114 protein-coding genes and 3 tRNA genes (2 of these 117 cut by a window edge) are annotated in these 113904 nt (G+C 51.8%); 53 read left to right on the top strand and 64 right to left on the bottom strand.

Features of this window, described 5'->3' with window-relative positions:
• Positions 1-289 carry the 5' portion of a DUF4376 domain-containing protein gene (locus ACTJI9_RS03960; protein ID WP_440806134.1) on the bottom strand. 239 nt of this gene lie to the left of the window's left edge, so the window shows 289 of its 528 coding nt (coding positions 1-289); it begins with the start codon at positions 287-289; the stop codon falls past the left edge of the window.
• 397 nt (positions 290-686) lie between these two features.
• Between ACTJI9_RS03960 and ACTJI9_RS03955 the strand changes: the two genes are divergently transcribed.
• The 4 genes from ACTJI9_RS03955 to ACTJI9_RS03940 are packed head-to-tail and all read left to right on the top strand — an operon-like array spanning position 687 to position 2611.
• Complete coding sequence (locus ACTJI9_RS03955; protein ID WP_440806131.1) at positions 687-1037, top strand: DUF968 domain-containing protein; 351 nt, start codon at positions 687-689, stop codon at positions 1035-1037.
• The gene (locus ACTJI9_RS03950; RefSeq protein ID WP_440806129.1) at positions 1034-1189 is read left to right on the top strand and encodes a hypothetical protein; all 156 of its coding nucleotides are present in this window, start codon (positions 1034-1036) and stop codon (positions 1187-1189) included. Before ACTJI9_RS03955 ends, ACTJI9_RS03950 begins: the two co-directional genes overlap by 4 nt.
• Positions 1190-1193: 4 nt before the next feature.
• Positions 1194-1439 (top strand): hypothetical protein, encoded by a 246-nt coding sequence (locus ACTJI9_RS03945; RefSeq protein ID WP_440806126.1) that lies wholly within the window; start codon positions 1194-1196, stop codon positions 1437-1439.
• The gene (locus ACTJI9_RS03940) at positions 1436-2611 is read left to right on the top strand and encodes a tyrosine-type recombinase/integrase (protein WP_440806124.1); all 1176 of its coding nucleotides are present in this window, start codon (positions 1436-1438) and stop codon (positions 2609-2611) included. Before ACTJI9_RS03945 ends, ACTJI9_RS03940 begins: the two co-directional genes overlap by 4 nt.
• Positions 2612-2642: 31 nt before the next feature.
• On the opposite strand, the gene ACTJI9_RS03935 is transcribed toward ACTJI9_RS03940, so the two are convergent.
• Together ACTJI9_RS03935 and ACTJI9_RS03930 are read right to left on the bottom strand one after the other, a co-directional pair.
• Positions 2643-2716 (bottom strand) — tRNA-Cys (locus ACTJI9_RS03935).
• A gap of 184 nt (positions 2717-2900) precedes the next feature.
• Positions 2901-3218 carry a hypothetical protein gene (locus ACTJI9_RS03930; protein ID WP_115052900.1) on the bottom strand — a complete coding sequence of 106 codons (318 nt, stop codon included), beginning with the start codon at positions 3216-3218 and terminating at the stop codon, positions 2901-2903.
• 164 nt (positions 3219-3382) lie between these two features.
• Between ACTJI9_RS03930 and ACTJI9_RS03925 the strand changes: the two genes are divergently transcribed.
• Positions 3383-3457 (top strand) — tRNA-Asn (locus ACTJI9_RS03925).
• A gap of 95 nt (positions 3458-3552) precedes the next feature.
• On the opposite strand, the gene ACTJI9_RS03920 is transcribed toward ACTJI9_RS03925, so the two are convergent.
• Complete coding sequence (locus ACTJI9_RS03920; protein ID WP_440806121.1) at positions 3553-4032, bottom strand: hypothetical protein; 480 nt, start codon at positions 4030-4032, stop codon at positions 3553-3555.
• A gap of 90 nt (positions 4033-4122) precedes the next feature.
• Here ACTJI9_RS03920 and ACTJI9_RS03915 point away from each other — a divergent pair, with 90 nt between their 5' ends.
• Positions 4123-4347, top strand: a complete 225-nt coding sequence (locus ACTJI9_RS03915) for a helix-turn-helix domain-containing protein (RefSeq protein WP_440806118.1) — start codon at positions 4123-4125, stop codon at positions 4345-4347.
• Here ACTJI9_RS03915 and ACTJI9_RS03910 read toward each other — a convergent pair whose 3' ends face one another.
• Positions 4348-4578, bottom strand: a complete 231-nt coding sequence (locus tag ACTJI9_RS03910) for a winged helix-turn-helix domain-containing protein (RefSeq protein ID WP_440806116.1) — start codon at positions 4576-4578, stop codon at positions 4348-4350. It abuts the gene before it with no gap.
• A 31-nt stretch (positions 4579-4609) separates the two neighbouring features.
• Between ACTJI9_RS03910 and ACTJI9_RS03905 the strand changes: the two genes are divergently transcribed.
• On the top strand, positions 4610-4996 hold the full coding sequence (locus ACTJI9_RS03905; RefSeq protein WP_440806114.1) for a hypothetical protein: 387 nt from the start codon (positions 4610-4612) through the stop codon (positions 4994-4996).
• Positions 4997-5032: 36 nt separating this feature from the next.
• Here ACTJI9_RS03905 and ACTJI9_RS03900 read toward each other — a convergent pair whose 3' ends face one another.
• The 4 genes from ACTJI9_RS03900 to ACTJI9_RS03885 all read right to left on the bottom strand — a co-directional run bounded on the left by ACTJI9_RS03900 (position 5033) and on the right by ACTJI9_RS03885 (position 8563).
• Positions 5033-5230 carry a helix-turn-helix transcriptional regulator gene (locus ACTJI9_RS03900; RefSeq protein WP_440806112.1) on the bottom strand — a complete coding sequence of 66 codons (198 nt, stop codon included), beginning with the start codon at positions 5228-5230 and terminating at the stop codon, positions 5033-5035.
• On the bottom strand, positions 5230-5844 hold the full coding sequence (locus tag ACTJI9_RS03895; RefSeq protein ID WP_440806110.1) for a hypothetical protein: 615 nt from the start codon (positions 5842-5844) through the stop codon (positions 5230-5232). The genes ACTJI9_RS03900 and ACTJI9_RS03895 overlap by 1 nt, the downstream gene beginning before the upstream one ends.
• Entirely contained in the window at positions 5828-6079 is a 252-nt protein-coding gene (locus ACTJI9_RS03890) for a hypothetical protein (protein ID WP_440806107.1), read from the bottom strand. The genes ACTJI9_RS03895 and ACTJI9_RS03890 overlap by 17 nt, the downstream gene beginning before the upstream one ends.
• Positions 6080-6226: 147 nt before the next feature.
• Positions 6227-8563 carry a hypothetical protein gene (locus ACTJI9_RS03885; protein ID WP_440806105.1) on the bottom strand — a complete coding sequence of 779 codons (2337 nt, stop codon included), beginning with the start codon at positions 8561-8563 and terminating at the stop codon, positions 6227-6229.
• Between the two features lie 87 nt (positions 8564-8650).
• On the opposite strand from ACTJI9_RS03885, the gene ACTJI9_RS03880 reads away from it, so the two are divergent.
• The gene (locus ACTJI9_RS03880) at positions 8651-9355 is read left to right on the top strand and encodes a hypothetical protein (RefSeq protein ID WP_440806104.1); all 705 of its coding nucleotides are present in this window, start codon (positions 8651-8653) and stop codon (positions 9353-9355) included.
• Between the two features lie 60 nt (positions 9356-9415).
• Here ACTJI9_RS03880 and ACTJI9_RS03875 read toward each other — a convergent pair whose 3' ends face one another.
• A complete protein-coding gene (locus tag ACTJI9_RS03875; RefSeq protein ID WP_440806102.1) occupies positions 9416-9613 on the bottom strand; it encodes a hypothetical protein in 198 nt (65 codons plus the stop codon).
• Positions 9614-9615: 2 nt separating this feature from the next.
• Positions 9616-12069, bottom strand: a complete 2454-nt coding sequence (locus tag ACTJI9_RS03870) for a hypothetical protein (protein ID WP_440806100.1) — start codon at positions 12067-12069, stop codon at positions 9616-9618.
• A 148-nt stretch (positions 12070-12217) separates the two neighbouring features.
• On the opposite strand from ACTJI9_RS03870, the gene ACTJI9_RS03865 reads away from it, so the two are divergent.
• The 3 genes from ACTJI9_RS03865 to ACTJI9_RS03855 all read left to right on the top strand — a co-directional run bounded on the left by ACTJI9_RS03865 (position 12218) and on the right by ACTJI9_RS03855 (position 14556).
• Positions 12218-13093 carry a TIR domain-containing protein gene (locus ACTJI9_RS03865; RefSeq protein ID WP_440806097.1) on the top strand — a complete coding sequence of 292 codons (876 nt, stop codon included), beginning with the start codon at positions 12218-12220 and terminating at the stop codon, positions 13091-13093.
• Positions 13094-13098: 5 nt separating this feature from the next.
• Positions 13099-14163, top strand: coding sequence for a RelA/SpoT domain-containing protein (locus ACTJI9_RS03860; RefSeq protein ID WP_440806094.1), 1065 nt, complete (start codon positions 13099-13101; stop codon positions 14161-14163).
• A 114-nt stretch (positions 14164-14277) separates the two neighbouring features.
• Positions 14278-14556, top strand: coding sequence for a hypothetical protein (locus ACTJI9_RS03855; RefSeq protein WP_440806092.1), 279 nt, complete (start codon positions 14278-14280; stop codon positions 14554-14556).
• 8 nt (positions 14557-14564) lie between these two features.
• Here ACTJI9_RS03855 and ACTJI9_RS03850 read toward each other — a convergent pair whose 3' ends face one another.
• From ACTJI9_RS03850 to ACTJI9_RS03830, 5 genes are all read right to left on the bottom strand, one after another.
• A complete protein-coding gene (locus tag ACTJI9_RS03850; protein ID WP_440806089.1) occupies positions 14565-14816 on the bottom strand; it encodes a hypothetical protein in 252 nt (83 codons plus the stop codon).
• Between the two features lie 154 nt (positions 14817-14970).
• A complete protein-coding gene (locus tag ACTJI9_RS03845) occupies positions 14971-15516 on the bottom strand; it encodes a hypothetical protein (protein WP_440806088.1) in 546 nt (181 codons plus the stop codon).
• Positions 15517-15774: 258 nt separating this feature from the next.
• Positions 15775-16548, bottom strand: a complete 774-nt coding sequence (locus ACTJI9_RS03840) for a helix-turn-helix domain-containing protein (protein ID WP_440806085.1) — start codon at positions 16546-16548, stop codon at positions 15775-15777.
• Between the two features lie 447 nt (positions 16549-16995).
• Entirely contained in the window at positions 16996-17193 is a 198-nt protein-coding gene (locus ACTJI9_RS03835) for a helix-turn-helix transcriptional regulator (RefSeq protein WP_440806082.1), read from the bottom strand.
• Positions 17194-17422: 229 nt separating this feature from the next.
• Positions 17423-18778 carry a tyrosine-type recombinase/integrase gene (locus tag ACTJI9_RS03830; protein ID WP_440806079.1) on the bottom strand — a complete coding sequence of 452 codons (1356 nt, stop codon included), beginning with the start codon at positions 18776-18778 and terminating at the stop codon, positions 17423-17425.
• 354 nt (positions 18779-19132) lie between these two features.
• Between ACTJI9_RS03830 and ACTJI9_RS03825 the strand changes: the two genes are divergently transcribed.
• The 4 genes from ACTJI9_RS03825 (at position 19133) to ACTJI9_RS03810 (ending at position 23761) form a co-directional block, all read left to right on the top strand.
• The gene (locus tag ACTJI9_RS03825) at positions 19133-19417 is read left to right on the top strand and encodes a hypothetical protein (protein WP_440806077.1); all 285 of its coding nucleotides are present in this window, start codon (positions 19133-19135) and stop codon (positions 19415-19417) included.
• 189 nt (positions 19418-19606) lie between these two features.
• The gene (locus tag ACTJI9_RS03820; protein ID WP_115052841.1) at positions 19607-20596 is read left to right on the top strand and encodes a Bug family tripartite tricarboxylate transporter substrate binding protein; all 990 of its coding nucleotides are present in this window, start codon (positions 19607-19609) and stop codon (positions 20594-20596) included.
• A gap of 619 nt (positions 20597-21215) precedes the next feature.
• Positions 21216-22988: an SLC13 family permease gene (locus tag ACTJI9_RS03815; RefSeq protein WP_440806075.1), complete on the top strand. Its 1773-nt coding sequence runs from the start codon at positions 21216-21218 to the stop codon at positions 22986-22988.
• A gap of 275 nt (positions 22989-23263) precedes the next feature.
• Entirely contained in the window at positions 23264-23761 is a 498-nt protein-coding gene (locus ACTJI9_RS03810; RefSeq protein ID WP_115052839.1) for a hypothetical protein, read from the top strand.
• Between the two features lie 53 nt (positions 23762-23814).
• Here the strand turns inward: ACTJI9_RS03810 and ACTJI9_RS03805 are convergent, their stop codons facing one another.
• Together ACTJI9_RS03805 and ACTJI9_RS03800 are read right to left on the bottom strand one after the other, a co-directional pair.
• A complete protein-coding gene (locus ACTJI9_RS03805; protein WP_115052838.1) occupies positions 23815-24027 on the bottom strand; it encodes a hypothetical protein in 213 nt (70 codons plus the stop codon).
• Positions 24028-24065: 38 nt separating this feature from the next.
• A complete protein-coding gene (locus ACTJI9_RS03800) occupies positions 24066-24314 on the bottom strand; it encodes a DUF2171 domain-containing protein (protein WP_115052837.1) in 249 nt (82 codons plus the stop codon).
• A gap of 128 nt (positions 24315-24442) precedes the next feature.
• Between ACTJI9_RS03800 and ACTJI9_RS03795 the strand changes: the two genes are divergently transcribed.
• Positions 24443-25948 carry an NAD(P)H-hydrate dehydratase gene (locus ACTJI9_RS03795; RefSeq protein ID WP_440806072.1) on the top strand — a complete coding sequence of 502 codons (1506 nt, stop codon included), beginning with the start codon at positions 24443-24445 and terminating at the stop codon, positions 25946-25948.
• Between the two features lie 240 nt (positions 25949-26188).
• On the opposite strand, the gene ACTJI9_RS03790 is transcribed toward ACTJI9_RS03795, so the two are convergent.
• Genes ACTJI9_RS03790 through ACTJI9_RS03775 form a run of 4 tightly spaced genes read right to left on the bottom strand, consistent with a single transcriptional unit; the run spans position 26189 to position 30794 of the window.
• Complete coding sequence (locus tag ACTJI9_RS03790; protein WP_440806069.1) at positions 26189-27148, bottom strand: Csu type fimbrial protein; 960 nt, start codon at positions 27146-27148, stop codon at positions 26189-26191.
• Positions 27145-29574 (bottom strand): fimbria/pilus outer membrane usher protein, encoded by a 2430-nt coding sequence (locus ACTJI9_RS03785; RefSeq protein WP_440806066.1) that lies wholly within the window; start codon positions 29572-29574, stop codon positions 27145-27147. Before ACTJI9_RS03785 ends, ACTJI9_RS03790 begins: the two co-directional genes overlap by 4 nt.
• Complete coding sequence (locus tag ACTJI9_RS03780; protein WP_440806064.1) at positions 29546-30265, bottom strand: fimbrial biogenesis chaperone; 720 nt, start codon at positions 30263-30265, stop codon at positions 29546-29548. Before ACTJI9_RS03780 ends, ACTJI9_RS03785 begins: the two co-directional genes overlap by 29 nt.
• 22 nt (positions 30266-30287) lie before the next feature.
• Positions 30288-30794 carry a Csu type fimbrial protein gene (locus tag ACTJI9_RS03775; RefSeq protein WP_115052834.1) on the bottom strand — a complete coding sequence of 169 codons (507 nt, stop codon included), beginning with the start codon at positions 30792-30794 and terminating at the stop codon, positions 30288-30290.
• Positions 30795-31367: 573 nt separating this feature from the next.
• Between ACTJI9_RS03775 and ACTJI9_RS03770 the strand changes: the two genes are divergently transcribed.
• Both ACTJI9_RS03770 and ACTJI9_RS03765 read left to right on the top strand, forming a co-directional pair.
• Positions 31368-32621, top strand: a complete 1254-nt coding sequence (locus ACTJI9_RS03770; RefSeq protein ID WP_115053282.1) for an SAM-dependent methyltransferase — start codon at positions 31368-31370, stop codon at positions 32619-32621.
• Positions 32618-32977 carry an MmcQ/YjbR family DNA-binding protein gene (locus tag ACTJI9_RS03765; protein ID WP_115052833.1) on the top strand — a complete coding sequence of 120 codons (360 nt, stop codon included), beginning with the start codon at positions 32618-32620 and terminating at the stop codon, positions 32975-32977. The genes ACTJI9_RS03770 and ACTJI9_RS03765 overlap by 4 nt, the downstream gene beginning before the upstream one ends.
• Positions 32978-33137: 160 nt before the next feature.
• Here ACTJI9_RS03765 and ACTJI9_RS03760 read toward each other — a convergent pair whose 3' ends face one another.
• The gene (locus tag ACTJI9_RS03760; protein WP_115052832.1) at positions 33138-33629 is read right to left on the bottom strand and encodes an Lrp/AsnC family transcriptional regulator; all 492 of its coding nucleotides are present in this window, start codon (positions 33627-33629) and stop codon (positions 33138-33140) included.
• A gap of 149 nt (positions 33630-33778) precedes the next feature.
• Here ACTJI9_RS03760 and ald point away from each other — a divergent pair, with 149 nt between their 5' ends.
• Positions 33779-34894, top strand: coding sequence for an alanine dehydrogenase (ald, locus tag ACTJI9_RS03755; protein ID WP_440806062.1), 1116 nt, complete (start codon positions 33779-33781; stop codon positions 34892-34894).
• Positions 34895-34941: 47 nt separating this feature from the next.
• Here ald and ACTJI9_RS03750 read toward each other — a convergent pair whose 3' ends face one another.
• From ACTJI9_RS03750 to ACTJI9_RS03720, 7 genes are all read right to left on the bottom strand, one after another.
• Positions 34942-35412, bottom strand: a complete 471-nt coding sequence (locus tag ACTJI9_RS03750; RefSeq protein ID WP_440806241.1) for a DUF1203 domain-containing protein — start codon at positions 35410-35412, stop codon at positions 34942-34944.
• Between the two features lie 83 nt (positions 35413-35495).
• Positions 35496-36014, bottom strand: coding sequence for a GNAT family N-acetyltransferase (locus ACTJI9_RS03745; RefSeq protein WP_337354669.1), 519 nt, complete (start codon positions 36012-36014; stop codon positions 35496-35498).
• Positions 36015-36016: 2 nt separating this feature from the next.
• A complete protein-coding gene (gene sseA / locus ACTJI9_RS03740; RefSeq protein WP_440806059.1) occupies positions 36017-36868 on the bottom strand; it encodes a 3-mercaptopyruvate sulfurtransferase in 852 nt (283 codons plus the stop codon).
• Position 36869: 1 nt separating this feature from the next.
• Complete coding sequence (locus ACTJI9_RS03735; protein WP_354343873.1) at positions 36870-37616, bottom strand: alanyl-tRNA editing protein; 747 nt, start codon at positions 37614-37616, stop codon at positions 36870-36872.
• Complete coding sequence (locus ACTJI9_RS03730; protein ID WP_115052826.1) at positions 37616-38647, bottom strand: cysteine synthase A; 1032 nt, start codon at positions 38645-38647, stop codon at positions 37616-37618. The genes ACTJI9_RS03735 and ACTJI9_RS03730 overlap by 1 nt, the downstream gene beginning before the upstream one ends.
• A 175-nt stretch (positions 38648-38822) precedes the next feature.
• Positions 38823-40166: a DEAD/DEAH box helicase gene (locus ACTJI9_RS03725; protein ID WP_440806239.1), complete on the bottom strand. Its 1344-nt coding sequence runs from the start codon at positions 40164-40166 to the stop codon at positions 38823-38825.
• A gap of 315 nt (positions 40167-40481) precedes the next feature.
• Entirely contained in the window at positions 40482-41345 is an 864-nt protein-coding gene (locus ACTJI9_RS03720; protein ID WP_440806056.1) for a DMT family transporter, read from the bottom strand.
• A gap of 150 nt (positions 41346-41495) precedes the next feature.
• Between ACTJI9_RS03720 and ACTJI9_RS03715 the strand changes: the two genes are divergently transcribed.
• Positions 41496-42866, top strand: coding sequence for an aminotransferase-like domain-containing protein (locus ACTJI9_RS03715; RefSeq protein WP_336440213.1), 1371 nt, complete (start codon positions 41496-41498; stop codon positions 42864-42866).
• Here the strand turns inward: ACTJI9_RS03715 and ACTJI9_RS03710 are convergent.
• From ACTJI9_RS03710 to ade, 3 genes are read right to left on the bottom strand one after another with little or no spacing between them, the layout of a single operon-like run.
• On the bottom strand, positions 42842-43372 hold the full coding sequence (locus ACTJI9_RS03710; RefSeq protein ID WP_115052823.1) for a DUF1697 domain-containing protein: 531 nt from the start codon (positions 43370-43372) through the stop codon (positions 42842-42844). The genes ACTJI9_RS03715 and ACTJI9_RS03710 overlap by 25 nt on opposite strands.
• An 8-nt stretch (positions 43373-43380) precedes the next feature.
• Positions 43381-44640: a threonine ammonia-lyase IlvA gene (ilvA, locus tag ACTJI9_RS03705; protein WP_336439992.1), complete on the bottom strand. Its 1260-nt coding sequence runs from the start codon at positions 44638-44640 to the stop codon at positions 43381-43383.
• Positions 44637-46448, bottom strand: a complete 1812-nt coding sequence (ade, locus tag ACTJI9_RS03700) for an adenine deaminase (RefSeq protein WP_354343880.1) — start codon at positions 46446-46448, stop codon at positions 44637-44639. Before ade ends, ilvA begins: the two co-directional genes overlap by 4 nt.
• 254 nt (positions 46449-46702) lie before the next feature.
• Here ade and ACTJI9_RS03695 point away from each other — a divergent pair, with 254 nt between their 5' ends.
• From ACTJI9_RS03695 to ACTJI9_RS03655, 9 genes are all read left to right on the top strand, one after another.
• The gene (locus tag ACTJI9_RS03695) at positions 46703-47680 is read left to right on the top strand and encodes a tripartite tricarboxylate transporter substrate binding protein BugD (protein ID WP_115052820.1); all 978 of its coding nucleotides are present in this window, start codon (positions 46703-46705) and stop codon (positions 47678-47680) included.
• 78 nt (positions 47681-47758) lie between these two features.
• Positions 47759-48220, top strand: a complete 462-nt coding sequence (locus tag ACTJI9_RS03690; RefSeq protein ID WP_115052819.1) for a tripartite tricarboxylate transporter TctB family protein — start codon at positions 47759-47761, stop codon at positions 48218-48220.
• Positions 48221-48229: 9 nt separating this feature from the next.
• Positions 48230-49732, top strand: a complete 1503-nt coding sequence (locus ACTJI9_RS03685; RefSeq protein WP_115052818.1) for a tripartite tricarboxylate transporter permease — start codon at positions 48230-48232, stop codon at positions 49730-49732.
• Positions 49733-49843: 111 nt separating this feature from the next.
• Positions 49844-49929: transfer RNA gene (locus ACTJI9_RS03680), tRNA-Leu, on the top strand.
• A 142-nt stretch (positions 49930-50071) separates the two neighbouring features.
• Entirely contained in the window at positions 50072-50830 is a 759-nt protein-coding gene (locus tag ACTJI9_RS03675) for a molybdopterin-binding protein (RefSeq protein WP_115052817.1), read from the top strand.
• 70 nt (positions 50831-50900) lie between these two features.
• Positions 50901-51743: a universal stress protein gene (locus tag ACTJI9_RS03670; RefSeq protein ID WP_162802476.1), complete on the top strand. Its 843-nt coding sequence runs from the start codon at positions 50901-50903 to the stop codon at positions 51741-51743.
• Positions 51744-51883: 140 nt separating this feature from the next.
• Complete coding sequence (gpt, locus tag ACTJI9_RS03665) at positions 51884-52381, top strand: xanthine phosphoribosyltransferase (RefSeq protein ID WP_115052815.1); 498 nt, start codon at positions 51884-51886, stop codon at positions 52379-52381.
• A gap of 255 nt (positions 52382-52636) precedes the next feature.
• Positions 52637-53068, top strand: a complete 432-nt coding sequence (locus tag ACTJI9_RS03660) for an NUDIX hydrolase (RefSeq protein WP_336440212.1) — start codon at positions 52637-52639, stop codon at positions 53066-53068.
• 589 nt (positions 53069-53657) lie between these two features.
• The gene (locus ACTJI9_RS03655; protein WP_440806049.1) at positions 53658-57449 is read left to right on the top strand and encodes a vitamin B12-dependent ribonucleotide reductase; all 3792 of its coding nucleotides are present in this window, start codon (positions 53658-53660) and stop codon (positions 57447-57449) included.
• Between the two features lie 84 nt (positions 57450-57533).
• On the opposite strand, the gene ACTJI9_RS03650 is transcribed toward ACTJI9_RS03655, so the two are convergent.
• Entirely contained in the window at positions 57534-57800 is a 267-nt protein-coding gene (locus ACTJI9_RS03650) for a hypothetical protein (protein ID WP_115052813.1), read from the bottom strand.
• Positions 57801-58510: 710 nt separating this feature from the next.
• Here ACTJI9_RS03650 and ACTJI9_RS03645 point away from each other — a divergent pair.
• Positions 58511-58768, top strand: a complete 258-nt coding sequence (locus ACTJI9_RS03645; RefSeq protein WP_115052812.1) for an SRPBCC domain-containing protein — start codon at positions 58511-58513, stop codon at positions 58766-58768.
• A 119-nt stretch (positions 58769-58887) separates the two neighbouring features.
• Here the strand turns inward: ACTJI9_RS03645 and ACTJI9_RS03640 are convergent, their stop codons facing one another.
• The 6 genes from ACTJI9_RS03640 to ACTJI9_RS03615 all read right to left on the bottom strand — a co-directional run bounded on the left by ACTJI9_RS03640 (position 58888) and on the right by ACTJI9_RS03615 (position 65879).
• A complete protein-coding gene (locus ACTJI9_RS03640) occupies positions 58888-59907 on the bottom strand; it encodes a Stealth CR1 domain-containing protein (RefSeq protein ID WP_440806047.1) in 1020 nt (339 codons plus the stop codon).
• Between the two features lie 229 nt (positions 59908-60136).
• A complete protein-coding gene (locus ACTJI9_RS03635) occupies positions 60137-61249 on the bottom strand; it encodes an ABC transporter permease (RefSeq protein WP_440806044.1) in 1113 nt (370 codons plus the stop codon).
• 1 nt (position 61250) lies between these two features.
• Entirely contained in the window at positions 61251-62411 is a 1161-nt protein-coding gene (locus ACTJI9_RS03630; protein WP_440806042.1) for an ABC transporter permease, read from the bottom strand.
• Positions 62408-64168, bottom strand: coding sequence for an ATP-binding cassette domain-containing protein (locus tag ACTJI9_RS03625; RefSeq protein ID WP_440806039.1), 1761 nt, complete (start codon positions 64166-64168; stop codon positions 62408-62410). The genes ACTJI9_RS03630 and ACTJI9_RS03625 overlap by 4 nt, the downstream gene beginning before the upstream one ends.
• Positions 64165-65178, bottom strand: coding sequence for a secretion protein HlyD (hlyD, locus tag ACTJI9_RS03620; RefSeq protein ID WP_440806037.1), 1014 nt, complete (start codon positions 65176-65178; stop codon positions 64165-64167). The genes ACTJI9_RS03625 and hlyD overlap by 4 nt, the downstream gene beginning before the upstream one ends.
• Positions 65175-65879: a CerR family C-terminal domain-containing protein gene (locus ACTJI9_RS03615; protein WP_440806034.1), complete on the bottom strand. Its 705-nt coding sequence runs from the start codon at positions 65877-65879 to the stop codon at positions 65175-65177. Before ACTJI9_RS03615 ends, hlyD begins: the two co-directional genes overlap by 4 nt.
• 203 nt (positions 65880-66082) lie before the next feature.
• Here ACTJI9_RS03615 and ACTJI9_RS03610 point away from each other — a divergent pair, with 203 nt between their 5' ends.
• From ACTJI9_RS03610 to ACTJI9_RS03600, 3 genes are all read left to right on the top strand, one after another.
• The gene (locus tag ACTJI9_RS03610; protein ID WP_336439929.1) at positions 66083-66412 is read left to right on the top strand and encodes a hypothetical protein; all 330 of its coding nucleotides are present in this window, start codon (positions 66083-66085) and stop codon (positions 66410-66412) included.
• Positions 66413-67146: 734 nt separating this feature from the next.
• Positions 67147-67530 carry a YciI family protein gene (locus tag ACTJI9_RS03605; RefSeq protein ID WP_115052806.1) on the top strand — a complete coding sequence of 128 codons (384 nt, stop codon included), beginning with the start codon at positions 67147-67149 and terminating at the stop codon, positions 67528-67530.
• Between the two features lie 9 nt (positions 67531-67539).
• Positions 67540-68436, top strand: coding sequence for a dihydrodipicolinate synthase family protein (locus ACTJI9_RS03600; RefSeq protein WP_440806030.1), 897 nt, complete (start codon positions 67540-67542; stop codon positions 68434-68436).
• 18 nt (positions 68437-68454) lie between these two features.
• Here ACTJI9_RS03600 and modC read toward each other — a convergent pair whose 3' ends face one another.
• From modC to ACTJI9_RS03570, 6 genes are all read right to left on the bottom strand, one after another.
• Complete coding sequence (modC, locus tag ACTJI9_RS03595) at positions 68455-69537, bottom strand: molybdenum ABC transporter ATP-binding protein (RefSeq protein WP_115052804.1); 1083 nt, start codon at positions 69535-69537, stop codon at positions 68455-68457.
• On the bottom strand, positions 69534-70235 hold the full coding sequence (gene modB / locus ACTJI9_RS03590) for a molybdate ABC transporter permease subunit (RefSeq protein WP_115052803.1): 702 nt from the start codon (positions 70233-70235) through the stop codon (positions 69534-69536). Before modB ends, modC begins: the two co-directional genes overlap by 4 nt.
• 48 nt (positions 70236-70283) lie before the next feature.
• Entirely contained in the window at positions 70284-71078 is a 795-nt protein-coding gene (modA, locus tag ACTJI9_RS03585) for a molybdate ABC transporter substrate-binding protein (RefSeq protein WP_440806027.1), read from the bottom strand.
• Between the two features lie 144 nt (positions 71079-71222).
• Entirely contained in the window at positions 71223-71585 is a 363-nt protein-coding gene (locus ACTJI9_RS03580; protein ID WP_115052801.1) for a DUF6481 family protein, read from the bottom strand.
• 134 nt (positions 71586-71719) lie between these two features.
• Complete coding sequence (locus ACTJI9_RS03575) at positions 71720-71929, bottom strand: cold-shock protein (protein WP_115052800.1); 210 nt, start codon at positions 71927-71929, stop codon at positions 71720-71722.
• Positions 71930-72134: 205 nt separating this feature from the next.
• The gene (locus ACTJI9_RS03570; RefSeq protein ID WP_115052799.1) at positions 72135-72449 is read right to left on the bottom strand and encodes a hypothetical protein; all 315 of its coding nucleotides are present in this window, start codon (positions 72447-72449) and stop codon (positions 72135-72137) included.
• 137 nt (positions 72450-72586) lie between these two features.
• Here ACTJI9_RS03570 and ACTJI9_RS03565 point away from each other — a divergent pair, with 137 nt between their 5' ends.
• Positions 72587-73918, top strand: a complete 1332-nt coding sequence (locus tag ACTJI9_RS03565) for a PQQ-dependent sugar dehydrogenase (RefSeq protein ID WP_440806023.1) — start codon at positions 72587-72589, stop codon at positions 73916-73918.
• Here the strand turns inward: ACTJI9_RS03565 and otsB are convergent.
• Entirely contained in the window at positions 73905-74708 is an 804-nt protein-coding gene (otsB, locus tag ACTJI9_RS03560; protein ID WP_336439924.1) for a trehalose-phosphatase, read from the bottom strand. The genes ACTJI9_RS03565 and otsB overlap by 14 nt on opposite strands.
• Positions 74709-74857: 149 nt before the next feature.
• Here otsB and ACTJI9_RS03555 point away from each other — a divergent pair, with 149 nt between their 5' ends.
• The 3 genes from ACTJI9_RS03555 (at position 74858) to ACTJI9_RS03545 (ending at position 80027) form a co-directional block, all read left to right on the top strand.
• Positions 74858-76282 (top strand): alpha,alpha-trehalose-phosphate synthase (UDP-forming), encoded by a 1425-nt coding sequence (locus ACTJI9_RS03555; protein WP_307285589.1) that lies wholly within the window; start codon positions 74858-74860, stop codon positions 76280-76282.
• A gap of 29 nt (positions 76283-76311) precedes the next feature.
• Positions 76312-78915: a malto-oligosyltrehalose synthase gene (gene treY / locus ACTJI9_RS03550; protein WP_440806019.1), complete on the top strand. Its 2604-nt coding sequence runs from the start codon at positions 76312-76314 to the stop codon at positions 78913-78915.
• 134 nt (positions 78916-79049) lie between these two features.
• Complete coding sequence (locus tag ACTJI9_RS03545; protein WP_336439921.1) at positions 79050-80027, top strand: bile acid:sodium symporter family protein; 978 nt, start codon at positions 79050-79052, stop codon at positions 80025-80027.
• On the opposite strand, the gene ACTJI9_RS03540 is transcribed toward ACTJI9_RS03545, so the two are convergent.
• From ACTJI9_RS03540 to ACTJI9_RS03525, 4 genes are all read right to left on the bottom strand, one after another.
• The gene (locus ACTJI9_RS03540; RefSeq protein ID WP_440806016.1) at positions 80020-81402 is read right to left on the bottom strand and encodes a virulence factor family protein; all 1383 of its coding nucleotides are present in this window, start codon (positions 81400-81402) and stop codon (positions 80020-80022) included. The two genes, ACTJI9_RS03545 and ACTJI9_RS03540, sit on opposite strands and share 8 nt — an antisense overlap.
• Positions 81399-83993 (bottom strand): bifunctional lysylphosphatidylglycerol flippase/synthetase MprF, encoded by a 2595-nt coding sequence (gene mprF / locus ACTJI9_RS03535; protein ID WP_370878869.1) that lies wholly within the window; start codon positions 83991-83993, stop codon positions 81399-81401. Before mprF ends, ACTJI9_RS03540 begins: the two co-directional genes overlap by 4 nt.
• 191 nt (positions 83994-84184) lie before the next feature.
• Positions 84185-84664: a hypothetical protein gene (locus tag ACTJI9_RS03530; RefSeq protein WP_336439919.1), complete on the bottom strand. Its 480-nt coding sequence runs from the start codon at positions 84662-84664 to the stop codon at positions 84185-84187.
• Between the two features lie 250 nt (positions 84665-84914).
• Complete coding sequence (locus ACTJI9_RS03525) at positions 84915-85607, bottom strand: fumarylacetoacetate hydrolase family protein (protein WP_337354647.1); 693 nt, start codon at positions 85605-85607, stop codon at positions 84915-84917.
• Between the two features lie 331 nt (positions 85608-85938).
• Here ACTJI9_RS03525 and ACTJI9_RS03520 point away from each other — a divergent pair, with 331 nt between their 5' ends.
• A complete protein-coding gene (locus ACTJI9_RS03520; RefSeq protein ID WP_440806013.1) occupies positions 85939-87057 on the top strand; it encodes a glucoamylase family protein in 1119 nt (372 codons plus the stop codon).
• 44 nt (positions 87058-87101) lie between these two features.
• Positions 87102-88046 (top strand): diacylglycerol/lipid kinase family protein, encoded by a 945-nt coding sequence (locus tag ACTJI9_RS03515; RefSeq protein WP_336439917.1) that lies wholly within the window; start codon positions 87102-87104, stop codon positions 88044-88046.
• 12 nt (positions 88047-88058) lie between these two features.
• On the opposite strand, the gene ACTJI9_RS03510 is transcribed toward ACTJI9_RS03515, so the two are convergent.
• The 5 genes from ACTJI9_RS03510 to ACTJI9_RS03490 all read right to left on the bottom strand — a co-directional run bounded on the left by ACTJI9_RS03510 (position 88059) and on the right by ACTJI9_RS03490 (position 90966).
• A complete protein-coding gene (locus ACTJI9_RS03510; protein WP_115052787.1) occupies positions 88059-88487 on the bottom strand; it encodes a hypothetical protein in 429 nt (142 codons plus the stop codon).
• Positions 88488-88601: 114 nt separating this feature from the next.
• Positions 88602-89480, bottom strand: a complete 879-nt coding sequence (locus ACTJI9_RS03505; protein ID WP_440806010.1) for an alpha/beta hydrolase — start codon at positions 89478-89480, stop codon at positions 88602-88604.
• Positions 89477-90178, bottom strand: a complete 702-nt coding sequence (locus tag ACTJI9_RS03500) for an XdhC family protein (protein ID WP_440806007.1) — start codon at positions 90176-90178, stop codon at positions 89477-89479. The genes ACTJI9_RS03505 and ACTJI9_RS03500 overlap by 4 nt, the downstream gene beginning before the upstream one ends.
• A 2-nt stretch (positions 90179-90180) precedes the next feature.
• Positions 90181-90459 (bottom strand): XdhC family protein, encoded by a 279-nt coding sequence (locus ACTJI9_RS03495; protein ID WP_115053277.1) that lies wholly within the window; start codon positions 90457-90459, stop codon positions 90181-90183.
• Between the two features lie 51 nt (positions 90460-90510).
• Positions 90511-90966, bottom strand: a complete 456-nt coding sequence (locus tag ACTJI9_RS03490) for a flavin reductase (protein WP_307286584.1) — start codon at positions 90964-90966, stop codon at positions 90511-90513.
• Between the two features lie 186 nt (positions 90967-91152).
• On the opposite strand from ACTJI9_RS03490, the gene ACTJI9_RS03485 reads away from it, so the two are divergent.
• From ACTJI9_RS03485 to purB, 5 genes are all read left to right on the top strand, one after another.
• Positions 91153-92235, top strand: a complete 1083-nt coding sequence (locus tag ACTJI9_RS03485) for a branched-chain amino acid ABC transporter substrate-binding protein (protein ID WP_440806005.1) — start codon at positions 91153-91155, stop codon at positions 92233-92235.
• Entirely contained in the window at positions 92235-93242 is a 1008-nt protein-coding gene (locus ACTJI9_RS03480; RefSeq protein ID WP_440806003.1) for a P1 family peptidase, read from the top strand. Before ACTJI9_RS03485 ends, ACTJI9_RS03480 begins: the two co-directional genes overlap by 1 nt.
• A gap of 63 nt (positions 93243-93305) precedes the next feature.
• Positions 93306-93980 carry a ribulose-phosphate 3-epimerase gene (gene rpe / locus ACTJI9_RS03475; protein ID WP_440806001.1) on the top strand — a complete coding sequence of 225 codons (675 nt, stop codon included), beginning with the start codon at positions 93306-93308 and terminating at the stop codon, positions 93978-93980.
• Positions 93981-94021: 41 nt separating this feature from the next.
• Complete coding sequence (locus ACTJI9_RS03470) at positions 94022-94717, top strand: DUF2259 domain-containing protein (RefSeq protein ID WP_440806232.1); 696 nt, start codon at positions 94022-94024, stop codon at positions 94715-94717.
• A gap of 101 nt (positions 94718-94818) precedes the next feature.
• Entirely contained in the window at positions 94819-96135 is a 1317-nt protein-coding gene (purB, locus tag ACTJI9_RS03465) for an adenylosuccinate lyase (RefSeq protein ID WP_440806000.1), read from the top strand.
• A 238-nt stretch (positions 96136-96373) separates the two neighbouring features.
• On the opposite strand, the gene ACTJI9_RS03460 is transcribed toward purB, so the two are convergent.
• Positions 96374-96601: a DUF1127 domain-containing protein gene (locus ACTJI9_RS03460; protein WP_440805998.1), complete on the bottom strand. Its 228-nt coding sequence runs from the start codon at positions 96599-96601 to the stop codon at positions 96374-96376.
• Positions 96602-96693: 92 nt separating this feature from the next.
• Here ACTJI9_RS03460 and ACTJI9_RS03455 point away from each other — a divergent pair, with 92 nt between their 5' ends.
• Positions 96694-98127, top strand: coding sequence for an aminotransferase-like domain-containing protein (locus ACTJI9_RS03455; RefSeq protein ID WP_307285632.1), 1434 nt, complete (start codon positions 96694-96696; stop codon positions 98125-98127).
• 50 nt (positions 98128-98177) lie between these two features.
• Here ACTJI9_RS03455 and ACTJI9_RS03450 read toward each other — a convergent pair whose 3' ends face one another.
• Both ACTJI9_RS03450 and ACTJI9_RS03445 read right to left on the bottom strand, forming a co-directional pair.
• Complete coding sequence (locus ACTJI9_RS03450) at positions 98178-98615, bottom strand: VOC family protein (protein WP_115052777.1); 438 nt, start codon at positions 98613-98615, stop codon at positions 98178-98180.
• Positions 98616-98726: 111 nt separating this feature from the next.
• Positions 98727-99647, bottom strand: a complete 921-nt coding sequence (locus ACTJI9_RS03445; protein WP_440805995.1) for a LysR family transcriptional regulator — start codon at positions 99645-99647, stop codon at positions 98727-98729.
• A 127-nt stretch (positions 99648-99774) separates the two neighbouring features.
• Here ACTJI9_RS03445 and ACTJI9_RS03440 point away from each other — a divergent pair, with 127 nt between their 5' ends.
• On the top strand, positions 99775-100932 hold the full coding sequence (locus tag ACTJI9_RS03440) for an amidohydrolase (RefSeq protein WP_115053275.1): 1158 nt from the start codon (positions 99775-99777) through the stop codon (positions 100930-100932).
• A gap of 34 nt (positions 100933-100966) precedes the next feature.
• Positions 100967-102457: an AbgT family transporter gene (locus tag ACTJI9_RS03435; RefSeq protein ID WP_307285641.1), complete on the top strand. Its 1491-nt coding sequence runs from the start codon at positions 100967-100969 to the stop codon at positions 102455-102457.
• A 30-nt stretch (positions 102458-102487) separates the two neighbouring features.
• On the opposite strand, the gene cckA is transcribed toward ACTJI9_RS03435, so the two are convergent.
• The gene (gene cckA / locus ACTJI9_RS03430) at positions 102488-105085 is read right to left on the bottom strand and encodes a cell cycle histidine kinase CckA (protein WP_115052774.1); all 2598 of its coding nucleotides are present in this window, start codon (positions 105083-105085) and stop codon (positions 102488-102490) included.
• Between the two features lie 310 nt (positions 105086-105395).
• On the opposite strand from cckA, the gene ACTJI9_RS03425 reads away from it, so the two are divergent.
• Complete coding sequence (locus ACTJI9_RS03425) at positions 105396-106508, top strand: hypothetical protein (protein ID WP_440805992.1); 1113 nt, start codon at positions 105396-105398, stop codon at positions 106506-106508.
• A 111-nt stretch (positions 106509-106619) separates the two neighbouring features.
• Here the strand turns inward: ACTJI9_RS03425 and dksA are convergent, their stop codons facing one another.
• Positions 106620-107036, bottom strand: a complete 417-nt coding sequence (gene dksA, locus ACTJI9_RS03420; RefSeq protein WP_040854267.1) for an RNA polymerase-binding protein DksA — start codon at positions 107034-107036, stop codon at positions 106620-106622.
• 383 nt (positions 107037-107419) lie between these two features.
• Here dksA and ACTJI9_RS03415 point away from each other — a divergent pair, with 383 nt between their 5' ends.
• The 4 genes from ACTJI9_RS03415 (at position 107420) to ACTJI9_RS03400 (ending at position 111268) form a co-directional block, all read left to right on the top strand.
• Positions 107420-107935 carry a SixA phosphatase family protein gene (locus tag ACTJI9_RS03415; RefSeq protein ID WP_307285650.1) on the top strand — a complete coding sequence of 172 codons (516 nt, stop codon included), beginning with the start codon at positions 107420-107422 and terminating at the stop codon, positions 107933-107935.
• A gap of 122 nt (positions 107936-108057) precedes the next feature.
• Positions 108058-109533, top strand: coding sequence for a YcjX family protein (locus tag ACTJI9_RS03410; RefSeq protein ID WP_440805989.1), 1476 nt, complete (start codon positions 108058-108060; stop codon positions 109531-109533).
• On the top strand, positions 109530-110609 hold the full coding sequence (locus ACTJI9_RS03405; RefSeq protein WP_440805987.1) for a YcjF family protein: 1080 nt from the start codon (positions 109530-109532) through the stop codon (positions 110607-110609). The genes ACTJI9_RS03410 and ACTJI9_RS03405 overlap by 4 nt, the downstream gene beginning before the upstream one ends.
• Positions 110610-110731: 122 nt before the next feature.
• Positions 110732-111268, top strand: coding sequence for a hypothetical protein (locus ACTJI9_RS03400; RefSeq protein WP_115052770.1), 537 nt, complete (start codon positions 110732-110734; stop codon positions 111266-111268).
• Positions 111269-111355: 87 nt separating this feature from the next.
• On the opposite strand, the gene folK is transcribed toward ACTJI9_RS03400, so the two are convergent.
• Positions 111356-111871: a 2-amino-4-hydroxy-6-hydroxymethyldihydropteridine diphosphokinase gene (gene folK, locus ACTJI9_RS03395; protein ID WP_440805985.1), complete on the bottom strand. Its 516-nt coding sequence runs from the start codon at positions 111869-111871 to the stop codon at positions 111356-111358.
• Positions 111868-112707: a dihydropteroate synthase gene (gene folP, locus ACTJI9_RS03390; RefSeq protein ID WP_440805982.1), complete on the bottom strand. Its 840-nt coding sequence runs from the start codon at positions 112705-112707 to the stop codon at positions 111868-111870. The genes folK and folP overlap by 4 nt, the downstream gene beginning before the upstream one ends.
• Positions 112708-112835: 128 nt before the next feature.
• On the opposite strand from folP, the gene ACTJI9_RS03385 reads away from it, so the two are divergent.
• A complete protein-coding gene (locus ACTJI9_RS03385) occupies positions 112836-113459 on the top strand; it encodes a DUF922 domain-containing Zn-dependent protease (RefSeq protein WP_440805980.1) in 624 nt (207 codons plus the stop codon).
• Positions 113460-113618: 159 nt separating this feature from the next.
• On the opposite strand, the gene ACTJI9_RS03380 is transcribed toward ACTJI9_RS03385, so the two are convergent.
• Positions 113619-113904: the 3' end of an NAD(P)/FAD-dependent oxidoreductase gene (locus tag ACTJI9_RS03380; RefSeq protein ID WP_307285670.1), read on the bottom strand. 740 nt of this gene lie beyond the right edge of the window; only the last 286 of its 1026 coding nucleotides appear in the window; the start codon falls outside the window, past its right edge — the gene reads right to left on this strand; the stop codon is at positions 113619-113621.

Below are 113904 nucleotides of genomic sequence, written 5' to 3'. Positions count from 1 at the left end.
TGCGGGCGTCATTGTCCCGTCCGGTCACTAGGACGCCAGAAATGACTTTGCCAGACTCGATGCGGCGTTGACGCTCTGCGTTGATGATATCTGCTGTAATCTCCGGTGCAGGGGGCTCGTAGGGAACAACATGTCCGTCCTGCCATTTGCGAGTGGATTGGTTGACAAAAAGATCATCGAACTGTGCCTGTGTTATCGCGATAGCATCGGCGGGTACAGCCTGTTTCAAGACTGCCAGTTCACGCCAGCGCGCCTCAATTTCGTGATCTGGACGCTTGCGTTTGCCCAAGCTTTGCTTTCGGAGGATTACGCTATCGCATGCGAGCGCTTCTATGCCGCTGTCGAAGCTGATGAAGAATACCGAAATCAGCGCAGCAAATGCGAAGCCATGATTGAAGCGTGGCGTACCTGTCAGAGCAACTATCGGGCAATGGGGAAAATCGCATCATGACCTCGATCCCTCTCCACGCTCCCTATGAAGTGCGCAGATCGCGGAAACTTGCGACGCAATACGACGCAACGCATCTGCGCCTTCGCATCGAACGGGCCCAAAATGAACGAGTTTTCACCCAGATGGAAGCCGAGCTTTGCGCAATGGTTGAACGCGCAGTGAAGCGCTCGCGGAGGGCAAATTGATGGCTGGCTTCCGAGTCCTCCGAGAGCGCACTGCTTTCAGCATGTCACCAGTGACCAGTAAGAAGCGCCCGTCCGTCAAGGATGCTGATCATCTGAAATGGCTACACGAGCTCCCGTGCATAGTGACGGGCCACCGTCCCATTGAAGCAGCCCATATCAGTTACACCGATCCAGCCTATGGAAAGCGTGAGCGCGGCAAGTCTGAAAAGGCTGATGACCGCTGGACGGTCCCACTATGCCGGGAAGAACACGCCAAACAGCACAGAATGGGCGACGAGCGCGCCTACTGGAATTCCGTCGGCATTGATCCCCTGAAGGTAGCAGCGGCCCTCCATGGCGTTTCCGGCGACACTGACATGGGCCTTGTCATCATCCGTAGCATTGCGAGGAAGCAGTCATGACGACATTCCGCGTCCATTACGAATCCGGCTCATTCATTGATGTCGATGCCGAAGGTCCAACCGATGCTCGCCAACAAGCAAACCAGCAACAAGCAGGCAAAGTCACAAAGGTGAAAGTCCTTAAGGAACGCCTTTTGAAACTGCAGGGGTGAAACGATGGCTCGCACCGAAACAACTCGAAACATCCCACGCCTTGGCCTAAACCGCACGGAAGTGGCGTTAGCAATGGGCGTCGCACCCAATACAGTCGACGCCATGGTGAAAGAAGGAGCACTTCCCCCAGCAAGGATTTGGCATACGCGCAAGTTTTGGCGTATAGCTGAAATCGAAGCGGCCATGGCAGAGTGGCCTGTAGATGGCGAAAGAGAGGCCGATGTATCCAGCTGGAGGGCATCGGTATGAACGATTTGGCGACAATTGATCAGCCATTTATCGAAACGAACCGTTCTCGACACGGTAAGTTGAGATATTATTTCCGGATCAATGGTCAAAGGATTTGTCGACTTCCAGATAACCCGCACAGCGAAGAGTTCTCAAAAGCGTACTGGGCAGCCCGAAATGGCACCATCATCGCAGAAGCTGCTGTATCGGATGAATTGACCCTGCCAGGCGTGGCCCGACCGAATACCTTTCACTTTCTTTGTTCGCACTATCTGCAAAGCAATGCTTTTCAAAGCTTGGATTCTACAACTCAGGCCAAGCGCCGAGCCATTATCGACAGTATGTTGCTGGAGCCAATATCCAAGACCGACAAGCGTCTTTACGCCTATATGCCGATTGCTATCCTCGACGCGGCAAACATCGAAGTGCTGCGAGACCGAAAAAAAGAAACTCCCTTTGCCGCCGACGAACGGTTAAAAATACTTCGACAGGTTTTTGAAGCTGGCAAGTCTGCGAAGCCCCAACCTTTGGTAAAGCAGAATATTGCAAAGCTGGTCGCATCATTTCGCAAGCAAACGGATGGACATGCAACTGCGCGCATGGAAGAAATCAGCCAATTCATTGAATATCATGGCCAAGCTTCAAAAGCAGTTCTGGCGATTTCACTTTTAATGTTCACGGGCGTTCGCGTCTCCGATCTTGCCCAGATCGGCCCTCAGCATCGGCGGGGGGACAAGCTCGAATTCAAGGTTTTTAAGAACCGCAACCGAAAACCCGTCATTCTACAAATACCGATTCATCCCATTTTAGATGCGGTTTTAAAACTCCATCCACTCAAAGGGATGGCTTACATGATTTCCGAGCATAACAAGGCCTACTCAATCAAAGGATTAGGCAATCGCGTTTCTGATTGGTTTACCCAGGCTGGCCTGCCACATTTGTCCGCTCACAGCGTACGCAAGGGCTTGGCTACGAACATGGCCGAGAACGAAGCTACCGACTTAATGCTTGAAGGAATGTTTGGCTGGACTGACCCAAAAACGTCAAAGATTTATACCCGCAATGCGCAGCGTGCGAAGCTCGCCGTGCAAGCCGTTTCGAAAATCAATTGGGGTGAAATAGAGAACAAGCTGCCACACCCTGAAGGTGTGGTGGCGTCCCAAGCTGCCACACCTGAGAAAAAAGCCTTATAAGTCAGGTACTTATGCTCGGGAATTTAGGCGTTGGAGGCCTCGCCCGGAATCGAACCGGGGTGCAAGGATTTGCAGTCCTCTGCGTAACCACTCCGCCACGAGGCCTCAACTGCAAATAGCTAATGGAATTAACTACTTATAAAAGTGACGCATTTTCATTCTGAACTCGGTCACTCGCGGCGTTCTGAATAGTCGTTTTTGTTTTGTGCTGCAACAGCTAAAATCACTGATTCACAGACAGGCCGCATTCACACAGCACAACTTCGGCACAGAGTGCCCGTAAGCAGCGTCAATTTTTGTCTTTGTCTGTGCCAAACCGGCTGGCTTTCCAGCGGCGCAGAATTTTGACTTCGAGCTGGCGGCGTTTGCGCCGGACGATGGCCGAATCCTGTGAGAGCACAACGAGGCCTAAAGGAACCATCCAAAATCCAAGCACGGGCAGAAAGCCCAATATGCCTCCCGCAACCAACCCTCCGCCAAGCGTGCGACGCATTGCCACCGATTGCGGCACGGGTATGTGCCGTCCGAGAATGCGGATATGCCGTCGCCTGTGAGGCTTTTCGGCGTGATCGCCAAGGTTATCGGTCTGTTTAGGTCCGTCGGACACTCAAAATCCTTCTGCTTCATTGGACGGGATAGCCCTGATGTAGGAAGTGTTTTTGCTGATGCCAGCGTTTTGTTGTGCACATTAAGTGAAAAAAAGTGAAATGGTCCTTTGCAAAAGCGAAACCCTTTTGCTATAGGCCACCTCGCTGATGACTGAAAAGCTATTCCCCGGTAGCTCAGTGGTAGAGCAACCGGCTGTTAACCGGTTGGTCGCTGGTTCGAATCCGGCCCGGGGAGCCAGTCACTTCAAAGGCTTAGCGAGAAATCGCTAAGCCTTTTGCTTTTCCAGGGACTTTGGGGCAACACTTGGGGCAACAATCAGCACTTTCCAATGCTCATGCTTTGTAGCGCGCTTCACAGACGTAACTGATCCCGTCACTCAAACAGATGATTCCCTGATCGAGTACTGTAGTGAAGGCGCTTCTTTCGCGATCCTCCGTAATCCGCTCGGAAGCCATCAGCAATAATTCGAAATAATCCCTCGCTCGCGTCAGCATATCCATGCCGTCGATTAGATCGCACTGGACGGGACGTTTTGGGGCATCTGAATTAGCGGTCGCTTTTTGGTGAATTGCTTTGCTGAAATCAACCTCAAGGCGTGCCGCTCGGGAAACAACATCATTCCACGCGAACGACGCCTGCCCTACCTCGTATTGTCCAGACTGTCCGGGATGCAATTGGTCGAGCATGTCAGCTAAGGCTTTTGTCATGGATGAAAGGCCGCAAATGTCGTCATAGAAACGAGTTATCTCAGCCGTGCTCAAGTATGCTGACGGCAAACCTTCGGCGGTGGCCGGAATCGATTGTTTCGGCATGATCTTATCTCCTAGTAAGAAAATCGTAACAGTGATACGATAACGTTGGTTTTAACTTTTCGTCAACTAAAATCGTAACGGTGTTCTGAAATGATTGATTTGCAATGTAGGATGGCGCGCGCCGCGTTGGGTCTAGGTGTCAGAGATTTGGCAAAATTAGCAGACGTTTCACCCGATACGATTGCGCGGCTTGAACGCGGTGAAAAGTTGAAAGACGAAACCGTACTGAACATCGCAACTGCACTGGAAAATGCCGGGGTTATCTTCGTTGCTGAGAACGGCGAAGGCGCAGGCGTGCGATTGAGAAAGAAATAATTACCAATTTTCTTTGCCATCCATGGTCACTGAAGGACGTTCGGGCAATAGACCGTATCGATGGTCAAAGAATGCTTTAACGGCGGGCCAATAGCGTCTGCGCTTGAATAGTGGATCTGGGAAGGGAAACCCTTCTCGTTCCAGTACTATCGCAGTAGCTTTGAATTCTTCAGTGCCTAGCCCAAGTACTTTCGCGATCTCGGCGTCTGTCATGAATAGATAGTTTGCCATTAATGTGTGCTCATCAGGTTGGGAGTGAACGATGTCAAATGATGATGAAGAGTACGCGAAGAGCGCTGCTCACCATGCGATTGCGACTGGCAGTCTGAACAGAGTTCAGTCCTATGTCGAGCGCGGCCGGAAGTACGCTAAAATCCCAATCAAGGGGTTAGAGGCGATTTTCATTAAGGCTTACCGTGATTGGGCAGCAGATGAGAAAAACACCGCTGCACGCTTGATGTCGGATGATACTTCGGCAGAATATACACTAAGGGGAGTCGAGGAACCGTTTGATCTAATCAAACCAGAAATCGAAGTTGTGGCGCAGCGCGCTAAACGAAGGTTCGATGCTCTCTCTGATGATCGTCAGACGGAAATGAATGCAGAAATTGTCGCTGAGTATGAAGAAGCAAAACGCCGAGGAAACTAATTCCCCGGCACCTTGGTTGGTTATCAGAAGCGTCGGTTAAATATCCAGGGAGACGGAATGCTTTGCTTCCCAGGCAAGTAGATCCGCTTCCTTGAAATAAAGCTTGCGCCTGATCAGCATGGGTCGCGGAAACGCCAGATCGGAATCATTCATCCACCTGTGCAGTGACTGTGCGCTAACGCCATAACGCTTTCGCACAGCCGGGCCGGACAGAAACTTATCGGGCGCTGCCATTAGCCTTCCTTTTTCATTTTAAGAACGTTGAGAACACCGTCGATCTGCCGATTGAACTGGTAATCTTCTTCGTCAACCCAGCTTTCTTCGCGAGGCTGTTCATTGCCCCAACTTAGGTTGCCGAACGTATTTCGTGTCCCCCAATTTGAATGGATTTTGGAAAGCTTGCGACAAAGCCGTGCTGCAAGCCGGTCTTCGGTGTTTATCCGCAGGTTTTCGTGAGGAACTCCCAGACTACGGTATGAACTGTCTATTTGGTCCACCGTTTTAAGTGCCTCACTGATAAAGCCAACCATCATCGCAGCATGCTCTTCTGCAAGCTTGATACAAACGGAACGACGCTTATTTTCGTCTTGTAGAACATCTTTCTTCTGCTGAAGTTGGAGTTCTTGAAGTTCCGCAAGCTCACGCTCGTACTCAGCGTCCTCTTCAGCCTGGACAACTGGCAGAGCCTCATCGATCACCGCAATTTCGCTTTGGATGCGCTGAAGCTCAGTGCCGCCGTCAAAGGTTTTGCCCGATTTCGTGGCGGCAATACGCTTTTTTACCAAACCATCGAATTCGGTTTTGAGTGCTGTTTTTTGCGCGGTAAGTGATTCAACCGTGGCGTTCATTGGCGTTTCCTTCAGTGCTGGTTTGATTGGTGGCTTCACGCTCGCGCGCAATAGGCAAGGCTTCGCTGATCGCGGTAGCTTCGGAATACAGCTGGGAAAGTTCGCCGCCATTGACAAAAGGAGTGCCAGCGAGGGTGCATTCAATCCGCTCGCGTACGATCACATCAATGCGATTGTGTATTTCCGCTTGTCGAACTTTTAATTGATCTTCTGTGACCGGCATATCGATCTCCATAACTATAGAGATCAATCTCCAACAAATGCGCGGACGCTGCAAAGCACAGGTTTACAGCGTGCTTGCCCAGCTAAACGGCAATCATGGTGGGCGGCGCGTGGCTAAAGCGTGACGATTGCCGTTATCAATGGGTCGAACCCATATTGTTTATTCTTTTTCGCACTTCACGTTAATGCGGGCGGTACCTGAGCTAACAAAGCCACTGAGGGTGAAGGCCACAGGGACGACTGATCCTGTCGGCGCACCAATATGATTGACAGTGAGGGTCGCTGCACCACTGACAAAGCGGGCCGAAACCGTGATGCGATCCCAATTGGGAGTTTGCGCCATATTGTGCGGGACATTGGCCACCAACGAAGCATTACCGGTAAAGGCAACATCCACTGATCCCCATGATTTTTCGCTGCACGTATAGCTTTGCGTTGCACTGTTGTCGTTTCTGACCGTACAGTTGCTGTAAAGGTTTCCATCAACAATAACATTCGTTCCGGATGTGACGATACCCTTTGTCAATGGATCGGTCACACCACGCACCATGTTGCCAGTGCAGAGGCCACGCGTCACATTGCCAAGCTGGATACCCACCTTAGTACGAGTAAGCGGCCATGCCGTGATCTGGTTGCCTGTCACTGTGACTTCGGTGTAGTCAGCCAAACTTATGCCGGCCCACGCCCCCGTATTGTTGACCCATTCGTAAATCAAGTTGCCGCTAAGGAGTGCCTGCGCGCCGCCTCCAAAGGACTGAATCCCAGCCGTATCGGCATTAACATGCGTGTTTGTAACCGAAAGGTGCAACGGACGGTCAGCTTCGCCAGCGTCAAAAACTCCGACCCGGCCAGCAACAAACAACCCTTTGTCGATGACGATACCTTCTCCAAGGTTCGCCATCCGGACGGCCTTGTCATACCAGTATGCTCGGCATCCTTCGAACGTATGATCGGACCAGCGGTTAAGCGCCCCACCACGGACATCAAAACCGATCATCGTATAATCTGATGCCTTACCGAGCGCCCAGCAATTGGAAACTTTAGTGGAACAACAATCGACGAAATCAAAACCCTTACCCCATCCAAAGGTGCTGTCATATCCCCGCGCCATGACATTTTGGATTGTCGGGCCAGGCTGTGTCATGCCCTCCGCGAACGGAGTATTAGTAATTTGCAGTGCGGTGCCGGCAGATGCCGGGGCTTGATTGGTGATGATGGCGAAATCGGAAATCTTGAGCGAACTGCCGTTCTGGCGCACATCGCCTTCATAGCTGATCGCAATCCCCCCGCTGGCAATGTTCCACACAAGCTGCGTTACATCCCAACCCGCGCCGGTAATTGTACAATGCTGACCGGAGGTGAAGGCCCACGATAGGCGTGAGGCGAAGCGATATGCCCCGGCGCCAATCTTGATATTCATCAACGGCAGGACTGTCCGCATGGCATAGATGGCATTGAATGCTGCAGCATTATCCGTTCCGGTTGAGCCGTCCCAATCAGGAACAGCACCAAACCAGAGCGGGTCGAATTGCCCGAGCGCCCACCCGCCATCAAGCGCAACCCAAGCGCCTGCTGACGCGGCAATGGCATCCGCCTTGAAGAAAATAGCTCCTGTGGTATCGGCGGCAATGCGTGCGGTATAGTCGCCTGTTCTCCAGCCAAACATGCGCGATGCGCCGGATGTGGCAGACTTGCGAAACAGCATCGTGTAACGCGTTGTGTCAACGGCCTTGGCAGCAGCGGCACTGGCGCAGACTGTGACCAAGCTATTGGACAATGCAGATGCGAGTTTCGCGTCAGTAACCGTGCCATTAACAGGTGTCGCCAACACCTCGGTGTAATTTTCGGCCAAGAGGTTAGCGAGACCAGCTGCCCCCAGTTCCATACCAGCAAAAATGTCGAGATTGTCAGAATGCTCTTGAACGTCTAGGCCTGGAACAAGGTCAAGATAATCCCGTACTTGTTCAACCGTTTCCGACATCAAAATTGCTGCGCCTGCTGCGCCTGCTGCACCTGCTGACACAGCATCTCTATTAACTATGGCAGTTCCGTCCGAATTCCAACCAAGGACTTTCCCAGCTTCCGCCGTAGGCAAATCAGGAATAGTTCCCGCCCCGATTGATAATTTAAGGGACCTGGATAAATCGCGACGCTGCTCCTGATTCTCGATAGTCAGGCGGTTCAGGGAGTAGTTGTGATCGCCCATAGTGAGAGGCCTGCCGGCCTGATATTGATCAGTCCGGCGCGGCATCCGTACACCGACGACGATCACTTCGCCGATGATTCCAGAACCCATAACATTGACTACGGCGTCCGTGGCTATTCCCTCGATGAAGGTTGCCGTAACCGTAATGCCGGTGACTTCCTCGCCGTTGAGCAGCAGCTTGACGTCATCCGGATCAAAGATCGGGAAGTTGACGGGAAACGCAGTCGTGGGAACGACAGGAGTATAAGGGGTAAAGCGTTCGGACGGCGTGATCGTGACCATGCCCGACAATTTGAAGCGGTCTTTCAACCGCTGCAAAGCACAGGTTTTGTGCTATTCAAAACGTGTGATACTCACCGTCATTTTGGGGGGCGATCTATGGAAAACAGCTGGAAGGTCGTCGAGAGAATCTTTATGGCTACGGCGTGGCTGGGTTTTGCGTTCGTATTTTGCGCGCTGACTTTTGTGGCGATGACGTTTGTTTTTGAAATGCCGTGGTCAAGCGACAAATTCTGGTTTTATCGATGGCAGACTCTCATAGCTGGCATTTTGGCGGTGCTAGCCGCGGGGTTTACTATCCGGCAGATGCAGATTTCTGATCGAAAGCAACAAAGCCGACATGAAGACCTTCTCAATCTCAATTTAAGGACGGATAAACTGCTGTTGGAACGCGCAGCAATTCCCCTTACATACTATTTACGGGAAGTGATTTCGGAACTTGATGACGTGCTGCGAATCTATAAAGCTGAAAACAATCAACCGGCTGCATTTTATCGATCCATGCTCGAAGAATTTCGTAAATTCTTAGATCTCATCGACAGTGAAGATATCACAAAAGCTCAACATCTCTTCGCGCCACTGCTTCATCAAACAGTTCGTTCAGCAAAACGTGAGGCAAAAATCCTGGAAGCTGGAATGACCGCTATCCAATTGGAACTATCCTCGATGGAGCATCCCATGTTCGTTTCCCACAATGCAATGCCTGCAAGCATGGAAAAAGCTTGTTCCGCATATGCCAATACTAAATTCTATGCCAATCTCATGGCCGATGATCTAGATGAACTGCTCAGTAGTTACGCTTGATGCCTAGAAGTTCTTTGGTTCGTCAACTTGTTGGCGAGTTTAACGCTTGCCCGTTATTCATCATGACCGCTTTATCGCTAGTAGTGACAAGATACCGCCGTTCTGAATTGCGCGGATGTTGTTCATCGTGGCCTCAAGTTCCTGTCGTTGCGCTTCCGGCACGCGCCAAGGTTCGATATACCCAGTAGTAAATGGGTGGATTGCTTCGGCCAAAGTACGAGGCTTGTTTGAAACATTGGTGAGATTGATAAACGACACGACTATCTCCGACCATTCATCGGTTGCAGTTCCGGCGTGCGTGCGGGTGATGTTTTACCCGGTCCCCACCAGAACGTTTGACCGAATTCTTTCTTCATCCGCTTTTCATACCGGCTGAAAGACTGGCGGTAATCTGGATCGACCATGGCTTGAATGTTGTCGAAGATCAGCCGATCTGTCGCAAGTTTCGAATACCAAAGCGATGATCCTGGCACCCAAGCTTTGATGTGCTGGGCCACCATTTTGCCATTCAAATCTTTCTTGCCGGCCAATGCTTGCATCAAATCACCAGTAGCGGTCGTGATCGTGCTGGGCGCTGGACCCATGGCAAACTCTTTCAGCCCATCGCCACCGCGTGTCGTCGAGGAATGCACCAGATCGCCAAGCATACCGCCGCCGCCACCACGGATAAATGACTCCATCCAGAATTGCGGGTTGTCCATCGGATTCATGTCTTGGGGGTCACGACCGGCGATGATCGACTGAGCCTGTACCGTGGCAGCACCGGCGATTGTCATCAGCACGATAAGCTTTGCCCCATACGCGGCTTTATTCCAATTACCATCTTGGGCAGCAGCGCGCATCATATGCGTCATCATGTAAGTCATCGGGAATGATTTGAACTGTGTCGCAGATCGCACCGCTTCACCGACAATAGTTCCGCGCTGAGTGCCACCGGCAACCGCACCACGGATTCGCGCATCTGGCTCAAGCACTGCCATGTGCCGCTCGTCGATGATCGCTGACATCATCCGATCTCCAAGCCGCTGATCCTCGACCGAGTTTACATCGAAGAACTTTGCTCCATCAGCTTCAAGATGCGGCGCTGAACGTAGACCATCCCAATCAGCCGCATTGAACCCATACCGCTCAAGAAAGCCGCGAAACGTAGGATCGAGCTTTTCAAACTTGTGTTCGGATTGGCGGGCAATGAGTCCCATCAACTCCATGGAGAAGGCGCGCTTCAGCCCTTCAGTCCAAGCGTTCAGACCAGACAAGCGCATTACTGTGTCGGCGGTTCGACCCGTGAATCCTTGACCGATGATTTCGTCTGAAAACCGTTTTGCTCCGAGTGCAGAGTCAATAACCGATGCCGCAGTAACGTTAAGCTGGCGCGCCAGTACGTCTACTTCTTTTCCCTTGCCGACATCCTTCGCGAAACGTGCGAGGACGGCAGAAGCGGGTATAGCATTGTAATTTGCGGCAAGCGTCATAGTCATACTGTCGCCGGGAATGGCGGCGATAGCTGCGGAACCCAATCGGGCAGCAGTCTGAAGGTTGCGCATCGCACCGCCCCATGCAGCTATCAGTTCACTTTGAGGCAAACCAAGCTTGCCCGACAACGAATCGTATGTGCGCTGAACCGCGCCGGGGCTGTTCATGCTGATCGATCGCTTCAGACGTGCGCCGAATGTGGTTGCGCGTTCCGCATCGTCACGGCTGGCTATTTCGAGCAGCTTCTTGAAATTCGCTTCGTACTGAGGCCCAAGCGTTTCAACGAACGCAATCTCTTTCCCCATGCCGCCGATATGACCCATCAGCGTATTATAAAGACCGCCGTCGCCAACGCCGTATTTCTTCATCAAGCGTTTGTAAGCGTCAGGATTGTCGAACCGAAAAACACGAAGCTGATTTGAAAAACCAGACGGACCAGCAGCACCAGTACCACGGCCAAGGGTGATATCCTTGTAGGCGTTCTGAATAATGCCGGGAATCGCGGCTTTTGGAGCTTCACCGAACCCGGCCTTGTCCATGACACGCATGTTACCGGACTCGATTTCTATCATTAGATCGTCAAGGAACTCGCGCTCTGTAACTTTCTTGGCGCGGGAGGCATCCCAGAATTGAGGCAAGCGCCAATCCTCCAGCGCCGCAACCCGCTTGCCGCTTCGCTTTACGCGATCAAGGGCATACTTCGTTGTATCAGTAAAAGCCTTTGCAGCAGCCTTGGCAGATTCGTCGCCGGTATCCTTGCCGAATAGCTCATCAACAACGTTCCAAACTGAATCCATATGGCCTTGAAGTCCAGGCAAACCAGCAGCACGGGAGGCATAGGGCTGCAAAGCACCATCGGCAATGTTGAGAAGCTTCTTGGTAACGGCCTCTGCATGGCTTTCAATATTCAGCGCGGTTCCCATAGCCGCGCCGCCTTCCCAGTTGTCACGAACCAGCGCACTCATGAGGCCCGTGGTTTTCCCTTGAGGATGTTTCTCCATGCGGTCGAGAATGGCAACTTGTTTTATAGCCTGCTGTGCGGCTTCAAGCTTCCGTTCCTTTGCAGCCTGCGCCATGATGCGCGCCGCTTCCAGTGCCGCCCCTGCGTCCGCTGTAGCCGGTCCCATTTCTGGATACAGCCGCCCTTGCACACCCTCATGAATGGCGAGCGCATCATCAGCAGCTTTTTGCGTGATGCGGTTTGCAGCAACGAGTTTGGCAAGACAGTTTGCAATCGACATTACGCGGCTCCGGCGTGTGAGAAGTCACACCGAGGAATATCAAACGCCGCCAAACGGCTCAAAGTACAGGTTGGGTACAAGCCATTCCTGACCTTCCTTTTTTCAAGGATTTAGCATGTAATGTTTCAACCTTGAGAAGGACACAATTATGGCCCGTCGCACAACATCCTATACAGCGCCTTTACCTGCAAAGTTATCCGTAGAAGAAATGCAGAAAGCTATACCACGTCTTCGGAAACGAATTGACGAAGTTCAAGCGTTCGAGCCAAACGCAATTACTACAGCAAATGTGGACGACATAACCAGCGAACTGCATGCAAAAGTTGACGAGGCATTAATACGAACTTTTGGGAATGAGTCGGCGGATTACAACAGATATCGCGGGGCCTCTGATTTTAGCTGGCCAATAAATATGTATGAAGACACACCACTCCATGCCATCCGCGAAAGCCTTGTTAGGAGTAAAACGCAATCTCTCACTCTACTTCAGGCTGCTGTCGAAGCACTGCAAGAGAGAATTGAAGAAGAAGGAGTGTCGATTGACCCCAATAAGGCTCCAAGTCGACCTACCTTTGACACGAGAAATCGCCGTATTTTTTTGGTTCACGGCCATGACGAAGGAGTCAGAGAATCTGTTGCTCGATTGCTGGAAAAGCTTGGCTTTGAAGTAGTCATTTTGCACGAGCAGGCAAACAAAGGTCGAACGGTGATAGAAAAATTCGAGGCAAATGCGGACGTAGGATTTGCTGTCATTCTTTTAACACCGGATGATATTGGTGGCGCTAAGAACGGTGAGCAAACCGCAAGGGCACGCCAGAATGTTGTTCTTGAACTAGGGTACTTTATCGGCCGATTGGGGCGAGATCGGGTTTGCGCGCTAAAAAGTGGAGATTTGGAAATACCCTCAGATATTTTGGGAGTTGTTTACACTTCCTTCGACGCAAACGGTGGGTGGCGATCCGACCTCGCCAAAGAACTGAAAGCTGCTGGGTATGAGATCGATTGGAACGTCATAATGGGATGACGTTGGTGGCTGAATTCGTCTCCCCCCGATACACGAAAAGTGACGTGGCTCACGCTGGCAAGCTGTTACTGAAAGGCTTTCCAGCGACAGACGAAGGTTATCGTGACGCTGTCGAAGCATTTCGAATTGCTTATAATTGGCGCAATGCGCATTTTTTACCACTCTATCGCATTCGGCATGAATTATCTGGAAAAGCTCGCGGATATAGGCTCAACGCAATCACTGCGTCTCGGATGAAGCGCATGCAATCAATACGCAAAAAGCTTTCCACGACGACATTACGATTGAACCAGATTCAGGACTTGGGTGGATGCCGAGCGATATTGGCAAACATGGACGAACTGAAATCCCTTGTTGCTTTCTATCAACATGGAGGATCAGCGCATACTTTCTCCCGACAGAAAGACTACATTGAGGCGCCTAAAGAAGGAGGGTATCGCAGCCATCATATCATATTGCAATTTCAGGGCGGCGAAGAATACCCGGCACACAGCAATCTCCAAATTGAGATGCAAATTAGAACGGAATTGCAGCACTCCTGGGCAACAGCAGTTGAGGCCGTTGGTCTTTATCGAAACGAAGATCTCAAGGGCGGGCAAGGAAATCCGGATTGGCTCAGATTATTTGAGTTAATGTCTTCCGAGTTAGCTTTGTCCGAAGAATGTGCCATCGTTCCCGGTACTTCTCCAGACAGCAAAGTTCGAAAGGAGGAGTTAATCGAACTTGAACGAAGGATTGGCGCGATCAAAACTCTAGAGAGTTTCAAGCAAGCAATCCACTATTCCAACTACTATGAGAAAAGCAGCTTCAAGTTTTTTCTCATCCAATACGATAATGCAAACCACGAAGTAACAGTCGCGCCGTATCGAAAATTCGAAGCATCGGCAAGCCAGTATGCCCTTGAGGAAAGAAATAATGGAAGCCGGAATACTGTCTTGGTCGAGATTGACCGGGTTGAAAACCTGAAAAAAGCTTATCCAAACTACTTTTTGGACGTCGGAAAATTTGTATACCACCTGAAAAAAGCGATATTCCCAAGTCATTTGGCTTGGACTGTTCAGCACCCGTAACTATTGACTGTTTCTTATTAACTTCGACCAATCTACTATGTAGTCTTGCTTCATGGTCGACAATCAATCAGTTGCCCAGCATATTGTAGGCAAGCTTGCCGATGGAGCATTAAAATGAAGATCAAGGCGACCGGGTACGAGAGAAACGTGGTTGGTGCTCACAAGGTGTTCGACGCCCCCCTTTCCATCGGGAATTCCGACGTCTCTGATATGGGAAATGTTCGCTTCGTTGTTGTATCAGATCAAATCGCATTGAACGGCAGATTTGAGATTGCTGTAACGCTATCGCGAGAAGAAATTCGGTTGTTGTACGAACAATCACTTACCGGTTTCCTCAATGACAAAATTGATGATCTTGAGCAAAAAATAAAATCCTTCAGTTCGCATGATTAATCCGCACGTTACTTCGCGGCCTTACGATCATGTCCGACGAGGATCATGGATATGTCCAGCGCCTCAAGCCAAACGGGAAGCAACATCTTGCCGATGCTTCTGCCGTAATCCTTTTCCCAGTTCTCAAGCTTACTTGTGTAGCCTTCCTGCCAACCGGCTCGGGCGTCTAGTTCCATGGAACTCATTCCAAGTTCATGCCGGCGCTGTATCAGGGTCTTCACAAGGTCTGGATACTCACGAATTAGAAACGGTGTGCTCATCAGAATATTCCCAACTAGATGAATGAATTCCAGCCGATGTTTTTAAGGGTATTACACAGGGGTTGAGGGTGGACTGTAGATAGGGCCGCGCAATTTTTGGGGGCCTTGTCTGACAAAGCCGTCCAGCAGCAAAGGGGGGCGGGGCGCCACGCATTCACTCAGCCTCCACCAGCTGACCGGCCAGAACTATCTCACTGTCAGCGGATGTGTGCTCGATGATCATTGGTGGTTCGGATAAGTCGATGACATAGCCCGGTGTCTCTACGTGCACACCTACGTTCACTGTGACGCCACCCCGATTGTCAATGAGGTCAGCGTCAAGCTGTGCTGCGGCTGCAAGGCGTATCTTCTGACCAGCTGCTGTTGTCTTCAGCGCATCGCTGTCTCGTATCTGAATTGCGGTGTGGAGATTGGCTGCGCGCTCACCTTCTCGAAGCAACTGCAACAGCTCCCGATAGTGCGCCAAGACAGCGGGCTTTTTCAACGCTGCTCGAAACGCCCTGGTAGTAATCCCAGCCTTCTCGCATACAGTCGTTTGATTGATCTTCGAGGTGATATCGCCGTCGACACCAAACACCATCTGTTCGAGCGCAAGACGCACTCGGGGGGTTAGGCCGGCACCCTTACCAGACGCTTTGACCGGCTGCTTGTTCCGAGCCTTTACTAGCGCTGCTGGGCTGTAATCGTGACGAACTGCCATAACGCGGATCCTATAAAGTACTGTTGATAGACATCGAGGCCCGAAAAACGTCACTGCGATACACGATCGGAATCAAACCGGAAGTTGCCCGTATGTTGCCCGAAAACCAGAAAACAAGCAATAACTACCGATAAACACTGAGTTTACTGCACAATTATCGTGTTGACCAAGCGGTTGATCACCGGTTGCTCTTAACTCTCGGCTGACTTTCCGCTGGTAGGGAATGTTGCAACGCGTCATGCGAGCGTTCGCAACACCTCATTCCTCCGCCAACGAACCGAGTTCTTCATTCAAGCGATAGGCCCATCCATAGAGTGGTGCTCCATACTCGTATGCACCCATGATACCTTCGAGAACTCTGAAGCAACTGTCGATATCGCTGGGTGCAATGGAATTGCTCTTGATGGCTTGTTCGATTGTACCGAGAACTTTACCCGTATCCGTCTCTGTCCATGTTTGCAGAGTTCTTTGCAGCGATGCTGCCGATCCCTCGGAATTTATATTATCAGTTTGACTGGATTTCTTCTCTGCTTCGCAGAATATATTAGGCTTCTCAACCAATTGATCTGGAAGGGCTTTTTTTGAGCCTTTGTTACCTATTCCGGCGTCATTGGGATCACTTTTGTTACCGACCGGCACATTATTGGTAGCAACGCCGTTACCTAATGGCTTTGAATAGGTAGCAGTCTCGTTACCCTTTTCAGGTCGGCATGACTTCATGAACAACGCATCTTCTTCGGAATACACCACTTTATAAACTCGTTGTTTCCGGTTGAGAGGATGCACATCAGCCGTGATATATCCCCGTTCAGCAAGCATCCGAAGCGAACGCGAGAGGCTCTTCAGATGACAGTTCGCAAGGCCAGACAGCCTTGGGTGACTAGCGTAACACCCTATGCCATTTGCCCCAAAACGGTCGTGAGCCGCAATTGCCATAAGAACACGAAGTTCTTCTGCTGTAAGAGACTTATCACCGATAGTCCTGGCCGGAACCGCGGCAAAATTGATCTTGGCATCCACCGGCTTCCTCAATTGCGACTCCTATCGCACTGTTTGCACCGAAAGGGTTTTCCCAACATTGAGACCGGAACCTTTACTCTCGCACGGTGTCCACAGACGCATGTGACTTCTTTGGTGATAGCTACTGCACGTTGGATCGCCGCATCAGCTTCAGCGCGTAGCTCAGCTTTGGACGGCTGCATCTTTCGCGTGCCTGGCAATAAGTCGCCTCCGCGAACAGATTCACTGCCCTGGGCGGAAATAACACGCCGGGACCGCTCACGCGAAAAGTCGCGCCGGGTCATAGCGATCTCACATGAACCGAGCGCGCTTCTGCCAACGCTTCACATGCTTCCAAGGGTGTAAGGCCGAACCGTTCCCGCAACATGGGTACAGCAGGCCGCGAAGGATCATGTTTCTGAGTTGCATACCATCGCGCCGCTTGAGTTACGGCGTCGTTACGCTCGTGGTCCGCGCCAGTCATGCTGCTGCACCCCGGTCGCGTTCTTCGATGCGGGACATCATCCAAGCATCGATCTCGGCTTCAACCCAAGCGTTGCTTTTAGTGCCAATTTTTACGGGTTTTGGGAATTTGCCAGCATTCATAAGCCTGTAAAGCTGCGCTCTCGATACATCGATGCCCTTAGCTTTCAGGTCTTTCGACGACAATAGTCTCATAACTTGCCTCATGTCCTGCCATCACCGGGAGGAACAAGTTGTTTCGGCACTTATATAAGTATGATGGGAGCACATGAGTTCGTGCTTCTGTTTTCAACTTATATTGCGCGCAAACCACTCGAACCGGGTTAGGCGTTGCGTTGGCAAATTATCGCTGGCGTCTCCATTGGTAGATACGAATCACATGGCGTGTCGTGTAGTCTAGATATCCGATAGCAAGCAATTCACGTCAAGCGGGTTTCCGATTGAATTGAACGACATTATCGGGCGCCGGCCTAGTTATTTCGGTAATTCTTTTTGCCCATAAGTCTAGCGCATTCCGTTTTTCATCAAGATACGAGTGCTGATCGTAGACGGCATGCAAGCCCTTCTGAGTATGGGCAATGACAAGTTCTGCTACAATCGATGAAACGCCTGGAAGACTGGATAATCCCGTCCGCATTGTGCGTCGTATATCGTGGATGACGAAACTCGGCAGTTCAACGCCATCCGGATCACTCCCCATCAAGCGGGCATAGGCGCGAAGATACTTCGTCATCAGTTTATCAAGCCTGGCCTTACTTTTGGAGAAACCATTGATCGGCTTCACACCACCTGTGGTGGTAAAAAGATGATCTGCTTTTTTGAACTTGGGCAATGTTTCCAATATTGCAATTACTTCATCCGATAGAGGAACAACGTGAGAATTCTCTGCCTTCATGCGCGCCGGAGGAATAGTCCATATTTTCTTTTTAAGATCGAATTCGCGCCAACGCGCTTCTGCAACTTCCGATTTCCGTTGACCGGTTAGCAGAAGCATTTGGAAGCATTTTCCATATGGATACCCTGCCCGACTGGATGCGCGCCACAACGCGGCGATTTCCGTGTCGTTCAAAACACGTTTGCGTAGCGCTTTCTTGCCAATGACTGACTTGGGTTTCATCCGGTCGCACGGTGATGATTCGATACCGTACACCCCTCGCCCGATTGCCCAGTTGAAGAATGTACGGGCATGTCCGAGCAAGTTATGCGCCTGATAGGTCGCACCACGCGCTACGGCATCGTCGACCACGCGCGTAATATCTGCACGCGTGATGTCCACTATCGGACGGTCCCTCAATCCATGACGCACTATCCTGTCGCCGTCCCTGACATCATTGACGAATTCGTCACGCAGTTCGCGAGCGACGGCCAACCCTTTGCGTTGCTTTGGTTTCAGCTCATCGTCGCCAACAACCTTCAGGCGAATGTATTCCTCAACAATCATGCCGAATGAATTGTCGCGCTTCTGTTGTTCCTCTAGCCGCCGTTTCGTCTCCAGTTCTTTCGGATCTATCCCTTGCCGAACTAGGCTTTTCCAATCGCGAGCGACGGTACGGGCAGTCTCAAGCTTAATGGCGCCATACTCACCGATGGCCCGCCTTGTCGGGTTAGAACTACCAGGAAATCGCGCAACGAGCACAAAGGTCTTTGTTCCTTTGTCTGTGACACTGATGCCAAGGCCGGGAACTTCAGTATCTTTATGAATGTATCGCTTGCCCGGATCAGCAGCTTTGAGCGCTTTAACACCAACATCCGTAAGGGTCTTAACTTTTTCAACCGCCATTACAACTTGTCTCCAGGGCAACATAAGGGCAACAAAATCGTTGAGCTTTCATGTTGCCCTATGAGACATCATGGTACAGGTTTCTTGAAAAACATCAATGCCTACAAAATGTTAAAGAAACTGGTTGAACCGGTTGAGACAATCTGAGACACACCGCTAAGCGCCTGTTAACCGGTTGGTCGCTGGTTCGAATCCGGCCCGGGGAGCCAGTCACTTCAAAGGCTTAGCGAGAAATCGCTAAGCCTTTTGCTTTTCTGGCGTTCTGCCGCGGGAAAACCACCTCATAATCACGTGGACATAGAGAAAAACCAATATAAGCTTGTGTCATCTTAAGCTCCACTCTGAGAGAGGCTGATGCTGCCATTCAGATCACGCAAAGAAACGCAATTCACGCCGCATGAGTGGGACATTATGGACCGCGCTCATGAAACAGCCTCCACTATTCTTGGCCGGGATCGCCGGCTTCATCCCGATGCAAGCAGGCTAGCCCGAATCGTCATGACGCTTTTTGCGCAAGGATTACGCGATCCGGAGGAAATTGCTTCCCTCGCCGCTGATCGTGAACTTGGCAATGAGTTAACGACCGGGGCTATGGTCCCGGGACGCAAGGCTCCTATCGACGATTCGGATTTTGAGTAAGACACCTGATTGTGTCGTGGCATCAGCGGCCCGTGCGGCAAATGACGACGCCAAAAAAATGCTGATTGCGTTCACTTGATTCAACAATGCTGCGCCTCCAATCGAACATTCGACCTAACGTGCTTCCGTCAGGCAGCTTCGCGTGCTTTACTAACTCCATCACCTAAGCGACATCAGGGAGGAAAATGAATGTCACTATCTGCGATCACCCGGCGTGCTAGTCTCGCCCTCGGCCTTTCACTGCTGGCAGCAACAGCTCTTGGAGGCTCCGCACAGGCGCAGGCCTTCCCCGATCGCCCCGTAACATTGGTGATTCCTTTCGCAGCCGGCGGGTCGACCGACGTGGTCGGACGCGTGATCGCCAATAAAATGTCCGACATACTTGGGCAGCAGATCGTGGTTCAGAATGTCGGCGGCGCTGGCGGCAGCCTCGGTACAGGCAATGTGGTTCGCGCTGATCCGGATGGCTATACAATCCTTATGGGAACGGTTGCAACGCACGCGCTCAATCCGCTCATCCTGAAAACCAAGCCATATGATGCTGAAAAGGACTTCACGCCGATTTCGCTGCTGGTCATCGTGCCGAATGTCCTGGTCGTCAATCCGGAGCTGCCTGTAAAGAATGTAAAAGAACTGGTCGACCTCTTGAAGGCCAATCCGGATAAGTACAGCTATGCCTCTTCGGGCAACGGAACGCCGCTGCATCTTTCCGGAGAGTTGTTCAAGAAAATGGCCGGTGTCTCCCTGCAGCACATTCCGTATAAAGGTGCTGGCCCCGCTCTGAACGACGTGGTTGGCAATCAGGTGCCGATCATGTTTGACAATCTTCCTTCTTCTTCTTCCCATATGAAGGGCGGCACTCTACGGGCGCTCGGCGTGACAACGACTAAGCGAGCAGCTTCCTTCCCCGATGTACCAACCATTGCCGAGACAATCCCCGGCTATGAAACCTATAGCTGGAATGCTCTGTTTGCTCCGGCCGGAACACCACCGGAAGTGGTCGCAACCTTAAACAAGGCAGCTGTAGAGGCCATGAAAGACCCTGTCGTGGTCGGTAAAATGAAGGAATTCAGCGCCGATATCGTTGGCTCCACTCCAGAAGAACTGGCCGCCCACGTCAAGGCTGAGATCACCAAATGGACGCCGGTCGTTAAAGACGCCAACGTCCAGATGGATTAATGAATAGGGGATAACGGGCGCAAGCGCCCGTTATCCCCTCACCGCTATAGTCAAGAACGCATAGCAAGGTTTCGCAAGATTAGAATCGTTCATCGCATGGAATATTTTAGAATTACTTTTAAACTATATGTATAGCGATCAAATCTGTTTAATAAGACATTCGAATGTCGCTTTTTTTTAAACGGCCCGATTATGGTCAAAAAAATTGGTTAGCTTATATTTCCTTCGCATACGGGACTGTTTAATGAGACATCAGTGTATTGTAACTGCCGTTCTTATCGGTTTATTTTGCCTTTTAGGCGCTGTGGCGCTCCTTTCCAAAGACGATGTTTCCCCGGTTCAATCTCAAACCGACAGTCTTTCTGCCCCGATACCTCCGTCGAAATAACGCTTAGCTGGTGCGCGTGCCCAACTTTGCGTGGCTGTCGCTCAGATGCAGTTTGTGGTTCTGCATGGGTGCGATACACGGCGCATTGTTCAAACTTGTCAGACACTGTTTTACTCCGCCAGGGAATCACGCTCTTAGTTCTCCTACGAATGCAGAACGATTTTTCCTGTTTTCCGAGCTGGGGCGGAACAAATTTGCCTTATCGCGAATTCGGTACAAAACGAGACCCTTATGACCACTCAACAAATCCTGTCCTTTACGGTCATCGCTCTCATGATGGCTGCCTTCATATCGGGACGCTTCCGCTATGATGTCGTGGCAATGTGTTCGTTGCTTGTGGCTGTGCTCGTCGGTGTCGTGCCTTATAAAGATGCGTTTCGCGGCTTCAGCGACGAGATTGTGATTATCGTCGGCAGCGCGCTGGTGGTGAGTGCGGGTGTTGCCCGTTCCGGTCTTATGGAAGCAGCGGTCCAGCGCTTTGTCCCCAGCCTGTCGTCGGTCAGGGCGCAGCTTGCGGTCCTCGTCATCGTCGTCACCATTCTTTCAGCCTTTGTTAAAAATATCGGCGCTCTGGCGATCATGATCCCAATCGCTTTTCAGTTTGCACGCCGCTCCAACGTATCGCCCTCGGTATTTTTAATGCCGATGTCGTTCGGTGCGCTGCTTGGCGGCCTGATGACTCAGATCGGCACGTCACCCAATATTGTCGTTTCGCGCATCCGCGCCGATATGGTGGGTGAAAGCTTCACCATGTTTGATTTCACGCCGGTTGGCGCGACTCTTGCGGCGGTGGGTATCATTTATCTTGTGCTGTTCTATTGGCTTGTGCCGGTGCGAACCCGCGAAGATATCTCTGCCGACGAAGCAATTGAAATACGAAATTATGTTTCCGAAGCCACTGTAGCCAAGGAATCCACGGTTATCGGCAAAAGCATGAGCGATGTGGTGAAGCCGGCGGAGGGTGGCGCTGTCGTGACATCCATCATTCGCAATGAAAGACATGTCACGCCCCTGCCCGATACGAAACTTGCCGAGGGTGACATCCTCATTTTGCAGGGCGATCCAAAAGCCCTTGATGCCATTGTCACCAGCGGAAAGCTGAAATTATCCCGCGATCGTTCCCATTCGGAGTCGGGCGGCCTTGCCGAAATCGATTCCATTGAGGCTGTTGTCGGTGATACTTCGCCATTGATCGGGCTTTCGGCGCGGGAACTGGCCTTGTTTGATCGCTATGATGTCAATCTTCTTGCCATCAGCAGACAGGGTGAACGGATCAAGGATCGCCTTGGTGAAGTGCGGTTTCAGTTAGGCGATGTCATTGTGCTTCAAGGCCGCGATAGCGTGCTTCCCAATCTGCTGCGTGAATTCGGCTGCCTTCCCCTGGCAAAGCGAACCATATTGCTGGGTAGCGTGCGCCGTGGGCTGGTGCCGCTGCTCATTCTGCTGGCAGCTATTGGCGTTACGGCTTTTAGCCTCCTGCCCGTATCTATAGCCTTCTTTGCGGCTGCGGTTGCCATGGTCTTGTTCAAGGCCATACCGCTGCGCGATTTATATACGGCAATTGACGGTCCGATCCTCGTTATGCTCGCAGCGCTTATTCCCGTCAGCGACGCTTTGAGAACCACCGGCGGAACAGATTTGATCGGACATTTCCTCACGCAGATCGCTCATCAATTACCGCCCTTCGCGGCATTGGCGCTGATCCTTATTGCCGCAATGGCCGTGACGCCATTTCTCAATAATGCGGCGACAGTGCTGGTCATGGCTCCCATTGCGACAAGCTTTGCAACCGGCCTTGGCTTCCGGCCAGAGGCTTTTTTAATGGCGGTGGCAATTGGTGCTGGGTGCGATTTTCTCACCCCTATCGGGCATCAGTGCAATACGCTGGTCATGGGCCCAGGCGGCTATAAGTTCAACGATTACCCCAAGCTTGGCTTGCCCCTGTCGCTGATCATCGTGCTGACCGCCGTTCCTGCTCTGATGCTGTTTTGGCCGCTTAAATAGCCTGAGATTACGATATCAATTCCCTTTGAAATCTGTCACAAGCCATCTGCCCGCAAGGGCAAGGCGCGACTGCTATCAAATTGAGGATAGGGTCGGGCGGGCTGATTGACGTCTCTCCTGCCGCCGCGAAGTAACGTGGCCGTCTTTATTATTTCCGCTGTGCCACAGCCTTTGCATTACAAAATATTAATTCGCCGATCATCTCCCGTTCATTTTGGCAACGCTACGGTCTGTACACGGAGCGGACAATCCGCTCGCGCTACAGGAGAGAAAAAATGAAACGAATTATCGCTCTCGCTTTGTCCGGAACCTTTTTGACGGTCTTTGCTCTCGGCGGCGCGTTTGCCCAGACGCAAACACCCGAACAGCCTCCCGTGGCCAAAGAAGCGACTAAAACTCCGGGCCATGAGCATAAGAGAAATGCCCGGCTCGATGCGAACGACGACGGCGCCTTGGATCAGGCAGAATTTACCAATATTGATCGCCTGAAGGAAGCAGACACCGATAAGGACGGCACCCTTTCCAAACAGGAAATTGAAGCCATGGCGATGAAACGTCTGGTTGAGCGGCAAGCTCAGCGCATGACCAAGCGCCTTGATGTAAATGGCGACGGCGTGGTTACGATTGCCGAAGTCGAAAAGCAGAAGGCCAAACGCTTCGCCCTCATGGATCGCAATGAAGACGGGAAAATTGACAAAAGCGAAATGCGCCATGGCCACAAGAAGCACCATGGCCAAAGACATCATGACAAGAACATGCCTTCGAAAGGTTGATAAGCTCAGCACAAACGCAACGGTCGCTCATTGAGCGACCGTTTTGTTTTTTTTCATACGTGCTGAGGCGGCTCGCGTACTTCGTCCGGATTGGGCAAAGGCAACTCATCCGGCAATTGCTCCGGCGGTGGCGGTTCTTCTATCGGAATTTCGCCGGGCAGCGGATTCGGTAGCGGCGGTGTTTCGTCCGGACGCGGACCAGGCACCGGATCAACGGGCCGGTTCGTATCCGGACCCGGATCGGGAATTTGCGGTGGATCACCCAAAGCGATTCTCCTTGCGAAAAATACAGTCGGTTTCTGGTTTACCTGTCGTCCGAAGCCTCTTCTTCGAACATGACCGCAACATCGGAATTTGCGGAAAGACGTACCTTGTCGCCTTCGACCTCCGCTACGAGTGCTGTTGAAATATAGTGATGATGGCCTTTATGGGAGCCCTCGCCGCTGTCTTTCTTGGTCAGTTTAATGCGGCCACCCTCTACGCGGTCCACCGTTCCAACGTGAATCCCATCGGCACCGATGACTTCCATGTGTTCTTTGATACTTGTTGTCATGATTTACTCCTGGCGTGATAGATCACTAACGCGCGACGCGCAGTTTGGATGCATTGTCACGGCAAAGTCTTTCACCATAAAAATTTAGCGATTAAGCTCGAATGACAACGGCAGGAAACGCGCGCGACATGGCAAATGAGATTTTAACTCCCGCCGAAATGGCCCACGCCGATCAATCGACGATCAAGGCCGGTATTCATGACGGCTATCACCTGATGCTCAATGCCGGCAACGCTGTTGCACGCCATCTCCTGCGCCATCATGGCGATGCCAGCAGATTTCATATTCTTTGCGGGCCGGGCAACAATGGCGGCGACGGCTATGTCGTGGCCAGCATTCTCGGCGCGAGCGGTGCCTCGGTAAACCTTTGGACGCATGGCGAGCCAAAGAACGGAACCGATGCCGCGCAAGCTGCGAAGCATTGTCCGATCAAAGTGCAGGACATTGCCGATTTCAAATCCGCACCTTCTGGCGTGATTGTCGATGCCCTCTTCGGCGCGGGCCTCAATCGCGCGGTGAGCGGCCCGGCCGCCACTGCCATCAGCACTGCAAACGGCTCCACCTGCCATCGCGTTGCCATCGACATACCCTCAGGGTTGGACGGGCTGACCGGTCGGGTTCTTGGTACGGCTTTTCAGGCAGACACGACAATCACGTTCTTCCGCAAGAAACCCGCCCATCTGCTTTATCCCGGACGCACTCTGTGTGGAGAAGTTATTGTCGCTGATATCGGTATCGCCGATAATGTTTTGACCGCCATCAGGCCTCAGTGTTTTGAAAACACGCCCGCCTTATGGAAAGCGCGGCTGCCGGTTCTGGAAGAAAACACCCATAAATATGCCCGTGGTCATGTCGCCGTGTTTTCCGGCGGTGCCACGTCGACAGGCGCCGCGCGGTTGTCGGCCTTGGCAGCGGCACGCAGTGGAGCTGGTGCCGTCACATTGCTCGCATCAGAAGAAGCGCTTGCGGCCAATGCCGCGCACCTCACATCGATTATGCTGCATAAATGCGAGAACCGGCGCGATCTCGCAACTTTCACGGAAACCCGCGAAGTTGCGGCGTTTGTACTCGGGCCAGCTTTCGGTGTAGGGCGGAAAGCCCGGGAATTTGCACTGGCTCTTCTCAGCGAAACCAAGGCCGGTGTCGTCTTCGATGCAGACGTGATCACATCGTTCAAGGATGAGCGCGAAACACTGTTTAATGCTGCAGCTGGACCCGGTGCCATCAGACTGGTGCTGACACCGCACGAAGGCGAGTTCAAGCGCCTCTTTCCAGAGCTAACGGAAACCAGCATGCCGTCCAAGGTCGAGCGTGCCCGTGCTGCGGCAAAGCTCGCTTGTGCAATCGTCATATATAAGGGAGCCGACACAATTATTGCATCGCCTGACGGTCGTGCTGCAATCAACACAAATGGCACGCCGCTTTTGGCGACGGCAGGCTCAGGCGATGTGCTTGCTGGCCTGACTGCGGGCTTGATGGCGCAAGGCATGCCAGCCTTTGAGGCAGCCTGTGCCGCAGTCTTCATTCATGGTGCGGCCGCCCATCATCTCGGCTTTGGCCTTATCGCCGAGGATCTCCCGGCTGCCGCGGGGAAAATTATTGGCAAGTTGCTCGCAAACCAGACCACTTTCTGATTTCCATTAACCCTGTCTTTACCTTGATCGTCCACCTTGGTCTCAAGCGCGATTTGTACTGCGTACGCGCTCAAGTTTCTTGGAGAATGTCATTATTCTGTCGCAATGAGAGGGTAATGGTTATGTATAGCGAATAGCTTATTTCCATTTTTGACCACGGATGTACTGGCACTGATGTTGAGATAAGTTTAGGAAGGTCGGGTAGCTCCCGGCCTTTTGCTTTTTCAAGGCTCCTACTGCTCAATAGGTTACAGTAATAACCACCGTATCTGTATAAGTCCCCGGTGATGGCGTGTTCTGGGGTGGCACTGTTGCATAAACGGGGATGTTTTGTGCCAAGCCATTTCCGGTACCGGCGACCGTATTGGTAGGAATAGTCTCACCCCACGGCAAAAGTCGGTTTACATCGCGATAAAGCCCGTAAGTTACATATTCTGTCCCCACGCCCTTCCTCATGCGCCGCGCGGTCGGAGCAGTGCCATTCAAACCATTTCCTAGAGAGACTGAGTAAGGCGTTGTTGCTGAACAGGTTACGTTCACTGCGCCGGTTGCATCAACGTTCGAGCTCAAAATACCCCGTGAGCCAAAATTGACATTAGTGGCAGAGACCAGGCAATCCTTGGCAACATTCAGGCTGGCGGTAAAGCTTGTCGCTGCAGTTGTTCCTGCACCACTTCCGCATCCGTTGCCATCATCAAACCGATATCGGAATGGCGTTTGCGCCCCGGAAAACACAGAACTGTAAGCGCCGGGTGGTGTTGTCGTCTGGTTGGGCAATATTCGTCCATAGATCGTCGTCGTAGTGGTGCCAGTGCCCAAGATCGGAAAAATACCGACCAGGATGGCAGGCGGTCTGGTGGCGAATGCCCAATTATACGAACCCCAAACAACTTGTCGCGCTGAGTCCTGATAGAGCTGGAACTGCAATGCAGTTGGCCCTGTCATTGTGCGGGCACCGGAAGCAACCGTGCCACCCGTTCCGGCATTAATATTTGGGCAGACCAAAACTTCCCGAAACAAACCCAGCACGGCCGTACAGGTTGATGTGAGGGTTGCAGTGGCATCGATCGCACCGCCTTGCAAAGGCGATCCGGAAAATGTCATGGCCGTGGTGGTGAATGTACAGGACTGCGCCAGTGCGGAAGCCGGAGCCAGTCCCAAGCCGCAGACAAATAGCATTCTCAAAACGAAAATCTTCATTGGCACACCACATTCTTTATTTTGACCTGTGTCCCGCGCGCAGCTTGATAGGCAAATCTGGCAGTGCAGGTGCTGCCGTCGGCAAGTTCGACAGAAACGCTGTTTTTTGCTTCCAGACCTGAAATATAGGCCTCGCCATCATAGCCGACGACGAATTCCTCTCCCGCATCGCCGACCCGCCCGCTCAACCCGGCATCCAGCGGCTTGCCAGCTGCGTCCATCAGGCTGACAAGCGCTGAGGCCGTGGTCTGCGCCACATTGAAGTTCACCACAACGCCGCTGCGATCGGCGGGAACCACAATATCGCGCGTAGAGCCTATACTGGCATCGACGGGCAAATTCGCAGGATCAATAGCAAGCGTGTTGGGCTCATAAGCCCGAAGGTCAGGCACCAATATTCTGCCCCGTCCATTGGTACGGCCGACCGGGCGATTCTCATAGCTGACATCGACGCCAGGCGCGCCCGCATCGACCACCGCAAAAGCATCATCAATGCGGTTGGTGGCAAATACGCCGCCACCGGCAACTGCAATCGCGCCTTCGATCTGAGCCGTGGCGCGCACATTGTCATCATATTGCTGTACGCTGCCTTCAACGCGAGCATGCCTGCCACGATAGCTGGCAGAGGCATAGCGATCTGGTGTTTCGCCCTCTCTCGTGCGCAAACGCCAGCCATAACCGCCTTCCACGCGCTGCTCCGACTTGGCAATCTCGGCAAATCCTGATGGGCCATCATTTGTTTGTTCGTAGCCGGTCGAAACGGAGATATTATTGTCAAACGGAATGGTCAGCCCGGCGAAAATACCGAAACTGCCGCTATCCTCCAGATCAGTGAAAGCAGTGGCAAAAAACGAGCTGCTCTTGAAGAGCTGCTGGTTGTAGGAGGCACTGACAATGGTACTCTTATCTCGGGATTCCAGCGTTTGCTGTGTATAAGAAAAGTTCATACTGCTGCCTTCAAACGGTCCAGGCATTGAAAGCGTGGCTTGCACCAGTGATTTCGGCACCCGTGTGCTGATAGCAGGCAGTCCGGAAACGCCGTAAATATAATTGAGCTGGTCGCTCGCCGTCACCGAAGCAATATCGTCGTAGTTTCCGAATGTGTGCTGGACGCGGCCATAGATCGTGTACCTGTTCTTATAGGTCATTTCGATTGAGCCGTTGAGCAACAATCCCGTATCGCCGTCATGGTGGCTGCCGGCAGCTGCCAATGAGGTGACACCATATGCACCCAGCGGAAACGCAACGCCTAGTCCGCCATTCACCAGATCGGCGCCCCCTTCAAGATGGCCTTCCAACGTCAGCCAGTTGGTCAAGCCGTAACGCGTGGTAAGAGCGCCCATGACATCATCATCGTAATCGTTCGATTCCGTGCCAAAGTTACGCCGTGCCACGCCCACATCGGCTGAAAAATCCCATAATCCTTTGCGGAGCAGCGAGCTCGACGAATAGAATGGTACGGTTGTACGTGTCTCTCGCCCCAAGGTGTCCCGCAACACAATCTGCGCCTCGCCTTGTCCGGAAAAGACCGGGAAATTGGTGACCTCAAAAGGACCGGAAGCCACGTCGCCACTATAGGTTCGAACGTTCTGCGTATAGACTTCCAATGTGGAAGGCACCGCGGCGGTTCCTGAAAGTACCGGCACCGGCAGCGTTACCAAATCTGAGCGCAGGGTAAAATTACGCTGAATCTGCATGCCGCCAAGGAAAACGGGGCGTGTCCATGGCAATCCGCCGGAAATAAAGTCACCCGCACGGTAAGTAATGAGCCGTTCAGGATCAGAAAAGCTCCACGTGGTGTTTAACCGCCGAACTCCTTCCAGTTCTCCTTGCGATAAGTTTGCTGTGAATGACTGGCTGAGCGTCCCATAGGGACTGAAGAACCGAGCATCAAACCCGCCTGACACGCCTTGAAACGGTTTTACATTACTCGACATCAAATCATCTGTGCTGGCAAACAGAGAATAATTCAGAACAGCGCCATAGCCCGATTGAGGTTTGGGGGTGTCCCTCTCAGGCCGTGGATTGGCATCGATAATTTTGGCGGATCGCGCTCCATTGTCAGTGTAGATATAGAGGCGCTGTGTTTCGACCTCGACACGAAATTCGACATTGGCGAGACGATTGATTCGAATTGATCCATCCTGATCCCGCGCATTGTCCATCGGCTTCAGACCAACCTCCCGCAATTCCTCGGGTTGTGCTGACAAATCACCATCGGGCAATTGTCTGAAGCTACCGATCAACCCCGTCGGTTCATCATTGATGTAGACTTCAAGATGTAGATCCTGCGCTTCCCCGCTCGGGGACAAAGACAAGTCAACAGGATCAACTTCTGGTTGTTGAGACTGTCCAATTGATACCGTGCACAGACTTATGCAAAGGATGCCGCCGAGTTTAGCGGCCGCTGATCGCAAAATCTGCATTGACAGGTCCGGCGTCGCTGAGAGCCTTAAGCGCTACCCGACCGGATGAGATTGATTTGCTTGCGCCAATGGGCCATTGCATGCTGGCGCCGCCAAGGACATATCCAACGAGCCCCCCGCGCGTGCCAAGGACACGTCCGCCTTGTGACAATTGCACTTCGGCCAATCGAAGGCGCGTATCACCCGTATTTCGGGCGGTCAGCATCAGAGATCCTTTTGTTTTTGCAACACCCCATGCGACCTTCGGCGGAGACGCATCCTGGCCTCTGAAGAATACCGGGATCGAATATCGCACCACCAAAGTCACCGTGCCCCCTTGCTTGCGCGATGGATCGGGCAGTTCATCAACAACAACCCTGTAGCTTTCCTCTGCGGCAACAGGCTGTTTCGAAACGCGGACAACACGAACAGCATAGTCCTTGCCGCCGGTGAGTTTTGTTGAAGGCGGACTGACCACAACATCATTCGTCGGCTCAAGCCGCTCCACGCCATTGGCCTGTGTCCAGCGGAAAATACGTATCTGCACATTGATAGGCCGTTTGGCTTCATTGGTGAGCGTCAATACACCCGCGCTGCCCGGCGCAACCAAATCAATGTTTGTCGGGGAAACACGCAGTGAAGCGGCATGGACTGGGCCAGAAAAAAGCACACAGAGGCTCATGACGCCAATGCTGTAAAGCATGGATCGCACTTTGTTCTCCTTTGTGAAAAGGTCAGTAGGTAACTTCGATCGCGACTGTATCGGTGTATGTTCCGATGGCCGGTGTCGTTTGAGCCGTCACACGGCCATAGACCGTTATGGCTTGGCTCGCACCATTCCCCGTACCTGAAACCAGATCTGCCGGCACCGCATTGCCCCAGAGCGTGGTATAGGCCGCATCCTTATAAAGCGAGTAATTAACGGTTGCTCCGGCTGGGCCCGTCATTTTGCGTGATGCCAATGTAGCACCTGAACCCGCGCCAAGGCCGAGCCCGACTGTATAAGGTGTGCCATTGGTGCATTGAACCGTGAGGACGCTGCTCGAATCAACATTTGCTACGAGAAGACCGTGAGAGCCGAAGTCCAGCGTGCTGGCTGAGACGACACGGCATTCCGCCGTTATCTGAATCTGCACTCCAAGATTGCCGTTCGCCACAGCGGCAACCGCTGGAGCGCTGAACCCAAGCGCAGCAAAAATCGATGCCGCAACGACTTGGTTTACTCGATTCCCAGAACTCATTCATCCTCCTCATGATCGTATTAAAAAATACAACCTGCAGTTTTCACGAACTGATCCCCCGGACCACATTCCATTACGATAATTCTTATACCTTTAATTTTACTTAGCGGAAAGCCAGAATTCATAATATTGGTTATTGATGTTGTTTATCAGGCATTTATTTGCAAATGATAGTTTCATAATTTACAGACTGGAGCAAAAAACTTCCGTAAATTTTTAAATACTTACTGCACATATAAAAACCAAACTGCCGTAAATGCTTAACAGAATCATCGCATGTACAGATGTTACTTATCACACGCATATGTATACAATTGACGCTTCCTGTCTAAACTTCATGTATTTTTGTCGTTTTTTGTCTATTTTCAAAGGCCAGATGGTCTACGCTGGAAGCCAATCCTTTTTGCCTGGTGCAGCTTGCCCGACACCCATAATTCTTGTCCTAGGCTGAGAGTTGCCGATCAGAGAAATGCAATCATCCCGCGCAAGCTACGATGAGAAAATTCTCTTGAACTATTGTCCTTTGGGGGAAATATTAAGTCAGCGAACGGAAAGTCTGGACCGATGACCAATATTAAAAAGACCCTTTCCACCGATAGTCTAGCCCAATTGAAGTTGCTGACACCGGAAAATGTCGGCGCGGCTTTGAAGGGATTCCCGTTAAAAGTACAGGCTGCACTGCGGGCTGCGGTCCATCTGCCCCGTGGTACATTGACCATAACAACGCCCGACAAGCAGATATTCAAGGTAGGCGGCAAACAGACAGGTCCTGATGCTTCGTTGGTTCTGCACAATTGGAACCTGCCCCGCCGCGCTCTATCCAGCGGAACAATTGGGGTTGCCGAATCCTATATGGACGGCGATTGGGACAGTCCTGATGTCACCACTTTTCTTGAACTTTTTGTTGTCAATGAACAGGTTGGCGAAGACATTGCCGGCGGTTCAAGCTGGTTCGTCAATACGGTGCAGCGCTTACGTCACTGGCTAAACGAAAATACCCGAAGCCGTTCGCGCAAGAATATCTCTGCCCATTACGATCTCGGCAACGCCTTCTACCGTGAGTGGCTGGATCCCACCATGACCTATTCATCCGCCTTGTTTGCTGAAGGCGCAAACGATCTGGAGAGCGCCCAAACGGCAAAGTACAGCGCCCTCGCCCGCAATATTGGAATCACTGCTGATTCGCGCGTTTTGGAGATCGGTTGCGGCTGGGGTGGTTTTGCCGAATTTGCCGCCCGCGAAATTGGAGCCAAGATCACCGGTCTGACAATCAGCCGCGAGCAATTCGACTATGCAAGCCAACGCATTCAACGAGCCGGTCTTTCCGAAAAGGTTGATATCCGATTTCAGGATTATCGCGATGAGACCGGCAAGTATGATCACATTGCCTCTATAGAAATGTTTGAGGCGGTCGGCGAAAAATACTGGCCCGTATTCTTTTCAAAGGTCAAGGATTGCTTGAATCCCGGTGGCAGCGCTGGACTTCAGATCATTACCATCAATGACAAATCCTTTGAGCGCTACCGTAAGCGTCCGGATTTCATCCAGCGTTATGTTTTTCCGGGCGGTATGCTGCCAACGCCCACAAAGCTGAAAAGTCTCGGCAAGGACTTTGGTCTCGACATGTACCGCGAAAATATCTTCCCGCAGGATTACGCCCGAACTTTAGCTGAGTGGCGGGAGCGTTTCTGGGGATCATGGGATCGGCTGCGCCATCTCGGCTTTGACGGTCGTTTCAAAAAGCTTTGGGAATTTTACCTGTTCTATTGCGAGGCAGGCTTCCGCTCCGAATATATCGATGTACGCCAGGTCTTCTATAAATCGTGACCGACGAAAATCTCGAGCGTGCGTTTGAGCGTATCTGGAAACTGGCTGATGCCCTGCATTTACCAGAGCTCATAAAAAGTACAACTCACGGCACGCCCTCGTTGAAGGTCAAAACCTCATTCATGGGGCGCTTGAAGGATGAATCGAGCTTTGCAATTTATTGTCCGCTGGAGGAAAAGCCTCTCCTTATGGAAAGTGCACCCAGCATCTATTTCGAAACCGACCATTATAAGGGATGGCCATATATACTAATTCACCTTGATGCCATTTCCGACGAAGAGCTCAGCCATCGGATAAAACTGGCTTGGCACACAAAGGCTCCTGCCAAACTCAAAAAGTCGATTACGTCAATTTAAGCCCTCTTGGACCACCACGGTCAGGAACAATGGAATCTTGAGGGAGTTTTGACGAATAATCATCTCCAACACAGAAATTTCCGCAACTTTTGCCGAAAAACCTCCGATTTTTGCCGAAGATTTTCAACCATGGAGAGAAAAATGGTTGTGATGACGCGAGTTACGGGTTCGATGAGATTTCTATCAAGCCCGTCTCCACTCCCAATCCGGTTCGGTCTGCGACTTCACGAAGAGCAAAAGATGAGTTGATTTTGGTGACATGCGGCATGGCCGAGAGCCAAAATTTATGAATACGCTCATAATCTTCAAGGTCTTTCGCAGCAATACGAAGCAGATAATCGTATTCACCTGACATGAGATAGCAAACCAGAACATTCGGACATCGCCGCACTGCAGTCTCGAATTCGCGAAGTTGATTATCCGCCTGTCCAGAAAGCGAAATATTGACGATTACCGTGACGGGATGACCGAGCAATTTGTTGGATAAACGTGCATGATATCCACGAATAACGCCGGACTTTTCCAGTATGTCCAAGCGCCGCGAACAGGCAGATTGCGACAGGCCAATTTTTTCCGCCAACGTCGCATTCGACATGCGTCCGTCTTTCTGCAAATTATCAAGTATAGCGATATCAATCCTGTCCAGCGACATTGTTCGAATAATCCATTACTTATAGCAATTACTACGCAAGAATACGCGAATAACCACCAACCGTCGAGGCCATTTGGCAAGGACATGCGATGGGAGATGTGGTGTTATATTGCTCCCCAATAAGCAAAGCAGAACAATGAGGAGGCATTATGCGCGTTGGTTGCCCTAAGGAAATTAAAAACCATGAATATCGCGTCGGCCTGACTCCGGGTGCCGTACGCGAATATGTTGCCCATGGCCATCAGGTCATAATCCAGTCCGGAGCTGGTACAGGAATTGGCGCAGATGATGGAGCCTATCAGGCCGCCGGTGCCAAAGTAGTAAAGACTGCAGAAGAAGTATTTCAGCAGTCTGACATGATCGTAAAGGTTAAAGAGCCACAGCCATCCGAATGGAGTCAGCTTCGTGAAGGTCAGCTTCTTTATACTTATCTTCACCTTGCTCCCGACCCCGAGCAAACCAAAGGTCTTCTGAATTCCGGTGTGACGGCTATTGCTTATGAAACTGTGACAGACGAGCGTGGTGGTTTGCCGCTGCTTGCACCTATGTCAGAAGTTGCTGGCCGCCTTGCCATTCAGGCTGGCGCTACTGCTTTGCAGAAAGCAAATGGCGGTCGCGGTATACTTCTCGGCGGTGTTCCCGGCGTTCTGCCCGGCAAAGTTACCATCATTGGCGGAGGTGTTGTCGGCATCAATGCGGCGCAAATGGCTGCTGGACTTGGTGCAGACGTTACAATTCTGGATCGCTCGATTCCCCGCCTGCGTCAGCTCGACGATCTGTTCCGCGGGCGTATCCATACACGCTACTCCACCATCGAAGCCCTTGATGAAGAAGTGTTTTCTGCTGATATCGTCGTTGGCGCCGTTCTCATTCCGGGCGCTGCTGCGCCCAAACTGGTAACCCGCGAAATGCTTTCCGGCATGAAAAAAGGTGCTGTTATCGTTGACGTTGCCATTGATCAGGGCGGCTGCTTTGAAACCTCCCATGCCACTACACATTCCGAGCCAACTTACGAAGTGGATGGCGTCATCCATTATTGCGTCGCCAACATGCCGGGTGCAGTTCCCGTGACTTCTGCCCACGCGCTCAACAATGCGACCCTGCAATATGGACTGCAATTGGCTGATCGTGGCGTCAAGGCTTTGATCGACAACCCGCACCTGCGCAATGGTTTGAACGTGCATAAGGGCCGCATTACAAACAGTGCTGTTGCCGAGGCGCTCGGTCTTGAAATGTTCGAAGCAAAAGCCGTTCTAGCAGCTTGATTTTATTGATTATAATGAAAATCCCGGGTCAGTGACCCGGGATTTTTTCATGCCATTTCTATCCGGCACTGGAAGCAGTTATTTCTCGCCGAGCGCATATGAACATAGGCGACATCCTCCCGTTTCAATAATTCCGCAGCCCGGTCAGCGATCCCGCCAGTTTTGACTACCCCGCCGGTGCCGTAAACAATCCGATCCTGACAAGAATAGCCGCGAAGGATGAAGTCACTGCTTTTATTGAACATTTCAGGCAGCTGATCTGTCTGCGCATATCGCTCGCATTCATCTGCATGCAGAAATATCGGCCCAGTTTCCGCATAGGGTTGCGGGGAAGGAAACGGCCGATGCGAAAGGATGAGATATTTGTCGCCGGCCCTCACATTATGCAAACAATGCCTGCAAGGCACTCCGTCCCCATCCGATAGGTGGGTTTCAGGCTTTTGGCCATTGGCGTCGGCACCACCGGCTTGATAGTGCCGCGCCATTGTTGTCGTCATTGCAATAAATCGAATTGTGATCATGACTGTCTCCTTTGATGCCAAAGAAAACACATTAGATTAGCGTCAAACCACCCGATTCATGCTCGCGGCAGAATATGCAATCAATCCCAGGTTTCGATTTCAGCCTCAGCAAAGCTCACTGGCCTGAACCCCATTTTTTGATACATTTGCAACGCTCGTGGACTATCAAGCGTATTTGTTTCGATAATCACCTTCTGCGGGCTGCTCATCCAAGCTGTAGAGATGGCTTCATTCAGGAAGAACTTCGCAAGTCCAAGCCCTTGAAACTCTGCTACGAGGCCAAAATAGAGAATTTCAGCGACACCCCGCTCCTGATCTAGTACCAGCTCGAAAAACCCCGCAGGGGAACCTTCGACGTATAGAACATGGATATCGACATTGTCTCTATGGATGATTGCAGAAAGCGCTTCGTCATCAAGCTTGCGGTGGACTGACCAATGGTGTGGCTTACCCACTTGTTCATACAAAAATCGATAGAAGGGCAGCGAGATCTTCGTTGCCCGCATAATTGCCAGCTTGTAGCTGGCTGGCGTCGGAATCGCAGCGGTTGGGCGATCCGTCATTTCGAGATGGGTCACGCGTGTCTTGAGCGTAGGCATTGTTAAGCTTCGCCGGTGGCTACGGGAGTATCCTTGGCACCGCCCCATTCCGTCCATGACCCGTCATAAAGCACGTTATTCTCGTGCCCTAAAGATTCGAGCGCAAGCGTAATGACAGCAGCGGTAATACCTGAGCCGCAGGTGGTCACGATGGGGCGCGACAGATCAACACCCGCATCATCGAGAACTTTCTTTAACCCGTTGATATCTTTGAAGTATCCATTATCAGCCAGAACCGACGAGGGAACATTGCGTGCATTCGGCATATGGCCGGATCGCAATCCCGCCCGTGGCTCCGCCTGAGCTCCGGTAAAGCGCGCAGCGGCCCGGGCATCGGCTATCTGCCTCGTGCCCTCCTGGACGATCTCGTGCATATCGTCGAAACTTGCGATCTTCGCGGCATCGAAATCTGCCACAAATGCCGACGGCGCTATCTTTGTCACCTCATCGGTAACTGGCCTGCCCGCCTTTTTCCAATTGTCAAAACCACCATCAAGAACGAATACTTTTTTTGCGCCCATGATGCGCAACATCCACCAGACCCTGGGTGACGTAAACACTCCAGGCCCATCATAGACCACGATGGTGTCATTATTGGTAATGCCCATGCTGCCAATAGCAGCAGCGAAGGTTTCAGGCTTTGGAAATGTGTGCGGCAAGTTGGAGTCAGGATCAGCCATTTTATCATGATCAAAAAAGACAGCGCCCGGAATATGTCCCGCATCATACTCTGCCTTGGGATCACGATTCTGGAACGGAAGATACCAAGAACCGTCGACGATGCTCAGGCCAGGTTGTCCTAACCTTTCCTGAAGCCAATCCGGTGACACTACAAAAGCGCTTTTGTCGCTCATCTCATTCTCCTTCGGGCAAAGGGCCAAAACGGATACGAAACCGCCGGTTTTCCTTACCCTTCTTTTCTATTTTTCCAATGTGGATTTGCCCGATTTCGCCGGTCGTTGCGACGTGGGTTCCACCACAAGGTTGGGAATCTATGGCAGCATTTTCACCGATACAAACGAGCCTGATACGCCCCGTTCCCGTGGGTGGACGGACATTTTTCGACTTGATCAGCCCGGGATTTCCAGCGAGTTCCTCGTCGGTGATCCAGCGAGTAAAAATGGGATGATTGGCATTGACCAATTCCATCAATTTTGCAGTCGCACTTTCCTTGGTAACACCTGCGTCAGGCAGGTCAAAATCAACTCGGCTGTCTTCTTCGCTGACGGCCGCGCCGGTGATCGGATACGGGCAAACAACGCTCAGCAGATGACATGCTGCATGCATGCGCATCAATTTGTAACGTCGCTCCCAATCAATGCGAAGCAACAGTTTTTCGCCAATATCCGGCACAGGCTGATCAGAGGCAGGAACATGGATGACTTCTTCTTTTGTCTCACCTGTTACAGTTGCGGCGATAACAATTGTAGAACCATCCGACCGAACGAAAACACCTGTATCGCCAGGTTGCCCACCGGATGTGGCATAAAAATTGGTTTGATCTGTGAGGATGCCCCCCCGGTCGTTAACCGCTATTACCGTGGCGTTGGCCTCTTTCAGATAGGAATCATCGCGAAAAAGGATCGTCGTGTCATAAGCCATTATTCACTCGCAAAGGGTACAGAAATATCGATGTTTCTCTCCATCCACAGCGGTACCGGCAGGTCTTTCGAGCGCAGAAACTCAGGGTTGAAAAGTTTTGATTGATAACGATTGCCGTAGTCGCACAAGATAGTCACGATTGTATGTCCGGGACCGAGATCACGTGCCAAATGAATAGCACCGGCGATATTGATGCCGGATGATCCGCCGAGGCAAAGCCCCTCTTCCGTCACCAGATCAAACACGATTTCCAACGCTTCAGCATCCGGAATTTGATATGAAAAGTCTGGAGTAAAGCCTTCAAGATTGGCGGTTACACGGCCTTGCCCGATGCCTTCAGTAATCGAGCTTCCTTCCGATTTAAATTCTCCGGTCGTATAATAAGAAAACAGGGCTGCTCCGAGGGGATCGGCAATAGCGACTTTCACCGCTTCGTTCTTGGCTTTCAGCCCCATGGCGACGCCGACCAAGGTGCCCCCCGACCCAACAGCGGAAACAAAACCATCTACTTTCCCGTCCGTATCACGCCATATTTCCTGTGCGGTGGTTTCCACATGTGCCTGACGATTTGCAACATTATCGAACTGGTTGGCCCATATTGCACCATTTGGTTCGGTCTTTGCGAGTTGTTCCGCAAGACGGCCAGAAACCTTCACGTAATTGTTGGGATTCTTGTACGGGACCGCGGGCACTTCCACCAGTTCTGCCCCGAGGAGCCGCAGCGCATCCTTCTTTTCCTGGCTCTGCGTCTCTGGGATGACAATAACGGTGCGGTAACCGAGTGCCTTGGCAACCATGGTCAAGCCGATCCCGGTATTGCCCGCGGTGCCCTCGACAATCACGCCGCCCGGACGCAACTGGCCATGTTTTTCCGCATCACGAATGATGTAGAGTGCAGCGCGATCCTTGACCGATTGACCGGGATTTAGAAATTCGGCTTTTCCGTAGATCTCGCAACCGGTGAGATCTGACGCCTTTTTGAGGCGGATTAACGGTGTATTTCCAATTGCTTCGATCACGGATTTATACATTGCCTAGCCCTTCAATATACTGCCCTAAACCTATTTGTCCGGATCACACCGTTCAAGCGCATAATCTCACAATCTGCTGCCACGGGGATAAATCTTTGGGCATAAACAAAAAGGCCCCCGGCATTTAACGCCGAGGGCCTCTCAAAAAATTGAGGTTGCTCAATGTAAGCTCAAATTATGCAGCTTTGGAACCAAAGCCTTTTTTATTCCGGCGGAAAGGACGCTTCTGCGCGGGCACACCGCCATCATTGCTCCAAATCTTCTCGCTGCGTGGTTCCCGAGGCTTGCCGCCAGCTGGTTGACCACGATGCGGCTTCTTGCTCTTTGCAGGCGCACCACTATTGCCACCTTCGCGGCGTGGCGGGCGTTGATCGCTGTTTGCCGCCCGGGCCGGCAAGCTGGAAAGATCAACCGGCGAATCTGCCATTGGCAAACGCATGCGGGTTACACGCTCCACAGCTTTGAACTTTGAACCTTCTTCAGCCGGATCGTAAAGCGTGATGGCATTGCCGGATGCGCCATTACGACCAGTGCGCCCAATGCGGTGAACATAGCTCTCCGGCTCATCTGGCAGGTCGAAATTGATCACGTGGCTGATACCGACAACATCGATACCGCGTGCTGCAATGTCAGTTGCAACGAGGATGCGGACGGACCCATCCTTAAAGCCATTCAAAGCGCGCTGACGGGCATTCTGAGACTTGTTACCGTGGATAGCTGCAACGTTGTAGCCGTCCTTTTCCAGAATACGGGTAACCGCGTCAGCACCGTGTTTGGTACGTGTAAATACGATAACGGAAGACAGGGTTTCGTCTTTCAGCATGGCCGACAAAACCTGCTTCTTCTGGCGGGTCGGGATCATATGAACAACCTGCTTGATCTCTGCTGCCGTGGTGCCTTGAGGCGCCACTTCAACACGCACAGGATTGCGCAAAAGGCTGGCTGCCAAGGTAGCAACTTCCTGAGGCATGGTCGCAGAAAACAGAGCTGTCTGGCGATCGCGGTGAGTACCTTTGGCGATTTTCTTGACATCATTGATGAAGCCCATGTCAAGCATGCGGTCAGCTTCATCGAGAACAAGCCAGCGGGTTTCGGACAAATCAATGCGATTGTCGCGCACGAGGTCTGTTAAGCGACCTGGTGTGGCGATCAGAACATCGACACCGGCCTGCATCTTGTTGATCTGGGCAATGCGGGAAACGCCGCCAAGGACAAGAGCCGTTGAAATATGAGCGCCCTTCGCCAATGTACGGAAGGTTTCTTCGATCTGCACTGCAAGCTCACGAGTAGGAGCAAGCACCAAAGCGCGGGCGGTCTTGCCCTTGCGCTTATCACCGATAGTTATGATTTTTTGCAGGATAGGCAAAGCAAAAGCTGCCGTCTTGCCCGAACCGGTCTGGGCAATACCAAGAATATCCTGACCTGCAAGCTGTGCCGGAATAGCCTGTTGCTGGATTGGCTTGGGAGCAATCATTCCAGCTGCGTCCACTGCCTTAAGCAGAATCGCATTGAGGCCCATGGTAGCAAAGCCGTTTGTTTCAGTAGTTTCCAATTTAAACTCTCATCTTGGCCAAGCGCGATACATCGCGGGCCATATAACGCATCGCAGGGCGCAACCTGCATGCAACATTTTCGGATAAACGACGAGACGCGAAAAGCCCCAAAGGGATCAAGCGACTTGCGCAGCCGTGCCCACCGCATCATGCGGATGGGGCTCAGACGCCACAAGTCCTGTTTCGGAAGACCGGATTGCCCGGCCCAAGCGTCTGACCGGCATATGGGCTCTTCCCGCACAAAAAGCAAATGATTTTATTGTGCGACGCAAAACACCGCCTTACTTGGCGAAGCGTTTTGCCCCGAAAACGCATGCAATAACGGCAATTGTAACGACAATCATCTGCCAGCCAACTGTCTCATGCAGCAATGTGGCCGCGATCATCAAACCGAAGAATGGCTGTAATAGCTGAAGCTGTCCGACAGCCGCTATGCCCCCTTGCGCCAAGCCACGATACCAGAAAACGAAACCGATAAGCATTGAGAACAGCGAGACATAGATCAATCCGAACCAAGCCGGTTGACCGATCGCCATCCAATCTTGGGGTAATTGCAACAAGGTAAGAGGAAGCATCACAGGCAAAGATAAGACCAGTGCCCAGCAAATCACCTGCCACCCACCAAGTTTGCGGGAAAGCTGCGCTCCTTCGGCGTAGCCCAAGCCGCAAGCCACGATAGCGGCAAACATCAAAAGGTCGCCGGTCAATGAGGCATCCAGATTTTGTGTGAGAGCAAAACCTGCAACCAATGCACTACCCAAGCACGAGAATATCCAAAACATTGGACGCATGGATTCCCCGCCCCGCAGAACACCGAAAATAGCGGTCGATAGAGGCAGAAGGCCAATAAAAACAATCGAGTGTGCCGACGTAACATGCTGAAGCGCCAGTGCGGTCAATAGCGGAAAGCCGACCACGACACCCATGGCAGTGACGAATAAATGTCCAAGATCGGACCTTGAAGGCCATTTTTCTTTAAACGCGAGCAAAAGCACCAGACCAAGCAAGGCAGCAATGGTTGCCCGCGCTACCGTCAAAAAAATTGGATCAAAATCTGCCACTGCAACACGTGTGGCGGGCAGTGACGCGCTAAAAATGAGAACGCCTACAAAACCATTGATCCAACCGCTCGTTGTCTTATCCATTCAATTCACCTCATCCGTGCCTTGCTCTAGCGCGCTTAAGGATGGATTTTCCAGATACGGTACAGTACAATTTATGCAAACTGTAATGGATAAGTGAGCAGTACAGATGGACAAACAAGGATATGTGGCGTGACGCGAGTCGAGCAAGTTATGCAGGCAATCCGGCAACGTATCGCAGCGCGATTGCTGCCTCCCGGCGCCAAACTTCCATCGATTCGAAGTTTGGCGGAAATCATGGCGACGTCAAAATCGACTGTCGTTGATGCATATGACAGGCTGGCAGCCGAGGGGCTCATTCAATCACGGCGTGGATCCGGGTTCTTCGTTGCAGGTCATCTTGCTCCTTTAACTCTTGCCGAAATCGGCCCAAAACTCGACCATGCAATCGATCCGCTTTGGGTCTCAAGAACCTCATTGGATGCCAATGATGGCATGCTAAAACCAGGCTGCGGTTGGTTGCCCGCTTCGTGGATGCCCGAAGATGGCATTCGGCGTGCATTGCGGGCGCTAGCCAGATCGAATAGCTCAACGCTGACCGATTACGCATCTCCCCTTGGTCTGCAACCGCTTCGGCAACTCCTGTCGAGACGGCTGGGCGAGCACGGTATCGAAGTTTCGACCAATCAGATCATGCTGACGGATTCGGGAACCCAAGCAATTGATCTGCTATGCCGATTTCTGATTGAGCCTGGAGATACAGTGATCGTCGACGATCCATGCTATTTTAACTTTCACGCCCTGCTCAAAGCACATCGAGCCAATGTCGTGAGCGTGCCATATACGCCAAATGGGCCTGACATCGAATTGTTTGCACAGGCATTGAAAAGCCATTGCCCCAGGCTTTACATCACTAATTCCGCGCTTCAAAATCCAACAGGAGCAGCGCTATCTCCGCTAACGGCCCACCGGATACTAAAGCTTGCGGAATTGCATAATCTTACAATTGTCGAAGACGATATTTTTGCCGATTTCGAGCATGAGCCTGCTCCGCGACTCGCCGCATTTGATGGACTGAATCAGGTTGTGCACATCGGCAGCTTCTCCAAATCAATCTCAGCATCGCTCCGTTGCGGCTTTATCGCTGCCAGACAAGACTGGATCAACGGATTGATAGATTTGCGGATCGCCACATCATTCGGTGGCAACCGCATGGGAGCAGAGCTCGTGCTTTTTATGCTGAAGGAAGGCGCATATCGCAAGCATATGGATGGTTTGCGTACCCAACTCGCCCGTAGCATGGGAGATACGATCACCCGGTTGAAAGCGCTTGGCATAGTGCCCTGGAATGAGCCGCGCGGTGGCATGTTGCTATGGTGCAGATTGCCGGACGGTATCGACGCAGCCGAAATTGCAAAATATGGCCTTGAAAAAGGCGTGGTATTTGCCCCGGGCAATGTATTTAGCCAGTCGCAGACAGCCAATTCCTACATGCGCTTCAACGTCGCCCAATGCGGGAATTCCAGAATATTCGATGTTCTTTCCGAGGCGATAGCCGTTCAGGCAACTTCAGCTAACGCTTGAAGCTTCAACACTGTGTTCCAATTACGGGCTGTGGCGACCACGCCCAAAGTTCTTTCAATTTTGGGAAACAGACGAGCATTCGATATCCCCTGCGGCGTGTAGTAGTAAAGCACCCGGCCTCGTATCTGAAATTCGTCAGGACCCTCCGCCTTTGATTGCAATGCTTTTATTGCGACCTCATCCGGTTCGCGCTCCATAAGATATGCGTGAAGCTTGGTTGGCTCACAGACTGCGTTGGGAAACGGATTGTCAGCAATGAGTTTCGCCCATTCAGCTGTGCTGGCTATCAAAATGGCTTTTGAAAAATCAAATTCCTTCAAGACAATTGGAGTGATGCGCTTTAGGACTCTTTCCGATGTATCAGACGATTTCAGGACCACATTTCCAGTATTGATGTATGTCCTGACACCTTCAAACCCTTCCTCAGTCAAGGCTATCGCGAGTGGTTTCACCGGCAACAATGTCGCGCCACCCACGCCACGAAAGAGAATGATCCACGTCGTCATACGCCCTCCTAGATGATCATCCCGGCAATCGTTTCATTATCTGTGATGTCTTGATAAGCCCAGCCTGCCTCGTCGAACCGTTTGAACAATACGTCAAAATTCTTCCTGTTTTTGGTTTCGATGCCGATAAGCACAGAACCAAAGTTGCGCGCTGACTTCTTCAAATACTCAAAGCGAGCAACATCGTCTTCAGGACCGAGCAAATCCAGAAATGAGCGCAAAGCTCCCGGTCTTTGCGGGAACCGGAAAATGAAGTATTTTTTCAAGCCTTCATAGCGCTGTGATCGTTCTTTAAGCTCTGGCAGTCTTTCAAAATCGAAATTGCTGCCAGATATGACAAGCACGACCCGCTTACCTTTCAGATCGGCTTTCTTGAAATCCTTAAGTGCGTCAATGGCCAAGGCACCAGCTGGCTCAACTACGATGCCCTCAACGTTCAGCATCTCCAATATGGTTGAGCTGAGCCTGTTTTCCGGAATCAAAGTGACAGAGTTTGGACTGAAGCCTTTGAGAAGTTTGAAATTTTCACGCCCGATCTCGCCAACAGCAGCGCCATCAACAAAATTATCCACGGCTTCAAGTTTCACCCGCTTCCCGGCTTCCAAGCTGCGCTTTAGGCTCGGAGCACCTGCCGGTTCCACAAAACAAAATTGTGTTTCCCAGCCAAGATCAGAAAGATAGCGCGTCACGCCACCGGAAAGACCTCCGCCGCCAACTGGAAGAATCATCAAGTCGGGCTTGCGCTCATCAGGCAGTTGGGCTGCAATTTCATACGCAACAGTCGCCTGCCCTGTTATAATATCCATATGATCGAAGGGGGGCACCATAACGGCACCCATTTCCGTTTCGAATGTCCGTGCTGCTGCATAGCATTGATCGAAAATATCGCCGACAAGCCGGATTTCGATGAATTCGCCGCCGAAACTGCGCGTCTTGTCAATTTTCTGCTGCGGTGTCGTGACGGGCATGAAGACAACGCCCTTTTTGCCAAAATGCCGGCAAATAAAAGCAAACCCTTGAGCATGGTTACCCGCAGACGCGCAAACGAACACCGCATCTGCGGATTTGTTCGTGTTTAGATAGTGCGAGATGAAATTGAACGCGCCTCTGATCTTATAGGAACGGACTGGCGATAAATCCTCGCGTTTCAACCAAATCTGCGCGCCATATTTCTGCGAAAGGTAGTGATTGAGTTGAAGCGGCGTTTCCGGAAAAAGCACACGCATCTTGGTGGTCGCTAAAGCGACAGCCTTGGCAAAAGCAGTCATAGAAACAAATCAACCTTTTCAAATGTTCGGACATCGATAATCCCGACATCGGAGATGCGCAATTCCGGAATGACGACGAGTGCTAGCAAGGAGTGCTGCATATAGGCGTTGTTGAGGCTGCATCCCATTGCCCGCATGGCATTCACCAGCTTGTCAGCTTTGGCCGCAACCACTTCAGCACGCTGATCAGACATCAAACCCGCGATGGGCATTTCGACCAATGCCAACTCACGTCCCTTTGAAAACAGGACCACGCCACCGCCCACCTCACCGAGACGATTGGCGGCTTTTGCCATGTCTTCCTTATTCGTACCAACGACGATCATGTGATGACTGTCATGGGCGACTGTCGAAGCCATGGCGCAATCGAGCGTATAACCGAAGCCTGACACAAATCCGTTTACGACAGCGCCGGTTCCGCGATGACGTTCCACGAGAGCTATCTGGCAAACATCATTGCGGCGATCCATTTGCACGATGCCGTCAGAAACGGGCAAATCCGCTTCAAGCGCTTTTGTCGGAGCCTGATTTTCGATCACACCGATCACCCGCGCCGTCACGTGTTTTCCGGGCTTGGGTGCGGCAATATCAAAATCTTTGGCTTTCAGCTTTTTACCCAGCTTAATCGTATTTTTGGCGAATGAGGGATAGTCATAGGCTGGAATGTCGGCAATTAACTTGCCTTTTTCCGCCAGAAGCGTTCCGCGCGCATAAACGCGATCAATAACGAGGTTCGGAAGATCTGATACGATAAGAAAATCCGCCAGCCGCCCCGGTGTGATTGATCCGATCTCGCGCTCAAGCCGGAAATGCTGTGCAGTATTAAGCGTCGCCATCTGAATTGCGGTAACTGGCTTAAGTCCCTGTGCGATCGCATGTCTTACAACGCGATCCATATGCCCGTCATTGACCAACGTTCCCGAATGACTGTCATCGGTACAAAGGATGAAATTGCGGGAGTCGAGCCCCTGCTCGGTTACCGCCTTGATCTGGCTTGCAACATCGTACCAGGCAGAGCCGAGGCGCAGCATCGCGCGCATACCTTGGCGCACGCGTGCCATCGCATCTTCCATTCGCGTGCCTTCATGATCGTCTTCGGGACCACCAGCCACATAACCATGGAAAGCGCGCCCCAACTCCGGTGAAGCAAAATGACCGCCAACGGTTTTGCCAGCTTTGACTGTGGCATCAATGCCGCCGCGCATCGTGGCATCATTATTGGCAACACCTGGAAAGTTCATAACCTCGCCCAGCCCAACAATATTGGGCCAAGTCATCGCCTCGGCCACATCCGATGGACTTATGGCTGCGCCTGCATTCTCCAAACCCGGAGCTGACGGCACACAACTAGGCATTTGCACATGCACGTTAATCGGCATGCCAAGTGCTTCATCATGCATCAGGCGTACGCCTTCCAATCCCAAAACATTGGCTATTTCATGCGGGTCTATAAACATTGATGTCGTGCCATGCGGAATAACGGCACGGGTGAACTCAGTAACGGTGACCATGCCGCTTTCGACGTGCATATGTGCATCACAAAGACCCGGCACCAAATAACGCCCGGCTGCGTCAACGACTTTGGTTTTTGGCCCGATGCAGTGTTCCGCGCCATGACCGACAAATGCAAAACGCCCGGCAATAATGGCAATATCAATACCCGCTATTATTTCACCGGAATATACGCTTACCAGACGGCCATTTCGCACGACGAGGTCCGCAGCGTGGCGTCCCATGGCTACATCCACCAGCAATGGGGCTGATTGCGTCCAGCTCTCTGGCTTGTTGGCCCTATCCTGCTTTGACATCCAATTACCTCGTATCGTCTTTTACATCTCACTCATGCATATACGAAAACGGCTTTGCGCACTCTACTTCAAGAGATTTTCTCAAAAAATTATGCGAAGCCCATGAAATGCTTGACATACTGGCCGCGCTTGCCTCCGATAGAGCGCTAATGGAAATCATACAGATTCTGCCAAACCTCGGAGGAGCCCGGCAATATCTGTTTCGTAAAAAAGGCTAGCTCTATTTACAAGCCGTATTCTGGGAGGAGTGTTTAATGCGCAAGATACTAATTTCTCTGGCAGCCACCGCAACATTTGCCTTGGCATCCAGCACTGCTTTTTCTCAAGGTTACCCCGAGCGCAACATTACAATGGTTGTGCCATTTGCTGCGGGCGGCCCAACCGACACTGTTACCCGGCTGGTAGCAGAAACAATGTCAAAAGATCTCGGGCAACAAATTCTGGTGGAGAATGTCGGTGGCGCCGGCGGCACTTTGGGTGCTTCTCAGGTAGCCAAGGCCGACCCCGATGGTTACACGTTGCTTTTGCATCACATTGGCATGGCAACCAGCGCAACGCTGTATCGTAAGCTTCCTTATGATACGTTGAATGCGTTTGAATATGTTGGCCTTGTGACCGACGTGCCAATGACCATCGTTGCGAAGAAAGATTTCGAAGCAACCGATCTGAAAGGTCTCGTAGAATATGTGAAGGCCAATGCGGACAAGATCAGTCTTGCCAATGCCGGTATCGGCGCTGCCTCGCACCTTTGTGGCATGTTGTTCATGAATGAAATCAAAGTTCCGCTTGTGACTGTTCCGTACAAGGGTACAGGACCTGCGATGACCGATTTGCTCGGCGGTCAGGTTGATTTGATGTGTGATCAGACAACCAATACGACCAAGCAGATCAAAGGCGGCACCATCAAGGCCTATGCAGTGACGTCAGCGAAGCGTCTCGATGCCCTTCCAGATGTCCCAACTGTTGAGGAAGCTGGCCTTCCAGGAATGCAAGTAGGCATTTGGCACGGTATCTACGCTCCCAAAGGCACGCCGAGCGAAGTGACTGAGAAACTATCAGCGTCGCTGCAAAAGGCCCTGAAGGATCCGAACATTGTTGCCCGATTTGCCGAACTTGGCACAGTGCCCGTGACAGATGCGGAAGCTACCCCGGCAGGCTTGAAGTCAAAGCTCGAAAGCGAAGTGACACGCTGGAAGCCTATCATTGAAGCTGCCGGTCAATACGCAGATTAATTCAGCATTTACCGGGGCATTACGATGCCCCGGTCCTTTTGTTTAAGCAAAGCCGGAAAACGGCGACTGGGGGGATAAATGAAATCCTTGAGTTTCAGTACTCGCGACATTGTATGCGGTCTATTTTTCATTCTTGCGGGTTTGTTCTTTGCGATACAGGCTTATGGACTTGATCTCGGAACAGCATTTCGAATGGGCCCTGGCTATTTCCCTTTCGTGCTGGCTGGAATCCTAATCGTCCTGGGCGTAATCGTTATCATTCAGGGAACGCAGATCGAACATGAGCCGATGGGCCCAATCGCATGGCGCGGGATGCTGCTCATCCTGCCAGCTCCTATTTTTTTCGGCCTTACTATTCGCGGCCTGGGATTTGTTCCGTCGCTGTTTTTAACTGCTTTGATTGCAGCATTTGCAAGCAACAAAATGCGCCCTGGGATGGCGCTGCTTCTTGTCTGCGGTCTGACGATCTTCTCCGTCGTCGTCTTCAGTTACGCATTGGGACTCCCATTTCGCCGCTTTGGCCCTTGGCTCGGACAGTGAGGACACATCGTGGAACTCTTTAACAATCTTGTACTCGGGTTCACCACAGCGGGCGCCCCATGGAACCTCTTCTTTTGTTTCATCGGCGTTATCCTCGGCACACTTATCGGTGTATTGCCCGGCATCGGCGCAACAGCAACGATTGCGATGCTCTTGCCAATTACTTTTCAACTGGAGCCGGTATCTTCGCTGATCATGTTGGCGGGCATCTATTACGGCGCCCAATATGGTGGTTCGACAACGGCTATTTTGATTAACATGCCGGGTGAATCGTCTTCCGCCGTCACAGCAATTGATGGCTATCAAATGGCCAGGAAAGGTCGAGCAGGTGCCGCATTGGCTATTGCCGCTATTGGCTCTTTCTTTGCTGGAACAGTTTCCACCATATTGGTTGCAGTCTTCGCCCCCCCGCTGACCGCAGTTGCGTTGAAGTTCGGTTCTGCCGAATATTTCTCCCTTATGATCGTCGGTCTTGTTTCATCCATTGCCCTCGCCCATGGTTCAGTGGTCAAGGCACTGGGAATGGTCGTTCTAGGACTACTATTGGGGCTTGTCGGCACCGATATTTATACGGGAACGCCTCGGTTCAATCTTGGGATCTTGGAGCTTTCAGACGGGTTGAACTTTGTGGCCGTTGCGGTTGGCGTCTTTGGTATTGCAGAAATTCTCCGCAATCTCGAAAATGAACATGACCGGGATGTCATGATTAAAAAGGTCACTAATCTTTGGCCAACCAAACAGGATTGGAAGGAGATGACGGCGCCGATTTTGCGTGGCACTGCTATCGGCTCTGCACTCGGCATATTGCCTGGGGGCGGCGCAATTCTCGCATCTTTTGCCTCTTATACTGTCGAAAAGCGCATGTCGAAAACGCCTCAAGAGTTCGGCAAAGGCGCTGTGGCTGGCGTTGCGGGTCCAGAATCTGCAAATAATGCCGGCGCTCAAACATCATTCATACCAATGCTGACACTTGGCATCCCGGCCAACCCGGTCATGGCGCTGATGATCGGCGCTATGATCATTCAGGGCATTGTCCCCGGACCAAATGTGGCGACTGAACAGCCAGCTCTTTTTTGGGGCATCATCGCATCAATGTGGATCGGTAATCTTATGCTGATCCTGCTAAACCTGCCGCTGATCGGGCTTTGGGTTAAGCTTCTGACTATTCCCTATTATATGCTCTTCCCGGCGATCATCGCGTTCTGCTCCATCGGTGTTTACAGCGTTAATTCCAACGTCTTTGATCTCTTCGCGGTCGCATTCTTCGGGCTGATTGGGTATGTTCTGGCCAAGCTCCGCTGTGAACCTGCCCCCTTGCTGCTCGGCTTTGTATTGGGTCCGCTTCTGGAAGAACATCTGCGGCGCGCCATGATCATGTCACGCGGCGATGCCACGACATTTGTCACGCGGCCAATCAGTTTGACGCTATTGCTGCTTGCGGCAGCTGTACTTGTGGTAGTGCTCCTGCCCAGCATCCGCAAAAAACGCGATGAGGTGTTTGTCGAGGATTGATCAAGGCAGTTATGGTAACCGGTCCGAAATTCATTTCGGACCGGTATCAATGCGATAACTTGCTAAAACACCGTTGACGGAATCGATTGAACCGTTGAAAAGCATAGTCACGCGGACGTGGTGGAATTGGTATACACAACAGACTTAAAATCTGTCGGCCATTGGTCATGCGGGTTCAAGTCCCGCCGTCCGCACCAACATGAACCCGGCTTTCCGCCGGGTTTTTTGTTGTTTTGCAATGTATTTACGACCAGGCCAACACAATGAACAGTTTGTCTGGCGGGGCTTGCAGCGGTACGTTTCGGGAACTACGTTCCTGTTCCCATCAGGAGTGTTTCAATGACTAATGACAATAAAATCGTGACAGCCGCCATGCTCGCGATTGGTGATGAATTGCTCTCCGGGCGCACCAAGGACAAAAACATCGGCCATCTTGCCGATATTCTGACCGCCATTGGGATTGATCTCGAGGAAGTTCGCATAGTTCCGGACGAACAAGGCCGAATTGTTGAGGCATTGAACAGCCTGCGCCAGCGTTATGATTATGTTTTTACCTCTGGTGGTATCGGCCCGACGCATGACGACATCACCGCTGATGCTGTCTCCGTAGCATTTGGTGTGCCATGCGAACATGACGCCAAGGCGATGAAAATCATGGGGGACAATTACGCTTCAAGGGGTATCGAGTTTACAGAAAGTCGTCAGCGCATGGCGAGGATGCCAAGAGGTGCAATCCATATAGACAATCCGGTTTCAACCGCTCCCGGGTTCAACCTGGAAAATGTGTACGTTATGGCCGGCGTACCTTCCATATTTCAAGCTATGCTGGACAATGTTATTCCAACATTGAAAGTAGGCACGCAGCTACTTTCGCAATCAGTGAATTGTCCATTTGGTGAGGGCTCCATCGCGGTTGCATTGGGCAACATACAAGCTGAAAACCCAGACACAATCATAGGGTCATACCCTAAATATGAGAATGGTCGTTTTTCCACGGAGCTTGTTGTCCGTGCCCGGGACGCGGCGAAGCTGGCCTCTGCTGTATCTGCCGTTAAAGCCATGATCGCAAATCTGGAAGCAACGCAACTTCCACGCTAACGCACGGCTCGTTCTGGCTGTATACTGTAGTCAGCCATGTTTCGATGGCACAAAGACAATGGAGGCCAAAATGGCATTTCGCACCATCATCGCTTTTATTCGCAGTGAACGGGAAGCAAAACGGGTTATCGGCGCTGCCAGATTGATCGCCTCGTCGAGCGAGCGGACCCATATTATTGGCCTTTATACAATCCCCTCACCCATCGTTTATGCTGATCCCACAGGCTTTGCTGACACGACATTGTTTGAGGCACATGAGCAGCGGCATAAAGAAAATGCAGCGGCAATAACCGCAGCGTTCAACGCAGAAATGGCGAAAACAACGATTTCGCATGAATTTCGTATCGTGCGCTCGGAGAGCAGCAGTCCATCAGCGGGCGTTACTCAAAGCGCCCTGCGCGCAGATATAATAATTGCGGGTCAGCCTGACCCTAGTGACCCTGATAGCGTCAATGACGTCACTGACCCCTTAGTCATGGAAAGCGGGCGTCCTGTGCTTTTCGTGCCGTACAAGACACAACTGCCCGAAAAGATTGACCGTGTGGTCGTTGCATTCAACGGCAAGCGCGAAGCTTCTCGCGCCGCATTTGATTCCCTGCCATTGCTGATCAAAGCGGAAAGCGTTGACATTCTTTGGGTTGATCCAAGAAAGTCTACCGACCCGAATGTAGATATACCCGGCACGCCACTTTCTGATGCGCTTCGTCGTCATGGTGTGAACGTAAATCCGTCAACCATTGATTCCAATGGCGAACCGACCGACAAGATCCTTAGGCGCAGAATTGCAGATAATGGGGCAAATCTATTTGTTATGGGCGCTTACAGCCAGTCGCGCCTGAAGGAATGGGTGTTTGGTGGGGTAACCACGTCGATGATGAATGATATGCCGTGCTTGACGCTGATGTCGCGCTAAACTGTCATAAGTGCCAGGTTAATTGCACTAAACGTGGGTAACCAATGCAAGCTGCTTGCCATGAGCCAGCATTTCCCGCTATTGCGAGTTGCATTCCTTGCGGTTTCCCGCTTCCTCGCTTGATCTATGGAGTGCATCCAATGTCCCTGCCCGACAAAGCCTTTCCGGTATCCTGGGATCAATTCCATCGCGATGCCCGTGCATTGGCATGGCGTGTTGCTGGTATGCAGCGTGAATGGCGAGCTATGGTCGCAATCACCAGAGGCGGCCTCGTTCCAGCTGCAATTATTTGCCGCGAACTCGGCATACGCATGATCGAGACTGTCTGCATTGCCTCCTATCATGATTACGATGAGCAAGGAGAACTCAAAGTTCTCAAAGATGTGGATGCTCGCCTTCTGGAAAATGGCGGTGAGGGAATCCTTGTGATCGACGACCTGACCGACACTGGGAAAACGGCCGCTATTGTTCGCGCCATGATGCCAAAGGCACATTTTGCTACTGTTTATGCAAAACCCAAAGGTCGACCACTCATTGATACCTTTGTGACCGAAGTCTCTCAGGATACATGGATTTATTTTCCTTGGGACATGGGCCTGACATATCAGGAACCTATAACCAAAGGCCATAAGGGGTGATGGATCGGTAGATCACCGATAATCCTACCGATAAAAATAAGCAAAACGAAGGAACAAGAGGCTCTGCTCATAGTTGTGTTCTTTTTGCACTGCTGTTCAAAAAAATGTCACAAGTCGCGTTTAAGCAAAGAAGTGTAGCCGATGATCAGTTGCGATTTGCACGAATCGGTTCAATCTTGCTGATAACAAGAAAGAATGAGTGGAACCTTGAATATAGTCTACAAAGACGAATTGGTGACTGCGAAACGGACCGAGATGCCTGATGGCCGGGTTCGGCAGGTTGCTGCGCTTGTTTATAGATTAAAGAAAGACGTTCCCGAAGTTCTTCTGATCACCAGCCGTGGCACTGGCCGGTGGGTCTTGCCGAAGGGCTGGCCACAGGTCGGTAAAACTTTTGCATGCTCTGCGGAAGCGGAAGCATATGAAGAAGCAGGAGTCAGGGGCGACATCAGCCCATTCTCAGTGGGCACATATCGTTACGAAAAGGACGATATGTGTGAAGGTGAGATCGGTGATTTCATTGTAGATGTTTTTCCGCTGGAATTTATCCGCCAGGAAAAGAAATGGCCCGAACGTGGTGAACGACGGCTCGAATGGGTCAGCCTTGAAGAATCTGCGTCACGCGTTGAAGAGCCCGAACTTAAAGCTCTTCTGATGAGCTTCGATCCCTACCGGATTCCTCGCTGACAACAGACCGCCCACTCTAAACTCCACAGTTTTTGTCGACGTGGAGTTGTACCGTTTTATCAATGCGGCTAATCAGTTCTCCCCGTTATCCACATATGTGACACACAAGATGTTGCGGTCATAAATTTGTCAGAAACTATTTCTTGACGCAAACCATCGAGTCACTTTTTATAGGAGACCGTTGCGTTAGTAGCGTGACCGGAGTGTCGGTAACCGGTTTTTTTCCAGTTTGAGCAAAGTCTTAGACGCTGTTTTCTTACGAAAACACGTTCGGTGAATTTGTGCACTGCAGGCAAATGAGAGAGCATTCAAAATTTGAATTATTCTCTTGTTAATACTATATTTAGCGTTTGCAGGCAGAATTTCTACCAGATAGTGTGATGCGGAAATAAGGTAAGAATCGAACGACAGACGTTCAAGAGAACCATCCGGTTCGAAAATGTAGCGGTAGCGCACATTGAAGACGGATCGGGATGCAGAACTGGTTTCAAGCATTTGACCAGGGACAATGGGATTGCGCTCAGGGCAGGCTCAACGCTTCACATGGCGCCGGTTGAACACTATATATAGAGAGACAAGGACCAAACAGATGCGGATCGAACGGCGTTTTACAAAAGAGAACCAGTCTGCTTACGCGGATCTAGAGTTTCGCGTGGCGACAAGCGAAATCAAGAACCCGAACGGATCGGTTGTGTTCCGCCTCGAGAACATCGATGTTCCGGCCCAGTTCAGTCAAGTGGCAGCCGATATTCTGGCTCAAAAATATTTCCGCAAAGCCGGGGTGCCTGCCAAGCTCAAGAAAGTTGAAGAGAACTCCGTACCATCCTGGTTGTGGCGTTCTGTGGCTGATGAAGAGGCATTGGCCGCTCTGCCAGCCGATGAGCGTTATGGTTCTGAGATGGATGCGCGCCAGGTTTTCGATCGCCTGGCGGGTACTTGGACCTATTGGGGCTGGAAGGGTAAGTATTTTGATAGCGAAGCGGACGCCCTCGCCTTCCGCGATGAACTTGCCTATATGCTGGCAACACAACGCGTTGCGCCGAATTCGCCGCAATGGTTCAATACCGGCCTGCACTGGGCTTACGGTATTGATGGCCCGGGTCAGGGACATTATTACGTTGATCCCGAGACCGGCAAACTGACGAAATCAAAATCATCCTATGAACATCCGCAGCCTCATGCCTGCTTCATTCAGTCTGTTGCTGATGACCTTGTCAACGAAGGCGGCATCATGGATCTTTGGGTTCGTGAAGCCCGTCTCTTTAAATATGGTTCAGGCACAGGCTCAAACTTCTCTTACCTTCGCGGCGAAGGCGAGAAGCTTTCCGGTGGTGGTCGCTCCTCCGGCCTTATGTCGTTTCTGAAAATTGGCGACCGTGCTGCTGGTGCGATTAAATCAGGCGGCACAACGCGTCGCGCTGCCAAAATGGTCGTCGTAGACGTCGATCATCCCGATATTGAGGATTATATTGATTGGAAAGTGAAGGAAGAGCAAAAAGTTGCTGCTCTCGTCACAGGGTCCAAAATCGTCAAGCAGCATCTTACTGCAATCATGAAAGCTTGCGTCAACTGCGAAGCTGACAATGGGGATTGCTATGAGCCCTTGAGAAACCCCGCTTTAAAGCGTGAAATCAAGGCCGCGAAGAAGAACCAGGTTCCAGAAAATTACATTCAGCGCGTTATCCAGTTTGCCAAGCAGGGTTACACGGATATCGACTTCAAAACCTATGATACAGATTGGGATTCTGAAGCCTATCTGACTGTGGCTGGCCAGAACTCAAACAACTCCGTTTCTCTGAAGGACGAATTCCTGCGCGCCGTAGAAAATGATGGCGACTGGAATTTGACTGCTCGCAAGGACGGCAAGGTCATGAAGACCCTGAAGGCCCGTGACCTATGGGAAAAGATTGGCTATGCGGCTTGGGCCTCGGCTGATCCGGGTCTCCATTTCAACACAACAATGAATGACTGGCACACCTGCCCCGCCGCCGGTCCGATCCGCGCCTCCAATCCATGCTCGGAATATATGTTCCTTGACGATACGGCTTGTAACCTCGCTTCGATCAACCTGCTGACCTATCGCGGCAAGGATGGCAAGTTCGATATTACAGGCTACGAACACACTGCTCGCCTATGGACAATCGTACTTGAAATATCCGTCATGATGGCGCAGTTCCCTTCAAAGGAAATTGCTAAACTATCTTATGAATATCGCACGCTCGGTCTCGGCTATGCCAATATTGGCGGCTTGCTGATGACCTCCGGCATTCCTTATGACAGTGATGAAGGCCGCGCCATTGGCGGCGCCCTCACCGCCATCATGACGGGTGTCTCTTATGCTACCTCCGCCGAAATGGCGAAAGAACTCGGCGCTTTTGCCGGTTATGCGCCCAATGCAGCCAATATGTTGCGTGTAATCCGCAATCACAGACGCGCAGCCCATGGTGAAAAGCAGGGTTATGAAGGCCTTGCTGTAAACCCTGTCGCATTGATCGCCGATCACTGCCCCGATCAAGACCTCATTACGCATGCAAAGTCAGCTTGGGATAAAGCACTCGAGCTCGGTGAGAAGCACGGTTTCCGTAATGCGCAAGCCACGGTCATCGCCCCAACTGGCACAATCGGCTTGGTCATGGATTGCGATACAACTGGTATTGAGCCAGATTTTGCACTCGTGAAGTTCAAGAAACTTGCTGGCGGCGGTTATTTCAAGATCATCAATCGCGCCGTTCCGGAAGCATTGCGCACTCTCGGTTATTCGGAGAGTCAGATTGCTGAGATCGAAGCATATGCTGTCGGGCACGGCAATCTCAATCAAGCTCCGGCGATCAATCCCGGCTCGCTGAAGGCCAAAGGCTTCACGGACGAGATCATCGCAACGCTCAATACCGCATTGAAATCTGCCTTTGATATCAAATTCGCAGTGAACAAATGGACCATTGGTGAAGATTTTGCCAAGAATGTTCTCGGCTTCACCGATGAGCAGCTCAACGACGTGTCCTTCGAGATTTTGCCAGCTCTTGGCTTCTCGAAGAAAGAAATTGAAGCCGCCAATGTGCACATTTGCGGTGCCATGACCTTGGAAGGCGCTCCATTCCTCAAGGAAGAGCATTATCCAGTATTTGATTGCGCCAATCCATGCGGCAAGATCGGGAAACGCTATCTCTCGGTAGATAGCCACATTCGAATGATGGCCGCTGCGCAGCCTTTTATTTCCGGTGCGATCTCCAAGACCATCAATATGGCCAATGAAGCCACTGTCGAGGATTGCAAATCCGCTTACATGCTTTCGTGGAAACTGGCTCTCAAGGCAAACGCGCTTTACCGCGATGGTTCCAAGCTTTCTCAGCCACTCAACGCCTCCCTTCTCGCCGATGAGGACGAAGATGCGGATGATGCGATCGAAGCCTATGTTGAAGCCCCGGCTGCCGCTCGCGCAGTACAGATCACTGAAAAGATCGTAGAGCGTATTGTCGAGAAATATGTTCATGATCGTGAGAAATTGCCGAACCGCCGCAAGGGATATACTCAAAAGGCAGTTGTTGGTGGCCATAAGGTCTATCTGCGCACCGGCGAATTCGATGATGGGCGTTTGGGCGAAATCTTCATCGACATGCACAAGGAAGGCGCTGCCTTCCGGGCAATGATGAACAACTTTGCCATCGCGATCTCGCTTGGCCTGCAGTATGGCGTGCCGCTTGAAGAATATGTTGAGGCATTTACCTTCACGAAGTTTGAACCGGCTGGCATGGTTCAGGGCAATGATGCGATCAAGAATGCAACATCGATCCTTGATTATCTCTTCCGTGAATTGGCTGTCTCCTATCTTGATCGCCATGACCTTGCGCACGTCGATCAGTCCGACTTTTCGAACACGTCACTTGGACGCGGCATTTCCGAAGGTAAAGCCGAACCAGTCTCCAAAGGCTTGACACGCGGCGCGTCCCTTACAGTTGTTTCGCCCGGCAAGGCTGATCCAAAGGGTTTTAGCAACGCAGGAGGGACAGGCGTGGTTAGCGCGCCAAAGGCAGCTGCGTCATCAAATGTCATGACCCTTGCCAGCCGCTCCGCAACGGCGCTTGCAACAAAACCTGTCATTGCTGCCACAACGCAGGAATCCACTGGCTTCAAACGGGATTACGAAGAGCAGTCTAAACCGGAGCAAAGCCCGTCAACTGCATTGTTTGAGGACACCGATGCGGAAGCAGCGGCCGAAGAAGCTAAGGCAGCAGCGAAGAAAGTTATTTCCGATCGCCGCATCAAATCGATGATGCAAGGTTATACCGGTGATAGCTGCTCCGAATGCTCCAATTTCACGATGGTGCGCAACGGAACATGCCTCAAGTGTGACACGTGCGGAAGCACAAGCGGCTGCAGCTAACTGTCGAAATATTTCCGAAGAAAATTGGGTTCCCAACCTGGGGAACCCAAAAATAGCGTTCTATAGCGGGAAGTTTCGGCGTCGTTACTCAACGGGAACTTTCTTTACAATGAAGTTTGCCCAGACCGTTCTCGATATTTCTTCTTTATCGGGGTTCTCAGTTTCGTAGTCATATTCTTCGAGAACAGTGAGAAAGCCATTTACGGGCGACAAGAGATCGTCTGGAGTGATGAAGCCAGTTTCGCACTCTTCGCAGTGCGCGTAAATGTCACCGCTACTGAGATTACGCTGTAATATCAGCCAGCCTTGGCGGCAACCCGGACATTGCCCAACATGAAACAGTTCACCCATTGCACTTCTGTGCCATAAACCTTCATCTGCCTCAAGCTACTGCTCCGGGCTGGGTTCGACCCGCAACTCCTTGTTGGAATGGCAACGCTGGGCCGCTCTGGCGTTGCTCACTCCGACAAACTGAAAGAATCTGTGACCGCTATTGGGCGGCATTCGATGTTAACGTCGATGTACGCGGAGCTTTAATTGATGTCCCATCACTCTCAAGGTTTCCCCATAAGAACGTGGCTTGCGGTCAGCGCATTGCTGTTTATCTCTACACCATCGATTGCTTGGTCATTGCCAATATTCAGGTGGGATTCAAATGATAAGGGTTTTTGGATTGTCGCAACCAATCCAGAAAACCGATCATACAACTGTTCCACGACATATAAACTTTCATACAGTGGCCAGGAAAATACCCATACAACGAGTTTTTTTGTTTCGCCGAAATTCAGTGGGGTTTCGTTTGTGCAAACAGTAAATTTACCTCCAAGTATCCCGTGGACCGTCGTTCAAATAGGTCAGCCTGATTGCTATTGAAGTTTTCACCGGCATTAAACTCTTGCTCCTGAGCATCGGTTTTGGTCACGATAGACAGAGACTTTACCAGACGGCGCGCTTTCGCGCTTGAACAGCCGAGGGCGACCGAGAAAGAACCGGCTTGTTTTAGGAGGTGATCTCATGAGCCCTATACCAACCGGCCACGTCAGTGGCAATAATTTGACCTCCTGCGCAGGTTTCTCGCAGATGAAACTGACGTTTGGTCGAGCTTAACCAAGCCCGAACAAACTGCTCTCTGGTTCGGTCGCTGGGAAGACAATGCGACGCCAGGGAAGATCATTCGCGTGCGAATGGCCCACGAGAAAGGTCAACCATGGGCCAACATGATTGTCGAAGAATGCAGTGCGCCGAACCGTCTGGTAGTCACAGGGAATTGCAAGGGCCCGCCTTCGATGAGAGCGGGAAATCCAGCCCAACTTCGATGATCGCTATGTCGTGGGCGATCGAGACAACTGCGACGGTGAAAGATTCCGCTGCCGGTGTAGGCTAAACGCAAGATTGGGCCGTCTCCATCTGGAATATGAGGGCTATAAGTGACGCGTTCTCAATCGTTAAATGTAATTGTTTCGGGCAGGAATTGACCGAGTTTTTGTCTCATTACTTTTCGAATGAGACGTACTGCAGGCCCGGAAAAACCATCAAGACTTTGAATACAGCCAAATACTCTGTGATGACTGCGGACTTGCTGGGCAAAGCGGTAAATAAAAAGAAGAGCGTGTGGTGTCACGTAGGCGATATCAACGGGCTTGTGAATATAGGCGTTGCGAGCGGCGATTTCCAAATGGTTGATGAGCGCGACCGGAGAATATTGCTCTATATTCCGCGTACGAAACTTGATTTGTTTGTAAAGTATCTCTGGTTGGCTTTGATAATACGCTTGCTGGGTTGATTTGCGCATGGGATGCGGAAGGTGATCGACCAGCAAAAACTTTTTCGTGAAACCGGCAATGCGAGCGCCGAGTTCATGAGCGAGCCTGTATGTTGGCCGCTTATTCGGTTGAACAGCCTTCTGAACTCTCAAGGCATTGCGGAAAAAGGTTTTGAGACGCCAGCGCTGTGGTGGAGCCCACTTTCCAAAAATCACAGGCATCCCATTCCGAAAGAAAAAATCCGGCGTCAGACTTCTGTTCATGAAGAAATCGTCATTCAGATAGATGTAGTGCTCACTGAGTTCGGGGATGCGCCAAAACATTGCTTCTATCGTTCTGGCGTTGAACGTTGGCAACACGTCTTCAAAGCCTGCAAACAGTACCGTGTGATCAATAATCTGGATAAAGTCCTGTTCGCACAGGCCAGCCTTCGCAAATTCATCGATAAATTGTGGTTTCTGATTATCCGAGACTATCCAAATCCGCCGGATAAAGGGGGCAAATTTGAGAATTGACGCGATGCAATAATAGATTTCGCCATTGTTGGCATATCGCGTCGCCTTTCCGAGCATACGGCCGTCCAGATGTTCTTGCATCTTGGCGAAATGCTTTGGGTCAGATCCATCGACCCAAGCTATCACAGCATCGATTTGTGGATTAATTACAGAGTCCAATCGCTCAAAACTCTCCCCCATGAACTTAACTGGATAACGATTATTTAATCTCATACAATAATAATCAAGCGCAAGGATTAGGGTTCCGATGATTGATAATTATGTTTGGGATATCTACCTCGAGACGCTTCGTCAGAACTTCTTTTCCCCTTGGAATTCTCAACGAAGCGGAAAACAAGCTGATCGTCTGCTATTGTGAGGCTGTGATGTGCTAAAAGTCTTCAAAGAGTTCAGCACATCATCCTCTTAACTACTCCAGGCGGCGCCTGAATAGCCACGCCGCCGCTGACAAAGTCACGCCAGCTATCAATGCGAGTGGGATTGTCTGGTGCAGTACTTCCAGAGACCCGATATCCTTCAGAAAAAGCCCTTTGATTATCACCAGAAAATATCGAAGTGGATTTATGATGGTAATCGGCTGCAGCCACTGGGGCATATTTTCGATCGGCGTTGCAAAGCCTGAAAGAAGAATAGCCGGGACGATAAAAAGGAATGCTCCGAGAATAGCTTGTTGCTGTGTTTTCGACAAAGCTGAGATGAACAATCCGATCCCGACGATCGCTGCAAGATAAATAATGCCACTGCCGTAGAGATAAATCAGCGATCCCCGAAACGGAATCTGGAACAAAAATATCGCGGCCAACAAATAGACTGTCATGTGAAAAACGCCGATTAACATTGGAGGTATCAACTTGCCGATGACAATCTCATGCGTCCGCAATGGGGAAACAATCAGTTGATCGAATGTGCCGAGCTCCCGTTCTCTGGCTATTGATAGGGCAGTAACAATTAGACCAATCAGCATTGCAATACTTGCAATCAAGTTTGGCACCATGAACCATTGGAAATCCAAATTGGGATTAAACCAATTGCGCGGCATTACGTTTATCATCGCGCTCTGCGTTTTCATCCCCGATGGGGTTTCAAGGGAAAGTCTTCCGGCAATCTGGCTTAGATAGCCCGCTACTATCTGTGAAGCGTTGGATTTACGCCCGTCTAAAATGATCTGAATTGTTGCCGGCAAACCCGCTTCAATGTCGCGGGAGAAGCTTGGACCGATCTCCAATGCGGCTACAACTGTCTGATTGCTGATTGCATCGTGAATACGCGATTGATCCTGCGTATGCGATACAGTGCGGAAGGTTGGCGAGCCTCCAATCCGCGTTATCAACTCTTCACTCCAATGACCACTGTCGCGGTTTAGAATCATGACGTCTACATTCCGGACTTCAAGGGTAGCCGCATAGGAGAACACCAAGAGCTGGACGATAGGCGGCACAATCAAGATCATCCGACTCTTTGGATCGCGGAGCACCGCGAGAAGTTCCTTGATGATCAATGCTTTCAGCCGCGTCCACCACATATTAATCGATCCGTTTTCGTGTACTACGGGCGGCCAGAACAAAGAAGACGCTGCCGATAAACAGCATGATAGCCATTGCCTTCAAAAACATCGGCCATATGTCCCCGGCCAGAAAAAGTGTCTGCAAGCTTGGTATCAGGTAACGGGCGGGTACGACGAAAGTGATCCATTGTATGACCACCGGCATAGAATTAATTTCAAACAGGAAACCCGAAAGGAGAAATGCCGGAAGAAAGGCCGAGATCAAAGCAAGCTGCGATGCCAGGAATTGGTTTTTTGTTGCGGCTGATATAAGCAATCCCTGACCAAGAGCTGGCACAAGAAATGCCGCTGAGAGCAGATACAATGCAAAGATTGATCCTCGGAAGGGCACGCCGAACAGGAATACCGCGATTATAACGCAAAGGCTCATCGACAATATTCCAAGCACGAAATAGGGCAGGATTTTTCCCATCAGCAGTTCCGCAGATGTCACCGGCGTTGCCATAATTGCTTCCATGGTTCCGCGTTCCCATTCCCGGGCGATGACCAATGACGTCAGCAGGGTTCCGACGAGCGTCATGACGATGGCGATTGATCCTGGAACAAGGAAAAAGCGGCTCGTCAGTTCCGGATTAAACCAGAAGCGCTGCTCTACGCTGATCGCTGAGGCGCTGCCATCTTTTTGAACTCCCATATCTGCCGACCGGATAGCCACCCACCCTGCAATGACGCCTTGCGCATAATTCTGAACGAAACCGGCGGTATTGGTATCAGATCCATCAACAATCACTTGAATCTGCGGGTTCATTCCTGCCGCGAAGTCGGAGGTAAAGCCGGCAGGAATAATGACGATTCCTCGAATTTCGCCGCTTACCAGTTTTGCATCAAACTCCCTTCGATCCCGACCTGTTTCAACATCGAAATAGCGCGATCCCCGGAAGCTGGCAGCAAGATCGCCTGCCAGTGGCGTCTGCTCTTCAATAACAAGGCCGATACGGGTTTGGCCCGTGTCGAGCGAAACGCCATATCCAAACAGAAATAATAGAACGACGGGTAAAACAAAGGCGATGAGAATACTACTTGGATCCCTCAAAAGCTGGAAGGTCTCTTTGCGGACAAGCGCAAAGAATCGCCGGACGCGTGCTGGTTCCGTCGTTTTACTTAGCGATACGGAGGTCATGCCGCTGCCTCCCGCTCGGAGGCCTCCACCAAGGCGATAAACGCATCCTCCATGGTGGGATCCGGCTGCGCCTTAGTCGCGACCCCCGCCTTGAGTTCATCGGGCGAACCCAGAGCAATCGAACGACCACGATAGATAAGAGAAATACGATCACAATACTCGGCTTCATCCATGAAATGTGTGGTGACAAGCACCGTCACGCCTTTCTCGACAAGGCCGTTAATGTGTGTCCAAAACTCACGTCGTGTTATGGGGTCTACGCCGGATGTCGGCTCATCTAGAAAAAGCGCTTCTGGTTCGTGCATAACGGCACAGGCGAGTGCAAGGCGTTGTTTTAGGCCAAGAGGCAAATCCTTTGCCGGCAGGTTATCGCGAGCGGCAAATGAAAATATCTCATTCATCAAGCTTATGCGCTCGCGTTTACGTGACCCGCTCAAACCATAGACGCCGGCGAAGAAATCCAGATTCTGTCCGACGCTCAAGTCACCATAAAGCGAAAATTTCTGCGCCATATACCCTAGACGATTGCGCGCCTCGGCACCATCCCGCCGCAAATCAAACCCGGCTACCCTGCCCTCACCCTGCGTAGGTTTTAGAAGCCCGCACAGCATCTTGAACGTGGTGGATTTTCCCGCACCATTAGGCCCAAGAAGCCCGAAAATCTGACCTCGTGGAATGTCAAATGTAATGTCCTTCGCTGCGGTGAAATCACCAAAATTCTTCGTCAATCCATGGGCCTCTATGACGGGCTTTCCATTCTGATCATCGAGCCGTGTGGCCGCTTCAGCAAGCTTGGAACGCCCCCCGGGGCTACCTCCAAGCATATCAACAAAAGCGTCTTCGAAACGCGGCTCTGTGGCACGTATCTTGGCTGTGTTTCCCGCGATTTTCGTCAACTCACTTCGTTTCGCTTCCGCGCTGGTAACAATGCGCACTGCGTCGCCTTGAATGACGCCATCAACCACGCCTTGCTGTTCCAGGATTTTCGAGAGTGCCTGACGGCGACTGCCGGATATGCCAGTGAACTTGAAAACCCGATCTTTAACCCGATTTGTCAAATCCGCGGGCGGTCCGGAAAATAGCAGTTCGCCCTTATTGAGAAGCAACACCTTATCGCAGGCTTCAGCCTCATCAAGATAAGCAGTTGACCAGAGGACCCCTATGCCGTCCTTGGTCAGGTCTTTTACCATCTTCCACAGGTCGCGGCGGGAAATCGGATCGACGCCAACACCTGGTTCATCCAAGAGCAAGAGTCTGGGTTTTTTCAAGAGAGCGCAGGCAAGCCCAAGCTTCTGTTTCATTCCGCCCGAAAGCTGACCAGCGAGCCGCCCGGTAAATCGCTTTAGATCAGTGAACGTCAAAAGCTCATCAAATGCTGCCGGACGCTCGCCCAGCGGGAGACTACGCAAATCAGCATAGAGATTGAGATTTTCCTGAACCGTGAGGTCTTCATAAAGTCCGAAACGTTGAGGCATATAACCGATTAGAGCCTGAATGCTTGGTGCATGCAGTTTGGTGTCGAATCCCAGAACATTGATCGAGCCTCCGTCCGGCTGCATAAGTCCGGTAATCAGACGTATCAGCGTAGTTTTACCAGCACCGTCTGGACCAACCAGTCCTGTAATCCTGCCTCCGCTTATGATGCCGGACACATCTTTCAATGCTTGCGCAGCTTGACCAAAGCTCTTGCTGACATCTGCGAGACGAACAAATTCGGATCGGGCATCATCATCGGTGGATGGTATCCGGTCGGTCATAGCTCACGGCCTGGTTCCATCGGCACTCGAAGGGTGACAGGCATTCCCTGTCGCAAATCTTGGGTTGCCTCATCAACAATGATGCGTAACCGATAAACGAGATCTGTGCGCAGGTCCGGCGTCTCCACTGATTTGGGCGTGAATTCAGCCACTGGCGATATAAAGCCGATCTTCCCTTTAGCGGGTTTACCGGGTTTCGTATCCGAGTACACATCGACGACCATGCCAGGATGTATGCGGCCTAGATCAACCTCAGAAATATAACTGCGAACCCAGATGGGTTTCAGTAGCGACAATACGACCACAGGATCACCTGGCGCGACGATGGAACCTGCCTCACGAACGCGGGAAAGAATTATCCCATCATTAGGCGCATGCATTTGAGCATCATCCAGCGAAGTCACGGCGCTGGAAAGTTTCGCTTCTGCAGCTGCAAGATTGGCTTTCGCTGCTTCAATGTCCTCTTTACGTGTTCCTTCTTTAAGAAGCGCCAAAGCTGCCCGCGCCGAAGCAGTCCGTGCATTCGCTATCGATTTTGCTGCAATTGCCTCATCCAAACCGGACTGGGAAATGGTTCCATTCGGGCGGAGGCGGAGGGCACGCTCATAGGAGAGAGTTACGTTTTCAAGATCGGCAAGCCGCTCATTCAGCGCGGCTTCTGCTTGCACTATCTCAGTTTGGCGTGGCCCTGCTATTGCCTTTTCAAGTGTCGCACGCAGCGCAGACACTTCTGCCTTTGCGGCATCAACAGACTGTTGATAGGGCGCTGTATCCAGGCTCGCGATAACTGCGCCAGCTGCAACGGTATCACCCTCGTCAAACATCAGTCTTTCCATGCGGCCATTGACCCTGAAACCAAGTGGCACCTGACGGATATCTACATTGCCGTAAAGCGTGAGTTGCGTCGCTTCCGATTCAACCCAGCCCATTTTGCGTGGAAGCTCAAACCACCACGCCAAGCCTGCGGCAACCACAACAACCAAGATCAATATAATGATCAGCCGCTTCATGATCGCACCTTGACGGGCTGTATGGCAGCAACAAGTTCCTCCGCTAAATTCTGTATAGTTTTAACTTCGCTTGCACCAATACTGCTCCACTCGAGCTGCAGCATCGCAGAGGCGTGGGCTGTGCGGTACACTAGAACACTGCCGAAAAGAGAAATCATTCGTAAGCGGACATGTTCGGATAAAGGATCTTCGTCAAGCAAGACGCTAATGAGTTGGATGCCTGCCTCAAGCATAGGCTTCATGACTGCGGTATATACTCTGTTGAATGCCTCTGTCGGCTCCATCTGTTCTCGTATCAAAAACCGTGCCCACGGCTCGGATTCCTTGCTTACAAACAGAGTTGCCATCTTTTGGAGTATCTCTGTCAGGAAAGCTCTTGCTTCTTCGCGTGACAGACTTTGCCCGGCTGCCGCCAATTCTTGCAGTCGTCCTCTCACCTTGGTTCGCAAGCCTGAAACGTGGGAATTGATCTCTCCGCCAAGATATTCCGCAGTGGCTATATAGAGCCCTTCTTTGCTCCCGAAATAATATAGGATGGCCTGTAGATTCACACCTGCTGCATCCCGCAACATCCGCGTACTCGTGCCCTCGAAGCCATATCGGCCGAACAGGTCGAGCGCGACGACGATGAGCTTTTCGCGGGCAATTTCTCCGCGAGCGGACTGCCGTTTCGTCTGCTTGGCTATATTTTCCATATCCATAATCTACATCGCAGGAAATAATAAGTCAAACGAATGAATTTTTATGGTGCATGACAGTTGCGATAACTGACTAGGTTAAGCCGGAACTTTTACGATGGCGGCGATCTATCGCGCGGATGGTGCGGCCAAAAATACAAATGCTATTGTTGAACCCGATCAAGCGGTGTTATTTCGAGCGCCCGCTCTTCTTCAACGGAGATGTTATGACAATCTCAGGCATGCTGCAGCTTGCGGCGTCGACACTGGTTTTTCTACTTGCGGCTGTCGGAGCCAAACACTGGGCAATATCGCCCACATTCCCGAAGCTAGCTATAACGCTGATTTTATATACTATCGGCAATCTGATTATGCTTCGGCTGGTGCGTGAGTTTGGAATGGCCTCGGCCTTCACCCTTTCTGCATTGCTGCAACTGGTGGCCATCAACGCAATTGCAATAGTTTATTTCGGCGAGAAACTGCCAACAACTCAACTTGCCGGAATAATGTTGGCAATCATTGCCGTGGGACTAATTACGTTCGCCCCGTCGAAATAGCCAATCATGAACTGACTCTGGGCGTAACCACAGTTGCGAATGCATAGGCATGGCATCTGGAACAATGGCGAGTTAACGGGTTTTCTATCTTGGAAGAGAGACCATGGCCTAGCGTCCGAGGCGCGAAGACAATGGCTACACCACGCAGGTTTCGAATCGTGGGAATTAAACAAATGGACGAAGTCAGAGTGGCGGTGCAAGGCGCAGAAGGGAAAACATTCTGCCGGTGCAATTTCAGACCGACGCAATGCCACACCTTCTATTGTATCAGTCGACAGCAATGCATGGCGAGAAGTCCTGGCGCGGCGTGGGTCGATGCTTTACACCCAAACAATCAATGCCCGGGTTAAGCAAAGAGATGAATCCTATTCCGGACCACGGTGAAAATTCGTACAATGGCTCGGGAAAATTGACCGGAAAGCGATCCGCTGTCGAGTTATGTTTCTGGAGCAACGATTGCCGTCACTGGCGGTAAGCCCATAATTTGATGGTGGCAGCTCATGACCAAGCACTGGCACGGGGAAGCCATTCTATTGCCATTATGCGGTTTTCCCGACCGGGATAACTGTCATGGAGAACATTTTCTTCTTTTGCTCAAGGAAAATTGAGCTTTTGCTCTGACCTATAATAAGGCATGCATTGTCGTGGAAGCGCAAGAGGCCAACGCCTGTCAGTTGCAGAGCCAACTGATTTGAATAGAATCCCCGGCCATGAGTTAAAGAGGATCATAATCCATGTTTTATGCAATTCTGGCCTATCACGAAGAGGAAGTCGTCTCTTCCTGGACCAAAGAGGAAGACACGGCCCTTATGACCGAGCTCTTGGAGATTAATGAACGTCTCGTTCGTGAAAAAACTCTCGGGCCAGCCGCACGTCTTGGTCCCACAGGCCGTGCAGTAACGCTGCGCGGTAAGGACGCCGAAATAGTAATCGATGGTCCTTTTGCCGAAACCAAAGAGCAATTGCTTGGTCTATATGTTGTTGATTGCCCGTCACTTACTGCTGCCGTAGAAACCGCACGCGAGTTGCGCCGCGCCAATCCGACAGCCGTTTACGAAATCCGGGAGATATTGCTTTATCTTCCCGGAGCACCGTTAAGCGCCAGCGCGGAAAGCTAGGATAGCAGCATGAACTCTTCGATCTTCCATGGATTATCGGCCTTTCCCATTACTCCTTGTGATCCGTACGGCCGCGTAGATGAGGGGGATCTTTCAAAGATCATCAGTAACCTTGCAGATGCCCGCGTGGATTCTATCGGCCTTCTGGGAAGCACTGGCACATATATGTATCTTGACCCGGCGGAACGGCAACGCGCAGTCGAGATCGCTGTGAAAGCTGGCAACTCGACTGTGCCAATTGTCGTCGGAGTTGGTGCTATGCGTACCGACGAAGCAGAGCAATTTGCAAAGCATGCCGAGCAGGCCGGCGCTTCAGGACTGCTTCTTGCACCAGTTTCATATACGCCGCTGAACGATGAAGAAGTCTTCCAGCATTATACTGCAGTGGCTGGTGCTACCCGCCTTCCCCTTTGCATTTACAACAATCCGACCACAACACATTTTACGTTTGGCGTTCCACTCATTGAGCGGCTGTCAAAAATTGACAACATAGTTGCGCTTAAAAATCCGGCAGCACCAGCTTCTGAAATGCCTTCCATAATCCAGCCGCTCAGCAATGCACTTCCCTCGGGGTTTGCCATTGGGTTTAGTGGCGATTGGAATGCGGCGAATGCCTTGATGGCTGGCGGACATGCTTGGTACAGTGTGGCTGGAGGTCTGTTGCCTGTTCCATGTCTTGCACTAACACGTGCCGCTCAGGCCGGAAAAGATGATGAAGTTCAACGGTTAGACCAACTTTTGCAACCATTGTGGGATTTATTTAAGGAGCTTTCCAGCATTCGCGTAATGTATGCTATCGCCAACATAATGGGACTAACACATTCCAATCCGCCACGCCCCATATTGCCGATCGAAAAGTCTGAGTACAACCGCATCGCGCAAGCTCTGGAAGGACTATCCTTTTAGGCACAGACCCTGAATCTCTTATGGTCCTCGTGATTCCAAGGCGACCGTTTTAATAATGGCATAAACCGTCATTCCGTCCGTGAGCTTTAGCCGGTCGCTCGAAAGCGAGGTAATTCGCGAAACCAGAGCCGTTCCCTCGCATTCAATATGCACATCCACTGTGCCATCTGAATTGGAAAGGATTATCGCAACCTCTCCTCGCAGGATGTTAAGAGCGCTCACGCCTTCCGGATAAACGGTGGAAAGCATGACATCCTTTGCAAGAATATACATGCGGACGGTCTTGCCGATCGAAATCTCAGGCCCGGGAACAAAGAAATGATGGGAATTGAACTCGATTGTCATCAGTCTGTGCTTTATATCGTACTGGATGACTTTCCCTTCGATCAGCGTTCCTCTGTCTTTCCGGTTTTGCATCGAGGAAACGGACGGTTGATTTAGCACATCAGCCACCGGCCCAGCCATCGTAACGCTGCCATTGTCCAGTACAACAACTTTATCGGCCAATCGCGCTACCTCCGTCACTGAATGGCTAACGTAGATGATCGGAATGTTCATCTGATCGCGCAGCGCTTCGAGATATGGCAATATTTCCAATTTCCGCGTCTCGTCCAATGCAGCAAGCGGCTCATCCATCAAGAGCAGACGAGGCGAAGAAAGTAACGCACGGCCAATTGCCACCCGCTGTTTTTCGCCGCCTGAAAGATTTATCGGCCGCCGGTCGAGCAAGAAATCTAGTCCCAGCAAATCAACGATGGAGGCGAAACTATCATCGTTCTTAGGCTTTGAAACGAACCATCGACCGTAGTTAAGATTTTGACGAACCGACAAATGGGGGAACAACCGGTTGTCTTGGAAAACAACACCAAAACGGCGTTTGTGCTTCGGAATAGATATGCCTCGGGTGGTATCGACAATAACATCGCCATCAAAAATCACACGCCCCTCATCAGGGTGAGCCAGCCCGGTTAACATGCGAATGATGGAGGTTTTACCCGATCCTGAAGGACCAAACAGCGCAGTTACGCCGCCTTCGGACGTAAATGCCGCATCCAACTGAAATGCACCGAGCTTCCGTCGCGCCTCGAAAACCAACTTCATGGTGATGTGACTTTGCGAGCGAAGAGATAGGTCATGAATTCTGAAGCCATTAAAGCGGCCATCGAAATGATCACGGAGATAATAGTCAGTTTGAATGCGCCAGCATCCCCGCCAGGCACCTGCGTGAAGGTATAGATCGCCGCTGACAAAGTTTGCGTTTCACCTGGAATATTGGAAACAAAGGTGATCGTTGCTCCAAACTCTCCCATTGCTTTTGCAAATGAAAGTATCATACCAGCAATAATGCCCGGCGAGATCAGAGGCAAAGTTACGGTCATAAAAACCCAGCCCGGGCTAGCGCCCAATGTTGAGGCAGCATCCTCCAATCCCCTGTCTACTGCTTCAACCGAAAGGCGGATGCTACGAACCAATAAGGGGAAACCCATCACAGCGCAGGCCAAGGCGGCACCAGTCCATCGAAATGACAGAACAATCCCGAGATTCTCGGCAAGAAATGCCCCGAGTGGTCCGCGCCTCCCAAAAAGGATCAGCAGGAGAAAGCCGGTGACAACAGGTGGTAAAATCAATGGCAGATGTACCAAGCCATTCAAAAGTGACTTTCCCCAAAAACGCCCTCTGGCCAACAACACGCCGACCGCTATGCCGAAAGGTAGACTGGCAATCGTAGCAACAGATGCAATACGCACACTGAGATGAACAGCCGTCCATTCTTCTGCGCTTAACGAGAACCAATTCAAATCGAAAGCTCGCTGTGTTTGTGGCGGTCCCTTGCCGGAAGTACGCGCCTATTTGAGTGTGGTAAAACCATGTTTTTCGAACAGCGGCACAGCTTTATCTGATTTTATATAGTCAAGCAGTGACACAGCATCAGTATTCTTACTGTCAGCCAGCATCGCAATCGGGTAGACGATTGGCCTATGGCTATCGTCCGGAAAGGTACCGGCAATCGCCACTTCTTTGTCAGTTACAGCATCAGTTTTGTAGACGATCCCGTATGGTGCTTCGCCACGAGAAACGAGAAGCAACGCAGCACGAACATTCTCTGCACCAGCGATCTTACTTTCCACTGACGACCATATGCCTAACGTTTCCAGGGCAGCCTTGCCATATTTGCCTGCCGGTACCGAATCAATCGCGCCCATCGCCAAACGGCCGTCACCGAGAAGCCCTGCCAGATCCAAACCCTTCTTGATGTCTACCCGCTCAACATTGTCTTTTGATGTTACGAGAACGATACTATTGCCAAGAAGGCTCTTGCGTGTGGCTTCATTAATAAGCTTCTTTGCAGTAAGATAATCCATCCAATCCAAATCTGCGGAGATGAAAATATCTGCCGGAGCACCGGATTCGATTTGTTTGGCCAATGCTGAACTCGCAGCATAAGAAGTTGTCACTTCCTTGCCAGTTTCAGCCTTCCATGCTGACGTGACCTCATCAAGTGCATTCTTAAGACTTGCGGCTGCAAAAACCGTAACCTTCTCAACTGCTTGGGCTTGATTGATCTGAAAAGATATTGCCAATGAAATAGCTGCCAATATGGCTGTAAAATATTTCAACCAGTCACGCCATTGAACACTCATCAAACTCTCTGCTCCACCGTAATATTCTTATGAATATATCGGTGATCAACAGATAGCCAGCGTTATGTTCGAAGAAACATAACCAAAAGTACCCCACGGTTTTAAAGCTGTGGGGCACAATAAACGGGACAGAAAGGCTGACAGTTAGCGCTGTTTGGCTTTGCGAGCGGCATAACGGCGGTCACGTTCCGCCTTACGTTCGGCTTCATCCAGAACAACTCTGGCGATGCGATTCTTTGCTTCGGCAGCAAGTGCTTCGGCTTCCGCCGCTGCAGCATCCGCAAGAGCTTGAGTCTCCGCGAGCTTGCGCTCTTCTTCAAGCTTGGCCAAACGATCACGATCAGCTTTTCTTGCTTCACGGGCAGCAACGATAGCTTCACGTTCAGCCCGCTTGGCAACCACCTCAGGGTCATCGGCCTTTGGTGCTGACTCAAATTTCTTCAGCAGAAGCTTTTTTGCTTCTATCGCCGCGGCGCGGCGTTCGTTCAATTCTTTAAGATTTTTCAATAGAAAGTAGTCCTGTCGTTGCAAGCAATCGGCTTTTCAATTGCCAGTAGATGGAAAAAGGCCGGACACATGCCCAGCCTTTCCTTTAATCCTACCACGGAAGTCGCTGGCAGCGAACACCGTGGCCATTATTATTATACAGCTGCGAGCTGATCAGCTGACATCTTGCCAGACTTCTTGTCGCGAACTAGCTCGTAGCTGATCTTTTGACCTTCAACGATATTACGCATGCCGGCGCGTTCAACTGCAGAGATGTGAACAAAAGCGTCGGTGCCGCCGTCATCCGGCTGAATGAAACCAAAACCTTTTGTTGAATCGAACCATTTAACTGTGCCTGTGGCCATGATGGACCTCCGTCTAGCAACAACAACTGGCACCCAACTAAAGGTGCCTCCTAATAATCGAGTTTTGAAGAAGGAGCTTGTCGAAGCGCTAGAAAGCGTAAAACAAAGTCAGACGATCCAAAATCCAATGCTTCTATTTACAGGCCCAACCCGCAGGGATCAACCCACGGCAGGATTTGTTTTTACGTGTAAAATTCTGACCGGCTTATTTGCGAACAAACTCATGAAATTCGTCCGGTTGCCCTTCAATCTCTGTCGATACCACAAGGGCTAATTGGTTTTTGTCAAACAGATCAAACCATTCATCCCATTCCACAAGGCGGGGGCGTCCCAATTCGTCCGGACGGTCGGCGCCGCTATCGTCATTGTCCGCGTACGCCTCTTGTCCGAATTTTATCATCAAAACCGGTTCGGTAATGCCGATAAGGGCAGCTGGGTCACGTATGGCAGGCACTCCTGAACGGGTACCGGCCCAATCGCGAATGGCTTGGTGGTCTGTAAGCAATGTGGTTTCAGTCATTTGTTTTCTCCTGTCCGAAACTTAACGTCGACATAACAATGAGGTTCCGTAGCTGATGCTGTTTCAGCTGGACGGAGTTATTGGAACACTCACCCTTTACAGGCATTATGATTTAACGCCGATGAGAGGATAAATTGATGAAAACCCTTGCTAAAATCGTGTTGGTCTTCGTTGTGCTTGCCGGACTTGGCGCTGCAGCCGTCTATGTCTATTCACAAGAATCAGCAACCATCGCGATTGAACAAGGCTATGGTCCCAACCCCACACTTCCTGCACCCAATCCCAAGCCCATACCAACTGTAAACGTTGCGAAAGCCAGCAAATGGCCGGAAGGCGTCACGCCAAAAGCCGCGCCAGGTTTGAAAGTCAATGCTTTTGCCAAAGACCTTGATCATCCACGCATGATTCATGTGCTGCCTAATGGCGATGTTCTCGTTGCCGAAAGCAATGCGCCCACGAAGGAAAATCAAGGTTTCAATATTCGAAACTGGCTGGAAGGCATGGTGATGGGTCAAGCTGGTGCAATGGTTAAAAGCGCAAACAGGATCACGCTGTTACGCGACGCCGACAATGACGGTGTTGCGGAGGTACGCAAGACATTTCTGCAAGGTCTGCGTTCTCCCTTCGGCATGACACTTGCAGATGGGAAACTCTATATTGCGAACACCGACAGTATCGTCGCAGTGCCCTATCTGGATGGCGATACCGAATCTACAGCCCCACCGGAAAAGATCATTGATTTGCCCGCGGGCCCAATCAATCGCCATTGGACTAAAGATCTGATTGCGAGTGTCGATGGCAAAAAACTATATGTAACAGTCGGATCCAACAGCAATATTGGTGAAAACGGCATGGATGCAGAGAAGAACCGGGCGGGCGTTCTCGAAATTGATCGAGCAACCGGCCAACAGCGTGTCTTCGCATCTGGACTGCGCAATCCCAACGGCATTTCATGGAATCCTGACAGCGGCCAGCTTTGGGTCGCAGTCAATGAACGTGACGAAATCGGTAGCGATCTTGTCCCGGACTACATGACATCTGTCAAAGACGGTGGATTTTATGGCTGGCCCTACAGCTATTACGGTCAAAATGTTGACGTGAGAGTAAAGCTGCAAAACCCGGAATTGGTCGCGAAGGCTATCAAACCGGATTATGCGCTCGGCCCGCATACTGCTTCGCTCGGATTGACGTTCAATACGGGATCGCTCTTAGGGGCGGAATATCAAAATGGTGCATTTATCGGCCAACATGGATCGTGGAACCGCAAACCCAGAAGCGGCTACAAAGTGATTTATGTGCCGTTTGCCAATGGCAAACCCAATGGCCCGCCAAAGGATATTCTTACGGGATTCATAAGCGTCAACGACGAAGCATTAGGTCGACCAGTTGGCGTAGCGATAGCCAGGAACGGTGCGCTCCTCGTCGCTGATGATGTGGGAAATACGATCTGGCGCGTCAGTCCTGAGTAGAAAGTGGAAACAACTCAGGCGATTTTTCCGTTTGTTTTGGGGCTCCCGTCAGAGCTGCAATCCATCCCCTCACCTCGTTGGGGGAGTTGACCTTATATTGCGCATCACTTTGAAAAAGTGGCTGACCAACTCTGACGGAAAGACCGTTTGATCCGTTAACAAAACGGAACATGGCCTCATCCGTAAGATCATCACCAATAGCCAGCGGCTTTCTACCCTTAAAGGGAGCCATTGTCATAAAATCTGCTACTGCAGATCCTTTATCAGTACCCGACGGCAGCAGTTCCACAACCATTTTCCCGTTCTGGAGTTTCCATCCCTCGCCAAGTCTGGAATGAACCGTGGACATCGTGGCCTGCACCGCCCTTTCAGCCTCGGGAACCAAACGATAGTGCATGGCGATAGCCAAGCCCTTGTCTTCAATAATGGTTTGCGGCCAACGCGCCGTCAGCTTTTCCAGCTCCTGGCGTGCTTGATCAAGCGCCAAGCGATTAATCAGCTTTCTACCGAGATTTCCTGACCCATCCCGAACTTCCGAGCCGTGCATCCCTGCAACAGGAAACTGAAAAGGGGCAAACATGGCGTCGACAGATTCAATTGAGCGCCCTGTTACCAGAGCCATGGCTCCATCCAGCTGCGTGAAAAGCGATAATAATTGTCCCGGCAATTCTTGCGGTATCTTCACGCCCGTGGGCGTGGAGGCAAGATCGATCAGTGTTCCGTCAACATCCAGAAACAAGGCCCAGTTATGGAGATCTTTTGGAAGTACTCCCGTTGAATCAGATTTCATCTATAAATTTCGCCGTGTTGGTGGAGCTAGGGTGGTGCTGTTTAAACTCCACGCGACACAAATGGTTCATTACTAATTCGAAAAAAATGGGAACCATCTGCGCCCGAGCGGATTGGGTTTATTCAACTCGAATGCAAGGGACTTAATCTATGGGACGGTTGGTTGTTGTTTCAAACCGAACGGCGAACCTCACTAAAAAATCACAGGCAGGGGGATTAACAGTCGGAATCGTCGATGCTTTGAAAAGCCAAGACGGCCTGTGGATGGGTTGGGATGGACGTATTTCGGAAGATATTTCAGCCCCAAAACAGGAAAAGTACGACAACGTAACAACGCTGACGACATCCCTTACCCCAGAAGAGCACGAGAAATATTATCTCGGATTTTCAAACAAGGTGCTTTGGCCAGCCTTTCACTATCGGCTGGATTTAATGGACTATCGCACCGAGTTTGCTGATTGCTACGCTTCAGTCAATGAGCGTTTTGCGGCCACGCTTGCCCCCCAGCTTAAGCAGGATGATGTGATCTGGGTTCATGATTATCACATGATCCCTATGGCAGCGAAACTGCGCCAGAAAGGTTGTGGCAATAAGATCGGCTTTTTCCTGCACATTCCCTTTCCTTCCATTGACGTATTTTCGGCCGTTCCAAGACATGAATGGCTGCGATCATGTCTACTCCAGTATGATCTCATAGGGTTTCAAACGGTAAACGACGTTCAGAATTTTCATCGTTATCTTAAAGAACATTCCGACGCAGATATAATTTCGCCGGAATTAGTGCGGGTTGACGGTCGTACAATTCATATCGGGCATTTTCCAATCGGGATCGATGTGAAGCAATTTGCCCAGACATCCAGCAAACCGGATGACACGGTGGAACTAGAACGCATCCGCCGGAAAATGTTAAAACGGTTCCAGATCATATCTGCTGACCGTCTCGATTACTCCAAGGGCTTGCCACATCGCATAAAAGCATTTCGAAAGTTTCTTGACCTTTATCCTGAGTACCAAGGGCATGCTGAATACCTACAGATTGCGTCTCCTTCACGTGAAGACGTAACAGCTTACGGCGACATCAAATCAGAGCTTGAACAACTCGCTGGCGCAGTCAACGGCAAGTTTGCCGATTTCAACTGGGCGCCGATCCAATATATCAACCGCAGCATTGCGCGCTCTAAACTTGCCCCACTGTTCAAATCAAGTTTGATAGGCTTGATTACGCCACTGCGCGATGGAATGAACCTTGTCGCGAAAGAATATGTTGCTGCGCAGGACGATGCAGATCCCGGGATCCTCATACTGTCCAAGTTTGCTGGAGCCGCCGAGGAGTTGAGCGAAGCTCTGATCGTAAATCCCTACGATATCAATGATGTGGCACAGGCTATTCAAAAAGCAGCGACTATGCCACTCGCCGAACGGCAATTGCGGCACCGCAAGCTTTTAAAACGCGTCACAGAGCATGATGCTCAATGGTGGCAGCGCGAATACCTTGATGCGCTTCTCGGCAAAACTGAACGACCTCAGCTCATACATCAGTTCACAAAACACTCGCCCATCCACCTGACAACTTAACTGAGCGTGATCAGGAGTAGTGAATCAGAATGCCAAAACGGAATGACGTACCGACATCAGCCTATCGTTTGCTTTTGAAGAATGGTGTTACTTTCAATCATTTGGCGTCGAGAGTGCCCTATCTGAAACGACTGGGGATAGACTGCGTCAGCGTTTCATCTGTTTTCGATACAAGCGATGCTGGAAACGGGCGTCGATCTTTTGACCCAACTACGCTGGATCGCAAATCGGGCGGCGAACAGGGCTTTGCAAGACTTATCCGCGCATTGGAAAACGCCGGTATCAGTCTTTTGATCGATATCAATCCTAATCAAATTCCTGCTTCTTACGAAAACCCGTGGTGGAGATCGCTGCTTGAGTGGGGTAAAGATGCCAAATACGCCAAGTATTTTGACGTCGACTGGAGCAGTCGACTAAGCCTGCCGGTGCTGGAGCGCCCGCTTGTTGAAGAACTCGATAATAGTGCGATCAGCTTGGTATTTGATACTGCGGCGAATGTGCTGGGAATATCACACGCGCAAAATCTATATCCCTTGTCACCGCCATCTTATGCGACAGTCTTGCAAGGACTCGATAGCGAACTGGCCAACCAATTTCGTGAAGCAGCAGCCAAAGCTCAGCCATCCCATCCCGACCAGTTTCATGAAAACTTGCGGGTAATATACGGACGGAGCAGCGTTTCCAATCGTCTTGCTCTGGCTGATCACCTCAACAGGCTAACCGTTGACATCTCATCCTTAAAGAAAGTTCTGACAGAGCAGCATTGGATTTTAATGACCATCGCTGACGCCCGCAAACACTTAACTTACCGACACTCATACGACTCCCTTTATTCTGTGGGGGCAAATGTGGAGGACCCCGATGTTTTCAATGACTTTCATAAAACAGCATTGGAACTAATCAAACTAAGTGCAGTAAGCGGATTTCGAGTGAATCAAATAGATGGTCTTGCAGATCCTGCTGGATATTTGAAACAATTGCGTCACGCCACCGGCAGCAATGCTTACATTGTCACCGACAAAATTTTTCTGAATGGAGAGGTGCAGTCAGAAGAGTGGGATGTGGATGGAACGGCCGGCTATGAGTTTATTGCCGTCGCATCAAATGTCCTGGTGAATCACGCACAGCTTCCAACTCTAGAACAAGCCCATGCGACAGTAGCGGGAGTTGAACGGTCTCGGGAGAACCATTACCGGGATGCGAAGCACGCCATTCTTCACAAGAAACTCGCGCCGGAATTGAACGCGTTGGCGCGTTTTCTTTTGCAGTTCTCGCCCGCGGCCATTGATGAACTTGAAATAAGGCGCGCAATTTCCGAAACTATTACAGAACTACCAGTGTTTCGAACTTACCCGAGTGATCGACAGGATCACCACACAATGATTTTGCAAACCGCAGGGATAACAAGATCGACCCTGCCGCCAAAAATATATGACGAATTTGATACTCGCTACCAACAGCTATCGGCTGCAGTTATGGCTCAAGCGGTCGAAGAATCCTATCGTTATGACCGTGGCCCGATTTCGGTTGATGAAATTACGGTCTTCTCTGCCGATGCGAAACGGCCGGTTGAGGCGTTTCACACACACATGGCTCAAAAGGCTGCAATGATGCCTTTGGGCATGAATGCCACCAGCTTTTCCTACGCTACTAAATTTGGTGAAGATGCCCGCATGCGTCTTTTGGCGCTCACAGAATCTCCGGCGAACTGGATACAATGCGTGTCGGACTGGCGAATACGCTTCGCTCAAAACGTCAAGATGATTGAGGGCGCCCTGGTTCCACATCCAGAAACAGAATGGCTGATTTATCAGACCATGGCTGCAATTTGGCCTCCCCAACTCCATCTCGATGATCAAAAGTCGCTCTTGGCTGTTCAAGATGAATTAACAGGCTTTGTAATTAGAGCTATCCGGGAAATGAGAAAGGACGCCTTTTGGACGGAGGTCAACCGCCCCTATGAAATGGCAGTCGCCGACTATATTGGCAGCGTCTTCCTCGATCGTACATTTCTGATGGAGTTCGCAGATAGAATGAGGCCGTATTGGGTTGCGGGAGCAGTCAACAGCCTTTCACAAACCGTCCTTAAAATGACAACACCTGGCATGCCGGTCATACAAACTGGTTCTGAAACCTGGGATTTTTCGCTTTCTCAGACAGGTGCGCCTGACGATGCTGGCTTTGAAAAACTGAGTGCGCAACTAAACTATGCCGAGCAATCTCCGTTCACCAATTTATTGGCGGATTGGCATTCGGGCGCTTTGAAGCAACGTATTATCACAATTCACCTTCGACTAAGACAGCAATATCCGGAATTGTTTTTGCGGGGTGATTACATTCCTCTACAAATTAGCGGTATCTATTCAGACCACCTTTTGGCCTTCTTGCGCCGCAACGAATCCAGTTCATGTATTGTCGCGGTTCCCCGCTTGCCATTTGAGGCGGTCTCGAAATTTCAGGAGCCGTTCATGCCCATTCCCGCTTGGGGAGACACCATCATCCATGTGCCGGAAACGATATCATCGGCAGTGTTTCAGAACGTCCTGACAGGTGAGACGATTTTGCCAGGCGACGCGCTGCTCGCTGCTGATGCGATGCGTGACTTTTCTACGGCAACGCTTATCGCCGATTAGGCCAACACGCCTATTTATTCCCTACAATAGATCGGGCCGACAAGTGGCAAACGGTGCTTGTTTTGCTGCGACGTTATTGGCACTGGGCGGTGCGGTTCATGCAGCGTATTAGGCTGTCTCGTCTTGGAAAAATCATGTCACGTTTTCTACCTGATACCTTCACCGTGCTGCTTGTCCTCACAGTGATCATTGCTTCTTTTGCTCCGGTCAGCGGAACGACCGCAGAATATTTCGGATACGCCACCAAGATTGCGATTGGTCTTTTATTTTTTCTCCACGGCGCGCGTCTTTCTCGCGATGTGGTCATTGCCGGTTTTCTTCATTGGAAGCTGCATTTGACCATTCTTGCGTCAACCTTTGTGCTATTTCCTCTGCTTGGGTTGGGAATTGGCGCCTTGGTACCGGCTGTTCTTTCGCCGACCTTCTACGCAGGTGTCCTCTTCCTTTGCGTCTTGCCATCTACAGTTCAGTCGTCGATTGCGTTTACTTCAATTGCCGGCGGCAATGTACCCGCAGCAATTTGCGCGGCAACAGCATCAAATATCTTCGGCATGTTTTTAACACCGGTTCTCGCGGGCATACTATTATCAGCCCAAGGTCATGCAGACTTTTCGCTGGAAGCACTCCGGTCGATACTTCTTCAACTGCTGGCACCATTCATTCTGGGGCAGATACTTCAGCCGTGGATTGGTAACTTCCTTCGCAGCAAGAAAACAATTTTGATGCCGATTGATCGAGGATCAATCCTGATGGTCGTTTATCTTGCTTTCAGTGAATCTGTTACTGAAGGCCTGTGGCGGACGATCTCGATCAGTGATCTCGTCATGCTCATCGCCATCGATATCATTTTGCTGGCGATTGTGCTCACCGCCACGATGTTTGGCAGCCGGTGGGCCGGTTTCTCGCGAGAAGATGAAATCGCGATTACCTTTTGCGGCTCCAAGAAAAGTTTGGCGAGCGGCGTTCCCATCGCAACGATAGTTTTTGCAGGGCAGAGCATAGGCAGCATCATGCTGCCATTGATGCTATTCCACCAGATTCAATTGATGGCCTGCGCTGTCATCGCCCAACGCTACGCCAACAAACTGTTCAAAGCGTCTAACGCTATTTGAGTTGACGAGCTGCCACTGCCTCCATCAGCTTTGCGGCAAGAAGTTCGTATTTCTCATCATAGTGATGATCGCCCGGAAGCTCGATTTTTTCCACGGCACTTAGCGACGGATCGGTACATGCCGTGTCGTCTTCCTCTGATCCATAGACGCAAAGCACCTTGGCAGTCGGTACTTTAGTGATTGCTGGCGCAACCTCATTGTCGCCGCCCAATCCCAGCCAAGCGCCAACAGAGACCTGAAAAGGAGTCGTCTTTTCCGTACCGATTAACCCGACAAGGCTGATACGGTCTTGAAGCTCTTTGGGAAGATAGGGCCACGCAAAAGGCACCGTATTGGCTCCGAAGGAATATCCCAGCAATAATACAGGTAATTTCCCGCTAGGATCGGCCTTGGCAACCATTCTTTGTATGTCTTTCGCAATGCCTTCCGGCTTGCGAAGCGACCAATAGTAACGCAGTGAATCGATGCCAACCACATGGGTGGACTCTTTTGAAATTATATCGCCAACCGATTTGTCGATATCTCGCCATCCGCCGTCACCGGAAAAGAATAGAGCCACATATTTTGCCGGGCCATTGGCTGAAGGAATATCGATCACTGGTAGTGCTTCCGCGGAAGCATCTTCTTTCGCTATATCCACGGCAGCGTCCGCCGCCAACTCCAGCCGTTCTGCTATCGACGAGCCTATTTTTTCCTGCGCTAAAAAGAATCCGGCGCTAGGCGGCCCTTTCGGCTCAGTGTCAGATTTCTCGCGTATTATTGTCGCCGGATTTGGTAGGTCTGCATCGTAAGAATAACTGAAGCCCTGCCCTGCAACTGCTTCATAATCTGCGCCTTCACAAGACGGCAGCTTCGTATTGAGGGCAGGCGATGGATCAACAATTACTGCGCCGGCAATTGTTGCCGCAGGCGTATCTGCAACCGACGCATAGGCCAATACACCACCCTCACCTATCCCAACAATCACGGGATGCATGTAAACATCAACAGCGATCATTCTCTGCGCCTCCTTGGCAATTCCCTCAAAGTCCGACACGAAATAGGTGCAATCGCCCGTATCCTCGTTGAGCACCTTGCGCCATTTTTCCAGATCAACCGTAAGAACAAGAAAACCTCGATCGAGAAGTAGCTGCGCCAACTTCGTATCACCAGCGGCAAGACCACCCCTCTGCGAAACAAGAATCGCCAGTGCCTTTGGTTTGCCCGAAGGTTGTAGAAGCGGCACGTCAGTAAGACGTTCCGCTGAAACCAGCACAGGTCTGCCCGATGAGCGGAAACCCAGCTGTGGTGCAAAGTGCAACCCGGCAACCAAAACAATACTGACAGCCAGAAGAGCCGCGACGATCAATGTGTAGCGGTTGCGTAAGAACTTCATCGTTTGAAAACCTCGAAGGGGCTTCCGCTCACAAGATTGGTCGCATCAATAAGCGAGCGGGGTGTTGCAAGCCCCGGGGGGCAGATTAGGTAGTATGGAGTCCATTTTGGACCGAATTTATCCTTGAAAGCGCGAAGTCCATCAAATCGGTAAAACTCAGCTCCGCGCCGGTAAATGAATGAACCAATGCGATTCCAACGTGATGCGAGATGGCTATCGGAAAGTCCCGAAAGCGGCGCGGCCCCGAGGTTAAACCAACGGTATCCCTCATTTTTGGCGGCAACCAGCAGGTTCGCAAACAACCCATCCATAACGACACTTGAAGCATCGGGTAAATGTCGCATGAGATCCACAGCGACTTCCCCTTGCCCTGCACCGCGCCAAAGGTTTGCGAAAGCAACAATTGCTCCTTCTTTTCGCAAGATTGCGATGTCAAAATGGGCAAGATAGGCATTTTCAAACGAACCCAGCGAGAATCTTTTCTCCGATCCGGACTTCATGGCCAGCCAGGCATCCGAAATCGCACGCAACTCCTGCATGACTTCACTAGTTCGCTCTCGTGGGAGTATTTCAAAAGTCACTCCCTCTTTCTCCAAACGCCGCGCCGCATAACGCAGCGGTTGGCGCTTCGATCCCTCAAGCGAAAATTCGGTGAGATCAACCCGTGCAACCTCACCGAGCTTTAACGCAGTTAATCCCATATCAAGAAATAGTGGCAAGCGCTCTGGTCCGACGCCGTAGAATACCGTTCTGGTTCCCGTCCGATCAGCCAGCCCGCGAAAAGCCCAAGCAAGATCAGAGACAGTTTTATCATCGGTACCAACGGGTTCACCCATGGAAACCAGGCTTCCGCCTGAACGGGCATACATGACAAAACCATGCCCGGCATCATCCATCAAAAATCGCTTGTCACCTAGTAAAGCCAGTGCATCTGATGCACGGGCCGATTGAGCAACCAATGCGGGCACTTCATCTGGTATCGGCTGGGCACGTAGCTTGATACGCCCTACCCCATTTATGATCGTGTTGATTGTTATGGCAGCAAGACAAGTTAAAACCAGAACCAGAGCGCGCAGAAACCGCGATGCCTGAGCATCCCATGCAAATTCCCACCAAAGCTCATTGGCATATTCAACATGGCGATAGGCAAAGAACCCCAACCAGATGATAGCAAAGGCTGTCGTTCCAACGCTGGCCAGCCATCCCCACGACAAGGCAAAACTCTCGCCAAGTGGCTTACGATAGAAGGATTCACGAAAGAGCAGCAGAATACCCGCCATCAATGTGAGCAGCAGCGCCTCTTCCCATGCAAGACCTTTGATCAAAGCGAATACAGCACCCGCGCTGAACAGTCCGAGCGCAACAAGCCAAGCGCGCCAAAGGCGACGCGCCAATCCTCTTGCCACGATCAGAAGAGCTAGCCCAACAAAGCTCGCACCCAAGTGCGACATTTCGAGAAAGGGCATCGGAACAATACCCGACAGCGCTTCTAGCCGATAATGCGTGCCGGGAATCACCGTCGAAATTAGAAGCACAATCCCGCCTAGAAAGGCTATTCCTGCCGACAACGGAGGGATGAGCGGCTCAAACATCCTCACGGCAGTCTGGGTTGATGCAGTGAGCACGTGCCGTTTCCGCAGGATTTCAGACAAGGCAAAGCCGACAACGGCAATCAAAAAGGGAAAGAGGGTGTAGATGGCGCGGTAAGCCACCAGTGCAGCAATTGCATCGGGATTTTGCCCAAGCCCGAGACCAGCGATGATGGTGGCCTCAAAAGCACCAATTCCACCCGGCGCATGGCTTACAATGCCGAGTGCTACGGCGACGACATAGACGAGAGCAAAGGCAGGAATACTGCTAACCGATCCGGCAGGAAGCAGGACGTAAAGCGTTGCCGCAGCAGCAGCGACGTCAACCAAACCGGAAATGATCTGCAGCAGCGCTCCCTGCGTCGAAGGGAGCTTGACTGACATTTTGCCCAACCGCAGAGTCCGCTCACGTCTAGAAAGCCAATACAGTAGCAACGCTACGCAAGCGAGTACCCCAGCCCCGATAATTTGGTCCACAATGGGTCCGAACGAAACAACCCATGGAATTCGCGAAGGATCAATAACAAGTGCAACAGCAATAAGAATGATGAATGCAAACCATATGGCCATCCAGGATGTACCAATGATCCGGCCGATATCGGCTGTATCTATCCCCTCGGCAGCATAGATTCTGTAGCGTAATGCGCCACCTGTGAGCAGAGAGAAACCAAGTGCATTGGAGATAGCGTAACCAGCACCTCCAGCCATCGCGGAAATTCGGTAAGGTATTCGTCCCGGAGCAATTGTCTCAACAGCAACGACATCATAAATGGCAACGGCTGCGAAGCTCAAAATAGTGAAGGCAAAAGCCAGAAAAACCAGATTTCTCGGTATTTCGCGTAGCGATTGGCGAACGTCATGAAGATAGATATCGCTCGATAAATGACTAAGGACGAGCAAGCTTATCCCGGCGACGGCGATACCGAGAAATGCAAACAGAGCAGACCGGGCTTTAACGCTCCAGGGGTTACTGGATTCCGTTCGTGCTTCTATTTTGCGGATTTGCTTTTCGCTATCAACAATTGGCGTCATTGCAGGTACCGGCTTAAAAACGGTTTCTAAATACTGCCAAGTTCACCATGAAATTGGGGTAGCGTCACTAGCAATCCAATAATGGCGGGATTGCGCCAAAATTAAAAAAAACGATCCGCTGAAACGGATGGCGCTCAACATCTTCTAGGCGGGGCTCTGTTTTACGCCGCATCAAGTATGAGGCGCCGATAACTTCCAGGAGCCTTTACCCTACCAACGGCGGCTGAAGGCGGCGTCAATTTCATCGCCTCGGTTACCGCGCTCGCCACAGAATTGCTGTTCTGAAGCCAAAAGGAATAACGGAGGCCAGATTGGCGGATGCGCTCTGCTAGATCAACTGCGGCGCGCCAGCGAGCTGCGACCGAACTATAACTGCCTTCTAAAAGAAGTGACGTTATCGACGTTGGCCGCAAATAGAACTCTGGAAAGTATCGCAGATCACGATGAGCATAATCGGTAACGACGGCCGTCAAAGGCCCTCGAATGGCGCAATAATTAAAACTGCCATCTGAATTGGAGGCACCACCATTTATCTCGAAAATCGGCCTGCCGTTTTCGTCGCACATCACAACAAAATTATGGCTGGCTATCCCGGCAAAACGCGGGATGGGATATGAGCCAAACAGTATTTGGTAGTTCATCAAGCGCCAACTTTCGAGCCAATTCGGGTGTCCTCACTTATTAGATAAAGCATTTATTTTCAAAGACAACACACGAATTTTCAATCAAATCCGCCTGCGAATTTAGTTAGCCGGCAAATGCTTCACTCCAGGTCGATTTTAAACACTTTTCTACAACCTTAACGGGCATTTCGACCGAAAAAAATATTTCCAAACAGCCAGCTTGTTTGCAGCAAAAACAATCATCTTTGTTGGCAAAATTTAGATTGCATCAAACAACGCCCACTTCAATTTCCGAAATCCCGTCCACTCCACCGACCATTTTATCCCCGCGTTGTATTGCTCCAACGCCAGCCGGCGTTCCTGTAAAGATGAGATCTCCGGCTTTAAGGCTGAACAATGTCGAGAGATAAGCAACAGTTTCGGGCACTTTCCAAATCATCTGACTGAGATCACCACGTTGACGTTCAACCCCATTTACGTTGAGCCATATCGCGCCTTTTTCGGGGTGGCCGATTACTGAAGCTGGTACAATCGGTGAACATGGTGCAGATGATTCGAACGCTTTACCGACCTCCCACGGACGACCGAGTTTTTTCGCTTCTCCTTGCAAGTCACGACGCGTCATATCCAGCCCAACAGCATAGCCGAATACGTGATCAAGGGCTGCATCATTGGCAATGTCGATCCCATCCTTCCCGATAGCAATCACGAGTTCCATTTCGAAATGAACATCGCTCGTCGCCGGTGGATAAGGAAAATCCTGGCCCTGTCTTACGAGCGAGTCTGGATTCTTCTGAAAGAAAAATGGTGGTTCACGATTCGGATCATGACCCATTTCGATTGCATGGTCGGCATAATTGCGCCCAACGCAATATATTCGATGTACAGGGAAAAGTTTGTCCGTGCCGGAAATCTCCAGTCCTGGTTGTGGGACAGGTTCAAAAATATACTCATCGGGCATGATTGTTTTCACCGCTTATTGATCGCTGGACTCTTTCTGGACTAGATCATCCCTACTACATGCTATCAAGACCAGAAAACGTTCATCAAGCCAATGCCACACGTCGCAGCGGGGACTTGCGTCTTTCATGCATCTGAAATTTGATCCGGCGTATCCAGCAGAAATTGCCCAAGCTGACGACGACATTCTGCTCGAACAGGTCCAGCACGCAAGCTTCGCCTATTTTTGGCACGGCGCACACCCGAAGAGCGGCTTGGCGCGGGACAGATCTGGCCGAACGGCTGATCCAGCCAATGACCTCGTAGCGATTGGCGGATCGGGTTTTGCATTTATGGCGATTCTGGTTGCTGTGGAGCGCGACTGGATTTCGCACCGGCAAGCCCGCGAGCGCGTTAATATCATGCTGTCTGCATTGGAACACACCCAAAGATATCGAGGTGTTTTTCCCCATTTCATCAATGGCAACGATGGCTCTACCGTTCCCTTTTCAAGACTGGATGATGGAAGCGACCTTGTTGAGACTTCATTTCTCATTCAAGGGCTGGTTTGTGTAAGGCAATATTTCAACTCTGCCAGCGCCGAAGATCTGGCGATACGAGAGCGTATTAATCGCATCTGGAGAGATGTGCAGTGGAACAGCCACGTAAAACCAGGTCGTAACGTTTTATACTGGCATCATAGTCCGAAATATCGCTTCGCCCGGAATGTGCCAATTCAGGGATGGAACGAAGCACTGGTCACCTATGTTCTGGCAGCCTGCTCTGAAGAATACGGCATTCAATCCGATACTTATCATGATGGATTTGCACGCAACGGAGTATTTCTCAACGGACGTGACTACTATGGTGTAAAATTACCTCTAGGAGCCGATTATGGCGGCCCTCTATTCTTTGCACATTATTCATTTTGTGGATTGGATCCGCGAGGACTGTCCGATCAATATGCGGATTATTGGGAGCAAAATCAAAATCACAGTCGGATCAACTATCTGCATAGTGTCCATAACCCACATGGTTATAAGGGTTATGGCGCCAATTGCTGGGGGCTGACATCGAGCCACGGACCAAAAGGGTATCTAGCCAGTTCACCGGCATCCGATTTCGGGGTGATCGCACCGACGGCTGCTTTAAGCAGCATGCCCTACACACCCAGAGAATCCATGCAGGCACTTCGCCATTTTCTCAGCTTGCCAAAGGGCAAGATGACAGGTCGGTTCGGGTTCGTTGACGCATTCTCGCCTGCTACTGAATGGTATGCACGGACTTATCTTGCAATCGATCAGGGGCCCATTATCGCCATGATAGAAAATCATCGGAGCGGCCTGCTTTGGAAGCTGTTCATGAGCGCTCCGGAGATAAAGCACGCATTGCTGAAACTTGGTTTTCAAAGCCCGCACATGGAAAATCCGGGGAACCAAATCACCGCTGAGCCATTGCGTCAGTTCATATAACCAACCAGTTTTCAATTAAGTTCAATTCAATCCAGGGGCCGGTAATGAAAGTTCACGCCGTTTTCAACCGCGATGGCGGCACATTCCGCACGATGGACATGGATCTGTTTACACAGACCGCAAAGGACATTTTCGAAAAGCACGGGCACAGTTTTCAAAGCGAAGTCGTTGCGGGGAAGGATGTTGTAAAAGCCTTGAAACGTGTGGCAACTGAGGCTGGTGCACATGTACTCATGGCTGGCGGCGGTGACGGCACAATTTCCGCGGCGGCCGACATCGCCTGGAAGGCAAAAGTGCCACTTGCAGTGCTGCCTGCCGGCACGATGAACCTGTTCGCACGGGCATTAAAAATTCCATTGGAGCTCAATGCCGCTCTCGAAAGTCTTGCGAGCGGGCAGATCGAAGCAGTGGATATCTCTACTGCCAACGATGAAAGCTTCGTGCACCAGATATCCATCGGTTTTCAACCGCAGATGATCAAATTTCGCAATACGCTCACATATCACTCCCGTTGGGGTAAGCGATTGGCGAGTTTTCGCGCTTTTCTCAAAGCGATGGCCAAACCACCACGCTTTTCCGTTAGAATGACCATCGACGGATTTCCCACCGAAAGAACGGTATCGGCGATTTCAGTATCCAATAATCCATACGGTCAGACCATGCTGCCCGTTCCAGATGACGTAAATAAGGGCGAGCTGGGAGTCTATATCGCGGGCAGCCTCACGTCTGGGACACTTATGAAGCTGACTTTGTCGGTTATTACGGGCTCGTGGCGCCGGAATGCAGATGTCGAGGAGGTATTGGCGAAAGAAGTACAACTTCACTTCCCGCACAAGAGAAGAAGCGCCAAGGCAACGATCGATGGAGAACTGATAGCGTTGCCCAAAGACGTGGAAATTAAGATACATGCAGGCCAGCTGAAAGTGCTGGTCCCGCTAAGACCAGATCAGGAACAAGACAGGGCGACTGACGCCGCCCCGCCTCTCTGAAATGATGCTGAGTTAGCTCTTCTTCTTTGACTTTTGCACAGGTGCTGCCTGGACCGCAGTTTTCTTCGCAGCTGCGGCTTCTTCAGCAGCAACCTGATCTGCACTTTTCGGCATGGTATCGACTATCGAACGCACCTTGCCTTTATCGGTAACGGTACACATGGCATCGCGAATATCCGCCCTCAGGCGCACCTGATTTACGCCGCCGCCAATTGGTTCAGCATCCACAGCAGTTATATGATTTTCCGTTAGAAAATATTTCGACGCCGCAGCAGATATGCATGGATCAGCCAGCGCTGCATCAACAGGTGGCCGAACAGGGGCAAAGGTCGGCATGATTGTAGGCCGCATATTTGGTTCGCTCGTCGTGGAACACGCTGCCAAAGGGATAAGAATCGCCAATGGGGCAATCCGGCATAGGATGTTGTTGGGCAGGCGCATTGCTCTCTCCGCAAAAGTCGTCTCGAAGGGTGTTGTATAAGGCGGAAACTATTCGCTTTTTAACAATTGTCGAGTGGCACAACTGCCACAATGGGACTTTATTGCAACATTCATTCAGGAGGGAATGGATAGCATCCAATTCAACACCAGTCGCCAATCGGTCATGCGAATAGGTGTCCCGTGATTACCACTCTCAAATCTGTGAAATTTCACCGGATACGCGGACTCCTGCGCTCGAATTTTCCGATAGAATGCCTCTTGATTGCTGATCGAAAACACAGGATCACGACTCCCGTGGCCGAAAAATACGGGAATTCGGCGTTTAAAAGCCGCAGAACTAAAAAACTCGTCGTCCCATAACGAACCGAGCAAGATCAAACCAGATATGTTTTTGGAAGCTGCAGTGTCGTTTGCCAAACGCCAACACAACTGCCCTCCCATCGAACCGCAGGCGACGATCAGCTTCGCTCTGGGTGATTGAGCTTTAAAATAGCTGATGAGACTTGAAATTTCGTTCGCGCCCTTTTCCCCGAAATCGCTAAAATCCGGAGAAAGATACAGTCCGTCATTCTCGTTCAGCAGGTTCTTGAGGCGATTGAAATTACCCCCAAAAGTGTAGTCGTTCATCCCTTGTTGACGGTTGCCGCCCTGACCATGGAGATAGATCACTATAAATGAGGCACCGCCGGTAGCTTTGCCAACCGTCATAACCTTCATCGCACCGGCATCTGTGGTAACCGTCAGATCCTTCTGCGTACGTTTGGGCTGCATTGACAGATAGGTCTGCTTGACACGCCGCTCCGGGATTTGGTCGCGCCCGTTAATATCGCGCATTTCATTGTAATTGATGACGACATAATCGCCGTTGTCACCTGTTTTCAAAATTTCCGGATAGGCAAATAAACTATCCTTATATGGAGCGATTTGAGCTGCTGACGCTGGGCCGCAAAAAAATATAATGATCAATGCCGCCAAAAAACCGAGCTTGTTCAATTTCCATCCTTGCCTAGATTGTCGCGAGCGCGAAACGCCTTGATTACACCCCCGATGATCGCAACTGCAATCTCCTGCGGGCCAACAGCACCGATATCCAGACCGATCGGGGCATTGATCGAGCTTATATGATCGTCATTAAATCCCAGCGACTTCAATCGTTCAATGCGTTTTGCATGAGTGGTGCGGCTACCAAGGGCTCCGATGTAAAAACACCCGGCTTTCAGGGCCATTTCCAATGCTGGATCATCAATCTTTGGATCATGTGATAAAACCGCCATGGCGCAATAGCTATCAAGAGGGCGTTCGAGCAGCACGTCATGCGGCCAGTCGGCATAGACCGCCACATCTGGAAAGCGCTCTGGTGTCGCGAATGCGGATCGGGGGTCGATGATCTCCATCTCGTAACCAGCGGCCTTTGCCATTGGAGCAAGTGCTTCGCTGATATGAACGGCACCTATGACAACGAGGCGCGGTGACGGCAGATAGACGTTCAGAAAAAAAGAGCTGCCGTCGATCTCGATAACGCCAGATTGCCCTGTCAAAAATGCTTTCCTGATGGCCTCGCCCAATTTACCAGCTACAGGGTCCGTTTCTTTTACTACCCGATCGCGCCCATCTGTGAGGTCAGTCAATAGAATTACGGCGCGGCGTTCAAGCCGCTCTTTATTGAGTTTCTTCAGGCAAAAGGGATCCATAGTTAGCCCAGGCGCTCAACGTAAACTTTGATCCGTCCACCACACGACAGTCCCACTTTCCAAGCGGTTTCATCGGCAACTCCAAATTCAAGCATAGCCGGTTTACCGTGGCGGATCACATCGGCAGCTTCTGCGATCACGGCAGCTTCAACGCATCCTCCGGACACGGAACCTTCAAAATTCCCCGAATTATCAATAACCAATTGACTTCCTGCCTGGCGCGGTGACGATCCCCATGTCTCTATGACCGTGGCTATTGCAACATCCCGGCCTTCCAGCATCCAGCGTTCGGCAATGATTAGCGGATCTGGCGGTTGTTGTAGAACCACGGCCTATTCTCCAACGCGATGATAGCCACGGTTGAGGTAGACCAGCGAGTTTTCATAATCGCCCATATTGATAGCGGTCACTTTGCCATAAATTACGTAGTGGGTGGCGACTTCATGGGTATCGATAATCCGACAATCGAAACTTGCAAGCGCATCTACCAATACGGGGGCACCAGTTTGCGCCGTATGCCAGTTTCCAAGTGCGAATCTGTCAGCCTGTGAGAGATCACCCTTGCCTGAAAACGCTTCCGACAGCGCTTGCTGCCTATAAGACAGCGTATTCAAGGCGAAGACCTGATTTTCGATAAAGAGATGATTGAACTCATGCTTGCGGTTTAGGCAAACGAGCATGGTCGCAGGGTCGTCAGATACCGAACAGACAGCCGATATTGTTACGCCGCGACGCCCGGCTGGGCCATCAGTGGTCAGGATATGGACGGCTTCAGCAAAATGGCTCATCGCATTGCGAAACGCGAGGGGCTCTATCTTCTGGTCTTTGGCGATAAACACAGTACTTTTTCCATTTGTCCTCGCATCACTACCGCAAGATGTATCATTTATATAGGGTCGGATTGCACTAAGTGAAGGAAACAGTTACCGAAAACAGGCTATTGGTTACAGATACGAGGAAACGGCAATTTTTCGATGACTTTACTGATCCGCGCGACAACCTTCGCCCTTGGCTTGGTTTTCTGCACTACCGCATATGCCGAAGACAAAATTGGTGTTGTCGCGCCAATCTCGGGCACGTTTTCGCGCTTGGGCAATCAGTTGGTGGACGGCGCTGCAATAGCAATCGCATCAGACAAAAGCGGGCAAGGGGCATCAATAGTAACCGCTGACGACACTTGTACGGCAACGGGCGGCGCTGAGGCTGCGAAACAACTGCTTCAATCGGATGTGCTGATTGTCGTGGGATTTCTATGCACAGAAGCACTTGAGGCCGCTTTGCCCATTCTTGGTCAAAAAGGTATCGCAATCATCACGCCAGCTATACGTTCGCAAACGCTGACGGAGCTACGAACCGACCAACGCTATCCTGTTTTCAGGCTTGCTCCTTCAAACCGGAATGAAGTGAACGAAACCAGCGCCATACTGGCTGACCGTTGGCGTTCCACGCCCTTTGCCATAATTGATGACGGAACAATCTTCGGGCGTGAGCTAACCTCCGGTATTCGTGCGCGGCTTGAAGAGAAAGGCTTAAAGCCGGTATTTTCAGATACGTACAGGCCGGGCCTCGACAACCAGAATGCCCTCGTCGGACGCCTCAAACGCGCTGGTGCCACTCAGGTGTTCGTTGGTGGGGAACGTGATGATGTCGCAGCAATTGGTCGTAGCGCCGCGATATTGGATTACCCCTTGACGATTATCGGAAGTGAGGCGCTAAACGCCTTAGGCCATGAAAATGACCTTGCAGTGGGTACGCTCATGATCGCGCCCCGTGCACCGCAAACATTGGAGAGCGCTCGCGCCGCCAAAAACGCCATTGAGCTCGCAGGCAAAGTTCCAGAGGGCTATACGATCGCTGCCTATGCCGCCGGAGAAGTTGCTTTGGGCGTGCTGCAAGCCGCAAAGTCTCAGGCGGGTTCAATTAACGAGCTGCTCCGCAAAACTACTTTTGAAACAGCGCTCGGACCTGTGCAGTTCGATGCTGCGGGCGAACGTATTGCCGACACTTATCGCTTGCAAAAATACGATGGAAAACAATTTGTTCCGGAGACCAATTAATGGCACTGCGGGCCGGAGCTCTCAATCTCATTACCGATGTTGGCGGCCTTAAGGTTGGCAATGCTTCAAGCGAACATGTGAAGTCGGGCTGCACCGTCATACTTTGCGACACACCGGCAACAGCAGCAGTCCAAATACTTGGCGGAGCGCCTGGCACGCGTGAAACGGATTTGCTGGAGCCGCATAATACGGTTGAAGCCATTAACGCACTTGTTTTGTCTGGCGGCTCGGCTTTCGGACTTGATGCCGCATCGGGTGTTCAAGCGGCGTTGCGCGAAATGGAAGTGGGTTTTGAAGTCGGCACTCAAAGGATTCCCATTGTTCCTGGAGCAATCCTTTTCGATATGCTCAATGGCGGCGACAAGAATTGGGGCCGATACCCGCCCTATCGTGAGATGGGATATGACGCGGTTCACACAGCATCGCGGAATTTTACCCTTGGCACGATTGGTGCCGGAACAGGCGCAACAGTGGCCGGCTTGAAAGGCGGATTGGGGTCCGCCTCAGCGGTTCTGGACAACGGAACAACAATCGGCGCTCTGGTGGCTGTCAATGCGCTTGGCATGGTTACCGTCGGAAATACGCGACACTTCTGGGCTTCTCCCTTTGAAATTGCTGATGAATTTGGCGGACTTGGCCTGCCCCACCCTCTCCCCGGCGAAGCCGCTGATATCCGTACGAAATTCAGTGTTGCAGAACACAACGCCAACACAACAATCGGCGTCATTGCCACAGACCTCATACTTACCAAAGCTCAGGCCAAGCGTTTGGCTATAGCCGCTCATGATGGTTTTTCCCGCGCGATATGGCCATCCCATACACCGTTCGATGGCGATCTTATCTTCGCTCTTGCTACAGGAACAGCGGGCAGAGCGCCGGAAATCGGGGAGTTCATTGAACTTTGTGCAACCGCAGCCTCCACAATGGCGAGGGCTGTGGCACGCGGTGTCTATGCCGCCACCCCGGCCGATAATGATCCCCACCCTGTCTGGAGTTCTCTGAGCTAAGCTTGTGCGGTAAAGCTGCACATGATAGGTCCGCGCCAACCATTTCCCTATCCGGAGACTACCATGAGCCGTCCGCTCGTTATCGCCCCGTCCATTCTGGCATCGGATTTTTCCAAGCTTGGCTCAGAGATAACCTCCGTGCTGAACGCTGGTGCAGATTGGATACATATTGATGTCATGGACGGACATTTCGTGCCCAATATCACCTTCGGCCCGGATGTTGTGAAAGCGATCCGGCCTCTGACCGATGCGGTGTTTGACACGCATTTGATGATCGCCCCATGCGACCCATATATTGAAGCCTTTGCCAAGGCGGGTTCAGATATCATTACGGTTCACGCGGAAGCAGGACCACATTTGCATCGTTCCTTACAAGCCATTCGCACCTTTGGGAAAAAAGCTGGCGTTGCGATCAATCCCGCTACGCCCGAATCCGCAATCGAATATGTTCTCGATAATGTTGATCTAATTCTGGTGATGACTGTCAATCCGGGCTTTGGCGGACAGAAATTTATCGCTGAAATGCAGGATAAATTGAGGAAAATCAAAACGATGATAGGCGGCCGGCCTATCGATATCGAAGTCGATGGCGGTATTACGGCAGAAACAGCGCCATTGGCGGTCACCGCCGGAGCCAATGCGCTTGTTGCAGGTTCAGCAGTTTATAAAGGCGGGACAGAAGCGCATTATAAAGCTAATATCGACCTGATACGGAGCTCGATTAAAAAGGGATCGTAATGCCATACCGCCAATTATCGAGATTGAGCCTGTTGGCCGTAATGGTTGCGATGCCAAACATGGCTCAGGCTGGCGATGCAGCAAAGCTTGATATTATTGGTTTTTCCAAAGATGGCGGCATTTTCGCCTTTGAAGAATATGGCATACAGGATGGCTCGGGCTTTCCATATGCAAACCGGTTCTATATCGACACAGCCACTGACAAATTTCTTGCAAAAACGCCGGTACGTATAAGGCTGGACGACGAGAATTCGTCCGTCGAAAAAGCTCGCAGCAAGGCGGAACAGGACGGTCAAAATCTGACATCTTTGCCTGATACCGAGCTACGCAAAAACGCTGGTCATACGGTTGCATTCAATCCCGTAACAGAGCTTTCTTCCGATCCATTCAAGGTGATCGTCAACCCAAGGCCGGTCTTTCCGGCACTTGATGCCAGCCTGACAATTACACTTCAGGAGATCCCTGCTCCTGCCAGTGAAACATGCAATAAAACGGGTGAAATCAAAGGGTTCCGGCTTACACTTGCTGAGTATAAGCCTGACGCCAAGTCCGAATTATTGCATGAAGACCAAGCTATTCCCACCAGTCGCGGTTGCCCTCTCGGCTATAGTATCGGCGCCGTCCAGACCTTTTATCCAGACAATGGCAAGCCCGTTGTCGCTGTCATGATTTCGGTTCGCGGCGTTGGTTTTGAGGGCCCTGACTACAGATGGCTGGCGGTGACGAAACAGCGATAATCCACACCAACCGATGCCAGCCGCAAACTGGCATTGAGTGATGCGCCCCGGTCTGATAGACCGCACAGAAATCCAAGACACACCCGCCGACAGGAAAACATATGATCCCGCGCTATTCGCGGCCCGAGATGGTCGCAATCTGGTCTCCCGAGACAAAATTCCGTATCTGGTTTGAAATCGAGGCACACGCCTGCGACGCACTTGCCGAGCTGGGCGTGATCCCGAAACAAGCTGCAAAAACGATCTGGGAAAAAGGCGGCGCGGCGACATTCGACATTGATCGCATCGATGAAATCGAGCGCGAGACAAAGCACGATGTCATTGCTTTCCTTACACATTTGTCCGAAATCGTCGGACCGGATGCGCGTTTCGTGCACCAAGGAATGACCTCATCTGACGTTCTCGACACCTGCTTCAATGTGCAACTCATGCGTGCCAGCGATATCCTTCTGGATGACCTGGATCGGCTATTGGCAGCCTTGAAAGTTCGCGCTTTCGAGCACAAGGATACAGTCACGATCGGTCGCAGCCACGGCATTCACGCCGAACCGACAACCTTCGGCGTAAAGCTGGCTCAGGCCTATGCGGAATTCGAAAGATGCCGCAACAGACTGGTGGCTGCCCGTGAGGAGATTGCAACCTGCGCCATTTCCGGCGCTGTCGGAACTTTCGCCAATATCGACCCACGCGTAGAAGAACACGTGGCTAAAGCATTGGGAATGCAGGCAGAACCAGTTTCCACGCAGGTTATTCCGCGCGACCGTCACGCCATGTATTTTGCAACCTTGGGTGTAATTGCTTCTTCGGTTGAGCGTTTGTCGGTCGAAATACGCCATTTGCAACGCACGGAAGTATTGGAAGCGGAAGAGTATTTTTCACCCGGGCAAAAAGGCTCTTCAGCCATGCCGCACAAGCGGAACCCGGTTCTAACCGAGAACATGACCGGCCTCGCCCGCATGGTTCGCGCTTTCGCACTTCCTGCAATGGAAAATGTGGCGCTTTGGCACGAACGCGATATTTCACACTCATCGGTTGAGCGCATGATCGGTCCGGATGCGACAATCACCCTGGATTTCGCCTTGGCCCGCATGGTTGGCGTGATCGAAAATCTGCTGGTCTATCCAGATAATATGTTGAAAAACATGAATAAATTCCGTGGCCTGATTCATTCTCAGCGCGTATTGCTTGCGCTGACGCAGGCCGGCGTTTCGCGTGAAGACTCCTATCGCCTCGTCCAACGCAATGCGATGAAAGTGTGGGAACACGGCGCAGATTTCCTTGAAGAACTGCTGGCCGATGCTGATGTTCGAGCTTCTCTTCCGGAGGAAGTCATTCGCGAGAAGTTTGACCTCGGCTATCATACGAAACATGTCGATACGATTTTTAACCGGGTGTTTGGCTCAACCAACAACAACTAAATTGAAGCTTCCGATTGAAAAAATGCAGCAAAATTTGCCCATTCTTCAGCAAGATTTCAGAAATCTCGCGCAATATCCTGGAAGAATTTCAATTTGACTGGTGGAAAAAGGCCTTTTGGCTAGCAAAAACGGCATAAATACTGAAAATAACAAAAAAGAGGAATTGAACGATCGTTCAATTCCTCTTTTTCATTCAAGCCAAGAATTGGACAAGACGAGCGCTCAACTATCACGGCCTTCAATCCCAAAAGGACCGTTCAACTTCGCGGCGAGCTTCGCGTTTTGAAATGCCGATATCCCGAAGTTGATCATCAGTCAGTTCACTGAGATGAATGCGGGTTCTCCGCTTCATCATAGCCAAGCTGAACCAGTTGAGCGCTGCCGAAACCCGATGGAATAGGCTATGGCGCGGCTCAACGAACTTGTTTGTCTTGCAACAGGCATCAATTGTGTCAATTGTACTCATTTTTATCACCTTTCAAGTCGAAATTGACTCGAACATTGTTCGATACTCTAATGAATTGACTCCGTTTGAATCGCAATATATTCATTGTCACCATGACAAATTGGCTTCCGAACCTCGAAACTGACATTGAACCCCAACAACGCCGCGGCCCGCTCTATATGCGGCTGGCAAACCGGATTGAATCCGACATAGCGCAAGGGGTTCTTCCGCCCGGCACCAAGCTGCCGCCGCAACGCAATCTCGCCTTCGATATTGGCGTGACGATCGGCACGGTGGGCCGCGCTTATAATCTCATTCGCGAACGAGGATTGGTCACGGGAGAAGTCGGGCGTGGCACCTATGTCACCAGCCACAAGGATGTTCCACTGGTGGAGCGTTCAAATCAGTCCACACCCTTTGGCGGAACGCGCGGCGCAATTATTGAGCCGGGTAATATCCGCCTCGACTCGACCGCTGCCATTGATGTCGGCCAATCTGAGTCGATAGAACGGTTGCTGCAAAACATTGTGCGACAATACCCCCGCGAGGTAACCAGCTATTCCCGCACCCTGCCCCAAGGCTGGCTTGAGGCTGGAAGCAAATGGCTCTCAACCGCAGATTGGGCGCCAGAGCCCGCATCAATCGTGCCAACACTTGGTGCCCATTCGGCAATTCTTGCGATCATTGCAGCGGTCACTGCCCCCGGTGACAAAATCGCTTTTGAGGATCTGACCTATTGTTCTGCCGCGCGCAGCGTCAATCTCATGGGGCGACGCAGCATCATCATGCACACACAGGCCGGATATGCGACACCAGACGATTTTGAGCGGCTTTGTGCGCAACAACACCCGAAACTCGTCTTCCTCATGCCGTCACTGCATAATCCCACAGCGACAACCATGCCTGAGGACTATCGCCACGCATTTGCCGATATCGCACGCCGCTATAATGTCTGGATCATTGAAGATGATTTATATGGTTCGGTGATGAAGCGTGAACTTACAGCCATCGCGCGTCTGGCGCCCGAGCGCACATTTTACATCGGCGGCCTATCTAAATCGGTCGCAGCTGGCGTGCGCGGCGGCTGGGTGGCATGCCCGCCAAACCTGGCGACCCGCGTTTACACCGCCCATAAAATGCTTACCGGCGGAATGCCGTTCACTATGGCGGAACTTGGCGCACAATTGGTCAATTCAGGTGAAGCGGATATAATCCGCAACAAGGTTTGCGAAGAGATCCAAGCTCGTGAAGCAATTGCGCGCAGCATATTTGCGGGATTGGATTTCAACTCACAGCCGCTTGCAACATTCCTCTGGGTAAAACTTCCCGATCCCTGGCTTTCTGCGACATTCAAGAATGCCGCCCTCAATGAAGGCGTGCTGATTGATGACGAGGATGAATTCAAGCCCGGCCGTACGGAAAAGACCTTTCATCGCGTGCGGCTTGGGATAACAGTGCCTGCAACCCGTGAGGAACTGACCCAAGGGTTTTCAATCGTCCGCCGCCTGATGGACACGGATAATGCGAGTTATGACAGCTATTCGTGAAGCCGTGCGGGATACTCGCATGGCTTTCATTAAGGTCTTTAAAGGCGCGCTCAGTTGAGTTCTTGCGCTAGTCCGATGAGAAGTCCTTCAGGACCGCGTATGTAGCAGAGCCGGTATATCTCTTTATATTGCACGACTTCACCTACGAGCTGCGCGCCGCGTTTATAGAGCCGTTCAAGCGTCTCATCGATGTCATCCACGGTGAACATGGCGCGAAGGTAGCCCAAGGCGTTTACCGGAGCATTGCGGTGGTCCGCGACAACAGCCGGTGCGAGGAAGCGGGATAATTCGAGCCGGCTGTGCCCGTCAGGCGTACGCATCATGGCAATCTCGACGTGCTGATCGCCGAGCCCTGTCACACGCCCTGCCCATTCTCCTTCGATCGTGGCCCGACCTTCAAACTCAAGGCCAAGCTCCGTAAAGAATTCAATCGTCTCTTCGAGGTCCTCGACGACGATTCCTACATTGTCCATCCGTTTGAGCGCCATGGGCCCAAGCTACCCAATCTGCAAGGTGCCGTCCAGCCCAACAACGAACACGTCATTCAACAGTGCTCGCGGGCAAGCCTATAAGTATTCAAGGATTTTCAATCGCCCTCATCAGGCAAACTTGTCTGTCTCTCCGCGCTCAGAGGGATGCAAATTATCCAACAGCATGTCGAGAAAAGCGCGGACCGCGACAGGCAAAGTGCGATCTTCCATTGTCAGTATATGCAATACGCTGTCAGTCATAACCTCGTCATCAACTGGAACAGCGATAAAGTCCCCCATGTCCGTACGCCCGGGCGTACGGATTGCACTGGTAAAATGTATGCAGTCGGCAGCGTCAGAAAAGCGTCGCAAGGCTGAAATGCAGTTGGTGGACATGACAGGCTCCACGACAAGCCCTTGCATGGCAAAAGCTGCATCGATCAGATGGCGCTGTGTTCGCCCCTTGTCCGGCAAGGCAACAGGATAGTTCAGCGTCTGTGTCATGGTCACGGATTCGAGGCTCGCAAGCGGGAGATGTTTTGGAATCAACGCGTGCATCGGACGGCGGACAACCTGCTCGATTTTTACGCCGCGAGGCGGCGCCAGATTAAAGGTCGTACCTATATCGGCTTCGCCGTCTTGAATGAGCTGCGCCACTTCCACCGAGTTTCCAACCCACAGATGAAAGGTTACGCCGGGAAAGCGCTTGCGGAATTCGGCGATGGCTTCGGAAAGAATATCGACGGCAAAGCCTTCATAGCTGGCCAGACGCACAAATCCCCGATCCGGCACCTGCAATGCTTTGATCTCGGCGGTGGCGCGTTCAGCATCAAGCATGGTTCGCCGTGCATGAGCCGACAGAACCTCGCCCGCCGCGCTCGGAACCATGCCCCGCGGCCGTCTCTCGAACAATTCGACACCCAATTCCCGTTCCAGCTTGGCAATTTGCCTGCTGATTGCAGAGCTTGCGACATTAAGCCGGTAGGATGCATCGGCAATTGAACCCGACTTTACGACCTCGAGAAAGTAACGAAGTGACGTGCTTTGCATGGCGTTCCTGCGTTGCCATTTTGGCAATGGTTTATACGAATTAAAGCGATTGTGGCATGTTTATGACGCTGATATCAACGTCAAAAAGGTCAATCAGGCCGTGTGGAACATTAAATTGGGAGTCTCGATGAACGCGTTTTCTATCGAAGCCATCAAATATGCAACGGAAACCCGGCACTACATTCATACAAATCCTGAACTGAAATATGAGGAGCATGGCACTGCCGATCTGGTGGCAAGCCGACTTCGCAGGTTGGGTTATGATGTTGTTACAGGCCTTGCCGAGACGGGTGTTGTCGCCACTCTGGATACTGGTCGTCCCGGCCCAACAATCGCGTTCCGCGCGGATATGGACGCATTACCCATCATCGAGGAAACAGGACTACCCTACGCCTCGAAAATCCATGGGAAGATGCATGCCTGCGGCCATGACGGGCACACGGCCTCGCTGCTTCTGGCCGCCGAAGGACTGGCGGAATCAGCTGACCGGTTTACAGGCCAGCTAAAGCTCATTTTCCAGCCAGCTGAAGAAGGCGGGCTTGGGGCAGCCCGAATGATTGAAGCGGGTGCATTGACGGGCGTGGAAGCCATTTATGGCTATCATAACCGCCCGGGATATCCACTTGGCCGTGTCTTTGCCAAATCCGGCCCAACCATGGGCGGTAGTTCGCTCTATGAAATATCAATTTCCGGCAAAGGCGGACACGCGTCGCGACCCGATCTTGCTGTCGATCCGATCTTCGTGGGAACCGCAGTGGTACAGGGCCTGCAAAGCGTGATCTCACGTCGCCTCTCGCCGCTCGAATCCGGCGTGGTCACCGTCACACAATTTCACGGTGGAAACAGCCACAACATTATCCCCGTCAGCGCCTCGCTGATCATCAACACACGCGACGGATCGCCCGCCGCCTATGCGGTGATCGACAAGGAACTGCGGCTGGTCGTAGCGCAGATCTGCGAAGCGCATAATGCGACAGCCATGATTAGCCAGCAAATGCGTATCCCCGCTGTTGTGAACAATGCGGAGGAGACCGAATTTGTGATTGCAACCGCCATAGATACCGTAGGCGCTGATAAGGCTGGCAGGATCGATACGCTTCCAACCATGGGCGCGGAAGACTTTGCATTCTATCTGGAACGCATACGCGGCTGCTTCTTCTTCGTCGGCAATGGCGAGGACGGCGCCTATCTGCACCACCCGCTTTACGACTACCGCGATGAAATACTTCCCGTGGCGGCGGGAATGTTTACGGCCATAGCAGCCCGACGCCTTGCGCCGCGCTGATTTATTTCTTCCATTCTGATTGAAGGATATTCGCATGCAGCGATTTCTCAGCATTATTGAACGGGCCGGCAATCGCTTGCCCCATCCATTCATTCTCTTTCTCATTCTCTGCGTTGTTGTCGCCATAGTATCCTGGCTGATGGCTATGGGTGGTGCGAGCGGCATCAATCCCAAAACAGGCAAGGAGGTTTTCGTACAAAGCCTCATTTCCGGTGAAGGCCTCGTATTCGCCCTCACCACCATCGCCAAAAACTATGTCATGTTCCCGCCGCTCGGCGTGATCCTCGTCATCATGCTGGCAATCGGCGTTGCCGACCGTGCCGGACTGATCGCCAGCCTGATGCAGATCAGTGTCATGAAAGCACCCCGGCAGTTGACGACATTCGTCATTTTCCTCGTCGGCATGTGCAGCCATGTCGCTTCCGATGCTGCCTATATCGTATTGATCCCGCTGTCAGCGATGATCTTTCAGGCTGTGGGGCGCAACCCGCTCGTCGGCGCTGTAACGGGCTATGTTGCAGTGGGCGCTGGCTACGATGCAAGCTTGCTGATTACGCCGGTTGACGTGATACTTTCAGGAATAACGACAAGCGCCGCTCATACGATCAATCCGCAGGCCTATGTCTCGCCGCTTGACAATTACTACTTCATCGCCTGTTCGGCGCTGCTGCTTTCGCTTGTGGGTACATTCGTCATTGAGCGGATTGTCGAGCCGCTGGCTGGCAAATATCACGGCGATGTGGTTCTCAATCTGGAACCTATTGGTGCAACTGAGATGCGCGGCCTGAAGCTGGCAGGCTGGGCAGCACTGGCTTTCGTTATTGTCGTGGTTGCCATTACCTTGCCTGCCGCCTCGCCTCTGCGCAATGAGACAGGGGGGTTGGTACCCTCGCCGCTGCTTGAAGCCATTGTCGCGCTGCTGGCCGTCTTCTTCCTGCTTGTCGGCTGGATATACGGCAAAGCCGTCGGCAAGATAAAGAATGCCCGTGATGCGGTTTCCCTGATGTCAGAAGCGTTGAAGGACCTTGCGCCGACATTGGTGCTATTCTTCGCAATCTCGCAGTTTCTTGCGTGGTTCAAATGGACGAATCTTGGCGAATGGATCGCGATCAGCGGCTCGCACGTGCTTGATGCCAGCGGTTTTGCCGGTACGCCCCTTGTGCTTGCCTTCATCATGCTGGCGACCGTCATGAGCGTTTTCATCACCTCAGGTTCTGCTCAATGGTCGCTGATGGCACCAATATTCGTGCCGATGATGATGCTGGTGGGTCTGGAACCAGCGCTGGTGCAAGCGGCTTTCAGAATATCGGATTCCGCTACCAACGTAATTTCGCCCATGAGCCCGTATTTTGCGGTCTGCCTTGCCTTCCTGCAGCGCTACCAGAAAGATGCTGGCATCGGGACATTGGCCGCGATGACGCTGCCCATATCCATCGGATTCCTGGTTGCCTGGACAGCCTTCCTCGTTTTCTGGATTGAAGTCGGGCTTCCGCTGGCACCGGGCGTTGGTCTGTTCACGAAATAAACGAACCCGGAGAGCGGATCGCAATAAACGCTATTCGCTCTCCAGCATTTCCTTGACCGCTGTTGCCAGTTGCTTCAGCGAGAACGGTTTCGGCAGGAAGCCGAATTTCGCATCTTCCGGCAGGTTCTTGGCAAAGGCATCTTCCGCATAGCCGGAAACGAAGATGAACTTGATATCTCCGTAATCCTTGCGCAGTTCACGCAACAAGGTCGGACCATCCATCTCCGGCATGACAACGTCAGACACAACAATGTCGACCTTCCCATCCAGCTCTTTCATGACCTCCAGCGCCTCAACGCCGCTTGACGCTTCATGCACCGTGTAGCCACGGGATTGAAGCGCGCGCAGGCCGCCCATCCGCACGGCGTCTTCATCTTCAACCAGAAGCACGGTTGCAGTGCCGGAAAGGTCGGTTGCCTTTTCGGGCTTCTTTTCTTTCTTCGGCGCTTCGATCTGAATGACTTCGCCTTCGGCATTCAATATTTGCGGCTCGGCACCTTCCACGAAGCGTGGCAGCAGGATGCGGAATGTTGATCCCTTGCCAAGCTCGGATTCGGCATGGATGGAGCCACCAGTCTGCTTGATGATGCCATAGACCATGGAAAGGCCAAGGCCTGTGCCCTTGCCCACTTCCTTGGTGGTGAAGAAAGGCTCGAAGATCTTGGCAATGGTTTCGGGCGTCATGCCTGTGCCGCTATCGACAACCTCGACCACCACATAATCGCCGGGCACGACATCGCGGTAATTAAGGCGGGCCGTTTCCGCCTCACCCATATTGCGGGTGCGGATGATCAAATCGCCGCCTTCAGGCATGGCATCACGCGCATTAACGGTCAGATTGACCACGACCTGCTCAAACTGGCCAAGATCGGCCTTGACCTGCCATAGATCGCGGCCATGCTCGATCCTGAGGTTGACCTGCGTGCCGGCAAGACGCGTCAAGAGCATCCGCACATCGGCAATGACGTCCGTGAGGTTGAGAACTTCGGGACGCAATGTCTGGCGGCGCGAGAATGCCAGTAGCTGACGAACCAGCGAGGCAGCGCGGTTTGCATTCTGCTTGATGTTCATAATGTCGGCAAAGGATGGGTCCGATGCGCGATGATTGGTCAAAAGCAGATCGGACGACATGATGATTGCCGTCAGTACATTGTTGAAATCATGCGCGATGCCGCCTGCAAGCTGCCCGACAGCCTGCATCTTCTGGCTTTGCGCCATGGTGGCTTCAAGCGCCTTCTGCTCGGTGGTTTCAACCACGGAGACAATGGCAGCCTCTTCAGCTCCATCCTCTCCACCGGCATCGAAAACGGGGCTGATATAGAACCGCAAATGCCGGTCCTCATTGCCCGGAATAACCGTATCGACTGGAGAAATTTCTGCTTTTCCGGCAAAGGCTGAGGCCAATGCACGATCAAACGCCTCGCGGTCACGTTCATGCACCACGGTTTCCAGCGGGATGCGCCGGTCAATATCATCCCGGTCGACCACGGGAGCAAAAAGGCCAAGGAAACGCGCATTGGTGCGCAATATCTTGCCGGTTGAATCGACAGCGGCAATAGCCATAGAGGCGGAATTGAAAAAGCGCGTGAACCTTACTTCCGCAGCACGCAGCGCCGCCGAAGTATCTTCGCCCTCGGCCCGATCAAGGACTATTGTGCGCGTCGGACCACGCTTGCCGTCGCGCTGTGCCTGAACCCGGTGGTAGAAGCGAACGGCAAGACTCTGGCCATTGGCCTTTTCCAGATCAAGATCGATAACGGTATTGCGGCTTGTTCCCGCTTCCGTCTTGACTGCATTTATCAGCGCCATTCCATTGCCGGCTACGATCTCGCGCACGGTCATGGAGCCGGGTGTGAAGCGTGTCAGATCAATGCCCAACCACTCGGCCAACGTCGCATTGATATAGATAATGCGGCCATCGGGATCGGCGGAAAAGAAACCGGCGGGCGCATGATCGAGGTGATCAATGGCCTCCTGAATATCCTGAAAATAGCGCTCCTGCTCGGCGCGCTCGGCGGAAATATCGGAAATCTGCCAGGCATAGACAGGGGCGGTCTGATCGGGAATGCCGGCAACGGCGCGCGCCTTGACGCGGTACCAGGTCGGCACCGGTTCGCGCGATGGATCAAGCGGGCGTGACAGGCGAATCTCTTCCTGTCCGGAAATTCCATCACGCAAGCCATTGGCAAGGCGGTAAATCGGATCGGATGCAGCTGGCTCTCCGGAAAGAATATGTTCGATCGGGCGCACATCATCCGAACTCGTTACGCCCGTCATCTCGGCATAGGCACGATTGGCATAAACAATGCGCCCCTTCTGGTCGCAGACGACCGTACCTTCCGGGTAAGTATCGACAAAGGCGCGGGTCAGCTCATCACTCGTGCCGCGTGGCGTAAATTGAATGACATTAATGGCCGAGCCAAACAGGTAGAAAACGCCGGTCATGGCAAGCAAACCAAGCAGGCCAAGCAGGAATTGCTGGCCGAGCTGGTCGCGATAGATGAAATAGAGGACGGAAATCCCGACCAGCACGATACCCAGCAGGATCAGGCGCAAGCCTGCCCTGTTCGATTTCGTGTTGGCGATGATCGGTTCCGGATAAAGATCGCTATTCGTTTCTCGAGACATATGTCTACTATTCGCTTCTTGAGACATATGTCTCAGGCCCCTTTTTCATCGCCCAACCAGCATGCTGCCGTTTGGCCTGCTGCTTGTGTCATACTTCTCGAATCGGTTGGATCATATCTTTCACCGGCGTTAAACCCTATCCTTTATCGGATAAGCTTTATTCCACGCCTTATAGGGTAAAACTGTTTTAAAATCATCAGGGTTGCGACTGTGAAGTCCACTCTGTAGTGTCACGCGAAATTATGCTGCGAAGCCCGTGTCGGGGAACAAGTTTTCGGGCTTGGTGGAATATTATAGAGGAGAGTTTGTCATGAATGCATGGCTTGCCACTATCGTCGGCGATACTGCCGCCCCCATTGTGGGATTCATTCTTCTGTTTGCACTGGTCATTGCGCTGCTCTTGCTTGTGTTTGCCGTGTTGCGGCGGGTAACAGGCGGCACGTTCGTGGCGGGTGGGCGCAACCGGCAGGTTCGGCTCTCGGTGACCGATGCCGCTGCTGTCGACAACCGCCGGCGGCTTGTGCTCGTGCGGCGCGATGATGTCGAGCATCTGATCCTCATCGGTGGGCCCAGCGATATCGTCATCGAGCAGAACATCCGGCAATTTGCCAAACAGTCCTCGCGTATCGAACCTGCGGCAACCACTTCCCCCGAACCTGAGCTAAAAACAGAGCGCAAACCCGTTGAGCCGCCGCGCGCCGAGCCGGTTTCTCCGGCACCACAGGCAACCGCGCCAGTGACACGGCCGGCACCACCCTTGCAACAGGCGCCGCAAGTACCGCTGCGCACGCCAACGCCAGCGCCACAGCCGACGCCGCCTCGCGATGTGAGGCCACCTGAGCCGCGCCAGCAGCCAGCGACGGCGCCTTTGCCTCCTATCCCGCCAATGGCACCCATTCCGCCCATTACAGCAACGCCTGAGCCTGCACGGCCACTGCCCTATATGCCTCCGACGGTCGCTGCGGCAGCAGCAATTGCAGCAGAAGTGGCTCCCACCATTACAGTGCCAGTGCGTGACGCCAGCAATGGCTGGGAACGCACCGCTTCGCCGTCTTTTGGCAGCGAAAGCAAGGCTGAGCCCGTGGTGGATGCACCGGAGCCGCCAATCGATGCGCCGGAACCCGTCAGGCAGTTTTCCGGCGAACAAAGAGCCAGCACAGCCGCGGCATTCCCGTTTGCCGCACGCAATGAAGCGGTCTACCGCGAGCCTTCACTCGACAATATCGAGCCTGAGGAGACTTCCGAGCCGGAGATCACGCTAAGCGACGCTGATTTTTCGGACGCTTTCGATCCGGAATTGGCGAGCGAACTCAATATCGCCCCCGGTGAAGAGATCGACAGGGAAGAGCAACCGAAAAAGGCTGACGATATCGAGGATGAGATGGAACGCCTGCTCGGCGATCTGTCGCGGCCGGATCGTTAGAGGAGTACGGTCCGATTGCATAAGAGCATCTGCGTGGTTCGAACCACGCAGAAATAAATCCGCAAAATAAAAAAAGCCCGGTTTCCCGGGCTTCTTTTTTAAAACTTAAGCTCAATCGTCGCGGTAGACTTTCTCGCGTCGCTCGTGACGTTCCTGAGCTTCGATGGACAATGTTGCGATTGGGCGTGCATCAAGCCGTTTGAGGCTGATGGGATCGCCTGTTTCTTCGCAGAAGCCATATGTTCCATCATCGATGCGCTGCAAGGCTGCATCAATCTTTGAAATCAGCTTGCGCTGACGATCACGAGCCCGAAGCTCGATGGAGCGGTCTGTTTCTGAAGAAGCACGATCAGCAATGTCCGGCAGATTTGCATTTTCCTGCTGTAGGATTTCGAGCGTTTCGCGGGCTTCCCGCAAAATGTCGTTCTTCCAGTCAATCAGTTTTTCACGAAAGTAGGATTTCTGCCGATCACTCATGAAGGGCTCGTCATCCGTGGGCTTATAGTCAAGATCGATAAGTTTATTCATCATTGAATCACCCTGCACCTTTTAGACGCGAGGAGGCCTATATAGGTCGTGTCCGATGAGCGCACAACTACAAAAAGACATAGCAAATCAATAAAGAAGCAGGGCGAAATCGCTTAAAATAGTGGCATTTAAGCCGGATAAATGGAATTTTCGCGACGTCAGAGCAGGGAAACAAGGCCAAAACTTGGCATTTCTCACCCTCAGAGCTCTACTTGCGGTTGCGCTTTGCCTCGCAAAATTGCACCTCGCACAGAATATTCGCAGGCAGGTTTTGCACACTTATTTGAGAAATGGTGCATTTGCCGCATGATCCAAAGCGGATATTTGCGTCAAAGAGTGAAGCATGGCACCTTTCCAGCCTGTTCCAGAACGGAGATAAGTAAATGAGTCTCGTCTACCTTCTCCGTCATGCCAAGGCGGTCTGGCCAACACCGAGTCAGAAGGATTTTGATCGTACGCTGGACAAGGATGGCACGGAAGCGGCCAAAATCCTCGGGCTGGAAATGAAGCGTGCACAACTGAAACCGGATGTCGTGCTGTGTTCAACTGCAATCCGCGCCCGCCAGACGCTGGAATATGTAGGGTTGGAGCCACCCTTTATATTACAGGAACTCGAAAAACTATATTCCGGCGGTCCAGACACCTATCTGATGGCCATTCGTATGGCCGGTCTGGAGCATGAGGGCAGCCAATCGGTTATGCTGGTGGGCCATAACCCCATGATGGAGGAAGTGGCCATGGCACTGTCTGGTCGTGGCGATCCCCCTACGCACCCGACATTTGTCTCCGGATTTCCCACAGCCGGTCTTGCGGTGATCGAGTTTGAGGAACCCTTGGCGGAAATTCGTCCCGGCAAAGGAACGCTGCGGGAGTTCTTTTCACCCTCGGAGCATTTGTGAGATTCGGATTGCACACACTTTGTGCGTGGTTCGCACAACAATCCTGCAAAACAACGTACCTTGAGTTTGACACAAGCAGCCCCCAAATGGGTCGCAGAAGAACGCCGCAATAGGATTGTCGATTGGGAACATTCACCACAGGACTGACGAGTTGGGCCGACGAGGCAAGAATTGCGCTGGATACGCTGACCGAGCGTACAACTTCCTTAGCCTCCCCCTCCGTCCGCATCGGCGTGACAGGGCTTTCCCGCGCAGGCAAAACAGTCTTCATCACCGCGCTCGTGCACAATCTGATCCATGGCGGGCGCTTGCCGCTGTTTGAAGCGCAGAAATCCGGCCGGATTGCCAAAGCCTATCTGGAGCAGCAACCGGATGATGCCGTTCCACGATTTCAATATGAAGACCACCTGAAAGCATTGATCGAGGACCGCATCTGGCCGGATTCAACCCGGGCGATCTCCGAATTGCGCCTGACAATCGAGTATGAATCCGCATCCGCATGGGGACGCATGTTTTCCGGCGGCAAGCTTTCTGTCGATATTGTCGATTACCCCGGCGAATGGCTGCTCGATCTGCCGCTACTCGGCAAGAACTATAATGAGTTCTCGCAGGATTCATTCGAATTGGCGCAGCTGGAAAGCAGGCGCGATCTGGCTGAAGATTGGCTCAAATCCGCAGCGTCAGCAAATGCATCTGCCGATGCCGATGAAATGACAGCGCAGAGACTGGCAAAAAGCTTTACCGCCTATCTGAAGGCGGGAAAGGCCGATGAAAGGGCACTCTCCACGCTGCCTCCGGGCCGTTTCCTGATGCCCGGCGATCTGGAAGGCTCACCCGCCCTGACATTCGCGCCCTTACCCGGATTGGGACAGGAAAAACACAAGTCCGGCTCGCTTGGCGCCATGATGGAAAGGCGCTACGAAGCCTATAAGACGCACGTGGTAAAGCCGTTCTTCCGCGAGCATATTGCGCGGCTGGACCGGCAAATCGTTCTGGTGGATGCCATGCAGGCGATGAATGCCGGTCCCTCCGCTGTTGCCGATCTTGAACGGGCATTGACGGAAATCCTTTCCTGTTTTCGTCCCGGCAGCACGAATTTTCTGACCGGGCTCGTACAGCGGCGCATCAGCCGCATTCTTGTTGCAGCAACAAAGGCAGATCATTTGCACCATGAGAGCCATGACCGGTTGCAGGCCATCGTACGCCGCCTTGTCGATCGCGCGATAAGCCGCGCTGATTTTACCAGCGCCAGCGTCGAGGTGTTGGCAATGGCCGCTGTGCGAACAACCCGCGAGGCAACTGTCACCCAAGGCAAAGACATATTGCCGGTCATCGTCGGGACACCACTGAAAGGCGAGACAATAGACGGCGAGAAATTCGACGGAAAAACCGAAACAGCCATATTTCCCGGTGACTTACCGGAAAAACCGGATTCAATATTTGAAGGACCGGAATCAGTATCTGAAGATCCTTCTATCCGCTTTGTCCGTTTCCGCCCTCCCAAACTGGAGAAAACGGCAGAAGGCTTTACGCTTTCACTGCCGCACATAAGGCTGGATCGGGCCATACAATTCCTCATTGGAGATCGCCTCGCATGAGTGAAAAACGCAAGCCAGCTTCGTTTCGCATGGACCAGCCGGAGGAAGAAAAAGCCTCTGCAAAGGCTGTCGAGGCAGCACCAGCGGCACAGCGCAGGCCAACAGCGATCAAGGATATTGCTGTTGTAACGCCCGCCGCGGTCGATGTGTTTGACCTTGATTCTGAGGCTGCCAATGAGCTGGATGCCCTGACCCCGCCGCCAGCTCTGGCGAATAGAAAGAAGTTTTCATTCGCCACAGTCTTTACCGGCGCAATTGGGGTGCTTGCATCGCTGGCGCTGGGCCTTTGGGCCGACAATCTTATCCGCACGCTTTTTGAACGTGCGCCATGGCTGGGCTGGGTGGCGCTTGGGGTCACGATACTCGGTGCCTTGGCGCTAATCGCTATTATTGTGCGCGAAACACTGGCCTTGCGCCGCCTCGCCTCAGTGCAGCATTTGCGTGACGAGGCAGCCAAGGCGGCGATGGAAAATGATCCGGTGCAGGCAAAGGCTGCTGTGGCCAAGCTCGTCAGCATTGCCGAAACCCTGCCCGCCACCGCCAAGGGCCGCGCGCTTCTGCACGACTTGCGTGATGATGTGATCGATGGGCGCGATTTGATACGCCTGACGGAAACCGAATTGCTGCGCCCGCTTGACCGGCAGGCGCGCGAAATGATCCTTGCCGCCTCAAAGCGCGTTTCGATTGTCACGGCTGTCAGCCCCCGCGCGCTTGTCGATATCGGCTATGTCATTTTCGAATCAGCGCGGCTTATCCGGCGGCTATCTGAACTCTATGGAGGCAGGCCGGGAACGCTTGGCTTCCTTAAGCTCACGCGCAATGTCATCGCCCATCTGGCCGTGACAGGAACAGTGGCAATGGGCGACAGCATCATTCAGCAACTGGTCGGCCATGGTCTTGCCGCCCGGCTTTCAGCCCGGCTTGGCGAAGGTGTGATCAATGGCTTGATGACGGCTCGCATCGGCATTTCAGCGATGGATCTGGTGCGGCCCTTCCCGTTCAACGCTGAAAAGCGCCCGGGAATTGGTGATTTCATCGGCGATCTGGCAAGGATCGGCGGTGTTAAAAAGCCCTGACCGGGCAATAGAAGCATTTCATATCCCCAAGTTTTATGGCATTGGCAACCATCTGTTAACCATTCCAACCCATGATTGGTTCGAAGCAGCCATTCCAATGATTAGAGTTTGAGTCCGTGTCGATGAAAACAAGCGCAGCAGTTGCCGCCCTGTCCCTGTTCGCCTGCGCGCTATTGGCGCTGCCGGCGCAAGCTAAGGATAAAGACGCGGAATTCTTCGAGAATGTCCAAGGCCAGTGGGTTGGCCCCGGAGAAATCGTGGCGGGCAAATATAAGGGTACAAAATTTACCTGCACGCTGGAAGGCTCCACACCAGCCGCCGCAACAGGTATGACGCTGGATGGCAACTGCCGTGTCGGTATTTTTAATCAACCGATGAAGGCAACGATCGCCCGCAGCGGCAATAGCTACAAGGGCACCTTCCTAGACGGTTCGGCTGGCAAGGGTCTCGACATTACCGGCGGCAATGTCTCAGGCAATCGCGTTGTTCTTGCAATCAACCGCAGACAGCTCAGCGGTGCCATGCAGGCGAAATTCAACAATGATAACAGCATGAATGTAACGATTTCCGTTCATCTGGAAGACCAGTTGATTCCTGTTGTCGGCATGTCCTTGAAGCGCGTTGATACAACTGCCGTGGGCAGCGTTGCTAAGAACTGATTGCACAATAGTCTACAGCCACAACGCTACTGCAGTCCGCCCTCTTCCTCATGGCGAGCTTGTCGAACCACGCACCTTTCTGTTCTGCTATTGAACGGACCACCAGCCCGCATCATCGCGGGCTTTTGTCATTCCGGTACTATCTGCCAGCGCCGCCCAATACAAAACGCTCATTCCCTCAATCTTCAGATCGGGGGCGATATCACCAAGCGGCACGAGCACGAATGCGCGTTCCGTCATGCGCGGATGCGGCAGGATAAGGCTTGAGCTTTCAAAGCGATCTATCCCCTCATAGGCCAGCACATCAATATCGATAATGCGCGGGCCCCAGCGCTCCAGCCGCTCGCGTTTCATTACCAGTTCAATATTGAGACAGACCGCCAGCAGGGATTCCGGTTCGAGCTCAGTCGCAAGCTCCGCGCAGGCATTGTAGAAAGAAGGCTGATCGCGCTTGCCCCATGGCGGCGTATTATAGACCGGCGACACGATGTTGACCGAGGTATCAGCCCGGCTATCCAGCGCGCGCAGAGCCTGCCCCATGGCCACGATCGGATCGCCAAGATTGCCGCCAAGACCCAGCCAGGCTTTACGCAAGATAGTCATGGGCGCTTGCCGCGATTATCCAGCATTGCATCGGCGAGGTTGAGCGTGCTGCGACTCATGGCGATGTCATGCACACGGAAAATATCGGCTCCGGCAAGCCGCAAAATAGCCGATGATGCAGCTGTCACCACGTCTCTTTCATTGGCTTCACCACCGGAAACAGCGCCGAGAAAACGCTTGCGCGACGTGCCCGCAAGGAATGGGTAGCCGAAGGCGGCAAGTTCTGAAAAGCGATCCATCAACGCAATATTCTCATCCGTATCCTTGGCGAAACCAAATCCGGGATCAAGCACGATCTGGCTATCCGATACGCCGGCAAGCCGTGCGATTTCCAGCGACCGATTGAGAAAGGCAAACTGATCGGCGATCACGTCCGGATCGCGTTCACGCTCGCGGCCCGTATGCATGATGACAAGCCCCGCGCCAGTGCGCGCAGCAAGATCAGCAATGGCGGGCTCCCGCTGTACCCCCCATACATCATTGACGATATGGGCTCCAGCCTCCACGGCAAGCCGCGCCGTTTCCTCGCGATATGTGTCAACCGAGATAATTATATCGTCCTGCTTCGCCAAAGCGTCGATGACCGGTAAAATTCGCGATTGCTCTACCGAAGGTTCAACCCGCGCCGCGCCTGGCCGTGTGGATTCGCCGCCCACATCAATGATCGATGCCCCATCTTCGATCATCTTGCGCGCGCCCTGCAAAGCTTGATCCAGCGAATAATGGACACCGGCATCGGAAAACGAATCGGGCGTCACATTGAGCACGCCCATAATCAATGCGCGTGGCCCCAAGGTCAAAGACCGGCCATGTGCCAGTTGCCATTCTCGATCCATTCCTACGCTCCCATTGATTATTCGCTGTCTGGTTTTTTATCACATTGCGCGGAACGTCAATTCATCTGCAAGGTTTTTGACGATACTGTTTGAATGATGCACACTGGCCAAAGAAAAGGAAAAGCTGAATGCATATTTTGGCCAGATTAGCCGCTAGCTCGATTGCGGTCGCTATTGCCTCCAGTTTCGTTGCTCCCGCCAACGCCGCAACCGTTCTGCGAAAATACCAGTATTTCACATTGAATGCGGATAATGCAGCCGAACTCGACAAGGAGTTGAGCCGCAGGGGACCAGTATTGGCGAAGACCGGTACACGGCATCCCGGCATGACGCGGATGCGCTTTGACAGCAAGGTGAAGTTTGGCTCCAATGGCAAGAACTGTCAGGTCGTCAATGCGGATATCACCGTGCGCGCAACTGTTTACCTGCCCCGCTGGAAACAGCGCCGCAGCGCAAAGCGGGATCTCGCGCTTGTGTGGGACACGCTTTCGGCGGATATCAAGCGGCATGAGGAAAGCCATATCGTCATTGCGCGCACCGCAGCTGGCAATATGGAGCGTCAGGTCAAAGCCCTACCCTGGCGTAGCGATTGTATGAAGTTGAAAGCCGATATTGACGCGCTGACGGCAAAACTGCTCAAGAAACATGATGCAGATCAGGTGCGTTTCGACCGCATTGAAACAGTCAATTTCGAGACACGCTTCGAGCGCCTGTTGACTTACCGCATGGTGAAGGAACTGTCTAAGCCTTGAGAAGGTAGTGCGCCACCATCAATAAAGTACAAACATCTCCGTCATCCTCGGGCTTGAACCGGGGATTTATCAGTCAATTTGTTGTGTAGCGCAACTCCGGGTCCTCGGGTCAAGCCCGAGGATGACGGAGAGTTTTGTGTTCAATAGTAAACTACCCCCTCAGTTCACCCCAAGTTTTTTCTGCAAACTGGTTGATGAGGTTGTGTATTGAAACACAACGCGCTCGCCGGGATTGACGATGCGCTTTGCCGCCTGGGTCATCAATGCAGCTTCGTGGAAGCCCGACAGGATCAGCTTGAGCTTGCCCGGATACCAGTTGATGTCGCCAATGGCGAAAATGCCGGGTTCTGATGTTTCAAAAGTCTCGACATTCACCGAAATAAGATTTTCATGCAGGTTCAGGCCCCAATCGGCAATCGGACCCAGTTTCATGGTCAGGCCGAAG

Origin of the sequence: Phyllobacterium sp. 22552 (assembly GCF_052044585.1) — a bacterium.
Classification (GTDB): domain Bacteria; phylum Pseudomonadota; class Alphaproteobacteria; order Rhizobiales; family Rhizobiaceae; genus Phyllobacterium; species Phyllobacterium ifriqiyense.
Note: the sequence above shows the minus strand (reverse complement) of the source record. Positions and strands in the feature narration are given on the sequence as shown.

Excerpts from the sequence above, each read along its gene's own strand:
- ACTJI9_RS03950 (WP_440806129.1), top strand. The coding sequence starts at position 1,034 with ATGACGACATTCCGCGTCCATTACGAATCCGGCTCATTCATTGATGTC.
- ACTJI9_RS03945 (WP_440806126.1), top strand. The coding sequence starts at position 1,194 with ATGGCTCGCACCGAAACAACTCGAAACATCCCACGCCTTGGCCTAAAC.
- ACTJI9_RS03940 (WP_440806124.1), top strand. The coding sequence starts at position 1,436 with ATGAACGATTTGGCGACAATTGATCAGCCATTTATCGAAACGAACCGT.
- ACTJI9_RS03920 (WP_440806121.1), bottom strand. The coding sequence starts at position 4,032 with ATGCCGAAACAATCGATTCCGGCCACCGCCGAAGGTTTGCCGTCAGCA.
- ACTJI9_RS03915 (WP_440806118.1), top strand. The coding sequence starts at position 4,123 with ATGATTGATTTGCAATGTAGGATGGCGCGCGCCGCGTTGGGTCTAGGT.
- ACTJI9_RS03910 (WP_440806116.1), bottom strand. The coding sequence starts at position 4,578 with ATGGCAAACTATCTATTCATGACAGACGCCGAGATCGCGAAAGTACTT.
- ACTJI9_RS03905 (WP_440806114.1), top strand. The coding sequence starts at position 4,610 with ATGTCAAATGATGATGAAGAGTACGCGAAGAGCGCTGCTCACCATGCG.
- ACTJI9_RS03900 (WP_440806112.1), bottom strand. The coding sequence starts at position 5,230 with ATGGCAGCGCCCGATAAGTTTCTGTCCGGCCCGGCTGTGCGAAAGCGT.
- ACTJI9_RS03895 (WP_440806110.1), bottom strand. The coding sequence starts at position 5,844 with ATGAACGCCACGGTTGAATCACTTACCGCGCAAAAAACAGCACTCAAA.
- ACTJI9_RS03890 (WP_440806107.1), bottom strand. The coding sequence starts at position 6,079 with ATGGAGATCGATATGCCGGTCACAGAAGATCAATTAAAAGTTCGACAA.
- ACTJI9_RS03880 (WP_440806104.1), top strand. The coding sequence starts at position 8,651 with ATGGAAAACAGCTGGAAGGTCGTCGAGAGAATCTTTATGGCTACGGCG.
- ACTJI9_RS03870 (WP_440806100.1), bottom strand. The coding sequence starts at position 12,069 with ATGTCGATTGCAAACTGTCTTGCCAAACTCGTTGCTGCAAACCGCATC.
- ACTJI9_RS03865 (WP_440806097.1), top strand. The coding sequence starts at position 12,218 with ATGGCCCGTCGCACAACATCCTATACAGCGCCTTTACCTGCAAAGTTA.
- ACTJI9_RS03855 (WP_440806092.1), top strand. The coding sequence starts at position 14,278 with ATGAAGATCAAGGCGACCGGGTACGAGAGAAACGTGGTTGGTGCTCAC.
- ACTJI9_RS03850 (WP_440806089.1), bottom strand. The coding sequence starts at position 14,816 with ATGAGCACACCGTTTCTAATTCGTGAGTATCCAGACCTTGTGAAGACC.
- ACTJI9_RS03845 (WP_440806088.1), bottom strand. The coding sequence starts at position 15,516 with ATGGCAGTTCGTCACGATTACAGCCCAGCAGCGCTAGTAAAGGCTCGG.
- ACTJI9_RS03835 (WP_440806082.1), bottom strand. The coding sequence starts at position 17,193 with ATGAGACTATTGTCGTCGAAAGACCTGAAAGCTAAGGGCATCGATGTA.
- ACTJI9_RS03830 (WP_440806079.1), bottom strand. The coding sequence starts at position 18,778 with ATGGCGGTTGAAAAAGTTAAGACCCTTACGGATGTTGGTGTTAAAGCG.
- ACTJI9_RS03825 (WP_440806077.1), top strand. The coding sequence starts at position 19,133 with ATGCTGCCATTCAGATCACGCAAAGAAACGCAATTCACGCCGCATGAG.
- ACTJI9_RS03820 (WP_115052841.1), top strand. The coding sequence starts at position 19,607 with ATGTCACTATCTGCGATCACCCGGCGTGCTAGTCTCGCCCTCGGCCTT.
- ACTJI9_RS03815 (WP_440806075.1), top strand. The coding sequence starts at position 21,216 with ATGACCACTCAACAAATCCTGTCCTTTACGGTCATCGCTCTCATGATG.
- ACTJI9_RS03810 (WP_115052839.1), top strand. The coding sequence starts at position 23,264 with ATGAAACGAATTATCGCTCTCGCTTTGTCCGGAACCTTTTTGACGGTC.
- ACTJI9_RS03800 (WP_115052837.1), bottom strand. The coding sequence starts at position 24,314 with ATGACAACAAGTATCAAAGAACACATGGAAGTCATCGGTGCCGATGGG.
- ACTJI9_RS03795 (WP_440806072.1), top strand. The coding sequence starts at position 24,443 with ATGGCAAATGAGATTTTAACTCCCGCCGAAATGGCCCACGCCGATCAA.
- ACTJI9_RS03790 (WP_440806069.1), bottom strand. The coding sequence starts at position 27,148 with ATGAAGATTTTCGTTTTGAGAATGCTATTTGTCTGCGGCTTGGGACTG.
- ACTJI9_RS03785 (WP_440806066.1), bottom strand. The coding sequence starts at position 29,574 with ATGCAGATTTTGCGATCAGCGGCCGCTAAACTCGGCGGCATCCTTTGC.
- ACTJI9_RS03775 (WP_115052834.1), bottom strand. The coding sequence starts at position 30,794 with ATGAGTTCTGGGAATCGAGTAAACCAAGTCGTTGCGGCATCGATTTTT.
- ACTJI9_RS03760 (WP_115052832.1), bottom strand. The coding sequence starts at position 33,629 with ATGTCGCTGGACAGGATTGATATCGCTATACTTGATAATTTGCAGAAA.
- ald (WP_440806062.1), top strand. The coding sequence starts at position 33,779 with ATGCGCGTTGGTTGCCCTAAGGAAATTAAAAACCATGAATATCGCGTC.
- ACTJI9_RS03745 (WP_337354669.1), bottom strand. The coding sequence starts at position 36,014 with ATGCCTACGCTCAAGACACGCGTGACCCATCTCGAAATGACGGATCGC.
- sseA (WP_440806059.1), bottom strand. The coding sequence starts at position 36,868 with ATGAGCGACAAAAGCGCTTTTGTAGTGTCACCGGATTGGCTTCAGGAA.
- ACTJI9_RS03735 (WP_354343873.1), bottom strand. The coding sequence starts at position 37,616 with ATGGCTTATGACACGACGATCCTTTTTCGCGATGATTCCTATCTGAAA.
- ACTJI9_RS03730 (WP_115052826.1), bottom strand. The coding sequence starts at position 38,647 with ATGTATAAATCCGTGATCGAAGCAATTGGAAATACACCGTTAATCCGC.
- ACTJI9_RS03725 (WP_440806239.1), bottom strand. The coding sequence starts at position 40,166 with ATGGGCCTCAATGCGATTCTGCTTAAGGCAGTGGACGCAGCTGGAATG.
- ACTJI9_RS03720 (WP_440806056.1), bottom strand. The coding sequence starts at position 41,345 with ATGGATAAGACAACGAGCGGTTGGATCAATGGTTTTGTAGGCGTTCTC.
- ACTJI9_RS03715 (WP_336440213.1), top strand. The coding sequence starts at position 41,496 with ATGCAGGCAATCCGGCAACGTATCGCAGCGCGATTGCTGCCTCCCGGC.
- ACTJI9_RS03710 (WP_115052823.1), bottom strand. The coding sequence starts at position 43,372 with ATGACGACGTGGATCATTCTCTTTCGTGGCGTGGGTGGCGCGACATTG.
- ilvA (WP_336439992.1), bottom strand. The coding sequence starts at position 44,640 with ATGACTGCTTTTGCCAAGGCTGTCGCTTTAGCGACCACCAAGATGCGT.
- ade (WP_354343880.1), bottom strand. The coding sequence starts at position 46,448 with ATGTCAAAGCAGGATAGGGCCAACAAGCCAGAGAGCTGGACGCAATCA.
- ACTJI9_RS03695 (WP_115052820.1), top strand. The coding sequence starts at position 46,703 with ATGCGCAAGATACTAATTTCTCTGGCAGCCACCGCAACATTTGCCTTG.
- ACTJI9_RS03690 (WP_115052819.1), top strand. The coding sequence starts at position 47,759 with ATGAAATCCTTGAGTTTCAGTACTCGCGACATTGTATGCGGTCTATTT.
- ACTJI9_RS03675 (WP_115052817.1), top strand. The coding sequence starts at position 50,072 with ATGACTAATGACAATAAAATCGTGACAGCCGCCATGCTCGCGATTGGT.
- ACTJI9_RS03670 (WP_162802476.1), top strand. The coding sequence starts at position 50,901 with ATGGCATTTCGCACCATCATCGCTTTTATTCGCAGTGAACGGGAAGCA.
- gpt (WP_115052815.1), top strand. The coding sequence starts at position 51,884 with ATGTCCCTGCCCGACAAAGCCTTTCCGGTATCCTGGGATCAATTCCAT.
- ACTJI9_RS03660 (WP_336440212.1), top strand. The coding sequence starts at position 52,637 with ATGCCTGATGGCCGGGTTCGGCAGGTTGCTGCGCTTGTTTATAGATTA.
- ACTJI9_RS03655 (WP_440806049.1), top strand. The coding sequence starts at position 53,658 with ATGCGGATCGAACGGCGTTTTACAAAAGAGAACCAGTCTGCTTACGCG.
- ACTJI9_RS03650 (WP_115052813.1), bottom strand. The coding sequence starts at position 57,800 with ATGGGTGAACTGTTTCATGTTGGGCAATGTCCGGGTTGCCGCCAAGGC.
- ACTJI9_RS03640 (WP_440806047.1), bottom strand. The coding sequence starts at position 59,907 with ATGGGGGAGAGTTTTGAGCGATTGGACTCTGTAATTAATCCACAAATC.
- ACTJI9_RS03635 (WP_440806044.1), bottom strand. The coding sequence starts at position 61,249 with ATGTGGTGGACGCGGCTGAAAGCATTGATCATCAAGGAACTTCTCGCG.
- ACTJI9_RS03630 (WP_440806042.1), bottom strand. The coding sequence starts at position 62,411 with ATGACCTCCGTATCGCTAAGTAAAACGACGGAACCAGCACGCGTCCGG.
- ACTJI9_RS03625 (WP_440806039.1), bottom strand. The coding sequence starts at position 64,168 with ATGACCGACCGGATACCATCCACCGATGATGATGCCCGATCCGAATTT.
- hlyD (WP_440806037.1), bottom strand. The coding sequence starts at position 65,178 with ATGAAGCGGCTGATCATTATATTGATCTTGGTTGTTGTGGTTGCCGCA.
- ACTJI9_RS03615 (WP_440806034.1), bottom strand. The coding sequence starts at position 65,879 with ATGGATATGGAAAATATAGCCAAGCAGACGAAACGGCAGTCCGCTCGC.
- ACTJI9_RS03610 (WP_336439929.1), top strand. The coding sequence starts at position 66,083 with ATGACAATCTCAGGCATGCTGCAGCTTGCGGCGTCGACACTGGTTTTT.
- ACTJI9_RS03605 (WP_115052806.1), top strand. The coding sequence starts at position 67,147 with ATGTTTTATGCAATTCTGGCCTATCACGAAGAGGAAGTCGTCTCTTCC.
- ACTJI9_RS03600 (WP_440806030.1), top strand. The coding sequence starts at position 67,540 with ATGAACTCTTCGATCTTCCATGGATTATCGGCCTTTCCCATTACTCCT.
- modC (WP_115052804.1), bottom strand. The coding sequence starts at position 69,537 with ATGAAGTTGGTTTTCGAGGCGCGACGGAAGCTCGGTGCATTTCAGTTG.
- modA (WP_440806027.1), bottom strand. The coding sequence starts at position 71,078 with ATGAGTGTTCAATGGCGTGACTGGTTGAAATATTTTACAGCCATATTG.
- ACTJI9_RS03575 (WP_115052800.1), bottom strand. The coding sequence starts at position 71,929 with ATGGCCACAGGCACAGTTAAATGGTTCGATTCAACAAAAGGTTTTGGT.
- ACTJI9_RS03570 (WP_115052799.1), bottom strand. The coding sequence starts at position 72,449 with ATGACTGAAACCACATTGCTTACAGACCACCAAGCCATTCGCGATTGG.
- ACTJI9_RS03565 (WP_440806023.1), top strand. The coding sequence starts at position 72,587 with ATGAAAACCCTTGCTAAAATCGTGTTGGTCTTCGTTGTGCTTGCCGGA.
- otsB (WP_336439924.1), bottom strand. The coding sequence starts at position 74,708 with ATGAAATCTGATTCAACGGGAGTACTTCCAAAAGATCTCCATAACTGG.
- ACTJI9_RS03555 (WP_307285589.1), top strand. The coding sequence starts at position 74,858 with ATGGGACGGTTGGTTGTTGTTTCAAACCGAACGGCGAACCTCACTAAA.
- treY (WP_440806019.1), top strand. The coding sequence starts at position 76,312 with ATGCCAAAACGGAATGACGTACCGACATCAGCCTATCGTTTGCTTTTG.
- ACTJI9_RS03545 (WP_336439921.1), top strand. The coding sequence starts at position 79,050 with ATGTCACGTTTTCTACCTGATACCTTCACCGTGCTGCTTGTCCTCACA.
- ACTJI9_RS03540 (WP_440806016.1), bottom strand. The coding sequence starts at position 81,402 with ATGAAGTTCTTACGCAACCGCTACACATTGATCGTCGCGGCTCTTCTG.
- ACTJI9_RS03530 (WP_336439919.1), bottom strand. The coding sequence starts at position 84,664 with ATGAACTACCAAATACTGTTTGGCTCATATCCCATCCCGCGTTTTGCC.
- ACTJI9_RS03525 (WP_337354647.1), bottom strand. The coding sequence starts at position 85,607 with ATGCCCGATGAGTATATTTTTGAACCTGTCCCACAACCAGGACTGGAG.
- ACTJI9_RS03520 (WP_440806013.1), top strand. The coding sequence starts at position 85,939 with ATGGCGATTCTGGTTGCTGTGGAGCGCGACTGGATTTCGCACCGGCAA.
- ACTJI9_RS03515 (WP_336439917.1), top strand. The coding sequence starts at position 87,102 with ATGAAAGTTCACGCCGTTTTCAACCGCGATGGCGGCACATTCCGCACG.
- ACTJI9_RS03510 (WP_115052787.1), bottom strand. The coding sequence starts at position 88,487 with ATGCGCCTGCCCAACAACATCCTATGCCGGATTGCCCCATTGGCGATT.
- ACTJI9_RS03500 (WP_440806007.1), bottom strand. The coding sequence starts at position 90,178 with ATGGATCCCTTTTGCCTGAAGAAACTCAATAAAGAGCGGCTTGAACGC.
- ACTJI9_RS03495 (WP_115053277.1), bottom strand. The coding sequence starts at position 90,459 with ATGCTGGAAGGCCGGGATGTTGCAATAGCCACGGTCATAGAGACATGG.
- ACTJI9_RS03490 (WP_307286584.1), bottom strand. The coding sequence starts at position 90,966 with ATGAGCCATTTTGCTGAAGCCGTCCATATCCTGACCACTGATGGCCCA.
- ACTJI9_RS03485 (WP_440806005.1), top strand. The coding sequence starts at position 91,153 with ATGACTTTACTGATCCGCGCGACAACCTTCGCCCTTGGCTTGGTTTTC.
- ACTJI9_RS03480 (WP_440806003.1), top strand. The coding sequence starts at position 92,235 with ATGGCACTGCGGGCCGGAGCTCTCAATCTCATTACCGATGTTGGCGGC.
- rpe (WP_440806001.1), top strand. The coding sequence starts at position 93,306 with ATGAGCCGTCCGCTCGTTATCGCCCCGTCCATTCTGGCATCGGATTTT.
- ACTJI9_RS03470 (WP_440806232.1), top strand. The coding sequence starts at position 94,022 with ATGGTTGCGATGCCAAACATGGCTCAGGCTGGCGATGCAGCAAAGCTT.
- purB (WP_440806000.1), top strand. The coding sequence starts at position 94,819 with ATGATCCCGCGCTATTCGCGGCCCGAGATGGTCGCAATCTGGTCTCCC.
- ACTJI9_RS03460 (WP_440805998.1), bottom strand. The coding sequence starts at position 96,601 with ATGAGTACAATTGACACAATTGATGCCTGTTGCAAGACAAACAAGTTC.
- ACTJI9_RS03455 (WP_307285632.1), top strand. The coding sequence starts at position 96,694 with ATGACAAATTGGCTTCCGAACCTCGAAACTGACATTGAACCCCAACAA.
- ACTJI9_RS03450 (WP_115052777.1), bottom strand. The coding sequence starts at position 98,615 with ATGGCGCTCAAACGGATGGACAATGTAGGAATCGTCGTCGAGGACCTC.
- ACTJI9_RS03445 (WP_440805995.1), bottom strand. The coding sequence starts at position 99,647 with ATGCAAAGCACGTCACTTCGTTACTTTCTCGAGGTCGTAAAGTCGGGT.
- ACTJI9_RS03440 (WP_115053275.1), top strand. The coding sequence starts at position 99,775 with ATGAACGCGTTTTCTATCGAAGCCATCAAATATGCAACGGAAACCCGG.
- ACTJI9_RS03435 (WP_307285641.1), top strand. The coding sequence starts at position 100,967 with ATGCAGCGATTTCTCAGCATTATTGAACGGGCCGGCAATCGCTTGCCC.
- cckA (WP_115052774.1), bottom strand. The coding sequence starts at position 105,085 with ATGTCTCGAGAAACGAATAGCGATCTTTATCCGGAACCGATCATCGCC.
- ACTJI9_RS03425 (WP_440805992.1), top strand. The coding sequence starts at position 105,396 with ATGAATGCATGGCTTGCCACTATCGTCGGCGATACTGCCGCCCCCATT.
- dksA (WP_040854267.1), bottom strand. The coding sequence starts at position 107,036 with ATGAATAAACTTATCGATCTTGACTATAAGCCCACGGATGACGAGCCC.
- ACTJI9_RS03415 (WP_307285650.1), top strand. The coding sequence starts at position 107,420 with ATGAGTCTCGTCTACCTTCTCCGTCATGCCAAGGCGGTCTGGCCAACA.
- ACTJI9_RS03405 (WP_440805987.1), top strand. The coding sequence starts at position 109,530 with ATGAGTGAAAAACGCAAGCCAGCTTCGTTTCGCATGGACCAGCCGGAG.
- ACTJI9_RS03400 (WP_115052770.1), top strand. The coding sequence starts at position 110,732 with ATGAAAACAAGCGCAGCAGTTGCCGCCCTGTCCCTGTTCGCCTGCGCG.
- folK (WP_440805985.1), bottom strand. The coding sequence starts at position 111,871 with ATGACTATCTTGCGTAAAGCCTGGCTGGGTCTTGGCGGCAATCTTGGC.
- folP (WP_440805982.1), bottom strand. The coding sequence starts at position 112,707 with ATGGATCGAGAATGGCAACTGGCACATGGCCGGTCTTTGACCTTGGGG.
- ACTJI9_RS03385 (WP_440805980.1), top strand. The coding sequence starts at position 112,836 with ATGCATATTTTGGCCAGATTAGCCGCTAGCTCGATTGCGGTCGCTATT.